Raw genomic sequence first — 114,974 nt, forward strand, 5'->3', positions numbered from 1 at the left:
AATGCTCGCCAAGCAAAGATCACCCAAGAACTCGCTGAAATTAGTGGCGGAGCAGAGGCATTGTCATAAAATGAGAATAACCACGATAAGAATTATAAGAAAGCAATGGAGGCAATATGAAGGTTGATGTAGCACTAAAAAAAGGAAAGGTTGTCCAAGTAGTTGGTGTCGTTGTGGACGCCGAATTTGCACCTGAAGATCTCCCTAAACTATATGATGCGATAACTATTACACGTGATACAGGCACAATATACCTAGAAGTAGCCCAACATCTCAGTGAAACGAGTGTCCGTGCTATTGCACTTAGTAGCACCGACGGAGTCAAAAGAGGTGATGAAATCATGGCGACAGGTAGCCCTATTACCGTGCCAATTGGTGATGAAACACTTGGACGTATGTTTAATGTTATTGGCGAAGCAATCGATAAAAAGCCCCAACCAAAAACAAAAGTAACCGCCAGTATTCACCGTGAATCACCTGCCCTTACTGAGCAGAGTGGAAAAATTGAAATTCTAGAAACAGGTATTAAAGTTATAGATTTAATTGCACCTGTTACCAAGGGTGGTAAGGTTGGTTTGCTTGGTGGTGCTGGTGTTGGTAAAACCGTGCTGATAACTGAGCTTATTAATAACATTGCTAAATATCATAGTGGTAACTCTGTATTTGCTGGTGTTGGCGAACGTACCCGAGAAGGCAACGACCTATACCACGAAATGGATGAAAGCGGCGTGCTGGACAAAACGAGCCTTGTGTTTGGACAAATGAATGAACCACCTGGTGCACGTTTACGTGTTGCCTTGACAGGCCTCACCATAGCCGAAGGATTTCGCGACCAAGGTAAAGATGTCTTACTTTTTATTGATAATATCTTTCGTTTTACACAAGCAGGCGCAGAAGTGTCTGCATTGCTTGGCCGGTTGCCGAGCGCTGTTGGCTACCAGCCAAACTTACAACAAGAAATGGGGGCCTTGCAAGAGCGTATTACAAGTACAAAAACTGGTTCTATTACAAGTGTACAGGCTATTTATGTACCGGCTGACGACTTAACTGACCCGGCTCCAGCTACCACCTTTAGCCATCTAGACAGCACAATTGTACTTTCACGTGCTTTGACAGAACTTGGTCTATACCCTGCTGTTGACCCACTAGAAAGTAGTTCAACCATTTTAGACCCAGAAATAGTTGGCGAGGAACATTACCAGACAGCACGTGAAGTGCAACGCATATTGCAGCGGTACAAAGATTTACAAGATATCATTGCTATCTTGGGAATGGAAGAACTATCTGAAGACGACAAACAAACTGTCGCGCGCGCGCGGCGTATTCAACGTTTCTTGACACAACCATTCCATGTTGCTGAAGTGTTCCTTAATAAGCCTGGTGCATACGTATCACGCGACGAAACAATCGCAGGCTTTAAAGAAATACTATCTGGCAAGCATGATGACAAACCAGAGTCTGCGTTTTATCTTAAAGGGAATATTAAGGAAGTAAAATAGATGCACGTTACCTTAGTAACACTAAGTGGCACGAGGTATGACGATGTAGCTAAAGAAGTTCGCTTGGCTACACCAAATGGTGCAATGGTCGTACTACCCTATCACGAGCCTATGACAGCTGTAACAACTGCGGGTGCTGTTATCATTGTAGACAAAGTAGGCGAAGAAGAAGTATTTGCATCATACGGCGGATTAATGGAAGTGTCTGAAAATTCTGTCCGGTTATTACTAGACGAAGCTGACCACGCAAGAGATCTTGTTGAAGAAGAAATCAAAGAAGCGCTTGAATCTGCTATTCAGCTAAAAGCAAAAGCAAAAGATCAAACAGAACTCACCGAAGCTCAACGATTAATAGATCGTCACGAAGTACGCCTTGGCGTCGCACAACTTCGCCGCAAAACACGTCGCTAAACATTCATAGAAGGTTATCTAGAAATATAACGATAATATAAGAACTCTATTTGCTTTTTATACCATAACCTTTATATACTATTGGTAATAAGTAAAAGGGGTATATCAAGGTGGATGACAAAGAAACCAAGAATATAGATGGCATTAAACCGCCAGAACAAGCGCAAGATGGCTCGTCAGAGACTATTAATGTAAACGTAACAGACACGAGTGACCAAGAAGAATCAGCGGATGTTGCTATAAATAGCGATGGCGACATAGCCGATTCACCCGACAGTGTCGTAACAGAAAACGTTAGTGATAGCGTTGAACCTGAAGCTTCTTCTAGTGAAACCACAGAAACAGAAGCCTCAACGATACAAAGCGAGGATTCTGATACCACTACATTTTCAGCAAATCAACCTGCTGCTAATGAACCAACACAAGCTACAGAAAACCAACCTAGCGTGGCGGATCCTGGAATCGTACCGTCTGTACAGCCGCCAGCAAATAATGAACAACCGTCTACAGATACAACGCGACTAAAAAAGAAGAATAAGCAACTCAAAATATGGGTTGTCGTGCTTATGCTATTGTTGGTAGCAGTTGGTAGTGCACTGGTTGTATATTTTGCTCAACAAAATAAATCTAAAAGCGACCTCGAAGCGCAACAACAAACCAATGCTAGCCTGCAACAACAGCTTAATCAGCAACAGCAGAACTCTACGCAGCAGACTATAGACGATTTGACTACAAAGCTTAAAGAAGAACAAACAAAAAATACCGAACTACAAGCAACAATAGACTCACAAAACAAGCAAATACAAGAATACCAAACGGCTATTAAAAAGATGCTTGCTGCTTGTGGTTCAGCGTGTAGTAGTATAGATTACCCTACGTCTACAGAGGCAGATACTAACGCAACAAATTAGTGTAATTTTAAAGTGTATAGTAGCCTTAGACTGCTGGTATACTAGTACTAGCAAAAACAATAAATCTATGTGTAATTGAGAGGAAAAAATGGACGATATTAAGCCCCCACGCAATTTTGGCTCAGGCCCCACACCTACAAATTATGGACGTACCCCTACGCAACAAACAGGAAACGTCCCACCGTCTGGGCAACAGTATGCTGAATCACATGCACCTGACCAGCAAAGCCATGATCAGGTACCTGCTGAATCGTACAAACTACCACAAAAGAAGACAGGTAAAAAACGTACTATTGCACTATGGGTTCTTGTTGTGCTCACGCTTGCAGCAGGTGCATTTGCTGTATGGGAGTTTATGCAAATTCGTGATCTTCAGACGCAAGTAGATGAACTGAAGCAAGAGAATGCAAGACTGACAGAAAAAGTGTATTCCATAAATTACGACAACCGTGACTTACGGCAAAAACTAGAGCTTACAACAACTGAAAACGATTCACTAAAAGAACTTAACGATAAATTACTTGAAACGTGTGGAGCGGCCTGTAGCACAATAATCCCCTAGCCACTCTTTTTACGCCTAGCGATTTACCTCCCATTCTGTTATAAATAGAACAAAGTATGCAGCAAACCGAAATTACTATTCCGGATACGTATGTATCTAGGCTCAACATAAATGGTCTGCGCGGGCGAGTATTAGATATACCCAGCAAGCGTCCATCTAAACACGGGAAAAATATCCTGCTTGTCTATGGGCATCATTCAAGCATAGAACGCATGTACAGCCTTGCATCTTATTTAAGTACCTATGGTACGGTTACGATGCCTGATTTGCCAGGCTTTGGTGGTATGGATAGTTTTTATATTATTAATAAAAAACCCACTCTTGATGCCATGGCGGAATATCTTGCAACGTTTATCAAACTTCATTACAGAAATAAACCTATAGCTATTTGTGGCATGAGTTATGGGTTTTTAGTCGTAACAAGAATGCTACAAAAGTATCCACACATGCACAAGCAGGTCAATCTACTGGTGAGTCTTGTTGGATTTTCTAAAAAAAATGATTTTAGATTTAAACCAGCAACATATAACACGCTTCTGTACGGATCAAGATTTATGAGTACCCTGCCGTTTTCTTTTTTGGCAAAACATCTATTTTTTACTAAACCACTTATTAAAGCATCGTATGCTATTACCGCCAAAAGTCATGTAAAAATGATGGATGCTACGCCTGAAGAGCGGCAAAAACGTATAGATTTTGAAGTATATCTGTGGAAATGTAACGATGCAAGAACATATTTTGCTACGTCACTGTGTTTTTTGACAGTTAATCTTACCACCCAGAAAATACCCTTAGCATTGCACCATGTTTCTGTAAAGCAAGATCAGTACTTTGATAAAGCAATCGTTTTAAAAAACTTACGACGAATTTATTCTAAAGTTAGTGCCTATACCGCAAGCTTGCCTAACCACGCCCCCACAGTCATTAGTGACGAAGCTGATGCAGCATTACTAATCCCGCAGCGTCTTAAGGTACTTCTTAAACAATATCAGAAGAGTAAGGTATAATGAAGTATATGAAAATTGGCATCGTCTGCCCCTACAATATGTTCCAATTTGCGGGCGGAGTACAAGACATAGTGGTGAATCTGCACACTTACCTGTCAGCGCAAGGACATAGTGTAAAAATCATCACCCCTCGCCCTCGGGCACACCAAGACTCTGTGAGTGATCACTATATATTGGTTGGTCGTAGCGCCAAGATGAATACACCCTTTAATACAATGGCAGATATTGGCTTTGAAGCAGACGGAGATGAAATACAGGCTATTTTAGACAGAGAACAGTTTGATATTATACATTTTCATGAACCGTGGGTGCCAGTATTATCAAGGCAAATATTATCACGTTCAAAATCAATAAATGTCGCGACATTCCACGCTAAGCTACCAGAAAGTTTATTATCGAAATCTATTATTAGCACTGTCGTGCCTTATACAAAATCAATCTTAAAGTATATAGATACATACACTGCTGTGTCGCCAGCTGCAGCCGAACATTTGCAAAGCCTTAGTGATGAACATGTAGAAATAATACCAAATGGTATACGACTAGAGCAGTTTACACATACCAACCACCTAACACGCAAGAACAAAAAAAAGCGTATCGTCTATTTAGGACGTTTAGAAAAAAGAAAAGGTATTGAACATCTTCTAAGTGCGTATGCTTCACTGCGCGAATCGCACAAAGACGTAGAGCTCATTATTGGAGGTAATGGTGTTAAGAATAATATGCTACAACGCATTGTCGCCCAGTATGAAATACCAGACGTTACGTTTCTTGGGTATGTTACAGAAGAAGATAAACCATACCTACTTGCCAGTGCTGACGTATTTTGCTCACCCGCTTTGTATGGTGAGAGTTTTGGTATAGTTCTTTTAGAAGCAATGGCGGTTGGTACGCCTGTAGTAGCCGGTAACAATAGTGGTTACGCCAGTGTCATGACTGGCAAAGGGCGGCTTAGCCTAGTAAACCCTTTGTCTACGAGCGATTTTGCACAACGGTTAGAACTCTTATTATATGACGACGATGTACGTGAAATGTGGCGTGTATGGGCTGCCGAAACGATCAAACAATATGACTTTTCAGTCATTGCAAAGCAATACGAATCAGTCTATAAGCAATCACTTGCCCAACATGTCTAAAAAGTTAAAAATTGGCTTTGTTTTAGACGATACACTAGATACTCCAGACGGCGTTCAGCAATATGTGCTAACGATAGGTGAATGGATGCGATTACAAGGACATGATGTTCATTATCTTGTCGGTGAATCATATCGCACAGACATACAAAATGTTCACTCTTTAGCAAAAAATATTCGCGTGACTTTTAATAAGAATCGGTTAAGTATTCCATTGCCAACGAATAAAAAAGTAATTGCCAAAACGCTCAATAAACTGCAGCTAGACGTACTACATGTGCAGATGCCATATAGTCCGCTATTTGCTGGACGTGTCATTAGCGCCGCGCCGAATACGGTAAAGATTGTTGGTACGTTTCATATTGTTCCCGCGACATGGTTAGAAAAAACTGGTGCAAAAAGTTTGCAACTCATTACCAAACATACACTAAAACGTTTTAACTCAATAATTAGTGTTAGCTCAGCAGCGCAAACGTTTGCTAAAACAGTATTTGGCCTCGATACTATAGTTATTCCCAACACTGTAAATTTACAAGATTTTAAACATAAACCTATCTATAAGTCACCACTGCATATCGTGTTCCTTGGTAGATTGGTAGAAAGAAAAGGTTGCGAATACTTTTTAAAAGCTCTCAGTCATTTGCAAACTACATACAGTACTGTCGCACCGTTCAATGTTACTATTGCTGGCAAAGGCCCCTTACTCAAGCGCTTGCAACAGTACACCTTAGAACACAACTTACCTATGGTTACATTTGCAGGATTTATTGACGAAAAAGATAAACCTGCACTTTTAGCGAGCGCTGATATTGCTGTATTTCCTAGTACGGGTGGTGAGAGTTTTGGCATCGTGCTTATTGAAGCGATGGCCGCAGGATCTCGGGTTGTGCTTGGCGGCAATAATGTTGGTTATAAAAGCGTATTAGGTAACAACCCTTCTCTTTTAATATCTCCGCGTGATACCGCTCAATTTGCTCAAACCCTACACAAGTACATTCATAGTAAAAAAGACCGAGAAATGGCCTACAAGTGGCTTCAAAAGCAAAAAGATACCTATGATGTTGGTGTCGTCGGTACGTCTATTTTACATATATATGGTATAAAGTAAGCACGAGCAATAGTATTTCGTTTGCCTACAGCATATAATCGTCAATATATATGGTATCTGGAGCGAATTTTATAGCGATTGTATGTATTTGGTTAGTTGCAATAGTTGCAGCGGTATATATTTTTATGCCTACAATTACCTCTTCTATTGGTACCATTCAGACGTACGATGCTGTAGGGTATGATGAATCATTTCGTGACCAGCTGCAGCTCAATGAGGATACAACTCTACAGTCTCTTACGCCGCTTGGTATTTTTGAATATTTACAATTTTGATCGACTCCACACCACTCCGTGTGGTGTATCGGTTAGATATATTCCTTTTTCTTCAAGGTGATGACGAATAGAATCTGATTTGTCCCAATCTTTTTGCGCACGATAATCCTCTCTTGTTTGTACAGCTTTTTTATCTACGTCTGAAATATCTTCATCGAATAAATCTATACCCAAGATGTCTGCAATATTTTGTAGCAACTTCACAAACTCTGGCACAATAGACGACATCATTCCATGGGTATCTATAATGTGAAGGAAATTATCAACCGCAGCAAGTGCGTTAGGAGTGTCCATATCATTATCCATGGCATTATCAAACGCTTTTAGATATGTAGTTGCTTCCTTTTTTGCGACTTCTTCCTGCTTTTGCATCACAGCAGATTTGTTACTTTTTAAGTCTTTTGAAATGGTATCAGTATGCAAGGGTTGAATAACCTGAAAACGACGTGAAGCATAGGCTTGCCATTTACGTAAACGATTCTGGGCAGCGGTAAGATTTTGCCAGGTAAAATTGCTCTCGCTTCTGTAATGGCTCTGTAATACAAATAGTCTAAAGTCAGCGGCGCTAAATCCTTTTGCTAGGACATCATTGAGTGTATATGAATTGCCTAAGCTTTTACTTAATTTAGTTCCATCTGCGAGGAGGTGATTGTTATGAAGCCAATAATTCGCAAACCGCACACCAGTAGCGCATTCACTTTGAGCGATTTCGTTGGTGTGGTGCACTGGTATATGGTCTATGCCACCTGTGTGTATATCTATGGTTGGCCCTAGTTTCTGTAGCGCCATTGCACTGCATTCAAGATGCCACCCAGGGAAGCCTTTTCCCCATGGGCTATTCCATTCCATATCACGTTGTTTATTTACTGGGCTGAATTTCCAAAGAGCAAAGTCACTTGCCGATTTTTTCTGCCGATTTGCTTCAACACGTGCACCTTCTTGGTTGTCTTCAAGTTTTAGCCTGGCAAAGTCAGCATATCGTGGAAATCGACTCGTATCAAAATACACCCCATCATCAATGACGTATGTATAGCCTTTTTCTTCAAGCGTTTTAATCAGTTCTATTTGCTCATCAATGAATTCGGTTGCTTTTGTATAATAGGTAGGCACAGTACAGCCTAGCGTATTCATACCTTCTATAAATTCATTTGTATATTTTTCTGCGATCGCCCAAGCTGTTGTACCTTCTTTACGTGCACCTTTTTGCATTTTGTCTTCACCATCATCTGCGTCACTGACTAGATGACCGACATCAGTAATATTCATAACGCGTGTAACTTTGTAGCCCCGAGCCTGCAATAGTCTCACGAGTACGTCCCAGCGTAAAAAAGAATCCCAGTTGCCAATTTGTAATGAACTATATACTGTAGGTCCGCACGTATATAACAACACTTCTTTATCGTTCATTGCTTTAAAAGGTTCTATGTGGCCAGTACGTGTGTTAAAAAAGTGTAGCATGTAATTATTTTAGCAGCTCTTTTAATGCAGAGACGATGTTTGCAGTAGCATCAGACAGACTAAGGTTGTTTTCGTCTAGACGAAAGCCCGCCGAATAGGCATGACCGCCGCCACCAAATTTCTTTGCCAACTCATGCGCAAGTGGTGTTCCATGTGTGCACCGTATAGCTACGGTAATACGATTGTGATAAGTTTTTATAGCAAGCGCCACTCGTACGTTCTTTACCATAAGTAGTTCGCTTAATATTAAAGGTCCTGGATTGTACAATGTGCCTACATCATATGCTTCTGCTTCGGTAATGACACAGAGCGCTACAGCACCGTCAAATAAAAACTCAGTTCTTTGTATCAGCTGGCCTTTATAACGAAAGACTCGTTCATCCATTTTGCTATACGCACGACGAGCTTCTTCTAACCCTACCCTATCTACGCCAGCTTCAATAAAATCAGCCATTAAGCGATAGGTTCTTGGTGTCGCTAAATCATTTGTGAGCCCAAGCGTATCAGAAAGTATACTTTGCATTACTAATTGCTTAGCACGCAGGTTGCTTTGGTATGCATATTCTGTGAATACTTCATAGAGTAGTTCACCAGCAGAGGCATAGCCATCGCGACTTATATTGTGGGTCGCATATGGAATATCTGACATTACAGCAGCGTGATGATCTGCAATAATAAAAGGCTTAGTTTTAATAAACATTGCATCTGGCGATTGATCAAATTTTTCTAATAAAACGAGCGCAGCATTATCTACCATAATTGTTGCGTCTATGCTACGTGGTAGTTCATTTGTGACTCTATCCCAGCCTTCTATAAAACGTAAGTATTCTGGTATAGCTACGCCACAATAAAGCATTACTTTTTTGCCCCGTTGTTCTAGCACTTCTTCTATATAAAGTGCTGACGCTAATGAGTCACCATCTGGCCTGTCTGACTGTATTACTAAAACCGTTTGGGCAGATTCGAGAATTTCTTTTACTTGAGTATCAGTCGTCTTATGGCTCATAATGCCGTTCTTCCCTGCAAAGCTCGGGTTAAAGTGATTTGATCTGCATATTCAAGATCCACACCTATAGGTAGCCCCCGTGCTAGTCGCGTGAGTGCAATATCACTAGCTTTCAGCGCTTCTTGAATATATAAAGCGGTAGTTTCCCCTTCTACACTCGCATTCGTAGCAACGATGACCTCTTTGACATTGTCACGCTTGATTCTATCAACAAGTTCTTGTATATGTAGCTGCTCAGGGCCGATACCATCTAGCGGCGATATCAGACCACCAAGTACATGATAGGTACCGTCAAACTGATTCGTATTTTCTATAGCAATAATATCAAATGGTTCAGCCACCACAGCCACGGTTGTTTTATCTCTTTTTGCATCGCTATATAGCGCCGACACTTCTTTATCGGCGTCTATAAGCGCGAAGGTAATTGGACACACTTTAATACCACTATGCACCCGTGTTAATGCATCGGCGAGCTTGCTACTGATAGATACATCTTGGCGCAATGTAAAATACGCGTATCGCTCTGCTGTCCGTCTCCCTACACCAGGGAGTGCAGAGAATCCATCAATAAGTGCACTTAGACTTTTTGGGAGTATATCCGCCATGTTTTTAACGACTTTTTAGAACCCTAGATTGCCAAGGTTCCCAAGTAATGGTTGCACCTTTTCTGCTGCAATTTTTTGGCTTTCTTGCATCGCAGATTTAATAGCGTCCTCTATCCAACGTTCAAGTTGGCCAATGTCATCAACATCTACGTATTCTGGATTTATTCGTACTTTTTTTAGTTTTTGCTCACCATTAACTTCAACAATGACAGCTCCGTCACCTGCTTCACCAACAATAATTAATTTTTGCAATTCTTTTTGCAATTTTTTGGCTTGCATAATCGTCTTTGCCTGATCTAATTTACCCATTGCTCACTCCTCATTTGTTACTTATTCGATTGTACCATGTAGACAGCTTTTGTCTCAGGGGCATTCGGCCATGCAATGTAAAATCTTTGTAAATTATATAGTGTAGCTAACCCTATAAGTATTGCTACTATGACGACTGCGCTATTACGAGCAATAGGATTACGTGGGAAATAGCTAAACCACTGTCTTAGTAATTCATAAACACCACTAGCAATGAGAATATAAATAATTGGTATGTAGGCTGTCATAGGTATCTGGTATATCGTAGATAATGGTACTACAAATGCGAGTACAATCACTAAAAAGGCAAACGAAACTTTGCGACGCTTTGGCATATATTTAACAAAATGATATATACCAAGAAACACCATGGCTACAGAAAATATATCAAGCAGTGCCAATGAGCCAACGTACAACTCTGGAAATGGCTGAGCCACAAAAAATAGTGTGCTAAATTGCCACAAAAAGTTTTTTGCATAGGTAGTGACATCTGGTAGTATCATTGTTGGGATTCCTATGAGTTCTTTTAACTGGCCAGGGTACTGCGTAACGCTAATGAGCATTGGCACAAGTAACAATGCATACAACCCGGCTGCTATAAGAATTTGTTTTTTTGATAATTGTTGTAGCTTGTGTCGATACAAATAACTCATAGCACCCAGCACCACAATGATTGGCCAGAACATAAACGGTACATAGGCTGCAAGTGCGAGACTCGCAACAAGGAGCAAAAAAGAAGCATATACATGCTGTTTAGCGTTCACGTATTTTGTCAGACTTACCAGCAGTAAAAGTGGTGTAATAATCAATAAGATTAGTGGTGTTGCTTGGTGGCTAACAGCAAGTACCCAGCTACTAGTGACAAACAACAAACTTCCTACAGATGCAATTTGTGTAGTAAACCACCGTTTTAACAACATAAATAGTACAACCGTAGCTAATAATCCAAATATTACTGATGTCGCCCGAGCACCGAGTAGCATATTATCGGCAATTGTGCCTACAATATATGCCGGCACTAAATATGGTGCATTAATCATACGCTCTGTTGGGTTAGGAAAATTTTGAAGGTGCTCTAGTGTAATTGTTTCGAATTTATTTTGGCCATCAATCAAAGTGTTAATTTGTAGCCCAAGTGTTATGGTCGCCAAACAGCCAATGATTATAGTGACAACAAAACCGCGCCAATGCTCTTTAAACCATGATTTTGATTGTTTTATTAAGTGATTGATCTTCATATTATTCAAATGGTACATGGCTAGAGGCTTGACGCTTGTCTAGGCTCTTAAATCGCTGTCGTTCTCTATCAAAGTATAATTCAACTTGCCCAGTTGGCCCGTTGCGGTGTTTTTTAATAAATATATCTGTTAGGTTTTTTCTGTCTGTATCTGGATTGTAATAGTCTTCTCGGTAAATGAACGCTACCACATCTGCATCCTGTTCAATAGACCCAGATTCGCGTAAGTCGGCCAATTGTGGAATTTGTGGGCTGCGCGATTCAACAGAACGACTTAATTGGCTTAATGCGACGACTGGTACGTTTAACTCACGTGCGATTGCCTTTAAGCCACGGCTGATTTCAGATATTTCTTGAACCCGGTTTGCATCACTGCCAAATCGTGAGCCACCACTCATCAGTTGTAGGTAGTCAACCATAATGGCACCTAACTGCCGTTGGTGTTGTTCACGACGCGCCTTGGTACGCATATCGCTGACCGTTATACCTGGTGTATCGTCTATGTATATAGGAGCTTCAGAAAGCGTTCCCATAGCTTGGCCGATCTTTTCAAAATCTGTATCAGATAGATTACCTGTTCTAATATTCCATGCATCTACACCAGACTCCATAGATAACATACGATCAACAATTTGTTCTTTGCTCATTTCTAGGCTAAATACAAGCACAGGCAGCTCAGTTTTTGTCGCGATATTATGTGCCAAATTAAGCGTTAAAGCGGTTTTACCCATACTTGGGCGAGCAGCTAAGATAATTAAGTCTGAGCGCTGTAACCCTGCTAATATATTGTCTAAATCACGCAAACCGGTTGGTATCCCACGTATCTTGCCTTTATCTTTATGAAGTTCGTCTAAACGTTCGAAACTTTCTGCTAAGATATCTTCTATAGATGATATGTCTTGTTTGACGTGTTGTTGGCTCACTTGAAATAGTTCGGATTCGGCTGATTCAATAAGGTCTTGGATAGGCTTTTCTTCGTCATAGCCAAACGTCACCATAGTTTGTGATGCTTTAATAAGCCGACGACGAATGGCTTTTTGGGCAACGATATTCGCATATTCTTCCACATGTGCGGCAGTTGGCACGTAGTTTGTCAGCTCTGTTAAATAACCTGCTCCGCCTATTATGTCTAAAAAGCCACTAGACTTTAGTTGATCAGACAATGTTAAGACATCAATTGGGCTGTGCTTTTCATATAATTTTTTAATAGCTTCAAATATACGCTGATGTCTTTCATCATAAAAATCTTCTACAGAAATAATATCAGCAACACGTACAATTGCATCTGTGTCTATCAGAATAGCACCCAGCAAGGAACTCTCTGCCTCTGTGTTATGCGGAGGTATAATTGCCTCTTTTTGCTTTGCCATCACTCTTAATTTTACTCTAATACTTCAGCCGAGCCAAAAACTCCGCGTATTTTACTTAACATAGCATCTTTTTCTTCGCTGACTGATCTGTTAATAACAGTAGAGGCTATTCTTTGATCTGAGTCATTATCACATACAATTTCAAAATTGCCATACCCTAGGCTGGCGAGCTTTTGGCTTATAATGTCTTTGTTTTTTGATTCATTGATTCTTTTTTTATGGAATGGAAAAGCAAAACTTAGACGTATTGTATTGTTATTAGCTTTACTATAATCTACTTCAGCCATCCGTAAAACACTATAGAGTGTATTATGTGTCGTCCTAACGTCTTCTAATAATGAATGCCATCCTTCATCTGTCAACTCTTTTGTATCTATTGATTGATGTTCTTTTGGCACGGCTATGTTCGTTTTTGGTGTAGCTACTTGTGAAGGGGGTAATTCTTTTACGGCACTACTCTGTGATTTTTTAGAAGCGCGCTTGGTATCGTCATCTGCGTGTACTTTACGTACAGGTGCTGCACTTTGGTGAGCTGTTTTCTTAGGGCTTAAGGACAAATCGGTTACTTTATGTGAGTTATCTGTCGGATGAATACTTTGTAGTAGCGCAACACGCAAACGAACATCCTCTTGATTGGAAAGTTCTACTTGCAGTAATCCTTGGAGTAATTGGGTAATATACTCTAGTGGCATTGCTGTAGTGTTATTTTGTATTTGCTTTGTAAGTTCGTCAATGAGTGAACGAGACAGTGCAGCTGATGACACTGCGCTTACTTGAGCCTCGTGTAGGTGTTCGAGTACTAAGGCGGCATCTTGTGCACGCAAAGCACTAAGTATATCATGTACGATTTCATCACTTGGAACACCAATATGTTGCCTGATGTCGTCTGCAGTAATAACGTCACCTATATGACGAGCGTGGTCTAATATACTTAGTGCGTCACGCAAACTGCCACCACTTGATTGTGCGATAACTGTTAGCGCACTAGGCTCTATGCCTATGGATTCTTTTGTACAAATATCAGCAAGGTGGTCTATCACTTCTTTTTGGGTGGCTAAGGTAAAATTGTATCGTTGCGTCCTTGATGTGATTGTTTCTGGCAGTTTATGACTTTCTGTAGTTGCAAGAATAAAAATTACGTGTGCGGGCGGCTCTTCTAGTGTTTTCAACAATGCATTAAAGGCAGGTGTTGTTAGCATGTGCACTTCATCAATAATATACACCTTATATGGCCCGACGATTGGCGCTATTCTTACTTTTTCACGTAGATCGCGAACCTGCTCTATTCCTCTATTACTCGCGGCATCAATTTCTATAATATCTACCGGTAGCTCTTCGTCATTATAAGGTACGTCATTGATAGCGTAGGCGAATATCCTCGCAATACTCGTTTTTCCGACGCCTCTAGGCCCTGTAAATAAGTAGGCGTGACTCATTTGTTTACGTTTTAAAGAGTGCGACAATGCAGTCACAACGCCTTTTTGGCCGACGATTTCATCAAATGACCTTGAACGGTACTTTCTATATAACGCTTGCGACATTCTTCCCCTCTTTTACCTATAGTATACCGCTAAGGCACTTATTTGTCTGTTGTAGTTACTACAGAATATCGTTGGCTTGAGCCGATTTGTAGCATGCACCACATAATGATTCGTATTCTACATTATCTTGCCCATCTATAGCCACCTGAGAGCCTTCAAATACTAATTTTCCACCTATTTTTCTCCCATTAAATATTGCTTTTTGACCACACCGGCATATCGTTTTTAGTTCTTGTAAATCATGGGCAATTTCTAATAAGCGGGTCGCTCCAGGAAACCCATGTGTCTGAAAATCTGTTCGTAAACCATAAGCAATCGTCGGGATATTATCTGTGATTGCGACATCAAACAGTTGGTCTACTTGCTGTGGTTGTAAAAATTGTGCTTCGTCTACCAGGACACAGGCCACTGAACCAAGGCTAAGATTACGTACATGGTGTGCGATATCCATATCAGGCGGTATTAGAAAGTCTACTTCTCTAGCCGTACCTATTCTAGACACAATCATACTATCACCTTTTGTATCAACGATAGGTTTTGTGACAATAACAGACATACCACGTTCTTCATAGTTATATGCAGTTTGCAATAGCGATGTAGACTTACCACTATTCATTGCACTATACCGAAAATAGAGCTTTGCCAATTGCTACTCCTTATTGATTGCACTATTACTGTGTTCTAGTATATAAAAAAGACGACTAAATGTCGTCTTAATTATACGTTGGCTAATAGTTTACAAGGCAGCTTCTATAGCAGCCCATTCAGCATCTGCGTCGTCTTCTGGAATATTAACACTTATCTGATCACCAGGTTTCGCCTTAAAGTAAGTCACACTGGCAAGTAGAACACGATACATTTTTTCGCCTACTTCTACAAAGTAGTGGCCTTCTTTTTGTATAAGCATACCTACTACTTGTTTACGTGGAATGGGCCCAATCTGCTTGTACATAAACGCACCATCATCACCAATGGTAAGCTTTAAGATATCACCTTGTACGAGTTTAGACTTACTAGCATAATTGGCTGGCACAGGGTAGGTCTTGCCATCAGAACCAACCATGTTCTGACCATCAAACACACCTTCTAGTATTTTGCCACCTATATTTTCCTTGGCATGAGCAGTCATTTCTGGGTCTTCACCCACTAAACTCACCAATAGTTCATGGGCAGCTTGTAAATTTGTTTCTGCTTCTCTGATTAGCGCTTTCAAGCGCTTTACTTGCTTCTCTGGTAAATCGGACATCGCAGCTTCTCCTTTTTCTGTTTTTCTACTAAAACACCTTTTAAAGTCCTTGTCATAACCGTAGCATATAATACGATATTACGCAATTATTATGTACCTATTCTGTGGAAAACTAACATTTTTATATATTTATATACAGCTATTAATAGCGTTGTATATAAAGTAACAAAACACTACCCCAGCAGTTGCTCTACCAATTCTTGATTTACGTTGATACCAGTTTTTAAATGAATAACAGTTTTACCATGTTGCCGCTGAGCATATTGATATGCAGCTACATCAGCGATCATGCTTGCTGGCTCTTGCAACCCAAAGAATGGGTCTACACTATGGTTGGCGTACACTTCCATTAAATTCATATAGATACTATCTAGATGTCTTTTATAGCCGTTCGCTAATTGGCTATTAGTCACTAGTACTGTATTAGAAACGTATGGTAGGGCCTGTAAGCCGTGGGCTCCTATTGTTCGCACCGCAGCCCCATCTGCGAATGCATTCACATCTCCTGCGACCGGCACTGCTTTTAGTTGATTGTGCTTTTTAAAGTATTGCCAACTTTGCACGGCACTATCAGCGCCTTCTAGCTGTGCCAATACAACTTCTGGTCTTGCGTTAGCATCTGGGTAAATTGTACGGAGTGCTTTCATAATACCTGCCAGCAAGCCACCTCCTCCAACAGGTACTACCAATATTACTTCGCTTGGGTTTATCTGCTGTTTTTGCAGCTCACGAGCGACAGCATACCCAACCATACTTTGCCCACTTACAGTTAGGTCGTTATCGTACGGATGAATAAGTGTTGCACCTTTTAAATTATCTGTACGTTGGCAAGCCGCTTCATAGGCTTCGTCGTAAGTGTTGCCATGAACGACAATACTTACATCATCACCACCAATATTTTTAATACCCTCTAATTTTACTGGTGCGACACTAGATGGAACATATATGTCAGCGTGTACACGCCGTCCATTTCTACCGCTAAAAGAATGTGCATCGAATAATTCATTCAGGCGCCGAACTCCCATTGCTACGCCCTGTGCATGGTTCCCAACGCTCGCCGTAACTACCCCATGCTCAAGGAGCTGATGATAATCTACCGATGCAATAGCATTCCATGCGCCACGAAATTTAAATGAACCTATGGGTGAATATGTAGCTAAGTCTAGTTGCATAAGCCGGTTGTTGCCAACATACTCTTGGCGATCTGTGAGTGGTGTAAGATTACCCATATGATCTTCAGGCAACAATAAGTCCATCCGAGCAGTCAGTGGTAACCTATCATACACTGGAGTCACATAAGGTACATATTCTGCGCTTACATCATTCATAGTATGTTTAACAGACGTGAGGTCTAAGACCCCACTTCTAAATAAGCTGTGGTCATATTCTTTGGTTGCTGTTCTCATAGTTACTCCTTATATAAAAAATCCGCTCGGTAGTTGCCGAGCGGATGTCTTTTTATTGTTGCACTATTATTGCATCATTAAACAGACCGCTCGGTGCGGCATAATAATGATGGCAATAATTGCGCGTATAGCTTGCATATACTTACGGTTATACGCCTTATAGCAGCATGTTGTCAACTAAAAAACGCTCCGTACGTAACGGAGCGCTTAGTACACCGTAAGGTGCTTAGGTAGCTACTTATGCTAATTCGACAGTTCCGCCAGCTTCTTCTAGAGCTTTTTTAGCGGCTTCTGCATCTTCTTTGTTAGCTTTTTCTAGCACTGGTTTTGGTGCACCATCTACAATAGCTTTTGATTCACCAAGGCCAAGCCCGGTAATTTCTTTGACTGCTTTGATAACAGCGACTTTCTGGCTACCAGCGTCTTTAAGAACAACATCAAATTCGCTCTTTTCATCAGCTGCTGGTGCACCACCGTCAGCTGCAGGCGCTGCAGCAACTGCAACGGCTGGTGCAGCTGCACTTACGTTCCAGTATTCTTCTAGAAACGTTACTAATTTGCTAATTTCTAGGGCACTTAATTTATCTAATTCTTTGACAATGCCTGCGAACTCTTTTGGCACTGTTACTTTGTTATCTGTCTCTGACATCGTATTATCTCCTTGTTCCTTAATTTATTGATTCTGCTCGGGCTGTTAAGGCATATAAAATACCCCGTTGGCTCCCTTGTAATACACGTATAAACGATGTAAGCGGAGCTGCAATTGTACCAACTAATTGACCACGTAATTGATCTTTGCTTGGTAAGTTCGCGAGTGCTTTTACGTCATCTGCGTGTAAAAATAAACCTTCTGGTGTAATTGCTCCTACAAACTCTAAACTTGGGTTCGTTTTTGCAAAAACATGGAGGCTCTGGGCGGGCGCTACTTCGTCTTCACTATTAAATGCATACACTAACTGCTCTACGAGCAAACCAGTATCAACATCCTTTAGTGCGTCAGTTTGCATCAGTGCTTGGCGGACTAATCTATTTTTTACTACCTTAATGACCGTCTGTGACTGTGTTGCACTTTTTCTGAGTGCCTGCATATCTTTCACTGACAGGCCTTTGTACTTAGCGACTACTGTTAGTTTAGACGTAGCGAGTAGTTCAGCCACGTCTGCAACCACTTGATGCTTTTGTTCTTTACTTAAAGCCATGTATATCCTTATGTGGGTTATGTAATTATATCGACCAAAATTTATTACTGTGCATATGTGGTAAAAATAAAAAATCTTTGGCCACACGTGCACCAAAGACAATAAAACAAATCTTTACCTCGGTGACATTCTTATATCTCTTTATAGAGACGTCACTGTCTTTGGTTAAAGGTAATTGTAACAGATATCATGCCTCGTGACAAGCAAATATTGTTATTATTACTGTTTTATGATATAATATTATTATGGAATTAGGTAAGGACAGCTGGATGGATATGGCGAATCGTCTACGTAATGGCGGTCCTAGCGCAGTATTAGCGAGATTCGCTCTTATGCTGGCGGGAAATGCTGCTTTGGCGGATCTTTTAGAACATGCAGCAAATTCAGATAAAGATAGCTTGACACATATACGTAATCGTGGAGCGCTTGAAGAAGATATAAAAGAGTTACTTTTGTCTCCAGAAAGTGGAGCGCTCATTGTAATAGACCTCGTTAACTTTGGGCAGGTAAATAACCAACGTGGCCAATCAGGTGGTGATAAGTTATTGCAAATTATAGCCGAGGGGCTCACGAGAGTCACAAGTAGGCGCCGCAACGATATAATATACACACAACACTCACGTACTGAACCGAGCCAACAAGACGAAGAAGGTTACCGTGTGGGTGGGGACGAATTTGTTGCACTATTAAAAAATGGTGATTCATTAAAAAATGCCGATATTGTTGCTATCACCCATACGAAACTTCGCCAAATACTAGAAGACCCCGCAGTCACCGAATTCCTTACTAGTGAAAATGACGATCCAGATAAAGTAATATCCTTATTTGGCATACGAGCAGGCGCGTGCATAATTGATGCGAATAAACACGCGTCTTACGCTGATGTACAAAGTGACGCAGACCCTAAATTAGGTACCGTATGTGAATATCAGCTCCGACTCGTAGATGGTACATACGAGCTAGATTGTACAATATAGTTGCAAAAATAAACTAGCCAAGGCATACTATACGATATGCAACAAGTAATAACAGCAACGCGCAGTATGTATACACAGATTTTAGGTCTAGTGCTACTACGGTATGGTGCTGATTCTTTTGTTGCATAAAAACGAGCAAATACAAGAATACGGCACCGGGCAAGAAGCCCGGTTTTTTGTTTTACTGGCTCTGTTTACAGACAACCGTCTGTAGGCAGAGGCTCTCAAACAAATAGGGGTGATCAGTTCATGGCTAAAAAGAAACTCGAAGGTAAGGCAAAGAAACAAATCGATGCTGCCTTACGACGACGTCACCAACAGCCTGCACTTGCTGCTAAACACTTGCGTGAAGTACTCGGATATATGTCACCAGACATTGTCTGGCAGCAAGTCGCAAGGACCAACCCAAGTGCAGTCAATGAACTCAAGGCGGTATTACGGACGCACCACATCGGCCGTCCCGCCTGAGTCACCACATAAAAGTAGTGCACCATCAACCGCACGCTTTTGCCATGCAGTACCCAGGGCGAAATGTACAACCATAGTAATCCTATTGTTGTACGGCATCAAACTACCACCAATTGTTTGATGCCCGCCCTGGGTCTGCAAACCCTACTTTTTGTCTAATACTTTCAACTTATATTGTGTATAGCGCTCTGCAGCAAGCCGGGTAAGTTCTGCGTCTTCGTCTTTATTTACAAAGCGCATTGCTTCTGACACCATCGGGTGTACTTCAGCAATTTTATCGTACATAATTTTTGCCAGTTTTCTATAACCTGGATGCCCTTGTGGGCTGGTACGCAGTTCTATAAAATGCATGGCTTCTCTGGCGTTCATGGTAGCCTTCCAACGCATTTTATGGCCAAATAACGTAGCATACTGTGATTCGGTGATTTTTTTGGCTGCTACCAAGTTACTATGTAGTTCTAGGCTTGTGTCAAATGAATCTAGGTAGGTTTCTGTCATGCCTGCCTTTTCTATAAGTTCGGGTATATCATAGCCATACCGCGGAGTTAACGGTTGCCAGGCAAGATCACTTACCATCCTATGGCGCTGTAAATCTCTAAATATGCCGTAATCACATACGATATCCCAACTATAAGTAATGCGTTCGAGCGCACGGCCAGGTTTGTGCCGGCGGTTAAGTCGCTCGCCAATATAACTACTAAATAGCTTAACCTTATGCTTGTATGGTAGATCAGCAATTGCTGCATTGGCTTCTTGCTCGCTCATTGTAGTGTGTTCGTAGACCATGTGCGGTACGACGTCTAGTTCATTCTTAGGATAGTAATGGGTGAGGGTTACTGCTGATTGATCTGAGCTGTAAGTTTCTGGTAAAAGTTTTTGAACAAGGGCATGCATTGCCTGTCTAGTGTCTGCCCGGTAGGCTACAGTTGCGCCCCCACGCTCTGGCTTATCTGCCCGTTCTAAAAAGGCTGGTATGATTTTGCGGGCTTCTGTAAGCAATGCTTTACCGCATAAACGGGCTTCTTTTGAACCATCAGCCATCAGTCTCATTATGAGACTTTCTATTGCTTGGCCCGATGCGTATATTCCAACGGTACTTTTCGTAGCAACTGGCAGCATATAACGGGCGGCGTCACAGGCTTGGGCACGAATAGCTGATCGCCATGCGCCATCACGCTCTTTTTGGGGGGTAGAGTCTGTTTTGTGCAAATAGTCAGTAATGCCCCGAACAGCCTTGGAGTAATTGTCAAATAATTGATCCATCGTTTTTATATATTGTTTTTTTGTAGCACTGCTGAGCGTTGTAGGCACGTAGTATTTATAACGACCGCTCGCATCTTTTTGGTCATAATAGATATACCGAGTTGATTGCTCTAAATAAGAAGCTAAACGCCCCCATTCAATTTGCTTGGTAAGTAAATTAGATGCGTTTTCTACTACCATGTGTATACCTACAAGCTGCTGGACAGAATCGTCTCCGTACGCTGTAACGACTCGTTGTATTAAGCCTTCGTCTTTACCTGCTTTATCTACGAATTCATCTAGCAAGGTTACGCGCATGTCATCACCACGGCGGCTCAGGCGTGCCATCGCGGCAGCTACAGTTACTTGGTCTAGCGTGTCGTTAAACGCATATACGTTTGATTCGTTGTTAGTGACAATGCTAGATAATTTTTGGCGTCCTGCATCTGTAATTGTTATTGGGTTTGCTGTTGTATCTAAATACGCTGCAGTTTGCGCATTAGGTTCATGACTACTTGGTGCACGTAAGATTGGTGGCGGGCTACTCATATGTACACTTGGTTGTGTTTTGGCTGGCTGTTTATTAAATAGTGCAGCGACATATTCCCATACATATCTAAATACTTTTTCAGACGATTCGTTTGCAAATACAACTGGGTAGCCTCTTTGTTTGGCTTCTACTAGATAGCCTGCCCTTACTCTATCTAGAAAGCCAAGGTCTAGGTTGTCAAACCGTTCACCATGTTTGCGACGCTTCATGCGCTTACCTAGTTCATCAACAGGAGCATCAAGAATTACTGTAAGATCTGGTTCCATGTCTCCGACAGCAAAATTTATAATACTGGTTATCGTGTCATAGTCTGGCACATCACCCCGGCCGTAATATTGTATCGCTAACGTGGTGAGGTAGTTTCTGTCTACTAAACAAATAACACCTTGTTCGCGGGCTTGTTTAATAACTTCTAGCGACAACGCACGAGCTGCGTTATAAAGTAGCACCTCTGCTCTGGTATTAAGTGGATAGTTTGGATCTTGTGTAATCTGGCGAATAGCACGGGCTGATAAATGGCTTTGACTATCTGGTTCTCTGAACAAGCGGACTGCGTAACCATATTTTTGTAGCTGACGGGCGATTAGTTCTATTTGTGTAGTTTTACCAACTCCTTCTGGGCCTTCAAGAACAATATAATAGCCTTTACTCATACGGAACTCCTTCTATTCTTTTTGGGAGTGACCGCGAATCTTGCCATGCTTTTGGTAGCATCTGACTCGGTGCCCAGGTTTTAATAATTTTATTAATGTCGGTACCCTGCTGATATTTTCCGCTAAAGCCACCGTTACGGGCTTCGCCGTAACTACCATCTACTGGGCCCGTATCATGAAATATAATTTGCCCTATGCGTTCACCCACAGGTATAAGTACTGTTTCGTGTTTATTAAGGTTGTATATTTCTAGGGTTAACCGATTAATATAACCAGGGTCTATCCAGCCAGCGTCAAAGCATACCGCAATACCATTACGGCCCCAACTAGAGCGGCTTTTAAGCTCGCACGCCCCAGGCGGTTTAATACCAAAAAACTCATGACTATGGGCTAAAATACGCTCGCCTGGTTTTAATGCAATCACCGGATGTTCATCTGGAATGTTTTTTACTGGCAAAAAACCATTTAGGGTAGCCCATTGAGCATGAGGCATGGCCTTGTAAGGCCCTGCAAAATAGCGTTCAACGTCTTCTCTATCAAATGGGTTATATATGGTTCTGGTGTATTGCAACTCAGTTTTGTAGTAGTGATAGCCAAGTGTGATATCTAGACTTGCTTCACTGACATGCTTTGGTTCGTACGGCGCACAAATAATGTGCCCTTGTTCTATGGCTGCTCGTATTTGCGTATTACTAAATACACTCACTTCATTACCTCGTCACATTATTTTTTGTTTCCCACCGCTTAGTGATTAGTATAGCAAATAGTTGCTAATATACTACACACGCTTCTTTTTAAAAAGCGTGTGTATGCACTAATTTTTTATAAAGTGACGGCTATTTAGATTTCTGCAGTATCTATTTTAACGCTTGGGCCCATAGATGTCGTAATATATATACTCATCACGTAATTACCCTTTACCGTAGCTGGCTTTGCTGCTTTAATGCTAGCAAATACGGTTTTAGCGTTTGATACAACTTTATCAACACCAAAGCTAACTTTACCTATACCAAGATGCACAATCCCGTTGCTGTCTACGCGATATTCTACTTTACCACCTTTGGCTTCTTTGACTGCTTTGGTAACATCTGCTGCTACAGTGCCACTTTTAGGGCTCGGCATTAAACCTTTTGGTCCTAAATTGCGCGCATATTTACCAAGTTTTGGCATTACGGCCGGTGTAGCAATTAATACATCAAAGTTAAATAATCCCTTATCTAATTGCTGCAAGAATTCTTCTGCACCAGCAATATCTGCACCTGCTGCTATGGCTTTTGCTACGTCGTCTGCTTCTGCAAAAACAGCTACTGTTACTTTTTTGCCTGTACCTTCTGGTAGAACAATACTCGCCCTAATATTCTGATCTGCATGTCGTGGGTCAACCCCAAGTCGTACATGCAACTCTACGGTAGCATCAAACGCAGTAGTGCTTGTAGCTAGCGCTACCTTGGCAGCATCTTGCAAGCTGTAGAGTTTTGTTTTATCGATAGATTCAATTGCTTTACGGTACTTTTTACCTTTACGCTCAACAAGACTTCTCGTAACTACTTTCTTTTTTACAGGTGTAGTTTCTTCTTCAGACGCATGGGCTTTTCTTTCTTCTTTCGCTGCTTTTTCTTCTTGCTCTTTTAAGCCTTTGGCGCTTCGCTTACCAGCCTTAGCTGTTTTAACATCTTCTTTTGCGAGTTCTGCCTCTGCTTCTACAATAACTTCTGCAATTTTTTCGGTTTCTACCAATTCTTCAATTTTCTTGGTAGATTCTTTTGCTGCCTTTGCCTCTGCAATGGCTTGTTCTATTTGCACAATAGTATTTTTTGCAGTAACACTTAGTTTAAGCTTTTTGGCTTCTGCAAGTAATGCTTCTTTTTTAGATGGTTTTTTGGCTTCTGCCATAATTATTCTCCTTTGTGGTACAAACGGCTCTATTGCCTCCCACGATTAATATTCCTAGTAACTATCGATGCAAAGGCGCAACACCAAGCCTGCCAATATTCTTAGCACTTTTTTCGTAAGCTTTATGCAATTGCGCTTGGTAGTAGGCTTCTACTATTTCTTCATATGTCAACGACATAAATTGCCCATAAGTAGGTTCTGGCTGGATTGCTAAGTAATATTCAATCGCCTGCGCTCTACGTAGAAATTCTGTTTTTTTGCTTTTATCTAATTCGTATGTAGCAAAACCTATTGCAGTTTGCCGATAGTCTTCTAGTATTTTCTTGTGGTCGATGTCGGGTTGAGCGATTTCTGGTGTGTTAACAACTGTTGTGTCACGCTGCTGTGGAACATGTTTTGTTAAATTATCTATATCAGTAGGATTTTCTTTCTCTACTCCATCATCGAAGGTGCTAGTATTACTACCATGAAAATGATTGCCTGTATATGCTGGGTAGCCTGGTTCTCCTGGTGCGGTTGTCATATTAACCTTCTATCTCCACACCCATGCTGCGTGCTGTACCAGCGACAATTTTTTTAACGGCTGGTATGTCTGTCGTGTTCATGTCGCCTGCTTTGGCTTCGGCAATTTCAGTTAAAGCTGCATCGCTAAGCTTTTTGCTGACTTTTTCTGTATTGGGGCGGCCAGAACCTTTTTGAATACCCAACTTAGCACGAATAAGGTCGTCTGTTGGAGTGCCCACGATGCGCCATTCCATAGTGCGGTCATCGTAAATAGTAATATGCACGGTAAGCATTTGCCCCATGCGGTCTTTCGTTTGTTCGTTAAACGGGTTAATAAAATCCATCATATTAACACCGTGTTGGCCCAGGCTACTACCTACTGGTGGTGCTGCACTTGCTTGGCCACCTTTAATTTTCATTTTTAAATTGGTTTTTACGGCTTTTGCCATATAGTAAACTCCTTTATAACGAGTTTTCTGCTGCGTAGTGCGTAAGCGTACTAACTCTCCTTCTTAATATTAGAAGTGCGTAACCGATATATCGTAACAGTTTTAATCTGTTTTGTCTAGGGTAGTTTCATACTCACACGCTATAGTACCCATTACCGCAACCTTAGCAAAGTCTTTGTCTGAACGTGCAAGCTCGTTTGCCCAGTTTGCCCATACGTTTATGTCATTAAATGGGTCTGTATTTTCGTGTAATACAACCATAATTTTTAGACTTTTTTGACCTGGAGGCTGTCTAGTTCTACTGGTGTTTCGCGACCAAACATATTTACAAGTACCTTAATTTTACCTTTTTGAGTATCTATTTCGCTAATACTACCGTCAAAGCCTTTAAATGGCCCATCAACAATGTTTACTACTTCGCCAACAGAGTAATCTATGCGGTGCTTTGGCTGGTCTACACCCATACGTTTTTTAATCTTATCCATTTCGTCTTCGCTCACTGGTGTCGGTTCGGTACCACTGCCGACAAAACCAGTCACGTTTGGCGTATTACGCACAACGTACCATGCATCATCAGACAACTTCATTTCTACAAGCACATAGCCCTGAAAAATGCGTTTTTCTACAACTTTACGCTTGCCGTTTTTAATTTCTATTTGCTTCTCTTTAGGCACTAATACTTGGAATATCTTATCGGCCATTTCTAGCGTTTCTGCACGCTGCCGAATACTAACGGCAACCTTTTCTTCGTAGCCACTGTATGTATGAATCGCATACCACTGGCGACTAGAATCGTACCTATTTTTACTCATCGTAAAATTATCTCCTTTACTACTTTGCTAAATACCAGATCAAGCACTTGCACAAATATGGCAAACACAATCGCAAATGCTATAACTGCCCCTGTTTTACTGGCTGCTTCTCGCTTTGTTGGCCAAGTAACTTGTTTAAGCTCTCTCCACGATTCTGTAATAAACTTCGGTATAAATCGTACACGCTTCCCTAGTACCCGACCCACTTTGTTATCGGGTGTTTTAATCGGATGATATTCTTTTGCACCAATACGACGCAATTTGCTCAAAGGGCGATGAATCGTTGCCTTAACCTTTGCAGATTTTTTAGGCTTACTTTTTTTAATTGATCCCTTTTCTGCCCGCTCACGTACCGTTTCTGGCATTTTTTTCTTACGTGGCGCCTTAGCTTGCTTTTCGGTTGCCATTAAGTCTCGCTCCAGTCCTATTAAAAAAGCCTAAAGTACAATAACTTTAGGTCGTCACTGTCAATATAGCACGTTTGTATCACTCAAGTCAAAGCATAAATCGTGCTAAGCTATAGTATATGCTTGTGCTTGTTTCAACTGCATTTCTTGTTACGAGTATTGTTTTTGAGGCTCTATCATTTTTAAGAGTTGTGCAACAGACGCGTTCTAAACATACATTGCATATACTGGCGGTAGCTACCAATGCGATATCAATAGTATTTATGTTTTTTGTAACGTGGCAATTTGCATTTTTATTGTTGTTTGTATCTTTGTATCGCTTTATAAATATAGCTAAAAATATTACCGGGCGCTTACCAGAACTGCATTTACGTTCGGTTACCTGGCAATCTTTTGTTGTTTTGGCTACTTTGCAGCTACTAGTGCTGTGTGGGATATACGTACAACAACTCAATCTTATGCAGGTTAGTGTGCAAGACATAAGTATTGGGGTGGCAATGCTTTCTTTACTAAGCGCAGTCGTTATATTGTATGCATCGGTAGCTAACATATTACGTAGTAAACCAGTAGCCACTCGTGTGCTGGCAGATTCAGACTTACCTACACTTACTGTTGCTATTGCAGCCAGAAACGAAACACCAATGTTGGTAGACTGCTTAAATTCTGTTGTTGCAAGCGACTACCCAAAACTAGAAGTACTTGTATTTGACGATAATTCTCAGGATACAACAGCAGATATTATTAAGTCATTTGCACAAAATGGTGTACGTTTTATTGGGTGGGAGCATACTCCAGGTGATTGGTTATCTAAAAACAGAGCGTATCAAACGCTCCTAGAACACGCGTCTGGCGATTATGTATTTTTTATGGGTGTAGACGTCCGTCTAGAAACGTCATCACTACGTAAAATTACAGAACAAATACTTGCAAGAAATGTCTCTATGATTGGTTTAGTGCCTAAAAGAGTAAAAAGCGGGCTGCTTGCTATATCTATACAACCCATGCGCTATTGGTGGGAAATTGCCCTACCTAATAGATATAAAAAAAGACCCCCAGTTCTTAGTACTGCGTGGATAGCACATCGTGCAGCGCTTATGCAGCTAGGGGGCTTTTTGTCATATAAACGTAGTATTATTCCAGAAGAGCACCTAGCGCGAAAATTTTTTAAGCAGTCATCGTATGCGTTTGTAAGAACGTCACCCACATTGCAGCTAACGACTCAAAAAAACTTTATGAGCCAATGGGACACCCAAGTGCGCACTCGCTACCCACACGCTCATCGTCGGCCAGAAACAGTGCTCATGCAAACTCTACTACTGCTACTTATTACATGGCCATTTATAGCGTTGCTGTTATGTGTTGTGGCACAGGCTGACCAACTACTCTTACTCCTCATTAGTGCGAGCATTGTCTTACTTATTACTTCGCATGTTTGTATAAATAGCATTACTAACCCAGTTGCTAACTGGTTTGCACTTATTAACTTTCCTATAGCGATTAGCCTAGATATACTCGCGCTGCACGTTTCTATGTTCCGCTACGAATTTGCAAAAGTTATCTGGAAGGGGAGAGACGTCGCTCCCAAAAAGCTCGTTGTATATACTGAACTACCTGCCCTTTAATTAGTCTAAATTAGGAAAATATACAGAAAAAGTAGAGCCTTCGTTAACTTCGCTTTGTAAATCTACTTCTGCATGAATAAGCCGTGCTAGCTTCATGGTTACATAAAGCCCTAGCCCTGTTCCGCTACTTTGGCGTGTACGATAATCTTCGCTTCTAAAAAACTTATCAAATACTTTTTGTTTATCTGTCTTACTAATTCCAATGCCCGTATCTGTTACGTCAAAACGTACTCCACCGGTTTTTTTATGTGCGCTAATTTCTATAGACCCTGCTTGCGTGTATTTTATTGCGTTGGTAACAAAATTTTGCAAAATTTCTTTAACATAAAGCTTGCTTGAACGTAACAATTCTAAATGCGGGTCGGCTTTTATGGTTAGTTTTAAACCTTTTTCTTCTGCCTGGCGTTGGTATGCTTGCTTTAAGTCCTGTAAAACGTCATGTGCATTGATAGCTTCTATTTCTGTGGTGAGTTTGCCGCGCTCGGCGCGAGACAATGTCGCAAGATCATTTATCATACCACTCAAGAAAATTATTTGGTCATACGCTGCTTTTAAGGACGTGCTTACAGAATCAGGAACATTACTAGCGCGATCAACAGAAAACTGCGCATTGCTTATATTGCCCTCTGCTATCGCTATTGGCGTACGAAGTTCATGACTCACAACAGAAATAAATTCGTCACGTTCTTCTTCTAGACTTTTTTCTCTGGTGATATCGCGCATTAGTATTACATGGCCACGCTGGCCTCTGATTGCATACCCTAAATGCACTGGTGCAATACTTAAATATAAATTAATAGTTTCGCCGTTAGGGTACTTTAGGCGGACATCACGCGTTGTAAATTGCGTTCTGGTTCGATCTATCAACTGCTCTACATCAATAATCTGATTATTTTTATCTAATAAATGCAATAATGCACGAATTCTTTTACCATTCAGACCTTTGTTAACATCAAGAATGTTCAGTGCCGCACCATTATATATAACCACCTTCTGGAGCTCATCTACTGCAATTACCGCATCTGCCATGCTGTTTATAAGCGCAGTTAGCCGTTCGTGTTCGAGCGCAGCGGTAGAAGTGTTGGTAGATTGGTTCTTTTTTGGTGTTGTGCTCATGCTTAATTGTAATTATACCCTACTTATACATAGAAGGCGTGAACACCTGGCTGTAAGGCTTTTAATTGCTTTCGTAGCAATATATAGTCTGGCGTGGTACTGGCTACTTCGTCCCAAAATTGCGTACTATGGTTCATGTGCTTGGTGTGTGATAATTCATGCATAATAATGTAATCTATGATTTCCCATGGCAACATTAATATATAGCAATTAAATGTAAGTTCTTTTTTGTTAGAACACGATCCCCAGCGTGATCTGAGTGGTTTGCAATGAACGCTCTTGTACGAATAGCCAAACTGACGAGCTAAAAAATCTACTCTGTCTGGAATAATCTCTTTGGCTTGTTTATTTAATGCCCTTTTCATCGCTTTTTTAGTAGCTATTACGTATGCGTCTGTTTGGTTTTGCACGTCTTGTAGCGGTGCATATACATATAAGGTACCTGCCTTGAGCCGCGTGCGAATGGTATCTGAATCAACTATTTGCAGTGTCAATCGCTTGCCAATAGCCATTCCGTTCGTAATAGTAATTGGTGCTATTTTGTTACGTTGCTTTACCAACCAAGCAGCGTGCGATTTAACAAAGTATACCCCAGCGCTATATGGTAAATAGTACGGTTGCGATACACGCACCTCGCCACTAGAATGTATACGCATAGAAATACGTTTGACACCCCGTTTTTTTGTTATACGAACGTGTCCAATATCAGCGATATATTCGCTTTTTGTTGTTGCCATACTTTATTGAATAGATATGTTGCGCCGCGAATAATCTACTCTGCCAGCTTGTGCTTGCGCTTTAGACACCAGATTAACTAGTTCTGGTTTGGCAACTTTAAACGCTGCATCGTCACTTTCTGCAACGCCTAGCTCAAGCAGTTTTCTAACAATAATTGATTTATGGTTAGGGAATAGATGCTTGCCACTTACTACCACGTAATCTTCGTTGCGTGGGTTTTGCATTATGTGTACATACTGCTTAAACTGATCAGGACTTAGTACAGATGCATACTTGTCTTCTGCTTTACGTTTATCACGGTTTTTACTGCGTGCCCACGCTGTTTCAATATCAACTTGTAGCCAAATCATTAGATCTTTTGCATGGTTTTTCTTGGCCAGTTCACGGAGTTCTTTTCTGTCTGCAAATCTACTAACAGACATATCGTAAATTACACTTTTACCAGCCTTTAAAAATTCTTCTGTCATGTAATTCATCAACTGGCCAATAATCTGAATTTCGGTTTTATCATGACGTGGGTCTTCAAATAGTTCATAGCGCAAGCGGTCGCTGCTAACTACAACTATGTCTAGCTCGTTGCTTAGATTATGGCTCAACAAAGACTTACCAGAACCTGGTATGCCATACAAATAAATTAGTACTGGGCGCTTTAATTTCGTTTTTGACATCCATTATACGATACCATATTTTAGCCAATTGTTGTAGATGTCGTCTAGAGTAGCGTGCTATAATATGCTAGCGTAAATTATTCGCATTTAGGGGAGTAGCTCAGTTGGTAGAGCACTGGTCTCCAAAACCAGTGGCCGCAGGTTCGAGCCCTGTCTCCCCTGCCACGTTTTTATATTATCGCTATTTATGATGCTTTTTCTGGGTATTTTTTTACTACCAGATGCTGTAATGTAATTACCGGCCACCTATTATTTTTTGATTTTTAATATCATCTACTTTATGTACAGCTTCTGCTACTGCTTCTGGTGTAGTTTCTTGTGTTTCTATATGGTAGGCGTTACGGAAAGACAAACTGCCCAGTGATTGCAAAACATTAGTTATTTGCTGTGCTTTGGTAGACTCTACGCCACGTAAGCATAATATTCTGTAGACATTACTTGCAGTCATGCTGCCGGTAAACTCTTTTTCTACAACTGCGCCACGTGGAAATATACCATAAAAAGCATCTTCTGTTTCTGGTATGCTGCTATGATTTTGGCGTCACATAGCAGTGTGGCTAGTAGCAAATATGTGGGTGCCGGCATCGTAAGACGTTTCTATAACGTTTCTTAAAAAGCTTCTATAGCGGGCAGATTTTGCGTTAGATATTTTTTTACGGCGCCCGCCAGTATATACAACATAATCTGCATTATCTAGAACAAGCGCTCCATTTTCTTTAGCTTGTGCTAGTTGTGTAACTAATTTTTGAGTTTCTGATCTGCCTTTTTCGCTAGAACCATTAATATGGCAAATAATCTGTAAGCAGTCTTTACCAAAGCGCAGGCTATCTTGCAACACATCTTCTGCTATATGGCTCTTACCAGCACCTGGTTCACCTGATAGTAGTAATCCCGTTTCTTCTAGCGCACTTACATAGTCTGTTCTATCATCAAACCACGGCACGTATTGTGCATCGCAATCATTTTGGCCTTGGCCATACAATAAGCCATAACCATTAAGTTTATTACTATATATCATAGACGGTTTAATACTTGCGCAATTGGTAAATTGCTAGTGTTTAATTTACTTAAATATTACTATATATTATAACATATTAAAAAGTAGCCTAGGTATACGTTCTATGTGTACTTAACGTTTTTTACTTATTTGCATTACGCGCAATAGGTGTGTTTGTACGGATATAGTGGCAGGTGTAGCCACCTGGATTTTTTTGTAAATAGTCTTGGTGGTAATCTTCTGCGCTATAAAATTTAGTTAGTGGCTCAAGCTTGGTAACAACTTTATTTTTATATAGACCCGACGCATTAACAGCATCTATAACTTTTTTTGCAACAACAAGTTGTTGGCCATTTTTGTAAAAAATGGCCGAGCGGTAAGAACTACCAATATCGTTTCCTTGGCGGTCTTTAGTTGTTGGGTCATGAATTCTAAAAAAGAAGTCAAGCAAATTTTCGTAGCTAGTAATTTTAGGGTCATAAATAATCTGTATGGCTTCGGCGTGGCCAGGGTGATATTGGTACGTAGGGTTTGCGTTTTCGCCACCTGTGTAACCAACTTCTGTATGAGTGACGCCTATCTGCTCCCTAAAAAGCTCTTGCATTCCCCAAAAACATCCCCCTGCTAAAACTATAGTTTCCATACATTAAGTATCTCATAAATAATAATGTGTGTAGCATGGACGTATATTTGATTTGTTGTTTGTTTGCATATTTTAATACATTGAAAGATATTTATTCACTCATTTGTTTGTGAGACCCCACATTTATACAAGACGGGCTGGACCCGGCAGATTGTGGGTAGAGCTTATTGTTATACAGTTTTATATACTTTATGTGGTGTGTGTTTACGTTTGTAATGTATAAAAATGCCTCGGTATGGTTACACACCGAGGCATTTGCAATTTTTATATAAGGTTATTAATTTTTGTAGCTTTTAGCACCTACTAAGATTGATGCAGATGATACGACTGCTAGGACAATAAGTACAGCTATGTACACTGCTATGCTAGAGCCTGTGTAGGCAAGCTTTGCACCTGTAGCAACGGTTGGTACAGAAGCGACAGTTACTGCTGGGCTTTCTGGTGTTGGATTAGGTGTAGCTTGCGCAAGCGGAGCCCACTGCTCAATACCAACTCGGTCGGTAACTTTAGCAAAAAGTTTTGTAGTTAAGTTAAATGTTGCAGTATATAGTGGAGTGACATTATTCTTTTTAAAGGATTTACTTTCGTTCTGTTGACCATAAACCGTACCAATTAGTGAGCTGTTATCTGGTGAAAAATAGGCTGGAATAAACATCTCATCTTTTAGTTCGCTCAGTGGAGTAGCACTTCCATCAACTGTACTAATAAGGTAGAATTTGCAGTGGTTATACGAGCTAGATTCTCGATTTGCAAGCATTCCGTAAGCTGATAAACAGTCGAGCGAAGATGTTACGTCAGCAACAAGTACTGACTTGTTGTCTGGGGAAACATCTAGAAAGTATTCAGACATATTTTTAGTTGTAGTCAATTGCTGACTAGTCGTTTCGCCAGGTAATATGTACCAAATATCAGTATTGAACCATGTAGTTTTACTGTAATAGATTGTGCCGTTATCTGCATAACCTGCGTTTATATATACATCGCTAGATGGTCCAACAATTGTTGTTGGTGTACCAGATTCATTGTCTATAGCAACTATAGCTGCTTTAGGATTATCTATTTGGTAGCTGTACTGCGTAGCTAACACTGTTTCGCCGTCTGGTGAATAAGATAAGTTATTGACCCAGCTTTTTGATGGGAACCATTTCGTTCCATTAACTAAACTATCTAAATTAGTTAGTAAGTCTTGTCCCTCAACTACGTTGCCGTCTCCATCGGTTGTAACCTTATTGACTACAGCGCAAGTTTTTTCATATTTTGCACAATCGGTTGTAGATTCCACTCCGTAAGCGATATCGTAATTACCTTCGGCTGTTGGTGGTGAAATACCAGCTGCAGTGATTGTATCATCTTCTGTTGCAGCTACTTGCTCGTTGGTACCATCTGGCCCAGTTGTAATGACCTGACTGACGGTTTCTTCTTGAAGTATAACTCCTCTATCCTCGGGATTAACGCTGTTTTCATTTTCTGTTGGTACTTGATTGTCTATATAGACAATCGGTCCATTTTCTCCATCTATGGCAGCTGCTGCAGATGGCGAATACGCCAAAAACCCCACGGCACAAGCTGCTGTTGCAAAGAATGGAATAATAAACATCCCTTTTCTCATCACGAGCTCCTTGTTTAATAATTTTAGTCTATGCCTATAGATAGTACTTGTCAAATATTTTGTTTTGTTGTATGGCTATAGTTCTTATGCTTCTTGTAACCTGTTAATACTAGCCAGATTTGACTGCTATTATTTATGACAGATTGTTATACAATACAGCTATATGAAATCTCCTAAACGAGTGACCAATAAACGTGCACTAGCAGGTATTGCATTGGGCTTAGTGTGCACTGTTTTCGCACTATACATAAGCATTTTACTCCTTTCACCACGGTTACCGTCTATTCCTTATGTATCTGCTTCACCAATTGACCTAAACACGAAAGATGACGAAAACGATAATAGAAATCGGATACAAATAGAAAAAATTGGTGTAGAAGTACCGTTTTACACAGGTAACGAAGACGTCTTAGAACTAGGCGCATGGCACAGACAACCAGAAAACGGCAACCCTGCACAGGGTGGAAATTTTGTATTGGCTGCTCATAGGTTTGAAATGGGTAATACACCTGGCCAAACAAGAACAAAATCGCCATTTTATAGAATTGACACTTTAGAATTAGGTAACAACGTAAGAATTTTTTACGAAGGCCAGTGGTATGATTACACAGTGAGTAAAAAATACGAGGTACCAGATAACGCTCTTTATATTGAAAGCACAAGCGTAGAACCAAAACTAACGCTCTATAGCTGTTCAATGAGAGGACCGGCCGCCGGCCGTTATGTTATAGAAGCCTCACCCAATACAACACGCTAATGTTTTTTGTAAGTTTGACGTAATGGAGTATGCTAGTAAGTAGACATACATTAAAACCAAAACATACAAAAAATGCTATACGGAAACGAAATACGTCGTCACTATTATTTGCCTAAAACGGTTATTGTGGCTCCACGCAGATCTGCCAGGCCAACTTCTTTCACAGAAAGCATTACTGTGGCGAACCAAGCTGCGTGTGTACTGTGTAATAGCCACGAAGAGTGTATGTACAGTGTGCAGTCTAGCGATGGGTGGGTAATAAAATCGGTACGTAACCCATATGGTGCCCTGACAGAGCATCAAAAGCACGCTTATGGATACCAAGAAGTAATTATTGAATCCCCAGCCCACATCACTAATTTTAGCGACCATTCAGTATACACCATAAAAATGCTGTTAGACACCTATGCGCATCGTTCTGATGCTCTTAAAAAACGACCCCACATTCGCTATGTATCGGTATTTAAAAACAATGGCCCGCATGCTGGTGCAACACTGCAACATAGCCATAGCCAAGTGTTTGGCTTTCCATTTGTACCAGAAAAAGTGCTTACAGAAGTCGAAGCACTTGCCCATTACAAGCAAAAGCATGGCAACTGTGCAATATGCGATGTTATTCGAACCGAGCTTACGGACAATGTGCGGGTTGCTTACGAGCTAGACCATGCTATTGCGCTATGTCCGTTTGCTTCAGAATACCCATATGAGCTGCTGATTATCCCTAAAAAACATTCTAGCAGTTTGTCAAAACTACACGATGATACTAAATATGACATGGCTACGCTGCTAAAAATGTCTATACATATGCTAGACATGCAAAAACTCGATTATAACTATTACATTAATGACATGCATCACGCTGGCACTCATACCTACATACGTATAACGCCACGCATTGGCGCACCAAAAGTGTTTGGAGGATTAGAAATGGCGACAGATATTACCGTGAATTCTGTACCCCCAGAGCGTGCGGCTAAGGAGTACCGCCAGCACGTTGGTTCCCTGTTGCCTGCTCAACACTATGCCATTGCAAAATAATATCGTTTAGAAGCTGCAACGTCTGTTGCTTATCTGGCAGCGTGTTATCTTCGTAGTAGTGATTAATATCAAAAAGGTTTTCTTTGGCAGACAAGCATATAAGATCATCTGCCAGCACATGCATTTTATCTACCGCATCTACAGATGCTACAGGTGTAGCCATAACGAGTTTTTTATAGTGAATTGCCTTTAAAAAGTCATACACCATATCAAAACTGGTACCACTAAGGGCTCCATCTGTGACGGCTATGACAACCCTGTTTCTAAAATAACTTGGTGATATTTCACCACCTTGCCCCAACACCACATGCATATTACGTATAGATTCACGCTTTGCTTGCTCTATATGGTTACGGTATTCAGACTCAAATTCTTCTATTTCACCAGTAGAAAACGAGTTGTTATGTATAAATCCACCTTGTTCGTTAATAATACCGACCATTGTCCGGCCATCTGGTAAATAAATATCTTTTGTTAAAAGCATGGCAATGAGACTATGGAGGTTTCTGGCGAGTTCTGCTCCAACCAATACTGCCCCTGGTGAAAGTGCTAAAACTATAGTGTCTTCATACCGATATTTTTGGGCATACTGTGCAATAATGGCCCCTGCCTGAGCGCGCGATTGAAAGTAATTATAGCTTGGGTTTTGCTGCATATTAAGTGTTTAAATTATAGCAGTAATATTTTAAGTTTATATAATTACAATTACGCAACAATTTATAGACTTTTTCACATCATTTATGGTTGTTTTTACGCTGTAAGAGTACTATACTAAAAGCATAAACATAACAAAAGGTTAAAATACCAAAAATATGAAGGTACTTATGCTTGGGTGGGAACTGCCACCGCATAATAGCGGAGGGCTTGGTGTCGCGTGTTATCATATGTGCAAAGCACTGTCTCATAAAGGGGTAGATATTGAATTTATCGTGCCGTACACTGCCCCGCACGATGATATACATTTTATGAAGGTAACCCCGGCTACGCCTTTTAATGTCAAGGAAATCCAAAAAGGTGGCATGGCCTATGACAGTTTTAGCTATATTTATAACGATAAATCTATAGAGCATATTTCTATCCATGAGCAAACAGAACGTTACGTCAAATCTGTCGAGGGTATTACTACATTAGGTGAATTTGACATTATTCATGCGCATGATTGGCTTACTTTTCGGGCTGCGCTCCGTGCTAAAGAAATAAGTGGCAAGCCGCTAATCACTCATGTACACGCGACCGAGTTTGACCGCGCTGGTGGTAAATCAGGCAATCCGCTTGTACATGAAATAGAATACATGGGGCTTATGTTGGCAGATAAAATCATTGCCGTCAGCCAACATACAAAAAATGTAATTACCAAAGAATACGACATTCCACAAGACAAAATAGATGTTGTACATAACAGTATAGACACTGCTATATACCAAGACCTAGACCCCCATAACGCCTACCGTTATTTAGAAAAAATGAAGTCCCATGGCTACAGGGTAGTGGCGAATGTTGGCAGACTTACCGTACAGAAAGGTTTATATAACCTACTGCTCGCAGCCAAAGATGTCGTTTCGCGCTCACCTAAGACCATTTTTTTGATTGTTGGGTCTGGTGAACAGTATCAAGAATTATTACAGCTTTCGGCCGATTTAGGCATTGCTAAAAACGTCGTGTTTACTGATTTTCAAAGAGGTAAAAATTTACGTGACGCTTTTGCAATTGCCGATTTATTTGTAATGCCAAGTGTTTCTGAGCCATTTGGACTCACACCACTAGAAGCAATAGGCTATGGGACGCCCGCACTTGTTAGCAAGCAAAGTGGTGTTGCCGAGGTTATTACCAACTGCTTAAAAGTAGATTTTTGGGATGTCCAAGAAATGGCCAACCAAATACACGCCGTTGTATCACACGATAGTTTACGTGACGAACTTCACACCCAAAGTTTTGCAGAATTCATTAAGCTATCGTGGGACGCTACAGCACATAAGCTTGTAGGCGCATATACGCAGCACGTTCAACTTGTGGGGGCTAAGTAATGAAGCAAGCTATTAGCCTTTACTTACACGTTCATCAGCCCTACCGTATTAGACATTACACTATATTTGATGCCGGAAGCGACCATCAATACTTTAATGACGCAAGCCCGCACGCACTAACCAACAACCGGTTTATTGTTGAAAAAGTGGCCGAAAAATCATACCGACCAATGAACGCGGTGCTCAAAGAATTATTAGACACAATAGAAGACTTTAAATTTAGTTTGTCTATACCTGGTATGCTCATTGATCAACTGGCCGAGTGGGCTCCAGACGTACTATATTCTTTCCAGGAACTCGTAAAAAGTGGCCGAGTAGAAATTGTGGCAGAAACCTACCACCACAGTTTGGCCTTCTTTTATTCGCGTGCAGAATTTGAAGCCCAAGTACTTATGCACCGCCAAAAAGTCCAAGAAGTGTTTGGTGTAACCCCTACGGCATTCCGAAACACCGAACTTAGTTACAATAACGATTTAGCTTATTGGGCAGATAAAGCGGGTTATAAAGCCATAATTACAGAAGGTTGGGACCCTATTTTAGGATGGCGTAGCCCTAATTTTGTGTACCGTCCAGCTTACACAGAAAATATTAAATTACTACTTAAGAATTATAAGCTAAGTGACGATATTGCGTTTCGGTTTGGTAACCAAGAATGGGAAGAATGGCCCCTCAGTGCCGAAAAGTATGTATCGTGGCTTGGTGCAGCGATGGATAATGCCCAAGTATTTAATTTGTTTATGGATTATGAAACGTTTGGCGAGCACCAATGGGCGAGCACAGGTATATTTGATTTTATGAAAGCCATGCCACATATATGGAAAAATAGCCGTGATGATCGCACGTTTATGACTATTAGCGAATCTGTCTATAGCTTTGAAGCCAACGATTATGTTGATATACCGCAAACAATTACATGGGCCGACACTGAACGAGATTTAACTGCATGGCTTGGTAATAGTATGCAGCACGAAGCAATACATGCCATATATCAGCTCGAAGATAAAGTACTACGTTGTGGTGACGCCGATATCGTGGCAGACTGGCGTAAACTACAAACCAGTGATCATTTTTACTATATGTGTACCAAATGGTTTAAAGACGGTGATGTACACGCATATTTTAGCCCTTATACCAGCCCGTACGAAGCGTTTACGAACTTTATGAATGCGTGGCACGACTTGCAGTTCCGCCTTGCAGAGAAAGGGTTTGTTTAAGCGTGGCTAGACCAGTCATGCTGAGTAATGGCCAGCTAATGGTTGGCTTGAATGAAGCCGGCTTAGTCCATGATTTTTATTACCCATATGTGGGGTTAGATAATCTTACAACCGCCAGAAGTGTGCACCATAAAATTGGTGTATGGGTAGATGGTACGTTTTCTTGGGTAGATGATGATTCCTGGCAGGTAGATATTCAGCTAGAAACAGATGCGCTTATTGGTAGAGTAGAACTATCACATGAAAGTCTTGGCATAAAAATCAGCACAAAAGATTTTGTAGACACGCAAACAAACGCCTTTATACGACGCATATCAGTAACCAATGAAAGTAATACTCGCAGAGATATTCGTCTGTTTATGCATCAGGTTTTTGAAATATCTAAATCTGGCCGTGCCGACACAGCTTTTTATGAACCTGACGGTAATTACATTTTAGATTATAAAGGCCGTTGTGCCTTGCTTATATGTGGGCAAACAAAAGACGGTCACTCTCTAGACCAATTTGCTGTTGGTAATTACGGCATAGAAGGCAAAGCTGGTACTTTTATTGATGCAGCTGATGGTGAATTGTCTGGCAACGCCGTAGAACATGGTGGCGTAGATTCTGTCATACGGTTTTCTATACCGCTAGATCCACATACAACGGCTGAAGTTGACTATTGGATTATTGCGAGTAGCTCACAGTATGAGTCACAAGCTATCCACGCAGATTTTTTGCGACACGGTATAGATAAGCGTGAACAGATTGCCCGAAATACATGGGCAAAGTGGTTAAAACAGGGTGACAGCGCACTAGAAACAATTGCGCCTGAGTATCAAGATCATGTAAAAAAATCATTGCTTGTCATTAAAGCACATATAGACAAACGAGGTGGTATTTTAGCGAGTGGTGATAGTAGCATATTTAATTATGGCCGAGATTACTACTGTTATGTATGGCCCCGCGACGGGGCATATGCTATATGGCCACTTATAAGAATGGGTTATTACAAAGAAGCGATTAAATTCTTTGAATTCTGTCGTGATACGATGCATAAAGACGGCTATTTGCTCCATAAGTATCAGCCAGATAGAGCAATTGGGAGTACCTGGCACCCACTGGTGCACAATAGTCGTTCGGAGCTGGCAATACAAGAAGACGAAACTGCAATAATCCTTATAATGTTGGGTGAATATTATGATTATAGTAAGGATGCCGAATTTACCGAATCGCTGTATGCCACATTAATCCAGCCGGCTGCAATGTTTATTAGTAAATTCATAGAAGAAGACACAAACTTGCCGCATGCGAGCTACGATTTATGGGAAGAGAAATTTTTAACAACAACCTATACCACTGCTACTGTTATACGCGCATTACGGCGAGCAAGTAGCTTTGCTGACCAGTTTGGATACCCAGACGACGCCGTTCAGTGGATGCAGGTTGCAGATAGTATAGAATCATCACTCCCCTTGCTGTACGACCCTGATAGGCAAGCGTATCGTAAAGGACTTCTGCGCCTGCCAGATGGTAATCTACAGTTTGATAACACGTTGGATATGTCCACGTTATACGGACTTACCATGTTTACAAAAGTAAAATTAAACGATCCAACAGTTGTTCACACGGTAGAAGCTATAGAAAGTAACCTCGTTAACAAAACTATCGGTGGAGTCGTGCGATACGAAAACGATAACTACATGAAAACATCAGAAGATGCGCAACCGAATCCATGGTTTGTGTGCACATTATGGCTTGCGCAGTATTATGTACAGAGGCAACAGCCAGATAAAGCCAAAGAACTCATAGATTGGTCACTGTCACATAGCCTAGATAGTGGCATACTAAGTGAACAAGTACACCCAGAAACCGGCTATGCGGTGGGCGTTGCTCCGTTAGTATGGAGCCACACTGAACTTATTAATACGATTCTTGATATTAGCGGAACACAGTAAATATCCGCTACACGATAACGTAGCGGATGCTATAACTGCTACGACTTTAGGCTATTTCTTTCGTGGTTTGACTACGTTACGGCCTAGGTTCTTGGTCGTTTCTACATAGACGGTGTGACGCCGTACTACAGGATTGTACTTGCGCAGACGCAGTTTGTCTGGGCTATTTTGAGTGTTCTTACGGGTATAGTAATGCCGATGTCCCGTTTCTTCACACACTAATCCAATTGTTTTACGCTTGGTTGATTTTTTTGCCATAATTAATTAGCCTCTACATACTTTCAACTTATTATTTTACTGCAAATACCCTTTAAAAGCAATAGTTGGTTCAGCTCATTGCGCTTTTGGCATAATGAATAAACATAATATATATGCAAGTACAATGGTACCACCAGATAATACACCAAGTACGACAGTAGCCACTCTAACGACAGTAGCATCTATATTAAAGTATTCGGCTATGCCTCCACATATACCAAACAATACTGAATTTGTGCGTGAACGATATAACTTTTTCATATTTATGGAGCCGTTGTCGGGATTTGAACCCGAGACCCCTTCCTTACCATGGAAGTGCTCTACCCCTGAGCTACAACGGCATCATACGCTGTGCTGCCCATCATTTCTTGCAGCAACCCTAGGTTGTGCCTATTATCTAATAGATAGTCAGCATCAATATTGCCAAGGGGATTATGCTCTAAGCCATGTGTTGACTGAGTTTCTGCAAAACGATGTGGATCATAATTACTCATATATGTGGTGCAGGGTGTAGGATTCGAACCTACGAAGGCATAAGCCAACAGATTTACAGTCTGTCGTGTTTGACCGCTTCACTAACCCTGCATAAAGAGTATGTAGCTTGAGGTCAAGTACTACATACTCCAATTGTATTGTTAAAACACTTCCCTGACTACCCTCACGGCAAGTCAAAGGGTTTAGGCGCTCTCGCACTGCGCCCAAGAATAACCAATGTTATTCTGGAGCCGACAGAGGGATTCGAACCCACGACCCGCTGTTTACAAAACAGCCGCTCTGGCCACTGAGCTATGTCGGCACTAATAGATACAATTAGCCAATGAGTATCGTATCAAACATAGGCGCTATCTGCAACTGTTAAACGACAACTCTCTTGGGTCGGTTGATTGCACGCGGGCGACCGGCTTTTTTTGTTTCTTTACGTTTAAGTTTTTTCTTTAATGCTGCAAGCTTTTCATCCTCACCGTGGATTTCGTAGGCTTTAGCTAACAACACATAGGTTTCTCTGGCTGGCTCTAGTTCTACTGCACGCTCTAGCTCTTGTAGCATTTTTTTATCATTACCCAACTTTTCTTGGACTTTAGCATACGCAATATGACGCGCTGCGAGCTCTTCTTCCATGTCGAGTGCTTCTTCAAAAGCAATAGACGCCTTGGTATAATTACCGGTTTCGTAATAAATAAGCCCCAAATTATGCAAACTAGAAGCACTTTTTTCTATAGACGAGGCGATTTCAAAACAATCTATAGCGTCGTCGTACTCTTTTTGTTTTGCATACAAAATTCCTAGGCGATTATACGCTGCAGCGTTTTTTTCATCTATCTTTAGTATTGTAAGTAAGGCTTTTTCTGCTCGCAATAATTTATTTTCGCGCATACCCTGATGAGCGATTTCCCAAAGCTTGCCTAACTTTGCACCTACTTTTTCTGGTATATCTTCAATTTCGTCAGTACGAACATACGCAGTCCGTATAAGCAACGCAGCAATAACCACCAAAACTAATATAGATGTCATTGCATTCTATTATAACACTAAAAATAGCCGATCAAGCACAAGCTTTGCCGAAATATTACGTTGTATCTGTGTATTAGCTGATTCTATAGCGTCTAACCTATTGAGCCACTGGGTATATGAGCGTCCTGCTGTCACTGCGTGGGTTAATGCAGCATTGCAGGTTAAAAACAAAGCATCTAGCAGCGTAGCTAGGCTCGTAGCATCTTTGCTGAGTGTATCTACTTTCGCCAATCTATCAATGAACGGTTCACTGAGAATTTCTTTGGCTTGTTCAATATTTTGTAATATATCACTCGATTGGTCATTATTACGTAGTGCATATAGAAGCCCAATCCTGCCATCTGCGATTGCTATATACTTATTTGCGTCTGCGCTAGTCATGTTTGATACAAATGCTTGCTCTTGTGCATGTGTCGGTGGTACATAACGAATTTTTAATAAACGTGAGCGAACTGTCACAAGTAAACCATGCAGCCTACTAGATGTAAGTATAAAAAGAACGTTTTCTGGTGGTTCTTCAAGGAGTTTTAAAAAATTGTTTTGGGCTTCTATGGTTAATATGTCTGCGTCTGGAATAATAATGATTCTATACGCAGCACTTTTCGTTCTTAAAAGTACTTTTAGCTGCTTGATTTGGTCTATACCAATTGTTTTTTTATCTTCTAAGGGGTGTATGTACATGATGGTTGAGTGTGTGCGTGAATTTTTTATACCCAAAGCTAAATACGCTGCGAGGGTTTTTTTACCAGAAGATTGTTTGCCATATATTAATACAGCATGCGGCGGATGGGCAATATACGCATCTATATGCCGTTTCACTATTGGGTTTATAACAAGATCACTCATAGTTTAGTACTAAATACTGGTGGAACTGGTGCAGTAAAAACTGTACGTTCACCACCAGGTAATGTTATTTCTAAGCTTGCTGCGTGCAAATACAGCCTGTCTGCAGGTTCGCCGCCGTACAATCCATCACCTACTATGGGGTGTTTTATGTATTGTAAGTGCACTCGTAGCTGATGGGTGCGCCCCGTTAATGGGTGCAATTGTAAGGTGCTATACGTTTCGCCACTCTTCACTACTTTGTATTCTGTTTTTGCTTCTTTTCCTGATGGGTCAGGCCGAAACGTTTTAGGGTTTTTGGGGTTTCGCGCTAATGGTACATCTATAATACCAGCTTCTGGTTCTACATCTTTTTGTACAATCGCTATGTACGTTTTATAGACATTACGCGATGAAAACTGTTTTTGCATAAAGGCGACGGTTTCTGAATTTTTGGCACACACCATGACACCACTCGTTGCTCTATCTAACCGATGCACAATGCCAGCGCGTTCACCATATAGGCCCGATACCCTGTCACGTACAAAACTTGCCACCGATGCTTCATCCCAGTAACGGCCCCGTGCATGACTTATTATGCCTGCTGGCTTATTAATAACAATAACGTTAGCATCTTCATACACTATAGGAAGTTCAATGACATCGGCTTTTTTGAGAATTTCCGATACATCTGCATCAATTGCAACGCCAGGTTGAATCCTGTCACCTGCCTTTATAGTAACGTCTGACTTTGTAATTTGTTCCATATCAAATAATTTAGCCAATGCTGCTCTTGAGTATTCAGGATAAGCACTCGCCAATAAGACATCAGCTCTTTGAGCGGTATTTAGATCGTTTATAATGGTTTTCTTCATACAATCGTTAACGCGGTCTTAAGCCAACAGCCTGCTGTACTTTTAGCAAAGTTTGGTCAGCGATCTGCCTGGCAATTGCTTCGCTAGTGGTTAGCTTTTCTTGTAATTGACTATCGTTGGTAGCTTCGTATTCAGATTGTAAATTAGCCAGAGTATTTTTAGTAGATTCTGCTACGGCAGCCTTTAAATCGCCGTATCTTTCTATACCAACCCACTTTGCGTTTATACTTTCTTGTGGTTCACCAGATAGTAATGCCAACATTTGCAGCAAATTAGTAACACCAGGCTGGTTTTGCCAATCAAAATTTACCTTCCCAACACTATCGGTTGTGGCGCCCATAACCTTTTTGGCAGCTTCGTCTGGGTTATCGCTTAACAAAATTGTACCAGCTGGGTCATCAATGCTTTTACTCATTTTGGCTTCTGGATTACGTAGACTACGCACTCGTGGTGCGGCATCACGGTCAATAAATTGCGATTGAGCTTTCACGTCTGCAGGAACAATAAATATATCACCAAATTTGTTATTAAATCTTTGGGCAATATCACGGGCCAATTCTAGATGTTGCCTTTGATCTTCGCCGACTGGTACCCACTTCGCTCTGTACAATAAAATATCGGCGGCCATTAATATTGGGTAATTAAACAAACCAACGCTTACCCTATCGGCGCCTATTTTTTGTGACTTATCTTTGAATTCCACCATTCTGCTAGCCTCACCAAAGCCGGTAAAACAACTTAATATCCAGGCAAGCTCGCTGTGGGCCGCTATATAGCTTTGGCGGTAAATAATTACATCTTGGTGATCTATTGGTAAACCGGCGGCAACAAACAGCCTTAGGTTGCGCATTGTCTGGGCGTATAGTTTACTGTGGTCAATTGGGGTGGTAAACGAATGTAAGTCAGGTACGAACATATTTACCTGGTATTCATCAGCATGTTGCTTTGCCATATCAACTATTGGCAAAAATGCACCAAGATAGTTACCCAGTGTTACTTCATCATTACTTCTAATGCCTGTTAAAATAGTCTCTTTTGCCATTATCTTTTAAGTATACCTTATATCTGTCGTATTGGTGCGGATGAGAGGACTTGAACCTCCACGATATTGCTACCACTAGTCTCTGAAACTAGCGCGTCTACCAGTTCCGCCACATCCGCCTATGTTTGGTTATAATACTAATTATAGATTACTTGCTGGTGATACGCGATAGTATTATGCCTCATACTAGCTACGTACAAATGTTTTTATGTGTAAACTATGGTTACTAGTATATTAGTCGCTTTAAAAAGAGGCCCGACTCTACGCGTGGAGTGTCGGGCCGGTTCTGTTCATTGCTTGGCGTCTTCGCGCGCGATGATGACCCCCAAGGCTTGTTATTGCCCCTGGTAGCATCTCTAGGCCTCGCGCGGGCCGGCATGTTTACTTTGTATGCTTGTCCGGGTTTACTGCCCGTTCAGTGCTTTACTACATAGCAGCCTAGTTTAGCTTTCCGACTAAGAAACCAAGTATAAAAGTTAGGAAAACCAGTCCTATTATGAGAGCATAAGGGCTTCCCATTTTACTACCTTTCTACTCTAGAGTACTTGTGCGATTGATTGGCTACAACGTACCCAACCTATCGCACAAGTACTATCATAAAAGATAGCCATTGCAATAAATTTTTACTACCAAAGAACAGACCTGGCAATGCCAGTAACGTTATTATACCAATTATTTAGTATTTCGTCAATTTTTATACTACTAATAATTGTCTTTGGTTAGACATTGAAGTTGTTTACAGTGTAGAGATATTCGTTTTACCGTTTGGTAAATTGACGCTGTTTACGTGCACCTTTAAGACCGAACTTCTTGCGCTCTTTTTCACGCGAATCGCGTGATAGTTGATCGGCTCGCTTGAGGGTACTCTTAAAATCTTCATTTACAAGGACTAAGCTTTTTGCAATACCAAGGCGGATTGCATCTGCTTGGCCAGCTAAACCACCACCTGCTACCACAACACTTACGTCGAATTGCTTTTCTTTATCTAATAAAGAAAATGGTTGGTTTAGTTCGTCTAATAAATATTCACTTCCATCAAAATACTCTGCAGCTGGTTTGCTATTAATAGTTATGTGTCCACTGCCACCACTTAAGCGAACACGTGCCGTAGCACTTTTCCGTCTGCCAAGAGCATAAAAGTAATCTTGTCTTGCCATTACAATACACTCACTTTCTTTGGTTGCTGGGCGGCATGATTGTGCTCATTACCAGCATATACTTTAAGCCGTTTAAGACGCTCTGTGATGAGCTTATTTTTCGGTAACATACCACGTACTGCAGCGACAATAACTGCCGTAGAATCTTTATCGATTTGCTCTTGTAAGGTAGTTGTCTTTAAGCTACCTGGGTATTGACTATGCCTGTAGTATTTTTTATCTTGCAATTTATTGCCTGTTACGACGAGTTTATCTGCATTAATGACGATAACGTGGTCGCCACAATCGATGTGTTGGGTAAACATTGGTTTCTTTTTACCAATTAGGTGTTGAGCTATTTCTGTCGCTACCCGCCCCAATGGAGCTTCTGATGCATCAACCAAGAACCATGTTCGTGTCACTTCTGATGGCTTAGCGCTATAGGTTTTCATTATCTGTCCCCCTTAGTAACACCTTTAGCCCGCGTTGCGGTTTTGTTCGTGTGGGTTGCTACGCGTTTTTTAGGTGCTGATGGTACAACAGTAGACGCTTTCTTTGGTGCTACACTGGCTTTGGTTAGGCTGGTTGCTTTCTTGGTTGTGGGTTTAGCATCATCCTTGGCTGTAGAAATATCATCTACAAATGATACTGTTGCCATTTGTGCATTATCGCCACGACGATTATCTTTCTTGTTGATCCGCAAATGTCCAGAGCTGCGTGCAGTAAGTTTGGGTGCAATTTCATCTACCAGTTTATGGGCACTTTCTATGGTTGCTACTTTTGAAATCACTTGGCGGCGATTGTGTAAATCGCCCTTTTTCGCCTTTGTGATGAGTTTTTCAAAGTATGGTACCAGTTCTTTTGCTTTTGGCGTGGTAGTTGTAATGGCACCGTGATCTATCAAATTAGAAGCTAAGCCCTTAATGAGCGCTCGCCTTTGATCGCGTTCGCGGCTAAATTTACGACCTTTGTATCCGTGTCTGTGCATTGCCTATAACTCCAGTTCTGCCAACTTGTCCTTGACTTCATCAAGTGCTTTTTGCCCAAAGCCCTTTAGGTCACGAAGTTCTGCGTCGCTTAAAGAAAATAAATCTTTAAGTGTATGAATGTCGTTATTGATGAGTGCATTTGTGGTGCGGGCAGTTAGATTTAAATCTTCTATAGACACTAGTAGTTCTGATGGTTCATCTTCGATGTCTGCATTAAAGCTTGGTGCAACCGTCTTACTGGCTGGCACAGCTTCTACTCGTGTAGAACCAGCGAGCGCAGTATATTGATTAACAAGAATTGCAGCTGCTTCTTCAAAGGCATCTTTAGGAGTAATGGTGCCGTCAGTGTCTATGGTTATGATGAGTTTATCAAGATCGGTTATTTGGCCAACACGCGTGTCCTCTACTTTGTATCGTACACGAAGTACTGGGCTAAAAATTGCGTCTATAGCAATCATATCGCTTGGTTTACGGCTAGCACCTTCTTCAACCGTGCGGTAACCACGACCTGTCTCTACAATAACGTCTAGTATAAATGGTGCTTTATCTGTATCTACCGTTGCGATTACATGCTGTGCATTAACAACTTCTACATCTGCGTTTGCTTGTAATTCTCCGGCAGTAATAACGCCTTTGCCTTTATGTTCAAGGCGTAGCATCTGTGGTTCGTCTGAGAATACACGGAATCGTATTCCCTTGAGGTTGAGCATAATCGCTACAACGTCTTCTTTTACGCCTTCTACGGTCGTAAATTCGTGTGTAACACCTTCAATTTTAAAGGCAGTGATAGCTGCCCCTGAAACGCTCGAGAGCAGCACGCGGCGCATACTGTTGCCGAGTGTCATGCCATAACCAGTGTGCAAAGGTTCTATAACGAACGTTGCACTAGTTGGGCTGTGCTCATCGATGTTAGCCAATGATGGTGTGTGAATAACTTTAGACATACCTTGTTGTCCTCTCCTTATCGTGAGTAATACTCAACTATTAATTGCTCATTAATTTCTGGCTCAGCTTCTTCGCGGGGAGGAAGACCAGTTACGGTTACAGTAAGTTTCTTGCGATCAACTTTGATCCAACTCACCACGACGTCATTTTGACTTGTAATGTCATCCAGGTGCTTGAAATATTCAGTTGACGTACTTTTGGGACGCACGGTGAGTACGTCACCGCTTTTAAGACGAATAGATGGAATGTCTACCCTGCGGCCATTTAGCATAAAGTGCCCGTGGCTCACAAGTTGTCTGGCAGCTCTACGGCTATTTGCAAAGCCTGCCCGATAGACAACGTTATCTGCACGCTGTTCTAAAAATTGTAGTAACACTGTACCACTCTGGCCGGTTTTACGGCTAGCTTCGCGCATTAGATTTGAAAATTGTCGTTCCAATAACCCGTAGAGACGCTTTACTTTTTGCTTTTCGCGCAGTTGTAGTGCGTATTGACTTGGGTTAGAACGCCGGTTAGTGCGACCGTGTTGACCAGGAATCGTACTTCGCTTGACCATGTGCTTTACCGCTTTTGGGTGGAGTGCGTAGCCTTCACGACGACTCATTTTTGTGATTGATTGAGTATCTCTTGCCATAATTACACCTATACTCTCCTGGCCTTACGTGGACGACAACCGCCATGTGGAACACCTGTTACATCTACGATGGTTTCTACTGCAACATCATTTGCAGATAAAGCACGCACCGCGGCATCACGTCCTTGTCCTATGCCTTTTACATATACATCAGCTTTGCCTAAACCATGAAGCTGCTTTGCAGCGACAATCGCTTTTTCTGCTGCTACTTGTGCAGCATAGGCAGTGCCTTTTTTACTTCCTCTAAAACCACAAGCTCCTGCGCTTGCAGCCGTTAACAAACCGCCCTTAGAATCTGTGACAGATACAATAGTATTATTAAACGTCGCACTGATATGCACTTGACCGTGCGGGATGCTTCGTTTGCCCTTCTTCTTCTTGGCAGCAGTCGATAATTCAGCCATATATATTAACTCCTACGTATATTACGTTTTAGATGCTACCTTTTTTGCAGTACCACCGACAGTAGTCTTTTTACCACGACGAGTACGTGCATTTGTTTTAGTGCGTTGCCCACGACTAGGGAGATTAGCACTATGGCGTAAGCCACGGTATGATTTAATCTCTTTTAATCGTTTGATATTAGAAACAACTGTACGTTGCAACTCACCTTCAACAAGGTAGCTTTCGTTAATAACATCTTGAATTCGTGTCGTCTCAGCGTCTGTTAAATTTTTGACGCGAGTCGTTGTATCGACCTTGGCTTTTGCAAGGATATCTTGCGCTGACTTAGGTCCAATTCCGTGGACATACGTCAATGCAACTCCTATTTGCTTTTCAGTTGGAATAGTTACACCACTTAATCGTGCCATAGACTACCCTTGCCTCTGCTTGTGCTTTGGCTTGTTTTTATTGATAACATACAGGCGGCCTTTACGACGTACCAAAATGTCATCGGGACTGATTTTCTTTACACTTGCACGCACTTTCATGCGGATCATCACTCCTTAATGCTGTGGTGACACACTGCTTAGTTTAATATTACGATAAGCGATAGGTTATCCGACCCTTAGAGAGATCGTAAGGAGTCAATTCTACCTTAACGCTGTCACCGGGTACAAGGCGAATATAATTCTTCCTCATTTTCCCGGCCAAATTAGCTATAATCTGATGGCCGTTTTCGAGCTCTACTCTAAATTGAGTGCCTGGGAGGGCCTCAATTATTTTGCCTGTGAGTTCGATTACTTCTTTTGTGCTTGCCATAAGTTACAACAGTAGTCTAGTTTACTACACTTATCCACTGTTTGTAAAGAGAAAATTACAACTTCTTTTTACGTTTAAGCGAAAATCGTTTTTTACCACCAGTTTTTTGGCCATCTTGGCTAATATCTATCGTGTAATCGTCGTAGGTTACCATCAGGGCGCGTGATTCTATTTGGCGGAGCGTTTCTAGTGCAACTGATACCAAGATGAGGATACTCGTACCACCAATTGCAATTTGATCTGTACCTAGTATAGCTTGTCCAAAAATTGGCATAATTGCTAAGAACCCAAGTGCTAATGCTCCATACAGGGTAAGCTTGTTAACGGTACCCATAAGATATTTTTCTGTTTGCGCCCCTGGGCGTACACCATCAATAAAGCCACCTTGTTTTTGGAGATTTTCTGATATTTCTTTGGCGTTAAACACGACAGATGTATAAAAGAATGTAAACATAAACACCAGCAAGAAATAAGCTATTGGGTATAGCCACGCTATCCAGCCTCCGCTAGACAAACTCGCTGCAGTAGGCACCTGGAACCAGGTAACAAGATTCTCGCCTAATTGCTGCATGGCGCCAGTAGCGTTTTGGCTTAGCAGTCTACCGACGAATTCTGGTAGAGCCAAAAATGCGAGAGCAAAGATTATAGGGATAACACCTGCAGTAATAAGGCGTAGTGGTAACGTCGTTGTTACACCGCCGTACACACGGTTGCCTTGTAAGCGTTTCGCGTAATTTACGGTAATGCGCCGTTGAGCTTCGTTTAGATAGACAACAAATACAGTCACGAGAACGGTAACCACTACAATTCCCAGCGTCACCCACAGTGCGGCACTATTTATTGGAAAATCAAATTTACCAAATATCGCAAAACTAGCGCCATCTTGTATGACGGAACCCAGCAAGTTACCAATAATACCAGGTAAGGATGCAAGAATACCCACGGTAATTACTAGTGAAATACCGTTACCTATACCTTGTTCAGTAATTTGTTCACCAAGGAACATAAGGAGCATTGCCGAAGCTGTTAGTACTGTTACCATAAGTACCCACTGGCTAAGGCTGGCTTGTGAAACAAGATCGCCCAAACCACCAAAGCTGGCTGCTGTTTGTCGTACCAAAAATATTGTTCCTATAGATTGTACAATCGCCAGTGGTAATGTAAGTAAGCGTGTCCATTGCTGTATTTTCTTTCGGCCGTATTCTCCTTCTTTATTGAGCGCTTCCATTTTTGGAATCGCCTTAGTAAGAAGTTGCGTAATAATACTCGCGTTAATGTATGGGCCCAGCCCAACGAGCATGATAGAAAAGTTAGCCAGTGCGCCACCGCTAAGAATATTTAAAAAGCCAAGCAGTTGCGAACCTGACGTTTGGCTGAAAGCACTTTCTAATACTTGTTTTAATGTAGCGGGCTCTGCAAGTGGTATAGGAATTTGTGCCAAAAACCTAAATATAATAAGAACACCAAGCACTGCAAGAATACGCTTGCGCATATCTGGACTACCAAATGATTTGAAAATTATTCGCCAATTCATCAGAAAATACTTTTTAAGACACCTCTCTATATTTGGTTTTCATTATCACGTAGTATTGTAACATAATAATTTAACGTATACTTAAAAATATGACCAAGCTATATATTTACGGCGGTATCACCATTGGCAGTATATTAGGGGCATACCTTCCGGTAGTGTTGTTTGGGAGTGATCCACTTGGGTTTATTAGCATTATGGGTGGGTTTGTGGGGTCTTTATTAGGGCTATGGGCAGGCTATACATTTATGAAAGCTTTAGATGAATGATGAATGATAATATAGATCCGCAGTTAGCGCAAAATGGTGATCCGCGAAATGTACAAGATACATATAAAAACTGGAAACTAGAAGCCATTAAAAATGACTTACAAGCCAAGGCTTTTGGTGTGCATGTGGCAATAGAAAATTACCAACACGATTATAACATTGGTACAATTGTTCGCAGTGCTAATGCTTTTAATGTAGCTGGTGTACATATTATTGGCAAACGACATTGGAATCGGCGGGGCGCTATGGCTACAGAAAAATACTTACAGCTATACCACCACCCAACAGTTGTAGATTTTATTAACTGGGTAGCGCCAACGACATTAGTCATTATTGGCATTGATAATATTGCTAATAGCATACCGCTACATCAAGCAAATATTCCAGAAAATGCCATATTAGTGTTTGGTCAAGAAGGTCCTGGTTTATCGGTAGAAATGCAATCTTATTGCAAACGTATTATTGCGATAGAACAGTTTGGTTCAACGCGCTCAATTAACGTTGGCGTGGCGGCGGGTATAGTGTTGTATGAGTGGGTACGGCGCCACCATATTACGATGTAGTGCTGGTACTTTTTTGTTTTGCCTGTATATTGGCGGCGGTCAACCCAACTGCATATAATGCATAAAGCGCAATAATTAATCCAACGACAATGGCTATCTTATTAATGGCTTCGCTTAAACTTGCAGTTGCCCCAGAAACAAATAAGCCAATTATTGGCGCCACTATAGAAGTACCACACGAAACACATCCTACGCTCAACATTGCGATTATACTTGCGATGCCCGTACCACCAACTGCCTTTTTGTCCACGCTTTGGTTGTTGCGAACCGTAAATAGCAGCACACTTATAACGACTCCCTGCGTAATAGCGAGAGATACAACAGCAAATGCCTGCCACAAGGGTAGACTAGAAAGATAACTGACAATAATACTGCTAAATATATCCATCTTTTCTATGATGTTTAGACTGCGAGCCGTGAAAAAATACCAAAATAGCGAAGCATTGAGAAGCCAATACAGTAACTGAATAAATAGCAGCGCGACTATAGCTGCGAAGAGTAAATACTTTGGGCTCTTCAGCACATTGCTGCTGGCTTTTAATGACAATTGAGCCTTAGTTTTGAGTAGTTGTAGACGTTGTATCATGCTGTTATAACTTAGTGCTAATTGCAGCGTCTAATATTTCAAAGCTGGGTACACCCTTGATGGGAGTGTCATTAACAACAAAATACGGTGTACCTTGAACACCATTGTTCTGCGCGTCTTGCGTTATCGCCATAACAGTAGCCTTTTCAACCCTGTTATCTATACAACTATTAAAACTATCTGTGTCTACTTGAGCGAGTTGGCCGAGTTGCTTTACCCCTGCTTCACTATAAAGTGGTACCCGAGATGGATCTACACCTTTACTAAAGTAGTCTTCCCAGACAGCTTGATATGCCACATCGTGATACTCCCAAAATTTGTCTTGTTTGGCTGCGCAAAAAGCACCTTCAGCTGCCAACTGAGAACCCGGAGCAATAAATGCCATTGGCACAAACGTGTAGTATACGTTACCTGTCGTAACGTACTTTTCTATTATTTTTGGCACTATCCCCAGACTTACTTGCGAACAAGATGGGCACAGAAAATCTGAATATTGGGTCACTTTAACAGGTGCATCTAGATTGCCTTGGGTGAATTGTGACAAATCACGATTATTCATCTGATCAGCTTCTAGGCTGTTGCTACTAGAGATATTCAGAACATATAGAAATACCCCGCCTACAATAATTGCCATAAATACGTATACAAAATTATTTTTCACTAAGACTACTCCTTGATATGGTAAGTATAACCTTATTGTAAATTATTTACAATAATAATTTCTAGTGGTAAGCATAACCTTATTGTTGTGGTATTTACATTCTTTGTATACATACACATTTTTGGGTGTATATTGAAAGTAACAGTGTGAGAGCTGTCGGTAAACAAAAGAAAGTTTTGACATAACAATATGTATATAAAAATATTCAAAACAGAAAGCGACAAGGCGTGGCGAATAGCACGCTAGACCTAGAACACGCACCGGCACATTATGAGCCACAATATGGCTCTGCATCACTCCCCTACTCCTACTGCGAAACATCGTTGTCATATGAAAATATTGATTTAGGCAACCCAGAATTACCTATTTACCAAAATAAATCTGAAATAATATCTACTGTTTTATCAAATGATGTAACAATTTCGATCTGAAACAGGAAGCGGCAAGTCTACTCAAGTTGTGCAATATATGCTTGAAGCTGGATTTTCTAAAGTTATCATAACCCAACCTCGTATCGTGGCGGCGCGAACTCTTAAAGATCGTATTAGCCAGGAATTATCCTGGAAGATTGATGGTCTGCCAGACGATTACGTTGGTTACCGTACAGCCAACGAAGGCGATAGCACGCATGAAAGTGTAGCAGAAATTGTCACAGACGGCCTCGAAGTACGGCGGTTATTAAGTAGCGGCGGGCTGGGACAGGACACGATTCTTATTGTAGACGAAGTACACGAGGCAAATGCTAACATTACAATGCTCTTGGCACTCATAAAACGTATGGGTATACGAGCAGTCATTATGAGCGCTACATTTAATACAGAAGGCACCGCCGAATACCTTTGCGACGAGCAAGGAAATCCTGCACCTATCATCGATATTGAAGGTAGAACATATGAAGTAGAAGAACGCCAAGGTGAGTCATTAGTAGATGAGGCCGTACGTTACGCAAAAGAAGAAAAAAACATCCTCATTTTTGTACCAGGTAAACCTGATATTACTCGAGTTACAGGACTAATACGTACGAAACTTAAACAAGATATCGTAATTATACCGCTCCATGGCGAACAATCTGCAACAGAACAAATGGCTGCGTTTGGGCATTACGAAAGGGGTAAAATTATCATAGCTACAGATATAGCAAAAACTAGTATCACTATTGATGATATTGATGTTGTTATAGACTGCGGTTGGGAACGAGGTAGCGATACCCGCCAAGACGTACCGTTGCTCGATATCCGTCCTGCCTGTATAGCTACGAAGGATCAACGGAAAGGTCGTGTTGGGCGAGTAAAACCAGGTATATATGTACAAGCACCGCTCCCTGGTTACCCAGAACTACCACCAGCCAGTGAACTATCAGATTACGATACACCAGAAATACTTAAAAATAGGTTAGATTCGTTAATGCTCCGTACACTTGGCAACGCTGCTTTTACTTTAGATGAGCTCGATCTTATATGCGAGCCAGAAGAGCAATTAAAGCAGTATGCAAAACAACGCTTGCAGCGATTAGGTGCGGTGGCGGTAACTGGAGACGTGACACAAACTGGTATAGAAATGGCAAAGCTACCGCTTGATGCTCATTACGCACGGATGGTTGTTGAATCTCTTAAGTATGGCAAAGAGTTGCAGGTTATGATGTTAGCCGCTGTTGCAGCACACGCGAACACTACTATCACCCATACTTCTGCCGATGCTAACCTTACATATGGCAAATTAACAGACGAACAGAACTCAGAAATTTTAATGATGCTTGATGTCTTTATTGCTGCACAAACCATGAACCAAGATGAATTAGAAACGTTTGGTATCGTAGAAAAAAAGTACCTTAATGCGAAGAAATCATTTGAATCTTTATTATCACGATTAAATCTAGAAGATGTAGCATTAACAGCGCCGACAGTAGAGCAAGAAGAGCAGTTACTGCGTTGTATTATTAGTGGTGCCGATGAACTATATGTACCGATAAATCGTTTTAAGCACCTAGATCCCCGGGGTTATATGCGTAATATCAGTAAGAATAGCCCGCTCCGTGGTAGTAAAGTAACTGTTGTCGGGAACCCTTTTGATATTGCTAATGTTAGTAGTAACGGCAAAAGCTATAAATCACTTATTAAAGGAGCTACCCGTGTCACGACTCAGCAATTACTAGATGTAGCCCCCCACCGTTGTACTTTTGAACCAGCCGAATACGTGCTTCGATACGATGGCGTGGTGCTGGCCAAAAAAGAAGTGTACTTTGATGATTTAACTACAAGAGATTTTATTACAGAGCCAGCTGAGCCAAGTAGTGACCTTATTGAATCGGTCGTGTTGTCTATATTATATGGCAAGCTACCAAACCTAAATCTACCGCGCTGCGAGTCATTGCGTCAGACGATAGAAGCCGTCCATGATCTTGAAGCAAGAACGACTAATAATTTAGACCTAACCACTCTATTAGACGGCTTAGTTGAACAACTTATGGCAGGTATCCCTAGCAGCGCAACAACACTACAAGAATTTGATGCTCACATACCTTATATTACAATTGGAGATTTAGTAGATACACAGGTGATACAAGATATCATAGAGTCTACACCAGACTATTTTGAATTAGACGGAGAAAAAATTGCGATACATTATAAAAAAGGCCGAGCTTATATTACGTTGCCTTCTCATATACCGTTAGATATGGTGCTCAGTGCATCAGATATAGAAGAATCAAATCTATATGTTCGGTATCGTAATGACGGAAGAAAATATCGAACAGTCAGTGAATTACAAAAGCGACTACGTCGTAGCCCAAGAGAAAAAAGACGACATGCGTCAAGGCCGACAGATGAAACACGACAGCATGATATATCTCGTGCGGAAACGTACGTGCACATACGGCCAAAAAAACAAGCAACTACCGTGCCTAAAAAGGATAAGCGGAATTACCCGAGAAAAGCTGTATATCAATAATAAGCTAAAAATCTGAGTATGTTTTACATATTCTAGACACCACAACTAGTGGTCTACTAAAGTTCGTCTAGCTGTGCTGAAAAATCGGTAACCTGCTGATCGATATATTGCTGGCGCTCGCCTTCTTCTATTTGCATAAAACTTAAAGCAGCGGCAACTGTAGCCAACTCTGCGTGAGTCAATGATACATCAATAGAACCTATAAAAGCTTCTACCAGTGCGGCGATTGCAGGACGTTCTTGTAAATATTTTTCCGCGTCATAATGCATGTTGTTATAGTACGTTTCGTCAGAAGATTGGTAATGATATGGCTCATAACTACTTAAAATGCCTGCAGGCGAAGCAACCCTCGCAGTTGTATAGGCAAAGTGTACTCCTTCTGCTATGGCTTGGTTCGCGGTAGCTGACATGTCTTCGTCGTACCCAGCAGACAGTGATACATTTCCGATTATAGTCATCGTTTCTGGGTGTGTTTGTTTGGTATCTGTATCCACAAAGCTCATGCGTTGTTCATAAATATCTGCAAGGGCTTCTGCTACGATACTAAAGTCTTGCTTGATGAGATGCTCGAGCTGTCTATCTAACGGAAGCACTTCATGTTTGTTGGAGTTGAAATGGTCTTTCATATGGTTACACTTGGGTGTTGCAACTATGCAGCCACTATACCATATGTTTATGTGATTTGACACTCAGTACAGTCATAGCACTACATACGCAAAATAAATACCTATGAAAATAAATACATTATATTACACGGCTATATTCTTGTGGTTTAAGGTAATCTACAGGAGCTTGTATATTTGGTTTTTCGCTATGTACCGAGTAGTGTATGCTCGTCGTTGTGTCGCCCTGTTCGTATTCTAGCTTAAATATTGTGTTGGTGGTCGTATCTACCCACGCAGAGAATGTATCTGCGAAAGCCGTTTGTGCATCATAATTATTTGCAATACTATACTGATTGGCAACGGCTGAGTTGATACCAACAAGATCGTCTGTATTGGCGCGAATGTCATACTGCACACTATTTTGATTGCTGTTTTTACTCACCCGCGTAGACATTATGTTGTATGTATTTTTATTCTTGGCTGCATCATGAATCATTTGCTTAGCATGACCAGTAATATTTCCTATAATAAGCTCGCCTAAAACAGTATTAACGTTACCAACGATACCAAATACATCAGCAGAGTTATTGTTATTAGTAGTAGGATCAAATTGCAGCCATGTATTTAAATATGCAGGTTTTTCTGTAGTGAGTTCTTCTGGTGCAGTGAATGCAATATATTTTATGTAACACTCCACTTCAGATACACATAAAAAATCACTTTTTAGTTTTATGGTACGGCCGATTACGCCTACATCCATATCAAAAGTACCTTTAGATTTAGGCGTGGCAGGGTCACTAAAATCACTCCGCATAGTAATTGTACCCTTTGGTCCAAGTCCATCCGCATTAGCGCCAAACCTATAAACTTGCTCAAGGTAATCAACAGATGCTAACGAAATTACAGCTGATTGCCAGCTCTTAATTGTTTTGGTTGATCGTAACACATATAGCCAATAGCCTGCTGCACCAGCGAGTATCAACGCAGCAATAATACTTGGTATATAAAGTCGTTTACGAAAGCGGTGCTTGCGAATTGTGCTATGTGCTGATTGCGCCAGAATTCCATATCGTGTTTTTGTTTTTTGGGGTTTCATAAGGGTTCTTGTATCATCTTGCATTATTGTAGTGTAGCACCTGAGCTTATACTATAGATTATTTATTAAAAAACACCCCTACGTATGTATGGGTGTTTTTTTAATATAAAGCAACGCTGATGGTTTAGCTTTTGGTCTTTTTAGACTCACGCATCGGCCGGCCAACGACTTTAAAACTACCACCGGCTTTTTCAATTGCCGCAATAGCTGAGTTCGAAGCAGCTTGTAAGTGCACGTCTACGCTTTTTGTAAGCTCACCTTTAGTAACGAGCTTTACTTTCACATATGGACTCGATACCAGACCAGCTGCAAATAAGGTATAGTTATTGATTTCTCCCTTTAGGGTGTCGAGTTGACCTGTATAGACGTTTTCGGCTTTCATGCGATGACTCGTAAACCCACGAAGTTTTGGAATTCTCATCATTAAAGGTGTTTGACCACCTTCAAAACCTGGTCGTCGCTTACCGCCTGTTCGTGAACTCTGACCTTTTGTGCCCCGTCCTGCTGTCTTTCCTTGCCCAGCAGAAATACCACGTCCAACTCGCTTGGCTGTTTTACGCTTTTCTACTGATAATTCATGATACTGCATAGTATTCTCCTACTTTCCTGCTTTTGGCTTTTTTGCCACAGGCTGGACAACCCATTCACTGCTTGGTGAAATAGATTGTAAGGCGGCAATTGTTGCATAAGCGGAATTGATTTTATTTGACGATCCAAGCGACTTAGACAAAGCATTGCTATAGCCTGCTATCTCTAAGACAGTACGTACTACACCACCTGCAATAAGTCCGGTACCTGGGCTGGCTGGCTTAACAAATATATTTGCGCCAGCAACCTTTGCCTGTGCTTCGTGTGGTAATGTGCCATTAAATATCGGCACCGTAACGAGTCGTTTCTTAGCCATGTCGACCGCTTTTGAAACAGCTGCTTGTACATCTGCTCCCTTTGCTATACCTATGCCTACTTGTCCCTTTTTATCACCAATGACAACGAGTGCTCGAAAACGAAATCGTCTTCCGCCTTTAACGACTCGAGCAACGCGGTCAATACTTACTACACGCTCTTCAAATTGCTTTTCTTCTTGTTCTCTTGGTCCACGTGTGTCTCTGCGTGGTTTTGTTGCTGTATTATTCATAATTAAAACTCCAACCCTTCTGCACGTACAGCATCCGCGAGGGCTTTAATACGTCCATGATATTGTTTGCCGTTTCTGTCAAAAGCAAGTTTCGTAATTTTAGCCTTTTTGGCTGCTTTTCCAATAGTTGTTCCTATGTATACTGCTTTGTCAGTCATGGTTCCTTTTTGGGTTGTCCCTACTGTAGTTGCTGCGACGAGCGTTTTTTGTGCGTCATCGTCTATAATTTGAGCACTAACATGAGTATTACTTATTGTTACCGTTAAGCGCGGACGGTCTGCGGTACCGTGGACAACTGATCGTACACGAGCTTTACGTAACGCAAGGTTTTTAGACTTTTGAATAGTATGAGTCATAATTAGTCCTTTCCTGACTTTCCGCTCTTACGTAAAATGCGTTCATCACTATATTTAATGCCTTTGCCCTTGTATGGTTCTGGCTTTTTAAACGCTCTAATTTCTGCTGCGGCTTGGCCTACTTGCTGCTTGCTAATGCCGCTTACCGTAATAGTATTTTGTTCCACAGCTAACTGGACACCTTGTGGTGCTGTATAGTATATATCGTGGCTAAATCCGAGTTGCATTTTTAATTTAGCGCCTTCCATGTTCGCACGATAACCAACGCCATTTATTTCTAGCTTTTTACTAAAACCTTGTGTAACGCCAACAACCATATTGTGTATTAATGACCGCATAAGGCCATGACGAGCCCTATTCTCTGCTAAATCATTTTCGCGCTTCACTAATATTTCGCCATTATTTTGTTCTACTGATATACCAGGGACTGTAAACTGAGATAACGTGCCTTTTGGTCCATTGACCGTAATGGCAGCATCGTCGACAGTGATTGTCACACCGCTGGGTATTTGTATGGGTAGTTTTCCTACTCGACTCATATCGCCTCCGATTAATTAATATACTCTACAGATTAATTCGCCACCTAAGCCAGCTTTTTTTGCTTCTATACCTGTCATAATACCTTTGCTCGTTGATACCACGACGATACCACGACCATATTTAACCTTAGGAATTTCTGAAACAGATGAATAGACACGACGGCCAGGTTTACTTATTCGCTCAATTGCCGTAATGCGTGAATTAGTATTTGGTTCGTTTATTTGCACCACGATATGTTTTTCTATACCTTCACCAATGATTTCGTAGCTAGAAATGAAGTTACTTTGCTTAAGAACATCAAGAACCGTAACTTTAACCTTGCTAAAAGGAACGAGAATTTGATGTTTGTTAACTGCTACTGCGTTCCGAATACGTGTAAGCATATCTGCGATTGGGTCTGTTGATACCATTTATTCTTCTCCTTTCCTTACCAGCTTGATTTAGTTACACCTGGGATTTCTCCCTTGCTTGCGTGCTCTCTAAAACTTAATCTAGATAAGCCAAATTGGCGCATATAGGCACGAGGACGACCGGTCTCGCTACAGCGATTCTTAAGGCGTGTTGGACTACTGTTTCGTGGTAATCTATGGAGTCCTTCGTAATCACCTAGTTTCTTAAGCTCAGCTCGTTTTGCAGCGTATTTAGCATGCATTGCCTGTCGTTTTTGATCACGTAAAACAATTGATTTCTTTGCCATATTTACGCTTTCCTTTCTTTCTCGAACGGCATGCCGAATTTAGCGAGCAATGCCTTACTTTGATTTACAGATGTTACATTACTAAAGACAAAATTGATTTGTAGTCCATGTATGGTCGTTGTTTCTTCGAAATTTAATTCTGGAAAGACCGATTGATCTTTTATACCGAGGCTGTAATTTCCTGTTTTATCAAATGCTCCTGCAGAAACACCATGAAAGTCCCGTAACCGTGGTAACACAATATTGACAACACGATCAAGAAACTCATACATCATTTCGCCGCGTAACGTGACTTTTAGTCCTATTTTGTTACCTTCGCGTAGCTTAAAGCTAGCGATACTCTTTTTAGCAGTTGTTTGAATAGGTTTTTGTCCGGTAATGCGGATAAGTGTGTTGGTTGCTACTTCCATCAGCTTTTTATCATCTTTAGCGCGACCCAAGCCGACATTTACAACAATTTTTTCTAGCTTAGGAACCTGATTTATATTAGATAAACCAAGTTCTGTACGTAGTTCTGCACGGTATGTCGTATTATATTGGACCTTTAGACGTGCGTTGGTAGGTTGTTTTGTCTTAACCATTACTTCACCTCCTTCTTGGATGAGGCATATATGCGGGTTTTCTTGCCTGATTTATCAAAGCTATAGGCAATTCGTGAAGCTTTTTTGGTTGTTGGATCTTGAATACCAACCTTGGATACGTCTATTGCCTTTGTGAGCTCTATGATACCGCCTTGAGGGTATTTATTGTTCGGTTTAACATGTTTCTTTACAATATTGATGCCCTCTACAGTAACTTTATTCTCTGCTGGGTGAGTTGCAAGTACCTTACCAGTTTGCCCTTTGTATTTGCCTGAGCGCACAACGACTGTGTCGCCTTTTTTTAATCTGATTTTATAGAGTTGTGTCATTAGAGGACCTCCGGTGCAAGACTGATAATTTTCGCATAGCCTTGTTCACGTAATTCGCGTGGAACTGGCCCGAATATGCGTGTTGCTTTGGGTTGCTTATCGTCATCAATAATAACAGCTGCATTATCATCAAAGCGGATGGTTGAACCATCGGCGCGTCGTATGACATTGGTTGTACGTACAATAACAGCCCGGACGACACTTTTTTTCTTTACATTTCCGTTTGGTGCTGCTTGTTTGACTGTTGCTACTATTACGTCGCCAACTCGGGCGTAGCGTCGTCTGGTACCACCCAGAACACGGATGCACAAAATTTCTTTTGCACCACTATTGTCGCAGACACCAAGGCGTGATTCTTGCTGAATCATAACTACGCTTCCTCCTGAACTTCTGGTTCGATATGCTTTGTTTGTGCAGTTTCTAGAACACTCACCAGAGTCCATCGCTTACGCTTAGAAATAGGACGATGCTCAGTGATAGAAACAAGGTCGCCTTCTTTTGCTTGGTTATCTTCATCGTGTGCCATAAACTTAGTCGTCACAGAATACTGCTTTTTATAGATTGGATGTGTCTTGCGTGTTACGACACTCACGACAATTGTTTTGTCGGTTTTGTCGGAACTAACACGACCTGTAATTGTGTGAGCCATTTACTTAACCTCCCTTGCGGTGTTTCGCGCAGTCAATGCACGTGCCAGCTCTTTGCGGCGGTCGCCATAAGCGTGTACATTTTGTACTTCACCCATAACAGTGCCACGTTTAAGTGTTACAAGATCTTCACGAAGCGCTTCAATCGCTTTTGACAGCTCTGCTTCACTCATTTTTTTAAAATCTACCTTTTTGAGAGTATCTTTCGTGTCTTTCTTGGCTGCTTTTGATGGTACTTTTTTTGTAGCTTTCTTGTCTGCCATACGATTAAGACTCCTCTCCACGTATTATAAATTTGGTCTTGACAGGAAGTTTGTGAGCCGCTAAACGCATAGCTTCACGTGCTGTCTCTTCTGTTACGCCTTGCATTTCAAATAAAACTGTACCGGGCTTAACTTTAGCTGCAAAAAATTCTGGTGAACCTTTACCGCTACCCATTTTTACGTCTTGCGGTTTACGTGTAACGGGTGTTTGTGGGAATATACGTATCCAAATTTTTCCACCACGTTTGATATAACGGGTCATCGCTTGACGAGCAGATTCAATTTGTCGGCTGGTAATTCGATCATGACCTAAAGATTGAATCGCATAGTCACCGTGGGCAATATAATTACCTCTTGTCGCATGACCGCGTATTTTGCCCTTAAATTCTTTGCGGTGCTTCATTTTCTTAGGAAGTAACATTACTTGGCCTCCCCTTTATATATCCACACCTTAACGCCAATAATTCCAGCCGGTGTATGTGCTCGTTCATATCCATAGTCGATGTCTGCGCGTAGTGTGTGAAGTGGCACACTGCCGTTAATAAGTTTTTCACGGCGTGACATTTCTGCACCATTAAGACGACCAGCTACTTCAATACGCACGCCTTTCGCCCCTGCTCGCATAGTGGCAGCTGCAGAGCTTTTCATAGCTCGCCGAAAAGCAATTCGTCGCTCGAGCTGATTCGCAATGTTTTCTGCGACTAATTTAGCGTAAAGTTCGGGTTTTTTAAGTTCTTCTATATTTACTCGCACTGTCGTGCCAAATATGCGTTCAAATTCGGCCTTGAGTTCTTGTGCACCTGCACCTCCGCGGCCAATAACAACACCAGCTTTTGCTGTTTGAATAGTAACAGTAACGAGATTAGGTGAGCGCTCTATATCTACCGTGTTAATAGCGCTACGATTAGTAAACTTTTTTGCTACATATCTGCGCACTGCAAGATCTTGTGCAAGATAATGAGCATATTCGCGTTTTGGTGCGAACCATTTACTACGCCAGTTTTTATTGACCTGAAGGCGCATACTAATTGGATTAACTTTTTGGCCCATTACTTAGCCTCCTTTTTGGTAGCTGGCTTGGCAGCTGTCTTTTTTGCAACTCGCTCATCACCAGTTACGACAACACGAATATGACTCGTTCGACGCTGGAATGGTAAAGCCCGTCCCCTTGCTGCAGGTCGATATCGTTTTAGGCGTGGTCCTGGCGATACGCTAATCTCTACTATTTTAAGAGTATCGGGTTTAAGATTATGATTATGTTCTGCGTTAGCTTTAGCACTTGCTACGGCTTTATATACCGGATCGGCTGAACGGCGAGGAGTATGGTCCAAAATAACCATCGCATCTGCAACTGTGCGACCGCGTACTAAAGCGGCTACAACTCCGACTTTGCGGGGACTCATACGAACACCTTTTGCGACTGCTTGTACATTCATAGTGATACTCCTACTTCTTTGCCAATTTACCGCCATGGCTGCGGAACTTACGAGTTGGGGCAAATTCGCCTAGCTTATGTCCAACCATATTTTCTGTTATGAATACAGGTACATGCACTCGACCGTTGTGTACTGCAATTGTTTTACCGACAAAGTCTGGTGAAACTGTCGAAGATCTAGCCCACGTTTTAATAATGGTGCGATCTTCTGAGCCTAAAGCCGCCACTTTCTTAGCAAGCTTAGGATCTACAAATGGTCCTTTCTTTAATGAACGACTCATTGACTAACCTCTCCTCTTCGCCTGATGACGACTTTTAACTATAAATGAATTAGATGCTTTACGGCTACGGGTTTTAAAACCAAGAGTTTTTTGACCCCATGGTGTTCGTGGGGCTTTGCCCATACGATGACGCCCACCATCACCACCACCGTGAGGGTGATCTACAGCATTCATTACAACACCGCGAACACTAGGGCGAATGCCCTTGCGACGATTGCGCCCAGCTTTACCGATTTTGACATTTTGATGCTGTACATTACCAACATTGCCGATATGTGCACTGCAATTAATATGTATTTTACGGACTTCACCACTTGGAAGTTTTACTTGGGCGTATTCACCTTCTTTTGCAAGCAGCTGAGCACCATTACCGGCGCTACGAACAAGTTGTGCTCCACGGCCAACTTGCAATTCTATTGCATAGATCGTGCTACCTGTAGGAATACTCTTCAGTGGTAATCTGTTAGCGGTAGCTACAGCGGCATCTTCATCAGAAACAACTGTGTCACCCTTTTTAAGTCCTTGAGCAGCAATAATGTAGTGGTATGATCCTTTGTGGTCTTTTAAGCGAGCTATCCGGGCACTACGGTTTGGGTCGTATTCTATTTCTTCAACAGTGGCCTTTGTGCCAACAGGGAGATTAAAGTTTATATGACGGTAGTAACGGCGAACTCCTCCACCACGATGCCGTGTAGTAATACGACCTTGGTTATTGCGTCCAACCGACCCTTTTTGTATTGTAAGTAAACTCTTTACAGGCTTTTTTGTCGTAATTTCATCGAAATCCTGGGTAGTCATGCCTCTTTGGCCAGGAGTATTTGGCTTCAGTACTTTTATGGCCATTAGTTTTTCTCCTCTTCCTGGGCGGCAAACACAGGAATGGTTTGACCGTCTTTTATTCGTACATATGCTTTCTTCGTATCTGAACGTGTGCCAACTATAGTACGGCCGCCTTTGCGGTAACTTTTCTTAGTCTTACCAGAAATACGTGCTATGTTAACATCTATCACATCAACGCTATATTCGGTTTCAATTGCACGTTTTACTGCTATTTTGTTAGCACCTAGAGGTACAACAAAAACATAGGTATTGAGCGCACTAGCTTGTCCGTATGCTTTTTCGCTGACACGTGGAGTAATAACTAAATTCATTATTTGGTACCTCCTAGACGTTGATCTATCACAGCAAGTGCAGCTTTAGTCATAACAATATTCCGTGCATCTAGGACATCTACAACTGATAGATTACTTGCCTTGACAAGTGAAATGGTATTGATGTTAGCGCACGCCTGAATTGTCTTTGGTGTGGCAGACTCTATAACAACGAGCGCTTGGGCAGATGCACCGAGTTTATCTAATAACGTGGCTGCGTCTTTGGTTTTTCCGCTCTTGACAACAAAGTCTTCAATAACGCACACCGGTTTATTTTTCACTGCGAGGCTCAGTGCTTGTCGCAAAGATAATTTGCGTGCACTGGCATTTAGCTTCATGGTGTAGTTTTCTTTGCCACTAGGGCCAAAGGTAATTCCACCGCCACGCCAAATAGGGTTTCGTATTGAACCGGTTCTGGCGTTGCCTGTTCCTTTTTGAGCCCATGGCTTCTTACCACCACCGCTTACTTCGCCCTTTTTAAGTGTCTTGGCAAGATTCAAGCGCCCATTCGCCTTATACGTAATATACGCTTGCTTAAGCAATTCGTGGTTAGCGACTTCTATCGCAAATATATCCTTATTGAGCTTTACAGCAGTCGTTGACTTGGTGCCGCTCGCACTATATGAAGATACGGCCATTAGTTTGCTCCTTTCAGGATAACAATACCCTTACGTGGCCCTGGGACCGCACCAACAATGCCAATAACATTGTGTTCGGTATCTACAAGAGCAACATGTAAGTTACGAACTGTAACTTGTTCGTGGCCCATTTGGCCAGCCATTCGTTTCCCTTTAAAAATTTTCTGAGGATACATAGATCCTATAGATCCTGGGCGACGATAACTTTGTCCACCGTGGGTTTTACGCCCACGTTTAAAATTATGTCGTTTAATAGTGCCAGCAAAACCTTTGCCTTTACTGGTACCAGTTGCATGAACTGTGTCACCAACAGTAAATGCATCTGCACTGATTTTTGATCCTACGGTAATATCATCACTTATTTCGTCTATGCGAAATTCACGCACTACCTTAGGGGTGATGCCCGATTGCTTAAAATGACCGGCTTGGGCTTTGCCGATCTTCTTGGCTTCTTCAAAGCCGAGCTGCACTGCAGTATAACCGTCGGTTTCTGCGGTTTTGACCTGTGTCACCACACAGGGACTAGCGGAAAGCAAGGTAACTGGTGTTAATGCACCATTGTCAGCAATGATACTCGTCATGCCAACTTTCCTTGTAATGAGTGCTTTCATAGTACTCCTTAAATTATTTACGCTCACCTCAATAGCACACTACCGTGTATAGGGCATAAAAATGCTTGGTAGTATTGGTAGTTTTGAGGCAAATAGTGCGCTCAACTTACCATTTCACCAAGGAGCTGTTTTTATATACCATCAAATTCTATCAAATTATTACAGATAAGTCAAAGGGTTATTTATAAAACAAATATATATTACCAAATGGTTACACGGACGTGCATGAGCATGTGCATGGCTACTTATGTCAAACAGGCACGTATAAAACCCAAAAATAACGGATGGGGTTTAAGCGGACGACTATTGAACTCTGGGTGGTATTGTGTAGCAACGTAATATGGATGATTAGATGCTTCTATAACTTCTGTTAGACCAGTATCGGGGTTTTTACCCACAATATGTACACCCTGTTGTTCTAAACTTGCTTGATAGAGAGGGTTAAACTCATAGCGGTGACGGTGTCGCTCTAGGATTGAAGACTTATTGTATAGCTTGTAGACAGTACTGTCTTTGGTAAGGTTACATGTGTAATTGCCTAACCTCATAGTCCCGCCCATACCGCTGAGTGTTTTTTGCGATTCTAGTAAATCTATTACTGGATGCTCTGTATCGCTGTCAAACTCGGTTGAATTTGCTGTGGGCGTGCCACTAAGACGTACTGCTCCTATACAGGCAACTTGCATTCCTAGACATAGCCCTAAATATGGCAGTTTGTTTTGAAGGGCATATTGAGCAGCTATAATTTTTCCTTCGATACCCCGTGACCCAAAACCACCAGGTACAACCACGCCATTCATGCCGTCAAGTAATTTGGCAATGTTGTTTTTTGTTATTTTTTCTGCATCTATCCATGTAATAGATACTTGGTGGCTACTGTTCCAGGCAGCACTTTTTAACGCCTCTACAACACTTGTATATGTATCTGTATGGTCAAGATATTTGGCAACTATTGCCACCGACACTTTTGGCGCTTTCTTATCTTTTATATGATTAACCAGCTTCGCCCAATCGTCAAGATTAGTTGTCGCTTTTGGCAAACCTAAATGTTGACAGACAATATCACCGACACCTCGTTTTTCTAATATAAGGGGTACTTCATATATGGTATCTACTGTTGGCATAGGGACTACTTTATCAATCGCGATATCACTAAATAAACTTAACTTTTTTAGGGCACTTTGTGGAACATCATGGTCTGCGCGGGCTACGAGTAAATCACAATGTATACCAGCTTCTCTTAAGTCACGGACCGCATTTTGAGCTGGCTTACTTTTTACTTCTTGACTCGCGGCTATAAATGGTAAATATACTACATGTACATACATGCAATTTTCAGGTCCAATACGTGTGCGCATTTGACGTATCGCTTCAATAAAAGCTGTACTTTCGTAATCGCCAACAGTACCACCTACTTCAACAATATGAACGTCGTAGCCTTTGCCGGCAGCAATTATCGCTTCTTGCATGGCATTTGTAACGTGGGGAATAATCTGTACAGTCTTGCCTAAGTACTTGCCTGCTCGTTCGTCCTCGATTACCTGGCGGTAAATCCGACCACTCATCGTTGAGCTTCTTTGAGTAAGCTCAATATTTAGAAAACGCTCATAGTGGCCTAGGTCGAGATCAGTTTCTGCACCATCTTTCGTAACAAATACTTCACCATGTTCTGCGGGGTTGAGTGTACCGGCGTCTACATTAAAATAGGGGTCGCATTTTTGGATACTCACACGTAAACCACGACTTTTTAATACTGCTCCGATACTTGCGGCTGTAACTCCTTTGCCTACGCCACTTAGCACACCACCAGTAACAAAAATATATCTCGTTGCCATAAGAACACTCCTCGTATCAAACTTTTTTATTCACACATATATGTTTTTTCAGGGGTTTTCTTTAATTATGATACCACCAGCAAAAAAAGCAAGTATTTTTTAGCTGCCCACTGTAAGTACGAAGCCTATTGGTGCAATAAAGCTAAGCACTGTCGCTATGAGTAAGACAGCAATTTCTATTTTTCTATCTATCTGAAAATTATCATGGCTGGCAAATACAATGCCTATGACTAAGCCAACAGGAATAGAAATCCCGTTACTGCCACCGACTTGTATCCAAAGGCAGCCAAGTAAAAAGTATAGAACCAGTTTTAAAAAATATACGCTATCTGGTTCAATAGGTGTTTTTTGCTTATTTTTAGTTTTGGCCATTGCCTAGTAATTATATCATAGAGTGGTGGCGTATTAGGTTTTTTGCAGGCGTTTTTTGTAGCTACTAGCAGCAATACTGTAGCGTTCGGTTGCGATACGTACTACGAGGCCTGTTCCAAATATCGTTGCCACAACAAATGCAATTATGTTAACAACCGGTATTACATACAGCAGAAGTAGCAGCACAGCTCCCACAAGTGATCGTATTGGATGACTGCGATAAGGAAAGAATAAACTACCTAAAAAGTGGGCGACAAACGGAGAGCTTAACAGTAACACTGCTCCAAATAAAAACCCTACGATGAAAGCGAGCGGGATACCAACAATACTTGTAAGGAGTAGTGCAATGCCTAGAGGTGTAACAACAATTGTCATAACACCTGCTAAAGCGCTTATCCATGGTTGTTTTTTTGCATACACAACACTGTCTTCAAGAGATTTTGGGAACAAGAATGCGACCCCAAGAGCCGTAATAATGAGCGATATAAACCATGCTATATACAACAAAGCTGCTAAGAATACGGTACCAGTAGCGAGACTACTTAAATACGTTGGTGCATTGGTAGCTATTTGATTAATTTGACCACTAACAGTACCTGCTGGTACTTCTAGTGCCTGTGGCGAAGAATATGTTATCGTACCCAATTGTGCAGAATCAGTTATCGTCATAGTCCTATGGTATGAATAGACATCCCGATCGATAGTGCCAGATATATTGACTGTTTTTGCGCGAATCGTCACATCACGACCAACAGTACCACTTAGCTGTAGTGTGTTGGCGACAACAGTTGCATCACCCGCTATGGCAGCGTCTTTGTTTATGCGTATGTCTGAACCAATTAAGGTAGCATTGCCTGCAACAGTGCCATCAAGCACAATGTTTTGTGCAATAATGCGAGCATTATTATTGATAGTACCTTTAAGAGTTACCGTATTACCCAAGCACATCACATCACCATTCACTACTGCATCAATAATTGCGTTGTCGGCTACGCAATAAAGATCGCCATTCACCAAATCGTTCATAACTAAACGTTGATTTACGCGATATATTGTCTTGTCATAAATATTTGTAGTAGGCTGAGAAAACTGTTTTGGTTCGTCTGCAAAAACTGTGTGGTTTATAGATGTATAGGCCATAAAACTCATGACTAACAACCCTATACTTGCAAGTATTATTGAAGTACGCTTATTCATACATATTAAACTCCCTACTATGTGTAGTATACCACCATATTTGAGGTGTTTTATTAGTCTTTATTTACGTAGCGGTAGATCTAGAAGCTTACATACGGCTACGTCAAACGCTGCTTGCTTAAGTGTTGTGTTGGTGAGCTTCGCATAATCTAAGACATCTACTGTGGCTTGTGTCATCGTAGCGTCTAGCTTTGTATTAACATCTTCATGGGTCCAACGTTTCTTTTGCATGTTTTGTAACCACTCATAGTAGCTTACTACCACCCCTCCAGCGTTTGCGAGTATATCAGGTACGACTTCAGTTCCTTGGTGGAAAAGTATATCTGTAGCTTTATCTGTAACGGGACCATTGGCTAATTCTATGATAAACCGAGCTCTAACAACTGATGCGTTGGCTGGGGTGATAACGTTTCCTAAAGCCGCCAAAACAAGCATCGTGTACTCTCCACGTATTAGCTGGTTACTGCTAAGTTCTACAGTATTTGGAAAACCTGCTATCTTTTGGTTGTGTTTTTTGTATGCAACTAAGGATTGTGCATCAATATCTTTGCTAGAAATCGCTGTTTTTGAGTCAGATGCAGCTTGTAGTTGCCAGCGAGGTTGCAGGGTGCTTGCTTCTGTGGCAAAAAAACTTCCGACATTGCCGAGACCTTGCAGACCATAGCTCACATCTGTAATATTATTAGATTGCATAATTGTTTGAGCCACAATAAACCCGCCTCTACCGGTAGCAGCTTCTCTGCCATTGCTCCCACCCTTTTTTAGTGACTTTCCCGTAAAACTAGCTCCTGAAGTGTCACCAGTTATTTTGTGATATTCATCTGTCATCCAGTCAATAATTTGTGAATTAGTTTGTACATCTGGTGCAGGTATGTCTTGTTGCGGGCCAATATACGGGCTAAGATACGCTACGTATTTTCGGGATAGTTCTTCTAGTTCATGTGCGGTAAGTTGTTTTGGGTCCACAGCTATGCCGCCCTTACCACCCCCGAGCGGTAAGTCTAATAATGCTGTCTTAAGACTCATTAAGATACTAAGTGCTACTACTTCGCTGCGGGTAACGTCTGGGTGAAAACGTATTCCACCTTTATAAGGACCCCTATCATTATTGTGCTGTGACCTATAGGCTTGAAAACACTTACCATTGTTGAGCGTGATGGTAAATTCATGAACCTTATTGGGAGTCAGTAGTTTGTTTAGTTGTTGGTCGCTTAGACCTAAACGTTTTGCTGATTCTTGTAAAAAATATGTTACCGTTGTGTGCATTACGACTTACTATACTACATTTATTTGAAGTCTTTTTCGCATTGTGAAGATACTGATATACTTATTGGTATGCAAAAACGTATAATTATTGATGTTAGAGAACCATTTGAATTTGCTTCAGGCCATGTGCCAGATGCCATTAACATACCACCAAGAGAATTAATGGATGGTTCACCCAAACTTGCCAGTATACCCAAAGATACTGAGCTCATATTGTATTGTCGGTCTGGGAGTCGGTCGCGTACAGCTGCTATGATATTAACCCAACAAGGTTACACGAATATCATTAACGGTATTAACCAAGACTATGTTACTACCCATTACGTATCATAAGAAACCTTATGATGTACACACTGCTAATGTTCTAGTAGGTAGAACACCTTTAAATCACTACGCATAAACAGCTCATTTAAAAGCAAGTCACCGGCTCGTAGCTTGTAACACTGCTTTAGATAAGCGTTAATGGATAGTTGTTTGATGTGCGACGAGGCGTCCCAATACTTGGGCAGATGCAACGGTGTTGGCATGACCACTCAACCCAGTGTCTAATACTGTGGTAGGTACCGATAGACGTGTTAGGGCATCACGATATTTATTGGCGGCGTTTGTATTATCTACAGTGTCATCCCCACCTGAAGGTGCACAATATATAAATTTCGTGTTCCCAGGTGACACAATATTGCGGAGCGACTGCCATTGTTCTTCTACGTTAAAAGCACTGATAATTTTAATCTGTGATAAAGCTAACTCTGGTGAACAATCATTCATTGTTTGCTTTATACTATCGCGTACGTGCTGCACCCACTGCGCATTGTCCTGAATATTTAAAAATCTCTGAACGTCACCGTCGCCGTCTAGTAAACTATAGATAAATTTGGGTGGTATAACAGGCATGTGATCAGTATATTTACCTAAGTCTGATACAAGCTGTGCCAAATCACCATCAATAGCGTCTCTTACGTCTGCAGGCGATGAATATGCAGCAAGATAATTAATCTTAGGCAATGATGTTGGCTTGGCACCAGCTCGTAAAGTAGTCAGCGCCATAAGGGCGGTTGGTAGCCCCATGCTAACACCAACGATATTCAACGTACTCATGTGGCGTGCTTGTACATATTTTTCTATGCAAGCACCCAGTTCTTCTATGGTAAATCCTTGGTTAGGATACATAATAGACGCCACGGCCTGACGCTGACCAATAGCGGAAAATAATTCTTGGGCAGCATTCACACTATACTTTTGACCAAAGCCTCCAAATACAAGCCACTCTTCACCACCTTTTGCTAAAGTCTCAGAACCTTCTGACGGAATAATCATAAAGTCGTCGTCCGGCCATCGTTCGTGAATAGCAATGCTATCTATCCGTTGTACATAGGGACCCACGACTGCTACACCTACAGCAGTGTACGCTAAACGTTTGAGGAGATCGCGTCGTGACAAACCTGGCTGACGATCATATAAAGGCTGCTCAGGTTTTTCGGCTGGCTTTTTTAATCTTTTAAACATACATAAAAAAGTATACACTGTTGAAAACAACCTTGGTAGCATAAGCATTTCAAATGTATTTTGTAATAAAAATGCCGTAAACTTTTGTCTACGGCATTTGTATCTTAATACTCAGCGAAATTACATTTTAATTTCGGCGTCACACCCTGCTGGTAAACTTAGATTCATTAATGAATCAATGGTTTTCGGTGTCGGGTTGGTAATATCGATAAGTCGTTTATGAACGCGCATCTCAAATTGTTCGCGCCCTTTTTTGTAAACATGAGGACTTTTCACTACAGTATACACCGTCTTTCGTGTCGGCAATGGTATGGGGCCGGCTATGGTAGCACCGGTACGAAGTGCTGTTTCTACTATTTGCTTAGCGGATTGATCAATGACTTTATGATCATACGCCTTGAGTCGTATGCGAATACGCTGTTGAGTTTCTGCCATGAATAATACCCTGTCTTTCTATGCGTAGTGTAACATCTTTGGCAAGCTATGAAAGAGCACGCACTAAGACTTTTAGTCACTACAATTAATGTACTAATATATCATAACACAATTGCTTGTATTATCAAAAAAAGCCTCTTGCGAGGCTTTTCTTGTTGCACTAAGATATGTACAAATTACTATTTGTTGATTTTGGTTACAACACCAGCACCAACCGTGCGACCACCTTCGCGGATTGCAAAGCGTAAACCCTGCTCCATCGCAATAGGTGCAAGAAGCGTAACTTTAAAGGTTACTGTATCACCTGGCATGACCATTTCTTTGTCAGCTGGCAATTCTACTTCGCCTGTTACGTCCGTTGTTCTAAAGTAAAACTGTGGCTTGTAGCCTTTAAAGAACGGCGTGTGTCGGCCACCTTCTTCTTTTGTAAGAATATAAACCTCTGCATCGAATTCGGTGTGAGGTGTAATAGAACCTGGTTTACACAGCACTTGACCGCGCTCGATGTCATCACGCTCGATACCACGGAGCAAAATTCCAGCGTTATCACCAGCTTGGCCTTGGTTAAGGCTCTTCTTAAACATCTCTATACCAGTTACAACACTCTTTTGAGTTGGTTTAACACCAACAATTTCTACTTCGTCATTAACTTTTACAATACCTTGTTCGATACGGCCGGTAGCCACGGTACCACGACCTTTGATTGAAAAGACGTCTTCTATAGCCATCATGAACGGCTTGTCAAGGTCACGAGCTGGCTCTGGAATGTAATCATCCATAGCTGCAATCAGTTCCATGACGGCATCTTCATTCGCTGCATCGCCTTCGATAGCCTTGGTTGCTGAACCTTTGATAATCGGAGCATCTTCATCAAAATCATATTTAGCGAGTAGCTCGCGAACATCCATTTCTACAAGCTCTACGAGTTCTGGATCTGCAAGGTCCATTTTATTGAGAAACACGAGAATCTTAGGCACTCCCACTTGCTTAGCAAGAAGAACGTGTTCACGGGTTTGAGGCATAGGGCCATCAGCCGCAGACACTACCAAAATAGCTCCGTCAATTTGAGCTGCACCAGTAATCATGTTTTTAACATAGTCGGCGTGACCAGGCATGTCTACGTGAGCATAGTGACGCTTTTCGCTCTCATATTCTTGGTGAGAGGTAGCAATGGTAATACCACGCTGCTTCTCTTCTGGTGCGTTATCAATTTGATCATAATTTACTGCTTTATTAACATCGCTTGGCAAGCGCTTTGCGAGTGTCATAGTGATAGCAGCGGTTAGTGAAGTTTTTCCGTGGTCAACGTGACCCATGGTACCAACATTCACGTGTGGCTTGCTTCTGTCAAAATCTGCCATTCATTTCTCCTTTAAGAGTGATTAATTTATATACATTTTTTGCGCCATAAAGAGGCAACGCCTCACGCAATAACCCTACTAGTGTACCGAAAACACAGCCTCGTTGTAAAGGTGTTTTTTTATTTTATGATTGTGCTTTTACGCAATCTTACGCCTACGTAATATTTTAGCTAGATTTGCCCCGTGGAACGCCTGCTCTATGAGCTACTGCACCCAACGAACGTAACGCTTTGCCTTGAAGGTTCATCGCTTCTAGAACTGTTTTGGCAGCCAAAACACCCGTAGCGTAGCCGATACGCTCTGACCATGAGTCCATTGCTTTAACATCTAACGCTAACAGCCGGGTGTGCGGACCATCATATTCATCAATGAATGTGAATTTGCTATCCATCTGGCAATTAACAAGTTGATTACTTGCCTGCTTTTGCAATTATAGCTTCAGTGACGTGGTTTGGTACATCAGCATAATGGTCAAGTTCCATGCTTGAGCTAGCACGACCTTTTGTCATAGACCTTAGATTTGTCGTGTAACCAAACATTTCCCCAAGGGGGACAAATGAAGTTATTTCTTTTATTCCAGCTTGCAAATCCTCCATAGATTCTATTCGGCCACGCTTTGCGTTAAGATCACCAATAACATCACCCATATATTCTTCTGGGACCACCACAACAACTTTCATAATAGGCTCGAGCAACACTGGTTTCGCAAGCTTTACCCCGTCTTGCAGCGCCATTGAACCTGCAATCTTAAAGGCCATCTCACTTGAGTCAACATCGTGATAGCTCCCATAGTAGAGTTCTGCCTTTAGGTCTACAACAGGATACCCTGCAAGAACTCCATTAGCCATAGCTTCGATAATACCGGCCTTAACAGCAGGGATGTATTCGCTTGGCACAACCCCACCCTTGATACTATTAATGAACTCAAAGCCTTTGCCAGCTTCGTTCTGGCTGAGACGTAACCATACGTCACCGTACTGCCCACGTCCGCCACTTTGACGAATGAATTTACCCTGTATTTCAACCCCGTCTTTACGTATTGTTTCACGATAGGCTACTTGTGGCGCACCAATATTCGCTTCTACACTGAATTCTCGTTTCATGCGATCTACAATGATTTCTAAATGCAGTTCGCCCATACCACTTATAATTGTTTGGCCGGTTTCGTGGTCTACTTTAATTCTAAAAGTTGGATCTTCTTCAGCGAGTCGTTGCAAGGCAAGACTCATTTTTTCTTGGTCTGCCTTGGTAGCTGGTTCAATAGCGATACTGACAGGAGGCTCTGGGAAGGTAATGCTTTCCAGCACTATAGGATGTGCTGGGTCACATAATGTATTACCAGTTGTGGTGCCTTTTAAGCCAACAATAGCGGCAATATCACCTGCATATACAACAGAGACGTCTTCGCGCTTATCTGCTTGCATACGGACAATACGGCCAATTCTTTCTTTGTTACCTGTGGAACTATTAAAAACATAACTACCTGACTCTATTTTGCCCGAATACACCCTGAAGTATGCGAGTTTTCCTACAAAAGGATCTGTCGCAATTTTGAATGCCAATGCAGAAAAAGGTTCGCTTTCTAATGGTTTACGTTCAATTTCTTCGTCATTTTTTGGATTTGTACCCCACGTTGAACCACGTTCTTCTGGGCTTGGTAGAAAATCAGTAACGAGATCTAGCACTTTTTCTACAATGACACCACGGCCATCGCCGCCAGTAACGGCAAAAAAGTTTCCACTTAGTGTCGCTGTGCGAATAGACTGTTTAATATCGGCTTCTGTTAAACCTTCTTCGCCGACTTCGAGGTATTTTTCTAGCATCGGTTCATCTTCAGCGACAGCGTTTTCAATTAATAAGCTGCGATATTTAGCAACTTTTTCTTGCATGTCAGCTGGTATGTCTGACTCAACGAGTTCGTGATCGGTAAATGCTTTATAGGTATATGCTTTTAGGGTTACGAGGTCTACAAGGCCATTGATTTTCTGTTCAAAACCAATAGGGAGATGAATCGGAAATGCACGCTTGCTAAGACGGTTATGAATTGACTCTAGGCTCTTATAGAAATCACCACCTGTTTGATTAATTTTATTGATAAAACATATACGAGGCACGCTGTATTTGTCGGCTTGACGCCATACGGTTTCAGACTGACTTTCTACGCCCATTTTGCCGTCAAATACCACAACGGCGCCATCTAGCACACGTAAACTGCGTTCAACTTCTACCGTAAAATCAATATGACCCGGCGTATCAATGATATTAATCTGATGTTCTTTCCAGTAGCACGTCACGGCTGCAGATACAATTGTTATGCCCCGCTCACGTTCTTGTTCCATCCAGTCGGTAGTAGTGCCACCTTCGTGGACTGCACCAATTTTATGTTTAAGCCCTGTACGATACAGGATGCCTTCTGTGGTGGTTGTCTTTCCAGCATCAATGTGCGCAATAATACCGATGTTACGCATTTTAGCCATTGGAGTTTTTTTGGTTGCCATTATTATTCCTTCTTCGTTCTATTATGATTAGTCTACTTCTTCTATTTCTACATTACTTGGTGTTCTATTTGCATCGTATCTAGATATTCTATCTTGCGCCTCTAAAGTGAGCTTTATGATGACATCGTCATGTATTTTAATGAGTCACCTTTTTACAAGACGTTTACCTGTACGTTACTTACCCACGGGCAAAGTGAGCAAATGCTCGGTTAGACTCTGCCATTTTATGAGTATCTTCTTTTTTCTTCACCGCTGTGCCTGTATTATTATATGCATCTACAATTTCAGCTGCAACTCGCTGAGCCATTGGCATTCCTTTGCGTCCTCTGGCAGCTGCAACAAACCACATAAGCGTTAAATGGCTCTGACGCTGGCCGTGTACTTCAAACGGTATCTGGTAGTTTGCCCCACCAACGCGGCGTGAGCGAGTTTCTACACTTGGTCTAACATTATCTAATGCTTTATTTAGTACTTCTAGCTGATTGTCTTGCTTTAAACGTTTTGCCGCAATATCCATTGCGTCATATACGATGCGTTCTGCAACTTGCTTCTTACCATCGAGCATAATTCGATTGATAAGGCGTTGCACACGCTCTGAATTATATTTTCTGTCTGGAGCAATATCTCGCACCAAACTCTTCGTCTTTTTTCGTGGCATTTAAGAACCGTTCCTTTCCTCTTCCGTCTCCCGTTTACATATGTGCAAACTGGGGGGTTACGAAAGCCACTTATTATTAAAATTACTCCTGCTTTATTGCAGATGTATGGAGTAGCTCGTAGCTACTCCACTATCAGCTGCAATAAATACTATTTAGCGTCTTTTTTTGCGCCGTATTTACTACGACCACGCTTACGGTTCGCCACCCCTTGAAGGTCAAGGCTGCCACGAACAACATGGTAGCGTACACCGGGTAGATCCGGCACACGACCGCCACGAATAAGTACAACAGCGTGTTCTTGTAAATTATGTCCTTCACCACCAATGTAGGCCCATACTTCGTGACCATTATTTAAACGTACACGGGCTACTTTTCGGAGTGCCGAGTTAGGTTTTTTTGGTGTTTTGGTGGTTACCTTAACACATACGCCACGCTTAAAGGGTGCCGATTTTTCATACGTCTTATTCTTTAAGCTATTATTGACGCGGTGCAAAGCGGGAGATTTACTTTTCGTCCCTGTAGACTTGCGTGATTTTCTTACTAATTGATTAATTGTTGGCATTACAAATTCCTACTTTAACAGAATTACGCTACTATTTCAACTGGCTCGTCATCGAGCACAATATCTTTATAGCCTGTACCTACTGGAATCTTTCGACCTAAGATTACGTTTTCTTTCAAACCATACAGCCGATCTTCGCGACCACTGGTTGCTGCAGATATTAACACACGGGTGGTGTCTTGGAAGCTCGCAGCACTCAAAAAGCTATCTGCCCAGGTAGATACCTTGGTGATACCGAGGAGCATTTGACTATATTCGGCCAATTGCTTACCTTCTGCTGCCAGTATTTGGTTGGCTTCGAGTACCAACGCTTTGCTGACGACGTCACCTATAACGAACTCGCTGTCGCCTGAATCGTCTATCACTACCTTGCTAAACATTTGCCGAATGACAATTTCTAAGTGCTTGTCGGCAATATTTTGCCCTTGTGCCGCAAAAATCTTGTTGATTTCGTTCATGATATAGCGTTGTGTTGCCTCTGGCCCGCGAAGTCGCAGTAGGTCTTGTAAATTGATTGAACCTGTTGTTAAGCGACTTCCCGCCACTACTTCTGCACCGTCGGTAACAGTTAATTGCTTGATGCCTGGGATATCATAACGCATTGAAGACGTTGTGTTCGGAGCTAACACTACTTTGGTTTTTTTAATCGCTACCGTACCCGAGTAACTGGCAACAATTGGGTCACTGCCATCTTCGTGAGCAGCTAATACGTCACCTATTGTGACATCTTGGCCGTCTGCAACTGTTGCAGTACGTCCAGCCAGTTTATACTCGACAATTTCTTGAGACGTACCATTCACTTGCACTTCGTAGTGGTCACCTGCTTCTTTAACGCTTACTACACCACTTATGTCTGCTAAATATGCCTGACCTTTTGGTGTACGTACTTCAAACAGCTCTTCTACACGTGTTAGACCTTGTGCGGTTTCGTCGGCAATAACAGCTCCTGCTCGGTGTTTGGAGTCTAGTGACAATTGCGTACCCGGCTCACCTATACTTTGAGCGGCGATTACACCTACTGGGTGACGATTTTCTACAATATTACCAGTCGCAGGATCAAGCCCATAGCTCTTTCTAGAGACTCCTCGTATCGTACCGCTCGTAAGAACGCTCATTATCTTAACTGCATCTAGTGTGCTATCGCTCACCGCTTGAGCAGCAGAACGTGTAATGAGCTCACCTTTTGCTACAATCGTCGCGCCATCTACCACAAAATCTTCTGCTGCATAACGACCCTCTAGGCGTGCTGCAAAAGGTATACCGGTTTCGTCTGAATCTGAACGATAAATTGGAAATCCTGGATCATCGGCTTCTTCGTCTACGGTAAAGACATCTTGACTTACATCTACTAAACGGCGTGTCAGATACCCTGAGTCTGCTGTATTAAGTGCAATGTCAATGAGGGCTTTTCGTACACCACGAGTACCCGTAAAGTATTCTAGCTGAGATAGACCATGCTTATAGCCAGATTTTACTGGGAGCTCAATTGCTCGGCCACTTGTGTCTGAAAGAACACCAAGCAGTCCAACTGCAGATTTCATTTGGCTGATATTACCACGAGCACCTGATGTCACAGCAATAGCCATAGAATTATCTTGATGCTTTAGCTGCTCTGCAAGCATATTTTGTACTTGGCCATCAACTTTTACCCAACCTTCAACAGTTAATCGATAGCGCTCATCGTTGGTAAGCATACCTGCTTCGTACTGAGAACTAATTTCGGCCGAGCGGGATTCACCGCCTGCAATTGCTTTATCTATTCCCACGATTTCAGGGAAGTCATCCATACCCATAGAAAGACCAGATATTGTTGCATATTCAAATGCGAGATCTTTTAGCTCATCGGCAATTTCTGCAGTGCGTTCTTGGCCATATTTTTCGTATATCTGAGCCATCACTTTTTTAATAGCTTTTTTGGTCATCGCTTGATTTTGGTAAGGAAAATCAGTAGGCAACAACTCATTAAACAAAGCTCGCCCAACAGTGGTAGTGATTCTTTCATCGCGGAATAGTAGTGTGATTGGCGTTTGTAACTTTATGACGTCTTCGTCTAGTGCCATGATTGCTTCGTTGATGTCTGAATAGCTCCGTGGTGTTTCATCTTTGTATTTATCGTACGTCATGTAGTATGTGCCAAGTACGATATCTTGTTCGATATGTAGAATTGGTGTTCCATCGGCAGGTTTCAATAGGTTTTTATTAGCAGCCATGATTTCGCGAGCCTCATACTGAGCTTTGTCAGACAGTGGCAGATGTACCGCCATTTGGTCTCCGTCAAAATCAGCATTAAAACCAGCACAGACAAGTGGGTGTAGCTGAATAGCTTTACCTTCAATTAGGCGTGGTTTAAAGGCTTGAATACTCAAACGGTGCAAGCTCGGTGCTCTGTTAAGAAGAACGTACTTACCCTTGATAGCCTCGTCGAGAGCGTCCCAAACTGTCGTTTCACCTGCTTCAATTAGACGTGTCGCAGAACGAATATTATGAGCGTAGTCATTTGCAATTAAGTTTCCTATGACGAACGGCTTAAACAGTTCTAGCGCCATCATCTTTGGTAGACCGCACTCGTCTAGTTTGAGCTCAGGACCAGCTACAATTACAGAACGGCCAGAATAATCTACTCGTTTCCCAAGTAAGTTTTGGCGAAAACGACCTTGCTTACCTTTGAGCATATCACTGAGGCTCTTCAGTCGACGTCGCTGACCAGTACTGCTTACGGCTCGGCCGCTGCGGGCAGCGTTATTATCAATTAACGCATCTACAGCTTCTTGTAACATACGCATTTCGTTGCGCTTAATTACTTCTGGAGCATTAAGATCTACAAGTTTCTTAAGCCGGTTGTTACGGTTGATTACACGGCGATACAAATCATTGAGATCGCTCGTTGCAAACCGACCACCAGTAAGCTGCACCATAGGTCGAAGATCTGGAGGAATTACAGGTATAACAGATAAGCACATGCTATAGGGCTTAATCCCCGCTTTCTGCATGTTTTCTAAGATACGTAAGCGCTTCATAATTTTCTTTTTGCGCTGACCTTTCGCTTCTTCGACATCACTTTGCAGTGTTGTAATAAGCGATTCTAAATCTACCTTAGTAAGCATTTTTTTGATTGCTTCGCCACCCATACCAACAGTTGCTAGTTCTTGTACATCGTCTGGCAGATTGCGGTAATCGTTTTCACTTATAAGCGCATTTTCTACTAAACTTTCCAGCTGAGCTTTAAGTTTTTCGTACTCTGCTAAAGTGTCTTCGAGTTCTTTGCTGCGTTCTGTAGCGAGTTTTTTAACGTCTGCGTTTTCTTCCGCAGCGAGTTGCTCAAAACGAGCCTCGATGGCTGTTTTAGCAGCGGCGGCTTCTGCTTCTTTGTCTAGCAGCATTTGGTCACGCTTTTCTGTTTTAACGTCTAGAATAACGTAGCTTGCAAAGTAGGCAATTCGTTCTAGGTTTTTAACCGTCATATTTAGCACTAAACCAATAGCACTTGGCGTACCACGTAAAAACCAAATATGAGCGACGGGACTCGCGAGACTAATGTGGCCCATGCGCTCGCGCCTAACGATAGATTTAGTGACAATTTCACCGTTCTTATCAACTGCGGCTTCACGTGAACGCATACCTTTATATTTTGCATCGTGTGGGTTTATATCTTTGACAGGGCCAAAAATTCTTTCACAAAATAAACCATCACGTTCTGGCTTTTGTGTACGATAGTTAATTGTTTCTGGTTTTAAAACTTCTCCGTAGCTCCATGATAGAACTTCTTCTGGGCTGGCAACAGATAGTCGCACTGCATCAAAGTCGGATATGTTCGTACCGGTAGAGTAATTACGCATTATAGTGTTACCTCCTCATCTTTGTCGCCATCTGGGGCAACCGTTGCTTCAACTGTTTCTTCCTGCATATCTAGAACCATAAACTCGTCAGCAACAGCGTCTTCGGTCACGTCTAAGACGTTATTTTCTTGCTGTGGAACATCAATGTCAGATTGATTTTCTGACTCTTCTTTTATACTTTCTTGCAACAACGCCTCGGCGTCAATTTCTGCCTGATTGCTCCCCACAAGGTCTACCTTAAGGCCTAGTCCTTGCAGCTCTTTAACAAGCACATTAAAGCTTTCTGGGACCTTTGGTCCAACAATTTCGGTCTTTTTAATAATAGACTCATATGCCTTAGCACGGCCATAGACATCATCTGATTTAATGGTGAGCATTTCTTGCAAGGTGTTAGCCGCACCATACGCCTCAAGTGCCCACACTTCCATTTCTCCAAATCGCTGGCCACCATTTTGGGCTTTACCACCAAGTGGTTGCTGGGTAACCATTGTGTACGGACCCGTTGAGCGTGCATGTATCTTGTCGGCGATCATATGATTAAGCTTAATCATATACATCATGCCAACTGTCGTTCGTTCTTTAAGTGCTTCGCCGGTGCGTCCATCATACAGTTGCTGTTTACCATCAGCCGGCAAACCAGCTTCTTTTAGTAAACTTTCTATCTTTTCTAGTGGTACGCCATCAAACGGCGGACTCGCTACTTTCATACCAAGTAAATGAGCAGCCATACCGAGGTGTGTTTCAAACAATTGCCCAAGGTTCATACGAGTAGGCACACCAAGGGGGTTTAACACGACGTCTACTGGAGTACCATCAGCAGAAAACGGCATGTCTTCTACAGGTAAGACACGAGCGATAACACCCTTATTTCCGTGCCGACCCGCTAATTTGTCACCAACTGCAACTTTACGCATTTGTGCAACAAACACTTGAATTTGCATAATTACACCGGCTTTTAGTTCGTGGCCTTTTTCACGGCTAAAGATTTTTACACCCACAACTTTACCATGCTTACCATTGCTCATACGTTGCGAGGTATCACGCACATCTTTGGCTTTTTCACCAAAAATTGCTCGCAATAATCGCTCTTCGCTAGAAAGCTCTTGTTCGCCCTTAGGGGTAATTTTTCCTACTAAAATATCACCTGGGTGTACTTCTGCACCAATACGTACTATGCCGTCGTCATCTAAGTGACGAAGCGCTTCTTCTGATACGTTAGGAATGTCTCTGGTGACGATTTCTGGTCCGAGTTTGGTTTCGCGTACTTCAGTCATATAGTCAATGATGTGTACGCTCGTAAATGCGTCTTCTTTGACAAGTCGTTCGCTAATAACGATGGCGTCTTCAAAATTATAGCCACCCCACGGCATAAAGGCGATCAGGACGTCTTGGCCTAAAGCTAGTTCGCCGTTTTCGATACTCATACCTTCTATAAGTACATCACCTTTTTTAACTTTATCGTTGCTAGATACTGCTACTTTTTGGTTAATACTTGAGCCCTCATTACTTCTAATGTAATGCAGAGGGTTATAGGTCTTTTTAACCTTGCCATAATCTACAACTACTTCATCAGCGGTTGCGCTGAGTACCGTTCCATCAGCCTCAGCAGTAACTAGCTGCCCAGTGTTACGAGCGACATAACTTTCTATTCCAGTACCGACAATTGGTGACTTTGGATTAATGAGTGGTACCGCTTGTCGTTGTTGGTTACTTCCAATAAGACTACGGAGTACGTAGTTCTTTTCTATAAAAGGCACTAGTGCGGCACTAGACCCAATAATTTGCTTACTCGCGGCATCTACGTGCGTTACACTATCCGCATCTACTTCTCCTGCGACAAGCCTGTTACGTGCTGAAACTCTTTCCTCTACGAAGTAGCCTTGGTCATCAATTTCGTTACCAAAACCTGCAATGACGGCTTTGCCTTCGCCACTCGCATCAAGATAGACGATTTCGTCTGTTACAAGTGCCTTGATTGGCCATGTCACTATATTTTTAACACTCGCTAATTTTTTTGCATCAGCAGCGGTGATTTTAGCACCTTTTTTCACAATAGTTTTCCCGTCGCCGTCTTCTAAATCAACCGCAGCAATATGACCCTCTGCGTCAGACGCAGATACAGCGTTAATGACTTTTCGGTACGGTGTTTCTAAAAAGCCGTACTGATTAACGCGTGCATAGGTGGCCATATTAAGTACAAGACCAATATTCGCGCCTTCTGGTGTTTCTACTGCGCATATGCGGCCATAGTGTGTTGCGTGAGCATCACGCACTTCAAAACCTGCACGTTCTCGTGAAAGACCACCAGGTCCCATTGAGCTTAAACGACGCTTGTGAGCAAGTTCTGAAAGTGGGTTGATTTGATCCATAAACTGAGATAACTGAGAGCTCGCAAAAAATTCGCGAACAGCAGCAACGATTGGGCGTGCATTTACCAGCTGGCTTGGACTCACTGTTTCTATTTCGCTCATGCTCATACGATCTTTCGCATTGCGATCCATGCGCAATAACCCAATTCTAAATTGGCGTTGCACAAGCTCGCCTACGAGTTTTATGCGTCGATTTGCCAAGCTATCTATATCATCGGCTGGTTCTTGCGTGTTGTTTAACCGTATAATTTCTGACACGATTGCCAACATGTCATCAAGTCGCATAACTCGGTTTTCTAAGGTATTTTCTACGTCTAGGTCTAATCGTTGATTGATTTTGTAACGACCAACTCGGCTAAAGTCAAAACGCTTATAGGTGTAAAACATGCTTTCAATGAGACTTCGCGCGTTGTCTATTGTTGCAAGATCGCCCGGTCGCAAGCGTCGGTATACTTCAATTAATGCTTCTTGAGCACCTTTACTTGGATCTTTTTCAATAGTTGCAGCTACGTAATCGGTTGTGCCAGTGTTCACGTGCTTAACAGCTTCTTTTATAGCCGTTTCGCTCATGCCAAGCGCCTTCAGAAGAGTAGTCACAGGTATTTTACGGCGACGATCAATTTTAACGTAAATTGCACCGTTAACCGCTGTTTCGAATTCTAGCCACGCACCACGATTAGGAATAACTTTGGCACCATAAGTGTTCGTAGAGCCGTGTTGGTCTGCAGTAAAGAACACACCTGGACTACGGATGAGCTGACTCACGACTACACGCTCTGCCCCGTTAATCACAAACGTACCACGATCAGTCATCCATGGGTAATCGCCAAGGTAAATCTCTTGCTCTTTGACTTCACCTGTAACCTTATTGACAAGTTCGGCGTTAGCCATTAGAGGTGCCTCGTAGCTCACATTGTTTTCGCGAGCTTCTGCTTCAGACATCTTAGGATTACCAAAGTAATAGCTTTTAAATGATAATGATAATTTCGTACCTGTATAGTCGTCTATTGGACTAATCTCTGCAAACAGCTCACCCAAACCTTCTTTAATAAACCACGCAAAACTATCATTTTGGTGGCTAATTAGGTTTGGAAGGGCTATGTCTTCGCTTTTTGTAAAAAAAGTTCTCTTGCTTGTAGCAAGCTTCGTTGGCGCTGATGCTTTGGCCATAAAGAGCACACTCCTCCGTTAGTAATTTTATTAATATTTGGATCCGTATTTTTCGCGCGAAGTTCCCTGGCGAGGGAGTTTTTGGTACTCGTATTTTGGAGGCACACGAGCACAGCCTAGCCGACACTACTTCTTGATACATATTCTACGCATATATATCAATAATGTAAAGTTTACTACTATGTAATTTTTACAATTTACTTGAGTGTAGTGATGATTTTATCCACTAAACCGTATTTTTTCGCTTCTTCTGCCGACATCCAATAATCACGCTCGGCGTCTTCTTGGATTCGCTTGACAGGTTGGCCGGTGTTTTTTGCTAATATTTCATTAAGGAGATGTTTTACTTTTAACGATTCTTTTAGATCTATTTCCATATCTGTTACTTTACCGCGTGTACCGCTGCTGGGTTGGTGAATCATGACTTTGCTGTGTGGCAAAACCATACGCTTGCCTTTAGTGCCACTACTAAGTAAAAAGGCACCCATACTTGCTTGCAAGCCAATGCCCACAGTCTGTACATCGTTCTTTACGTATTGCATGGTGTCATAAATGGCCATGCCATCATACACGCTACCACCAGGGCTATTTATGTAAAAAATTATATCTTTTTTAGCATCTTCTGCAGCCAAAAATAACATTTGTGCAACCACTAAATTAGCAGTGTGTGGGTTGACGTCTTCGCCCAAAAATATAATGCGTTCTTTAAGTAAACGGCTATAAATATCGTAGGCGCGCTCGACGCGGCCATCTGATTCAATTACGGTTGGAATAAGCATACTGTGCATTAGATTATCATACACCACCCATTAGCACTCGTCAATATAGAGTGCTAGTTATTCTGCTAGTTGGCTTTTTAGGCGTGCAATGCCTTCGAGCATGTTTTCTGCGTAACTACCAGATTCAATAGTTTCTCCTATTTTTTGAGGGCCATCTTCGCTGTCAATAAATACATCTACACTGTAGTCATCATCACCTGCGATAAATCCTATCAGCTTGCCTTTACTATACAGGTCAAATACATCGCCATTTGTAGGGTAAAAATTACGTCGGCAAAAAAATGTGCTGCCTGCTTCTAAAAGCTTTCTTGCTTCGTTAAGGTAGGCATCTATAGCATCTTCACTAAGAGGGCTGTGAGCACGTATAAACTTTTCAAATATCACATATGGCTCTGCGTCACCATCATAACTAATAACACGCTCGGGGGACATCTCTTACCTCGCACTTCTCCCACCTTTTATAGTAGTGTACTACTTAGAGTTCTGAAAAGAAACGAGTTTTGCAATAGTTTTTTCAGTTAACAAACGAGCAGCAACTTCACGTCTGTTTTCTGGTTTTTCAAGCTCGGACTGCATCTTTTGATCGCTTTCATACTGGCCTTTTAAGACCTGTAAGCGAATTTCTAGCTCTTCTGGAGTTATCGTTACTTTTTCTATGTCGGCGAGTTCACTAAGCACGAGGCCGGCTTTTAACCGTTCTTGGGCAGCAGGTTTTAACTCTTTTTCCTTATATGTTGCTTCGTCTAGGCCGGTCGCTTCAAGGTATTCTTTGAACGTTTGCCCACGATACACGAGGTTTTGCTTAAATTCTTTATCTACAATTTCTATTTGTTCAGTCAGCATGGATTCAGGTAGAGGTACGTCAGATGCTGCTACTAGTTCTTTAATAAGCGCATCTTGGTATTCTCTGTCTGCTTGGTGGTCTCGCTCTTGTTTTAGTTGCTTTTTAATATCAGCTTTTAGTTCTTTTACGGTACTAACAGGACCAACTTTTTTGGCGAACTCATCATCTATTGGTGGCAAGATTGTTTCTTCTATCTTTTTTGCCGTCACTTTAAACGTTACTTTTTTGCCTTGTAAAGCTTTTACACCGTAATCTTTAGGAAATGGAATAGTAAAGTTCTTTTGGTCGTCTTTTTTCATACCCAACACATTATCTTCAAAGCCAGGTATAAACGTATTGGAACCGAGCGCTAAAGGATAGTCTTGGCCTTTTGCGCCATTGACTGGTGCACCTTTCGCATCGGTGCCGTCAAAATCAATCCACACACGGTCGCCAGTTTTTGCTGCTCTTGCTACTTCTGCGTACTCAGCCATTTGTGTTTGCAACCGGTTAAGAACTTCTTCTACGTCTTTTGCCGTTGCATCGGTGGTCTGTTTCTTTGCTTTTAGCTTTTTATAGTTACCCAGTTTAATAGTACCTATGACTTCTATCTCTGCGGTAAATTCTATATCTGTATACGGAACAAACTTTTTAAGTTCTATCTTTGGGTTTGCTACTGGGCGAATATTTTCTTGCCGGAGAGCCGTTTCATATAGTGCATTTAATACTTCGTTGAGCGTTTCTTCTTGCAACGTATTAGGATTAAGTTGTTTTTCTACCAATTCTGCAGGAGCGTGCCCAGGGCGAAAACCTTGCATTTTTACTTGTGGTGCAAGTTTTGCGACAGCAATGTTTTTTGCCGCAGCGAGTTCTGTTGCTGTGCCACTTATTGTGAGTACTATGGTTGTGTCTGATGGGTTGGTTCTAATAATCTTCATATGGGTACTTACTGTACCATATCTAGGCTTGTTTAATCTAGCATAACCGCGTCTGAATCGGCCATAATTATTGAAATAATACGTTCAGGTGAGTGTTGCTCTTGCGTGCCACGACGCATATCTTTGAGGGTTATTGCATTATCGGCAAGTTCGGTTTGACCAATTATTATTGCGTACGCTATACCACTCTTGGCAACGTATTTGAGTTTTTTATCTAGTTTTCTATCTGTACTATCTACGGCAATATACGCACCTTCTGAACGGAGTCGTGAAATAAATGGCAGAGCCTCATGCATTGTAATATCAACGAGCAGGACTGCTGCATGTATGTTCGTTGCGAGCTTAGGCAAAAGACTATGCGTTTCTAAAAAGTCACGTATTGTAACGTCGCCCATACCAAAACCAACTGTAGGCAGGGGTTCTACACCAAATTGACCAACCAGTCCGTCATAACGGCCACCACCGAACAATGAACGATTATTTGCTGGGTCAGTATCGAATACTTCAAATACAATATCTGTGTAATACATAAACCCGCGCATCAGCGAAACATCAAATTGTATATTTGTAATTCCTTGGCCCTGCAGATGTGCAGTGACTTTCTGGAGCATCTGTATTGACTCATGACTCGCAATTTCTTTTGGCAGCTGTTCCAATGTCTTGCAATCAAGCAAGGCTAACAGTTTGTCATCAACACGATCTTGTTCGCGCTGAGTAGGGCTAATACTCGCGCTTAAGAGCGCCGTAAATTCTGCATATGACATTTTGTCTTTTCTATCAATCAAGCGAATTATCGTAATTGTTTCTGCATTATCTAGATCTAGATATTCTGTAAGTATATAGTTAACGAGTTTTCTTGAATTTAATTTAATGGTATACATATCGCGCTTAGCCTTAAATGCTTGCATTATTGCATCGGCGAGCATTATGACTTCTGTATCTGCTGAATCATCTTGTATGCCAAATAAGTCTACATTGAGTTGCCAGTGCTCGCGCAGGCGACCTCGCTGTGGTCTTTCATACCGCCACACATTAGGAATGCTAAACCAACGTAATGGGTACGCTAGTTCTTGGCGCTGGGCTGCTACCATTCTACTTACTGTAGGGGTCATTTCTGGGCGTAGTGTTACAGCCCTACCACCACGGTCTGTAAAAGCGTATGTTTGTTCGCCGACAATTTCTTCGCTGGTTTTCGCCTGGTACAGTTCTAAGGGTTCTAGTACTGGAGCATCGTATTGTTCGTACCCAAACCGCTTGCATGTTTCTGCCCATGTATCAAATATGTATTGCCTAATACGGAAGTCTTTTGGATAAAAATCTCTCGTACCTTTGTACGGTGTGGTGCTTAATGCCATAACAACCCAAGTATATCAGATATTGACTGTATTAAAATAAGGGGTTTTAATAAGGTTATAACATAAGGAGGCTTAATGGCTACGTCAAATGCAGAAAGCATGGATTTTTTTGAAAAAGTTGGGTATTCGTTCGGGCTATGGAACGAATCATGGGAAGCGTTCAAACTAAATGTATGGACCTTTGTCGTCTTATACCTTGTACCAATAGGTCTTACCATTTTGCTAGTAACATTTTATTTATTACCACTTGCTGCAAGTGCAGCTGATAAAACCGCCCTTGCAGCTGGAACTGCTATTATAGCCGTTATACTGACACTCCTCACGATTTTTGTGTCTATTGTCTTGTACCCAGCATTAATAATTACGCAACTAGAAAGCGTTAAAGGTAATAAAATTTCTTTAAGCGAGGCGTTTAATGGAGGGTTAAACTACGTTTTACGGTTTATTATTGCTGGACTGATTGGATTTGTTATTGTGGGCGGACCAATTATTATCTCTTTACTACTCATGTTCGTACTCATCGGTTTTGTGCTACTACCATTTGCGTTGCTATGGGCGGTGGTCGCAACGTTCTTTCTCTTTTTGACACCCTATATTATCATTACCCAGAACCTAGATGCCGTAAGCGCTATTAAGAAAAGCTATGAAACAACCAGGCGTAAATGGCAGTGGGTGCTCGCTCTTTATACCATCACTGCGCTACTATCTATCGTATCTTCAGTACCAGTTATCGGAGGACTTGCCGGCTTAGTAGGGACGATAATATTCTTTTGCTTACCTGCAATTATATACTTACGCCACATTACACCTGCCGAAAAAGCGCCAGCAAGCTCTACGCAAAAAAGTAAGGCGAGCCCAAAAAAGCCAAAACGTAAAGCTACTACGAAAAAATCTGCATAAATAACGTAGCCACCACAAAACACCGTCTTACCAGCATTTTTGCAGAGACGGTGTTTTATTTTATAGCGCTAAAACTATCTGTGAGTTTTTGCCACGGCGCAAAATATAGTGTCCATTGATACTTTGGTCAGCTCTAAGTACTAAATCATCAGCAGCTACCTGTATACCATTAACGTATATAGCACCACTCGTAATAAATCGCCGCGCTTCTGATTTACTTTTTGTTAAGCGCGCCTGCACTAATATTTCTGCTAGTTCGGTGCCATCTTTAGTAGCAATAATGCCTATCTCTTTACCAAGTGCTTCAAAATCTGCTTGTGTGAGTTCGTTGTAACTACGGCCTCCAAACAGCACTTCACTAATGCGCTTTACACTATCTGCCCGCTCTTGGCCATGCACAATTTTTGTAACTTCGTATGCTAAAGTTTTTTGGGCTAAGCGCCCTGCACGGTTACTATTAAAGTCCGATAAAATACGCTCTGTTTCTTCTTTGCTGAGCAGTGTATAAATTTTTAGGTAATCTTCTACACCTTCATCATCTACGTTTAACCAAAATTGGTAAAACTGATAAACACTAGTCATGTCTGGATCTAGCCAAACAGCGCCGTCTTCGCTTTTGCCAAACTTTTTACCAGTGGTTTTGTTTATGACAAGCGGCGCAGTATACACGTGCACTTCTTGGTTATCTATGCGTCGTACGAGGTCTACACCAGCGATACTGTTGCCCCACTGGTCTGACCCAGCAACCTGTAAAGTAACGCCTTTTTCTCTTGATAAATGCAAGAAATCATAGCCTTGTATTAAACTATAGCTAAATTCGGCGTAACTTATCCCTGCACCGCCATCTCCGAGGCGTTCTTTTACAAATTCGCGGCCAAGCATCTGGCTCATTGGTACGTGTTTGCCAATGTTTCGTAAAAACTCCATGTAGCCTATGTCTTTAAACCAATCGTAATTATCTACCAATTCAAAATCATAATCTTTAAATATGCTTTTATACTGGTTACGTATACCTTCTATGTATTCCTGCAGCTCTTCTGCTGTTTTTAGATCACGTTCGGTTGCTTTACCATCTGGGTCACCAATGAGACCAGTTGCACCACCAACAAGCAAAATAGGCTTATGCCCATGCCTGACAAAATGCAAAACCATCATTGCTAATGCAAAATTACCAACCGTCATACTTTTTGCACTTGGGTCTACACCCCAGTAAAAAGTAATTGGATCTTTATCTAACACAGAGATGTCTGGATATGTTGTTTGGTTAACAAAACCGCGCCATGTAAGTTCTTCTGAGAGAGTCATGCAAATATTATGTCCTTAGGTTAATGCTTTAAGGATATTTTACCATATCTTATGAGCTACATATTTATTGCTCTATCTGTAAATATTGTTATAATTATGTAAGCAATTTCATGTTAGCACGATATGCGCGAGTGGTGGAATTGGTAGACACGCTAGTCTTAGGAACTAGTGCCGCAAGGCGTGAAGGTTCAAGTCCTTTCTCGCGCACCAAAATAAATGCCCCAAGATTATTGGGGTTTTTATATAGTTGATATTTATATAAATTTACTAGTATTTATAGTACTGCAGTGCGGTTTTGGCGGTAAAAATACAGGCTGCCATCGCCATGAGTTTTGTGTGATAGCAAGCTAATTTGTGGGTTTTGTTTAGCCCGCAAAGCTACGGTTTCTGCTTGGGCTGGTGGCGCAGAAAGTACAAATATACCACCTTGCCTGACGTGTCTCGCCATTCTAAAAGCTAGAGCTATGTCTATATCTTTTGGCTTATAGGGCGGGTCTGCTATGGCTATATCAAATAAAACACTTTTATTATTGCCAGACCAGCCTGCACAATTACCACGTTTTACCGTTAGTTTATCTAAGACACCTAAATCTTTGGCATTTACTAGTATGGTTTTAAACGAATCTGTGTTTGCTTCTACAAGTGTGGCGTGTGCAGCGCCGCGACTGATTGCTTCTAGGCTACAAGCACCCGTGCCGGCAAATGGGTCAAAAAAACTAAGCCCTGTTACGTCGCCAAGTGCATTAAATAATGCTCCGCGCATTTTTTCGCTCATGGGGTGCGTAATATTATTGTGTGGGCTTTGCAGCATCCGGCCACCAAATGCACCAGCAATTATTCTCATAGTTGTTAGTATACGCTACGCAATTTTTTTGCAAAATTGCTGTTAATTTTTACTATTTTTCCTATATATAGCGTTCATTACTACCATTGTGCGAAGTTTACCAAAAAACGCAACGCACTCTTCATCACTTTCGCGAGGTTTGATTTTTCCGTATTTGCCATTGCCTTCGGCAGTATTGGCGGTTTCTATAAACATATGTACAAAACTAATAATTTTTTCTCTCCCCCATGTCTCTACTTCTTGAGGAGTGTCTATGAGTGTGCGTTCGAGTGCTTCTAGCCCCATACCAGCAAACTGGTTTGCAGCCGATTCTACAGCTACGGCTGCTTGTCTTGGTATGTCAGTAATGGCTTCTTTATGTGCTAAGTTGCCAATACTGCTTATTGTGCCGATAACTCTACGGAAAACATTGGGGTTGGGTGGCATTTCTGGCGATTGTTTTGAAGCGCTATTCATATTTTTAGTTAGTTTTCTTGGGTAGCAATTACTACAACAGAACATAAATTAATTATATAAGTTCGATTATCGTATGGGTCTATGTGCATAGTAGTGATACCTGGGTTAGTGGGGTTTTGTGCACTCGTGGTTGCTATAGTAGGTGGGGTTAGTTTGCCAGATTGGATGTTGATTGGAGGGAGGGGATCTTGCATTATTGTCATACACGTGGCTGCATTTTCAGGAAACAATCGTTCGTAATTCGCAAAAAGCCGTTCTCTTGTGGCTGCTATTTCGGCAGTTATGGCATCATAATCTGGATGCTCTGGTGGAATACAAGCAAGTTGAGCACTCATGACAACATCTATATAGTCTTGAAAAATTCTAGGTATAGCATCTATGTTACGTCTGGCGTGTGCATCTTGTAATGCATCACGTAAAACATCAAAGGCTTCTTCTAGACTTTCTTGCGCTTGCAACGCGGTACGTTCTGCCTTACGAGCCATACGTTCAGCTGATCGCAGCGCGGCTTGTGCTGCATCCTCAGCTCTTTCCGCTCCAAATTGCGCAGCTAGTGCATAGCTAAAAAGCCCTGTTATTGTTTTTAAATCTATTCTTGGCTGTTTTGCCTCTGGGCTATTGCCCATGTTTACACGCATTGGTGTTGCTCCTATTGATAATCGTTGACCATTATGACAGAGATTCGCATATTTGCAAGCTCAAGCATAATAGATTTATTTATGCTTCGCTACTGACAAGCCCTGCTTGTTTGGCAGCCATAAACCACGCTACCGTAACGGTGCGCCCCATGCGCGGGGCAAGTTCTTTGCGAGCTGTTTTTGTTAAACGTGGTGTCCAGCCTCGTTTGTAAAAATCTTCATACATGTTAAGCATAGCGACTTCTCTAGCAACGCGTTTAAAATATTCTTCTAGCCCTAGGTGTTGCACCGTTTTTAGATCATAATGTGTTGGCCTGCCAATATATTTACCCATTGGGGCAAATATCATCGCTGCCCCGAGTTCAAACAGCGCGTGAGTAGTGAATAAGCCTTTTGCGCCCCACATTTCCCAGTTTTTGTGCAAAGCTTCGCGTTTTGTCTCACCATGAATAAATACTTTTTTTGCTACGGTTGTGCGGGTTTCTTTGCCTTCACCCCGTAGACGCTCCAGCTCTTGTTCAAATGGGTAATGATGCGCAGGTGTTAGCCCATCTACAATAGCGTGCGCAAGCCAACTAGCTTCGAACGCCGAACGCTCAATTGCACCTTTTTTTAGTTGCTCTACGAGGGTGGTATAGTGTGCGTTGATTTGCTCTAACAGGTGGCCGTCGTCCGGATCAAACGGGTCATAAAAATGCCACGGAGCGTATTCACCATCTAGCTTTGCTTTTGCACTATCGGGACCGTTTTTACCCTCGAAGTGTAAAAGCATTTTTTTACTAGGAAATTTGCTATCGTCTAGCAATAGATCTTTTAGTGCATGGCGAGCGGCACGGTCAATCTTTTGATGGGCACCAATAACGTTGCCCGACACATTGGTAAGTGTTGAACCAGAATACATTTAATTTAAATACGTCAATTGCAGAGTCTTTGTAATTTTATCTGCGAGCTGAGGATATTTTACCATAAAATCGCCCTTTTTGGTAAAAGCCGTGACTGCCCCGCGAACTTCTGAAATTAGTGCATAGTCGGTTAATTGTACGTAACGCAAATCTAGTGCGCCATGCTGCATTGTGCCATATATAGCACCAGCGCCACGTAGCTCTAGATCATATTCTGCAAGCTCAAACCCGTCGCTTGTATTTGCTATCGCCTGCATGCGCTTGGATGGTTTATTAGAATCGCTCATAACCAAATAGCAAGTACCAGAATGTACCCCGCGACCAATGCGCCCGCGTAGCTGGTGCAACTGCGCTAAACCAAACCTATCGGCCCCAAGAATAACCATATCCGTAGCATTAGGTACATCTACGCCAACTTCTATAACTGTAGTTGTCACAATGACATCTAGTTCGTGTTTAGCAAACGCTTGCATTACTTCATCTTTTTGGACGGGCTTTAAACGACCGTGCAACAGTCCAACCCGGTATTTTTTAAAATATTTTTGGGTCACTTCTTTAAAGGTTTCTTCAGCACTGGCCACATCCAGTACATCGCTATCATGTATTAACGGACAAACTATGTAGGCTTGGCGACCGGCTTCTAAAGACGCAGTAATTTTACTATACATTTGCTGAGTAGAATTTGGTGACACAATACTTGTGGTAATTGATGCTTTATGCAGCGGTTTTTGCTTAATAATACTTATATCGAGCTCACCGTACACAGTGAGCGCGAGGCTTCGTGGAATTGGTGTAGCGGTCATACATAGCGTATGTGGCATATGACCTGCTGCTTGCAGTAAGCGCTGCCGTTGCTTGACGCCAAAACGGTGTTGCTCGTCTATGATAACTAGTCCGAGTGTGTGCCAATCTATATCACGCTCTAGTAGTGCATGTGTTCCTATAAGTAGTGTCGCTTTTTTGGTGCTTATTTTATGTTTAATCTGCTGTTTTTCGGTTTTATTGACAGACCCAACGAGGAGTTGAATATCCTGTGCATGTTTGGTGTGCTGCAGGAGCGTACGCAGCGTTTTATAGTGCTGGCGTGCCAATATTTCGGTTGGCGCAATAAGCGCTACCTGCATATTACTTTGTAACGCCATAAGTGATGCAAGTGCCGCAACGACTGTCTTACCAGACCCTACATCGCCTTCAACTAAACGGTTCATTGGTTGACGCTGTTGCATATCTTGCAGAATCTTCCAAGCAACAATCCGCTGATCATCTGTTAAGGTAAATGGCAATTGTTTCACAAACGTTTTAGCAGCGTTTTCATCAAATACAATAGGCAAAGCCGTGACTCGTTTGTTACTATCTTTGAGCGATTGCACAGCGCACATAATGACAAATAGCTCTTCAAAGGCAAGACGTCGCTTTGCGTCTAATAAGGCGTGTTCTGAATTTGGGAGGTGAATTGTTTTATAGGCATCGTACGCCGACAGTAATCCATGCTTGATTACAATATCTCTCGGTAAAACATCAGTGACCTGCAAATCTTGAGCAAACAGTGTAGTAAACAGTTTTCTCAGTTGATGGCTCTTTAACCCTACTCGTTCTGGGTACGTTGGTAAAATGGTAACGTCTTTTTGCACGCTACTTAGTAGTTCTACAGAAGGATTTACTATTTGCAAACGATTATTCTTGTATTCGTATACGCCCCGAAGTAAATATTCTTCATGGGTTAGTTGACTCGCGCGGTATGGTTGATTAAACCATACGATGCGAACCTTACCAGTAGAATCTTGGGCAATTGCTTGTGTAATGTGCAATCCACGTTTTACCCGCCGTTGAGTTACATCTGTAAAGGTTACCTGCAAGGTAACATTCCCCGGCATCATATTGGCAATAGGTACAACGCCACTATAATCGTTGTATTGCCTTGGTACATACTGTAAAAAATCTCCAATAGTAGCAATGCCTACTTTAGTGAACTTACTCGCCAGTGCAGGGCCTACTCCTTTAAGATCGGTTATTGGACTGTGAAGTGTCATATACCTACAGTGTACCGCACAACGCAACAGGTGCGCAGTGACCTAAAAAGCACTAACTTTTTATCGTGTATATTGTAGGTAATTTTGGTATAATAGATGGTGATATTGAGGTAAATATACAGGTATATGAGTAAATCCAGTAAAAAGAAGTCACGTCTTGGCTTAAAGACGAAGAGTTCGAGCGCCAAGAATAAAGCACTCGATTCTGCTAATATCGTAAACCGAAACATTGGTGATCGTATGCGAGCTCGTAAAGACCTGCGGGCGCGTAGGCGTGCTGATCAAAAGGCAAGAATGCCCAAAAACCCTATAAAGCGTTTTGTGTACTATTTGAAGCCAAAAAACTTTGCTGCTTATTGGTTTAACAGAGACGGTGCTATACGTGCTTTAAAAGTAGCAGGTGTAAGCCTTGCGGTAATGATGGTATTTTTATTGGCTACTTTTGCATATTTCAGGAAAGACTTGCCTAGAAACATTACAAATCTAGATACATGTTCGCAAGGTGCATCTTCACTTTACTATGACAACACTGGCCAGACTTTGTTGTGGGCAAGCTCTGGTGACGTAGAATGTTACCCTGTTAAATTAGAAAACATTAACACCCATCTCCAAAAAGCAGTTATTGCTATAGAAGACAAAGACTTTTATAACCATGGTGGCTTTAGTACAGCTGGGGTTACCCGTGCGTTCTTTAATAATCTGCGTGGTGAAAGCACCCAAGGTGGTTCTACTATTACACAGCAATTCGTTAAAAACTCTTTGTTATCACAAGAACAGACATACACGAGAAAAGTAAAAGAATTAATCTTAGCTATTGAGCTCGAGCGTTCGTACACAAAAGATGAAATCTTAAACGCATATTTAAATGAAATCTCATTTGGTTCTACCTATGCTGGTGCCGAAGCTGCCGCACGAGGCTACTTTGACAAACCAGCCAAAGACTTAACACTAGATGAATCAGCTACCTTAGCGGCTCTTATCCCTGCGCCATCGTATTATTCACCAACGGGTGATAACACGGGTGAACTGGTAGAGCGTCGCAATTATGTTTTGCAACTTATGGTAGACCAAGGCTACATAACGCAAGACGAAGCAAACACAGCAAAAGAACAAGATACAATTGCTAAGGTTGTACCTAAGAAGAGTAAGTTTAATAACATTATTGCACCTTACTTTGTGCTCGAAGCCCAAAAACGTCTAGAGGAACAATATGGGGCTACCAACATTAGAAAATCAGGGTTCAAGGTAACAACAACGGTAGATCTTAGACTGCAAGGCTACGCTGAAGAAGCGGTCAAAAATGGTATGGCTACAATTGTTCGTGGTGGCGGTGATAATGCTGCAATGGTTGCGGTAGACGCCCAGACAGGTAAAGTACTAGCTATGGTTGGTGGGCGGGATTTTGAATACCCCGGATTTGGCCAAATAAATTACGCAACAACTCCGCGTAGCCCAGGCTCTACCTTCAAACCTTACGATTATGCCGCCTTGATGACGAAGTCGCAAAACTGGGGCCCAGGTAGTATTTTGTATGACTTAAAAACTAATTTTGGTGGTGGTTATAGCCCAGACGACTATGATAAAAAACAGCCAGGTGCACTATCAATGCGTCAATCATTAGGTGGTTCTAGAAATATTCCTGCTATTAAAGCCATGTACATGGCAGGCATACCATACGTACACGATACAGCAAAAAAGATGGGGCTCACCAGCGGCGTAACGGGTTGTTACACGCCGGGCGTAGAAGACTGCCAAGAGATTTTATCTACTGCGATTGGTGATGGTGGTCAAGTACGCTTAGATGAACATGTTAATGCCTTTGCTACGTTTTCACGTATGGGAAACTATAAACCGATTACATATTACACAAAGGTAGAGGACAACAAAGGTAAAGTTATTTATGAATGGACCGATCCAGCCGGTGAACGTGCCCTAGACGAGCAAGTAGCATATTCTATCAACAACATACTTAGCGATGGCGCAGCACGATACGTAGGGTTAGATAACAGAGTAAGAATAAATGGTGTCACAACAGCGGTAAAGACTGGAACCACAAATAACTCTGATAACGGGTGGCTCATGGGCTTTAATACGAAAATTGCAGCTGGAGTATGGGTTGGTCATCACGAAAATAAAACACTAAGCGGATTTATGGAACATAAAACCGCACCTATCTGGCGTGAGTTTTTTGCAAAAGCCAACAAAGACCTAGCAGGAGCTGGCGATAAATGGACGCAGCCTGCTGGCATGAAACGAGTATGTCTTAGCCCAACGACAGGCTATGCTGCAAAAAGCGGTGGTAAGTGCGATATCTTTCCAAGCTGGTATAAACCACAATACCCTGACTCAACAAAGTCAGCCACGATTGATTCTATTTCTAATAAACTCGCAACCGAGTGTACACCAGAACGTGCCAAACAAGCTATCACAAGTGGTGGTATACGCGCCGAGCTGCCCACGAGTGACCCAAACTACAATAATTGGATGAACCCAATTAAAGCACGCTACGGAGGCGCTGGTGGTGGACTTATACCAACAGATAAAGATGATATTCATACCTGCGACCCTGCTGACAAACCAACGGTTAGCTTAAGCGAAGTACAAAAAAAGCCAGACGGTAGTTACAGCGTGACCGCCACGATTAAAAAAGGTAAATACCCGTTAACGAGCGTGAGCTTTTCTATTAACGGTACTGTGCTTGAGGGCGGGTCTTATGACATTTCAGACAGCGTGTCTATTCCTTTTGTCTTTAGACCAAGTGGGTCTGGCACACAAACAATCACAGCTAATGTTGTAGACTCTGTATTATATGATGCTAGTGATGCGACAAGCTTTACGGTGAGTGCTGCACCGAGTGCGAGTGATGATACTCCGTCACCAGTGCTGCCTTAGCACTATTAGCGTACAACTAGTGCTTGTGTAATCAATCTGAAATACACGTCATAAATGTTTTAAAAGTAGCTACCGTGTAGTTGTATGGCTATTGATTATATGTGAGCGCTTCTTAGTATTATTTGTGCGCTTTTGCTGAAACGGACGTTGTTTTATATCTTTAGATGCTACTGTTTGATTCTTAGCCTTAATGGTTGGTTGAGAAACCTTTTTCGCAAATAGCATTTTTCCTGCTACGGTTTGATGCGATTTATTTATCGTTACCTGTATTGATTTACCAATGTCTTTAATTGCCCCATCAACAACGACCATAGTACCGTCGTCTAGGTAGCCGACCCCTTGATCACGGTTGGTACCAGATTGCAAAATTGTCACATGCGCAGTTTCTCCCGGCAACGCTACTGGTCGGACAGCGTGGGCGAGCTCATTAACATTAAGCACGGTGACACCTTCTATGGTTGCTACCTGATTGAGATTGTAATCGGTGGTAAATAACTCAGCAGATGTCAATTTGGCAAGTGCTACAAGGTTTTCATCAGTTGTTACCTTGCCCGGTTGTGTTTCGTCTATTGTGACGTCTAGCTCAGCGTCATTTTGTAATTGCTGCACGACATTCAAGCCAAAGCGAGCGCGCTCACGTTTATAGCTATCACGGCCGTCAGCCAATAATTGTAGTTCTTTAACAATAAATTGTGGAACAATGATTTTTTTAGGCATAAACCCTATTTTGGCGAGCTCAATGACCCTTCCATCTATCAGCGCACAGCTGTCCAAAATAACACTACTTGCACCACCAGTAGGTTGCGTGATTTTTTTACGTGGTTTTTTATATACTAAAACTACTATTAATAAGAGAAGTCCAATAATTATTATATCTGTCATGGTTAGCCTTTCATCAGCGTGTCGTTAAGGATTGTTTTTATGTTTTTTGCTTCTTTATATTGTAGACCAGAATTTGTTTGCGACTTTTGTAATCGTGGACCAATAACACTTGTGAAACCCATTTTTTGGGCCTCTTGAATGCGTTTTTCTAGCCATGGTACATGTCGCACCTCTCCACTTAAACCTACTTCGCCAAACACCACAGCATCTGTACTTAGTTGCATGCCTTTCGCTGCTGAAGCAATCGCCATGCATATAGCCAAATCGGCAGCGTTTTCAGTTATTTTTATGCCTCCAACTATATTGATATAAATGTCTTTGTCAGAAAGCTTCAGCTTGGTTCGGCGCTCAAGCATTGCAACAAGCAAATTAAGTCGGTTTAGATCAAACCCAGATGCTGCACGCTTAGGATAGCCGTAGCTTGTTGTATTAACGAGTGCTTGTACTTCTACTAGTATTGGCCTTGTGCCTTCTAGGGTTGCGAGCACGATAGAACCGTCACTGATTTGTCGCTCTGAAAGTAATGCTGCTGATGGATTTGTAACGACATGCAGACCCTTATCGGACATCTCTAGAATGACTGCTTCGTTTGTAGAGCCGAACCTATTTTTTATGCCTCTTAAGACGCGAAATCCTGCATATCGGTCACCCTCTAGCTGCAATACGACATCCACTAAGTGTTCAAGAACTTTTGGGCCTGCGATAGAACCTTCTTTTGTAACGTGCCCCACCAAGATAACCGCAGTATTGGACTGTTTAGCTGCCAGCGTAATCAGTTGAGCACTGTTCGTAACTTGGCTGACTGAGCCGGGCACACCAGTGATTTCATCTGTTGCTAATGTTTGCACTGAATCGACAATAACCACATTGTATTCACCAGAAACAATCGTAGTAGCAATGTCGTTTGCGCTGTTACTGGTTGCTATAACTACGTTTTTATCTATTGCACTGCTAATACGCTTGCCTCTCATGGCGACTTGTTCTGCTGACTCTTCACCACTTACGTATAGAAGCGAGCTAGTCTGTGCAATTGCATACGCAAGTTGTAGTAGTAACGTGCTCTTTCCTATACCAGGTTGTCCAGCTAGCAGTGTCACGCTACCATGTACTAAACCACCACCTAACACCTTGTCTACATCAGCCACACCAACAGGTATTCTGTCTGAATGGCTGACTGCGGTCTGCTCATTGATAGTTGTTGCTTTAAGCACGCTTCCGCTATGGACTGCTTGTTGGCCTTTTGTGCTGCCACGAACGTCTAGCACTTGCTGGATAGTGTTCCAGGCGCCACACGTAGCACACTTACCACTCCAGGATCCGTATGCTTCTCCACAATCACTGCAAACATATTTTGTCTTAGCCTTTGGCATAACGATTAGTGTACCATTTTCATTCGTAGTATTGATATTTACTATCGATACTATTTACCAGGTCTTGTTGCCTGTCTACTGTGCTATTGTACTCTTGAACCAGTTTATTATACTCTGCGATTAACTGTTTAAGACTGCTTATTTTTTGATTATATGCCTCAACTTGTTGATTGTAGCTAGGCACCAATGCGTTATATTCTGCGAATTTTTTTTGGGAACGGTATGCTTCTAGTTGGCGTTTTGTTTCTAGTAGCGCTGCTTCATCTTCACCTATTTGAGCTTCTTGCTGCGAGATTTCTGATTTACGTAAGGCTAAATCACCATTGATGCGCTGTGTGTCACTTTTTGCTGTATCAAACACAGCTTCGTAACTTTCTGAAAGTGCTACAACTTTCTGTCTATCAGAAAAATACGTACGATAATACTGCTCTAATTGTGGGTCTAGTGAGGCAACTTCTGTGCCTAAAATAGAATGCATCTCGTTTGGTACGACGGACGGGTCTTTATCTTGGTATCCTTTTATGAGCTGCAGTATTCTTGGATTGTTGATTTTCGTAACCATAGTCGCCGTCATTTCATCTACTTGTTGGCGCTGCTTGGGGCTTAGTCTGTCGTATGCAGCATGGAGCATTTCGTGCGAAGCAGTTACCTCTTTAATGCCTGCGAGCTCCGGTTTTTGCACATTATAAATGTATATATCGGTGTCTTTATTAAAATCAAATCCTGTATAGCACCCTAGTACAATTGTTGCTTCGCTTGATGTACAAACGCTATTAAACTCAGCCTGCTCAGTTATTTTAGGCACATGTGAGTAAAATATCTCTGCGCCCGTTTCGTTCATGCCGCTATCTTTTGCTAATTGTACGATTTCTGGGCTAGGTGTGTAAGAACGGAGTACATACGCATCAAATATTGTAAACCGGTTAAACCACACAAACACAATAGACACTACCATAGCGATAAAAACTGTTGTCCATAGCCATTTAACTGTCCGTGTCATCGTATATATAAGTATACCGAATTATTCGTGGATTACACTAAACGTAAGTAGTTTTTTATCTGTAGTAACAGTTATTACGTCACCTGCCGTAAAAGTTCCGTCTAATATATTATCCGCCACTGGATCTTCGATTTCATCTTGAATGGCTCTGCGCATAGGGCGTACTCCGTTGTGTACATCGTAGCCTTTTTTTAGTAGCCAGTTTTTGGCAGCTGCGCTTAAGTGTATGCCAATTTTTTGGCGCTGCAAACGTTGGGCTAATTCATTAATTTGAACATCAATAATTTTACGCACAGCTTGTTTGTTGAGCGCTTTAAAGACGATTATTTTATCTATACGATTAATAAGCTCTGGACGCATATGCTTTTTCAGTTCTTCTTTTACTTTTTCGCTATTTTCGGCATGGAGTTCATCGACAGATTTATCATTTGCCTTGCTGGCAAAGCCAAGGTTAACCTCTTTTTGCAACAACTTAGCACCAATATTACTCGTAAGCATGATAATCGTATTCCTAAAGCTCACCTTACGACCTTTTGCATCTGTGAGTTCGCCGTCTTCAAAAATCTGCAGAAGCATATTAAATACTTCAGGGTGCGCTTTTTCTATCTCATCAAATAACACAAGGCTATACGGTTGGCGACGAATTTTATCAGTTAACTGACCACCTTCTTCGTACCCTACATAACCAGCTGGGGCGCCAACTAAACGTGCCACTGTGTGGCGCTCACCAAATTCACTCATATCAATTTTAATCAGTGCATCTTCTTTCCCAAAAAACTCTCGTGCCAGGACACGCGCAAGCTCAGTTTTCCCTACACCTGTTGGACCCATGCACATAAATGTACCGATTGGTCTTTTTTCACTCCCTACACCAGAACGATTTCTTCGTATAGCCCGTGCAATAGCATTAATTGCCTCTTCTTGCCCAATTACATAGCGGCCGAGGTGTGATTCTAATTTTAGAAGATTTTTCGCCTCTTGACGCATGAGTTTTGTAAGCGGAATCGACGTTGCTTGATGTACTACCCTCGCAATGTCATCACCGCTAAGTTCTAGTCGCTTATGCTTGCCCAGCTTGCTTTTTAGTTCATCAAGACGTGCCTGTGCCGCACTAATACGTTGTTTATATTTTGCGGCTTTTTCGTAATCTTCTTGCTCTACTGCATCATCACGACGAACAGTAAATAAGCGTATTTCTTTTATAAGTTGACGATATTCTTTAGGTGTTTTGCCTTTATCTACGCGCAATAATGCGGCTGCTTCATCAAGCAAATCAATTGCCTTATCCGGCATATAGCGATCACTTATGTATCTATCGGCAAAATATACCGCGTCTTCTATCGTTGCATCAGAAATACGAACACCATGGTAATCTTCGTAGTGTTTTTTAAGCCCTTTTAAGATTGCGAGCGTTTCTGTGGTAGTGGTCGGTGGTATAACGACAGGTTGAAAACGTCGTTCGAGCGCAGCATCTTTTTCTATATGTTTATGATACTCGCTCGTCGTCGTGGCGCCGATGACTTGTATTTTGGCACGCGCAAGCGCAGGTTTAAGTATATTCCCTGCATCAATAGCTCCTTCTGCCGCCCCAGCGCCAACGAGAAGGTGCATCTCATCAATAAATATAATAATTTTTCTATCTGCCATTAGCTCGTCCATAACCTTTTTTAGGCGCTCTTCAAACTCACCACGGTATTTGGTACCGGCAATCATGGCAGCTAAGTCTAATACAACAATGCGTTTTTCTAGTAAGCTGTCAGGTACCTCTTCTGCAACAATTCTTTGAGCAAGGCCTTCTACGACGGCTGTTTTACCAACCCCAGGTTCTCCAATCAAAACAGGGTTATTTTTACTCCTGCGGTTTAATATCGTGATGGTACGTTTTATAGCGTCTTCTCTACCAACAACCGGATCTAGCTTATCTTCAGCTGCGAGAGCCGTCAGGTCACTCCCAAATACATCGAGAACACTTTTACCACCTTTGCGACGTGACTTAGTTGCCGTGCGTTTGCGAGATTGGTCTGAATCAAACTGCTGCTTCTGCAAAAAGTCATCAAAAGAATTCAACAATTTATCAGTATTGATATTCATATCTCTAAGCAGTACTGTCGCACGTGAATTTTTTTGTTGCAAAATACTAAACACAATGTGCTCGGTCCCACACATGTCTTGGCCGTAATCTTGTGCGTAATCCCAGCTCACCTTGAGTGCTAATTTAGCGGTTTCGCTGAGACCTTTCGCACCAAGATTAATGACGAGATTTTTAGGAGTTAGGTTAAGGGCTAGCTGGGCTCTCTCATAGGAAACGCCTGCTGTGGTGAGTATTTTAGAAGCTACTGAATTGTCTTGAGCCAATACTCCCAGAAGTATGTGTTCAGTGCCGACATATGCCGAACCTTGCGTACGTGCAACATGATCAGCATGTTTTAGGCTCATAAGGGCATTATCAGTCAGGTGGTTCAGAAATTCTTGCATATCTTGTGACTCATTCATGACAATACCCTTATTCTTTCTCTAGATATTAATAGTGTAGCAATCATACCATTTAATTATATGAAATTAGCACTCATTAATCAAGAGTGCTAATTACAATCTCGTATACGTCTAATACAGACCTCTTTTATTCGCCGTGTTCTTCGATTGCCTCAAGGAGACTAGACTCTAAATCACTTTTTTTCTTGAGTTTAGGAGCGTTAGAGGCTCCGACGACAGTGTCTTTCTTTTCTGGTACTTCAGCAGCTGCTGGCTTATCTCCTACAACATCAATATCATACCCAGTGAGCCTACTGGCAAGTCGTACGTTTTGGCCACTTCTGCCAATCGCTATCGATAGTTGGTCTTCTTCTACAGTTACTTTGGCCTTTTTCGCATTTTCGTTAAGTTCAACGCTTACGACTTTGGTTGGGCTAAGAGCATTAATAATGTACTCCTTGGTATCGCTTGCAAAAACTACGATATCAATTTTTTCTTGTTCACCAATTTCACTCATAACTGCTTGTACACGCGTCCCATGACCACCAACAAAAGTTCCCACTGGGTCAACACCTGGCAAATTACTGGCAACGGCTATTTTAGTTCGTACACCTGCTTCGCGAGCTATGCCTTTAATTTCTACAGCGCCACCTTCCATTTCAGGTACTTCGTTCCGAAACAAATGTTCAATAAATTCAGGACAACCACGGCTTACTACCAGTTGGGCACCTTTAAAACCACGCTCAACGTCTTTTAGATACACCTTCAGACGTTGGCCCGGATGGTAACGCTCTCCTTGTATTTGTTCGCTCGGTGGTAAGATTCCCTGAGCACGATTAATCTCAATTCGAACCATCCGACCCTCAATGCGAGTTACGATAGCATTTAGAACGGTGTGGATTTTGTCTTCGAATTCAGCCAATACAACTTCTCGCTCGGCTTCACGTAATCGTTGTAGTATGACTTGTTTTGCCGTTTGGGCAGCCACCCGTCCAAAGTTTTCTACCTTTTCTTCTATCTCTACCGTTTCATCAAGAGCGACATCTTTACGAATTGCCTGTGCGTCTTTGAGTGAAATTTCTAAGTGCTCATTCGTTACATTATCTACTACAGTTTTTGTAATAAATACTGTTACGGAACCATCATTGATATTAATCACAGACCGCACTTCTTGGTCTTTGTCACCAAAATCTCGGCGCCATGCAGCTGCTAATGCTTGTTCTATAGCCTCTTGTACGACATCTTCTGGTAAGTTCTTTTCTTCGGCAATTGTTCGAACTGCCATCACTAATTGTTTTGTCTCGATATCCATTTTATTTCTACTCCCTTCTTCAGTAAAAAATCCGACCAATATGGTCGGAACGGTGTACTTCGTATGATACCATAGAGTGGCAGCTAAAACAACCTAATTAAAGCAAAAAGGAGAAACCCTTGACTGATGTAGCCCGACTATATCGTGAATTTACCCCAACTCATTATGATGTTCATTTAACTCTAGATGCGACACTCCTAAGATTTAGTGGCACCGTTACCGTATTTGGTGATAGAAAAAAAAGTTCGCCCCATATACGGCTTCATGTGAAAGATTTGCAAATCATAGGTGTAACAGTTGATAGTACCGCCTGCGATTTTTCTATCAACGAAGACATTCTAGATATTCACATACCAAACATTAAAAAAACAAGTATATCTGCGACAGTACATTTTAGCGGCACTATAACAAAAGCAATGCACGGTATTTACCCAGCATACACAAATGATGGTTCGGTTATCCTCGGCACCCAGTTTGAAAGCCACCATGCACGTGAAGCGTTCCCTTGTATAGATGAACCAGAAGCTAAAGCTACGTTCGCATTACAAATAACGACACATGAACCAATTGTGCTGAGTAATATGCCCCAGCAAACAAGTCATCAGAATACAGATGATTCAACAACCTTTATTTTTGAAACGACTCCAGTGATGAGTAGTTACTTAGTTGCATTTGTGTGTGGTAATCTGCAGAAAGTTTCTACACAAACAGAAAACGGCACAGAAATTACAGTTTGGTCTAGTAAAGATCACGACATAGAATCACTGGTCTTCCCACTAGAAGTAGCGGTAAAAACCACCGAGTTTTTTAATGAATATTTTGGGGTGGCATATCCGTTACCAAAATGTGATCATGTGGCGCTTCCGGATTTTAGTAGTGGCGCCATGGAAAATTGGGGTCTCATCACCTACCGTGAAATCGCCCTTATTGCTGACCCAGACACCATATCAACCTCAGCTAAAGAATATATAGCAACGGTGATTGCACATGAAATATCGCATCAGTGGTTTGGTAATCTCGTGACGATGCAGTGGTGGGATGATCTGTGGCTGAACGAAAGTTTTGCCACACTTATGGAGTACTTAGTGATAGACGCTATATACCCAGAGTGGAACGTTATGTTAAGCTTTGCTGCCCACGATGCTCTGAGCGCATTTAGACGCGACGTATTGCCTGGTGTGCAACCAGTAGCCACACCTGTACACCACCCCGATGCAATTAGCACACTTTTTGACCCTTCTATCGTATATGCCAAGGGCGCACGATTGTTATATATGGCCTATCACGTTGTGGGCGATCGTAATTTTAAAAAAGGTCTACGAAACTATTTTAAACATCATGCCTACCAAAACACTGTTGGCGCAGACCTGTGGAATGCGCTCGGCGCTGCAAGTGGTATAGATGTTGCTTCCATTATGCACGGTTGGATTACCCAGTCAGGATTCCCGTACATAAAAATTACACCGGTAGATGATACCACACTCAGTGTAGAACAACATCAGCTGACAACCACAATGCATACATCTGAAAAACTGTGGTCAATACCGCTATGGTCTTCAGACAACTCAGCGCTCGATATTCTCGATACAAAACGCAAACTGGTGCATGTACAAAAACCACATACTCGGTTTAACATATACGGTGGACATTATGTGCCATACTACACGTCTGATGCAACAAGATTGGCAATTTATGACGATGTCAAACATCATCGCATCTCACCAGATGCACGTTTATTGTTATTGCATGACCCACTACTATTAGCCCGCTGTGGTGTTGGTTCACTTACAGATGCCTTGACTTCTCTGAGTTATTACGTAAACGAGACCGAACAGTCTGTGTGGAGTGTGATTAGTCTTGTTATCGGTGACACAAGACTCATGATAGAGGGTAACGAAACAGCAGAGTCGTCTCTAAAAAAACTTACATACCGTTTAATAGAGAAGCAGTATACTCGTTTAGGGCTCGTGTCTAAAGTAACCGATACCAATAATGACAAGAAACTTCGCAGCATTATTGCAGGCTTAGCTATATACTCAGAAGAACCTGATGTCATTAAAACAGCAACGAAAATATTTAATGATTGCGATGATTTTGAAGCTCTACCAGTTGACACTCGATCAGCAATTCTAACAGCGGTTATTAAATCTGGTGACAAAGCGATGTTTGATTCATTCCTTACTGCCTACCCAGCAACTAAAAATGGTGATATACAACTTGATATTGCTGGTGCTCTATGTGCTACAAAAGATACCACTCGTATCAAAAAACTGATTAGCCGGCTTAAAGATCAGCAATTTGTTAGATTACAAGATCTTGATAGGTTTTTGGTATATCTTTTACGCAATCAGGCAAGCCGTGCCAGCGCATGGCAGTGGCTGGTTACCAACTGGCATTGGATTACAGAAGTATTCGCCCAAGATAAATCGTATGATAACTATCCACGTTACAGTGCTGCCGTCTTTTCTACACAAGAGTGGCTTAATACTTACGCTGAACACTTTACACCACTAGCGGATATCCCTTCATTGGCCCGTAATATAGATTTAGGCACCAAAGATATTACTGCTAAAATAGAGTGGCGTCAGCGCGATCAAAAAGCAGTAGAGTCGTGGCTTTCTACAGCTCTATAAAAGCACTGACTACGGGTGGCTGACCAGCCACCGCCATAGCGCATAACGATGCATCGTGACTCCACTTAGCCTGTGTTAACCAAAGCTCTGCTGCAAATTGCATTTGCTGCAATTTCCTAGGTGTGATTGAGTCTATGCCATCGCCCCAAGCATCATTCCGACGATATCGTACTTCTACAAAAAATATAACGTTTGCTTTTTTAGTGATAATATCAATTTCACACCAACGAGTTTGCCAGTTTTGATCAATTATTTGATACCCATTCTGCAGCAACCATTGTACGGCAGCCTGTTCAGCTTGGCGTCCTACTTGTGTCGTGTTCATCTTACTTAAAACTATATCAGACGATTCTACTAGGTAGCGAAAATGAAGTTCTGTGCAAGGGTGTTATACCGTACTGTTCTATCGCTTTTCGATGCCTTAAGGTACCGTAACCTACATTGTGCCAAAAATCATACGCATCATAGATACTATCTTGAGAGCACATCCAGTTGTCTCTTATGACTTTTGCGTAAATACTCGCCGCACTCACGGCTGGTACAGTGTTATCTGCCTTAATGCGCACCGTACTCGCTTCATAGGCTGGTAATAGCTGAATAGAACCGTCTATGACTACTTCTTCTGATGTCGGGCTGAGCTCTGCTAAAGCGCACCCTGCAGCATAATATAACGCTGCGCTTAGCCCTATGTCATCAATTTCATCGGCTGATACCCAGCCTACACCAATGTCACAGTTTTTTTCTATATGTACAAATAACTCTTCGCGGCGTTTTTTGCTAAGCAGCTTGGAGTCTTTAAGACCATTAATAGGCTTATTCAAACGGGCAGCACACACAACAAGAGGGCCAGCCCATGACCCTCTTCCCACTTCATCTATGCCTATCATTTATAAGTACGTACTAGTCGTTAGCGCGATCTTTGGCTACTTCTTCAAACTTCTTTGTCTCTGCTGTTGCTTCGGCGGCTTCGGCTTGTGCAGCTGCTTCGTGATCGGCTTCTGCTTCGGCATGTATTTTTGCCTCGGCAGCTTCTGCCTGTGCATCATGTATGGTATTGACCGCTCGTTTATCAAAATCTACACTTGTCAGTCTTGCAGATTTACCAGTACGAACACGCATGTAGCTTAAATAGTTACGACGTACTTTACTTCGTTTGGTGACCTCTACTTTTAAAACGTTTGGGCTGTGTATGATGAATGATTTTTCTACACCAATACCGCTCGCAAGCCTTCTTACAGTAATACTACTGGTGAGACTATTCTTACGATCAGTTCTTATGACAAGACCTTCAAATACCTGAACACGCTCTTTTGCGCCTTCTTTAATTTTTTGATGTACCTTAACACTGTCGCCGGTTCTTACGTCAACAACTTGGGGTTTTTTATACTTTGACTCAATAGCTTGTATGACACTTTGCATGATTTATCCCAAAATTATTATTACAATCAGTGGTTTACTATAGCACATAAACCCACAATATAAAAGGCTAAAAAATACAAGATTAGATGTGTACAATAGATACAAGCATGAACATATACGAAGAAGCACTCCGTGCGCATAAAAAAGCTCGTGGCAAACTCGCCATTGTATCTAAAGTACCATTAAAGTCACGGCACGATTTAAGCATTTATTACAGCCCAGGTGTCGCTGCTGTTTCTGAAAGGTTAGCGAAGCATCCTTCAGAAACCCCACTGTATACCAATACTCATAACTCGGTCGCGGTCGTGTCAGATGGCACAAGTGTACTAGGACTTGGCAACATAGGACCCGAGGGTGCCCTGCCCGTTATGGAAGGAAAAGCTATCTTGTTTAAGCATTATGCAGGTATCGATGCCATACCTATCGTGCTAAACACGCAAGACCCAGACGCAATTATAGAAACAGTCGTTGCCATAGCGCCAAGCTTTGGTGGTATAAATTTAGAAGATATTGCTGCTCCACAGTGTTTTTATATAGAAGATGAACTTAAAAAGCGTCTTTCGATACCCATTATGCACGATGATCAACACGGTACTGCTGTAGTTGTGTTAGCTGGGCTCATTAATGCGACACGCTATGTTAAGAAAGACCTTAGTGCTTGTAAGGTTGTTCTTGTTGGTGCTGGAGCGGCTGGAATCGCTATTGCTAAACTGCTCACACAATACGCTCAACCAACAATTGTAGCGGTAGATAGCAAAGGAGTTATAACTACTTCTAGGTCAGACTTAACTCCAGAAAAACAGATGCTAGCACAATTATCTAAAAATGATGGATCTACTAGTTTAGAACAAGCTATTAAAGGCAGTGATATATTTATTGGCGTTTCACGCAGTGGTTTGTTAACTGAAGCTATGGTGCGTACTATGGCAGAGAATCCTATTATATTTGCACTTGCCAACCCAGAGCCAGAAATTTTACCTACTGTGGCAAAAGCCGCTGGAGCGGCTGTCGTGGCAACTGGGCGAAGCGACTACCCAAATCAAGTCAATAATGTCTTGGCATTTCCTGGCTTGTTCAGGGGAGCGTTAGACACACATAGTGCTATTACAGATGCACATAAAATGGCGGCGGCCGAAGCATTAGCTGCACTGGTGACTCACCCTACTGCAGATGCCATTATTCCTAGCCCATTTGATCGCCATGTCGCCGATAATGTAGCGGCAGTATTTAAAAAGCGCTAGACAAGTACGCGACTGATTTCTTCTATTGTAGTTTCGCCTGCAAGCGCTCGCAACACGCCCTCTTGTAGCATGGTGGTCATACCATCTTGGATAGCTACTTGCTGAATACTACGCTCTGTAATTTCTCTAATAGGCTTTTTTAGTTCAGCTTCGACTGTTGGGGTCATGAGCAACAACTCTCTCACTGCAAATTGGCCGCTATACCCAAAAGGAGATGTAGCGCTTGGTACTGCTTTATATAGTTGCACATTGTCTAGATTTGGTTTTTCTATTCTAGTTGGTAATGTGTCAATAATTTTTTTCAACCATGCAATCGTAGACGCATCAGGTGTATATGGCTGTTTTGTTGTGTCGTCTAAGCGACGTATGAGTCGTTGGGCCATAATTACTCGTATGGCAGAGGCAAATAGTGGGTTTTCTGAAATAGCGTCTAGCATGCGAGTAAGCGAGGCTGCAGCCGAACCAGCATGGTAGGTAGAAAGCACTAAATGACCCGTTAAGGCCGATTGTAAAGCGGTTTTTGCTGTGTCATTATCACGAATTTCTCCAACCATAACAACATCTGGGTCGAGCCGTAGCACCGCCCGGAACTTTTCAGCAAAACCTGTTTTAACCTGCCGAGAATCAACCGGTATCTGGGTTACCCCTTTGATATTGTATTCAACTGGGTCTTCGAGTGTTATTAATTTCCGTTCAGTACTATTGAGTTCATTTAGAATGCTATACAACGTAGTAGTTTTACCTGAACCGGTTGGACCAACAATCAGTACAAGGCCATTAGGATGGCTAATTACTTCTTTGACTATATGTAGCTCGTCTGGTTGAAGGTTCAATTTATGCAATTGCATAAGGTCTGTATTTAACGTGAACAACCGCAGAACTGCGTCCATACCATGTACAGTCGGTACCGTTTCTACACGCAGGTTTACTTCTACATTAGAACCATCGGCAAGCATATAATTCTTATTTATGTGTCCAGTTTGAGCATCTGCCGAACTGGTAGATATGTTTGCTGCTACAGCGAGACTTGATACTAATTGCCGATATTTTTCTATACTGAGCAAGGCAATTGGGTGCAACACGCCATCAACCCTAAACCGGATACGAACTTCATTTCGATCTGTCTCTAGATGTATATCAGACGCGTGAAGCTGATATGCTTGCTTTACAACGTATGCGAGCATATCATCTGCCCGCACCGAGCCGAGTGTATGGGAAATTGTAGCTACTTGCTCAGTATTTGTAGTATTACCAATATTAATATCATCGTAAATAACTTGTTTGGGTGGGTCGTATTTTCGTAATAAATCACGATACCCACTGTCAGAAATTAAGTAAAACTCTATTCTTTGGTCTAGATGATCTTGGCGCAGTTTTTGCAAAATAGCTTGAGGTGTCGTATTGGTAATACCAAAACGCATCGTATTCGCGTCTACATACAAGGGTACGAATTTATGTTTTTTTATGTCTTCTATACTGACTGCTTCTTTATAAATTGCAATATCTACATTTGAAGTATCAAAATATGGGACCCCAACGATATGTGCTTGGCGCTGTGCAGTCTGTTCGTCTAGACGTCTTGCTTGGTTTTCGTCTTGCATACCCTTACATAGTAGCAAGCATAAGGAGTATAGGCTATATATAATTTGTTACTATAGAATACATGATCCCTATTGCCCTTATATTGGATAATATTCGGAGTACCTACAATGTTGGGAGCATACTCCGTACAGCCGATTGCTTTGGCGTACAAGAAATCTTCTTTAGCGGCTATACTCCGTATCCTATCAGTAAGGCAGACCGGCGCATGCCTCATATAGCTAAAAAACTTCATGAGCAAATTGCAAAAACAGCACTCGGGGCTGAATCTACACTGCCTTTTAGCGTATTTGATACGATAGCAACAGCCATCGACGCAGCCCAATCAGCCGGGTATAAGATTATTGGTATAGAACAAGATACAAACAGTATACCGTTAGATTCGTACAGCTTCACCCAGCCAAGTGCTCTTATCCTTGGGAATGAGCTTGATGGTGTTAATACATGGACGAAATCTCGCTGTGATGTCATACTAGAGATTGAGCAGTACGGTACAAAAGAATCACTTAACGTCGCAAACGCAGCCGCAATCGCACTGTATACGACACGAACAAAAACATAAAATCACCATGCAATACCATTACAGCAATCATCATACGCTAGGCCACAGTTTATATACACTTGGGGCTTTTTTACTGCTTTTTGCTGTCACCTTATTTACTCCATTAAATCTACAAGCGAGCTACGCGATTGGTGCCGATACGATTATTACCCTCAGCAATCAAGCTCGTCAGCAAAATGGAGTACGTGAACTTTCAACCAATAGCCAGTTAATGAGCGCAGCGCAAGCCAAAGCAGAACACATGGTGCAGAATCAGTATTTTGCCCATTTTGCACCAGACGGGAAAACACCTTGGGATTTCTTTAAAGAAGCCGGCTATAGTTATAAAGTTGCCGGTGAAAACTTAGCGATTACAAACGAAGATGATGCAGCTGTCGTGAAGGGCTGGTTAAATAGCCCTACACATAGGGAAAATTTATTGAGTACACAATATAATGAACTTGGTATTGGTATCGCTCGTTACGGGGATTACCAAGGTAGCAAAAATACGACCGTGGTAGTGGCTCTCTATGGTGCAGCCTTGCCCCAGCTAAGTGTTGGGGAACCGCAGCCTACCAACCCGGCTGGCACAATCGCAGTCTTACAACCTGCAATGTTTGGCACCAAGGCCTATGCTGT

128 protein-coding genes, 6 tRNA genes and 1 other annotated feature (2 of these 135 running past the window's edge) are annotated in these 114,974 nt (G+C 41.8%); of the genes, 30 read left to right on the forward strand and 104 right to left on the reverse strand.

The annotated features are described in order from the left end of the window. From atpG to H6795_01235, 9 genes are all read left to right on the forward strand, one after another. Positions 1-69, forward strand: the final stretch of a protein-coding gene (atpG, locus tag H6795_01195; protein MCB9817139.1) for an ATP synthase F1 subunit gamma. Its footprint begins 777 nt before the window's first position; the window shows 69 of its 846 coding nt (coding positions 778-846); its start codon lies beyond the left edge, outside the window; the stop codon is at positions 67-69. 47 nt (positions 70-116) lie between these two features. Beyond that, on the forward strand, positions 117-1,499 hold the full coding sequence (atpD, locus tag H6795_01200; GenBank protein MCB9817140.1) for a F0F1 ATP synthase subunit beta: 1,383 nt from the start codon (positions 117-119) through the stop codon (positions 1,497-1,499). Continuing rightward, positions 1,500-1,910, forward strand: a complete 411-nt coding sequence (gene atpC, locus H6795_01205) for an ATP synthase F1 subunit epsilon (protein ID MCB9817141.1) — start codon at positions 1,500-1,502, stop codon at positions 1,908-1,910. Positions 1,911-2,020: 110 nt separating this feature from the next. Further along, positions 2,021-2,821 (forward strand): hypothetical protein, encoded by an 801-nt coding sequence (locus tag H6795_01210; GenBank protein ID MCB9817142.1) that lies wholly within the window; start codon positions 2,021-2,023, stop codon positions 2,819-2,821. Between the two features lie 88 nt (positions 2,822-2,909). Continuing rightward, positions 2,910-3,383 (forward strand): hypothetical protein, encoded by a 474-nt coding sequence (locus tag H6795_01215; GenBank protein MCB9817143.1) that lies wholly within the window; start codon positions 2,910-2,912, stop codon positions 3,381-3,383. A 56-nt stretch (positions 3,384-3,439) separates the two neighbouring features. Then, positions 3,440-4,390, forward strand: coding sequence for an alpha/beta hydrolase (locus H6795_01220; GenBank protein MCB9817144.1), 951 nt, complete (start codon positions 3,440-3,442; stop codon positions 4,388-4,390). Further along, positions 4,390-5,526: a glycosyltransferase family 4 protein gene (locus H6795_01225; protein MCB9817145.1), complete on the forward strand. Its 1,137-nt coding sequence runs from the start codon at positions 4,390-4,392 to the stop codon at positions 5,524-5,526. Before H6795_01220 ends, H6795_01225 begins: the two co-directional genes overlap by 1 nt. Continuing rightward, positions 5,519-6,631: a glycosyltransferase family 4 protein gene (locus H6795_01230; GenBank protein ID MCB9817146.1), complete on the forward strand. Its 1,113-nt coding sequence runs from the start codon at positions 5,519-5,521 to the stop codon at positions 6,629-6,631. The genes H6795_01225 and H6795_01230 overlap by 8 nt, the downstream gene beginning before the upstream one ends. A gap of 125 nt (positions 6,632-6,756) precedes the next feature. Beyond that, positions 6,757-6,906: a hypothetical protein gene (locus tag H6795_01235; GenBank protein ID MCB9817147.1), complete on the forward strand. Its 150-nt coding sequence runs from the start codon at positions 6,757-6,759 to the stop codon at positions 6,904-6,906. Here the strand turns inward: H6795_01235 and H6795_01240 are convergent. The 12 genes from H6795_01240 to H6795_01295 all read right to left on the reverse strand — a co-directional run bounded on the left by H6795_01240 (position 6,895) and on the right by H6795_01295 (position 18,283). Beyond that, a complete protein-coding gene (locus H6795_01240) occupies positions 6,895-8,364 on the reverse strand; it encodes a cysteine--tRNA ligase (GenBank protein MCB9817148.1) in 1,470 nt (489 codons plus the stop codon). The two genes, H6795_01235 and H6795_01240, sit on opposite strands and share 12 nt — an antisense overlap. Positions 8,365-8,368: 4 nt before the next feature. Further along, entirely contained in the window at positions 8,369-9,370 is a 1,002-nt protein-coding gene (locus H6795_01245; protein ID MCB9817149.1) for a DHH family phosphoesterase, read from the reverse strand. Then, positions 9,367-9,975, reverse strand: coding sequence for a recombination protein RecR (recR, locus tag H6795_01250; GenBank protein ID MCB9817150.1), 609 nt, complete (start codon positions 9,973-9,975; stop codon positions 9,367-9,369). Before recR ends, H6795_01245 begins: the two co-directional genes overlap by 4 nt. A gap of 15 nt (positions 9,976-9,990) precedes the next feature. Beyond that, positions 9,991-10,284, reverse strand: coding sequence for a YbaB/EbfC family nucleoid-associated protein (locus H6795_01255; GenBank protein ID MCB9817151.1), 294 nt, complete (start codon positions 10,282-10,284; stop codon positions 9,991-9,993). A gap of 17 nt (positions 10,285-10,301) precedes the next feature. Further along, on the reverse strand, positions 10,302-11,522 hold the full coding sequence (locus H6795_01260) for a glycosyltransferase family 39 protein (protein MCB9817152.1): 1,221 nt from the start codon (positions 11,520-11,522) through the stop codon (positions 10,302-10,304). Between the two features lies 1 nt (position 11,523). Continuing rightward, positions 11,524-12,891 carry a replicative DNA helicase gene (dnaB, locus tag H6795_01265; protein ID MCB9817153.1) on the reverse strand — a complete coding sequence of 456 codons (1,368 nt, stop codon included), beginning with the start codon at positions 12,889-12,891 and terminating at the stop codon, positions 11,524-11,526. Between the two features lie 11 nt (positions 12,892-12,902). Next, positions 12,903-14,432, reverse strand: a complete 1,530-nt coding sequence (dnaX, locus tag H6795_01270) for a DNA polymerase III subunit gamma/tau (protein MCB9817154.1) — start codon at positions 14,430-14,432, stop codon at positions 12,903-12,905. A 58-nt stretch (positions 14,433-14,490) separates the two neighbouring features. Next, a complete protein-coding gene (locus H6795_01275; GenBank protein ID MCB9817155.1) occupies positions 14,491-15,078 on the reverse strand; it encodes a thymidine kinase in 588 nt (195 codons plus the stop codon). 90 nt (positions 15,079-15,168) lie between these two features. Next, positions 15,169-15,678, reverse strand: coding sequence for a hypothetical protein (locus H6795_01280; protein ID MCB9817156.1), 510 nt, complete (start codon positions 15,676-15,678; stop codon positions 15,169-15,171). 173 nt (positions 15,679-15,851) lie between these two features. Then, positions 15,852-17,084 (reverse strand): pyridoxal-phosphate dependent enzyme, encoded by a 1,233-nt coding sequence (locus tag H6795_01285; protein MCB9817157.1) that lies wholly within the window; start codon positions 17,082-17,084, stop codon positions 15,852-15,854. A gap of 238 nt (positions 17,085-17,322) precedes the next feature. Beyond that, entirely contained in the window at positions 17,323-17,733 is a 411-nt protein-coding gene (rplL, locus tag H6795_01290; protein ID MCB9817158.1) for a 50S ribosomal protein L7/L12, read from the reverse strand. Between the two features lie 19 nt (positions 17,734-17,752). After that, on the reverse strand, positions 17,753-18,283 hold the full coding sequence (locus tag H6795_01295) for a 50S ribosomal protein L10 (protein ID MCB9817159.1): 531 nt from the start codon (positions 18,281-18,283) through the stop codon (positions 17,753-17,755). A 59-nt stretch (positions 18,284-18,342) separates the two neighbouring features. Next, positions 18,343-18,466 (reverse strand) — a sequence feature (ribosomal protein L10 leader region). Between the two features lie 62 nt (positions 18,467-18,528). Between H6795_01295 and H6795_01300 the strand changes: the two genes are divergently transcribed. Beyond that, the gene (locus H6795_01300) at positions 18,529-19,260 is read left to right on the forward strand and encodes a diguanylate cyclase (protein MCB9817160.1); all 732 of its coding nucleotides are present in this window, start codon (positions 18,529-18,531) and stop codon (positions 19,258-19,260) included. 249 nt (positions 19,261-19,509) lie between these two features. Then, positions 19,510-19,728, forward strand: coding sequence for a hypothetical protein (locus H6795_01305; GenBank protein MCB9817161.1), 219 nt, complete (start codon positions 19,510-19,512; stop codon positions 19,726-19,728). Between the two features lie 144 nt (positions 19,729-19,872). Here the strand turns inward: H6795_01305 and tmk are convergent, their stop codons facing one another. The 8 genes from tmk to secE form a co-directional block, all read right to left on the reverse strand. Continuing rightward, positions 19,873-22,173: a dTMP kinase gene (gene tmk / locus H6795_01310; protein MCB9817162.1), complete on the reverse strand. Its 2,301-nt coding sequence runs from the start codon at positions 22,171-22,173 to the stop codon at positions 19,873-19,875. After that, a complete protein-coding gene (locus tag H6795_01315; GenBank protein MCB9817163.1) occupies positions 22,166-22,879 on the reverse strand; it encodes a deoxycytidine triphosphate deaminase in 714 nt (237 codons plus the stop codon). The genes tmk and H6795_01315 overlap by 8 nt, the downstream gene beginning before the upstream one ends. A gap of 134 nt (positions 22,880-23,013) precedes the next feature. Further along, positions 23,014-24,066, reverse strand: coding sequence for a 50S ribosomal protein L1 (gene rplA, locus H6795_01320; protein ID MCB9817164.1), 1,053 nt, complete (start codon positions 24,064-24,066; stop codon positions 23,014-23,016). Between the two features lie 61 nt (positions 24,067-24,127). Continuing rightward, positions 24,128-24,589 carry a hypothetical protein gene (locus H6795_01325; protein MCB9817165.1) on the reverse strand — a complete coding sequence of 154 codons (462 nt, stop codon included), beginning with the start codon at positions 24,587-24,589 and terminating at the stop codon, positions 24,128-24,130. Between the two features lies 1 nt (position 24,590). Then, positions 24,591-25,019 carry a 50S ribosomal protein L11 gene (gene rplK / locus H6795_01330; GenBank protein MCB9817166.1) on the reverse strand — a complete coding sequence of 143 codons (429 nt, stop codon included), beginning with the start codon at positions 25,017-25,019 and terminating at the stop codon, positions 24,591-24,593. A 102-nt stretch (positions 25,020-25,121) separates the two neighbouring features. Then, positions 25,122-25,280: a hypothetical protein gene (locus H6795_01335; protein MCB9817167.1), complete on the reverse strand. Its 159-nt coding sequence runs from the start codon at positions 25,278-25,280 to the stop codon at positions 25,122-25,124. A 5-nt stretch (positions 25,281-25,285) separates the two neighbouring features. Further along, complete coding sequence (gene nusG / locus H6795_01340) at positions 25,286-25,831, reverse strand: transcription termination/antitermination protein NusG (GenBank protein ID MCB9817168.1); 546 nt, start codon at positions 25,829-25,831, stop codon at positions 25,286-25,288. Beyond that, a complete protein-coding gene (secE, locus tag H6795_01345) occupies positions 25,828-26,238 on the reverse strand; it encodes a preprotein translocase subunit SecE (protein MCB9817169.1) in 411 nt (136 codons plus the stop codon). The genes nusG and secE overlap by 4 nt, the downstream gene beginning before the upstream one ends. Positions 26,239-26,363: 125 nt before the next feature. Between secE and H6795_01350 the strand changes: the two genes are divergently transcribed. After that, a complete protein-coding gene (locus tag H6795_01350) occupies positions 26,364-27,860 on the forward strand; it encodes a glycosyltransferase (protein ID MCB9817170.1) in 1,497 nt (498 codons plus the stop codon). Here H6795_01350 and H6795_01355 read toward each other — a convergent pair whose 3' ends face one another. From H6795_01355 to H6795_01365, 3 genes are read right to left on the reverse strand one after another with little or no spacing between them, the layout of a single operon-like run. Further along, complete coding sequence (locus H6795_01355) at positions 27,861-28,976, reverse strand: PAS domain-containing protein (protein MCB9817171.1); 1,116 nt, start codon at positions 28,974-28,976, stop codon at positions 27,861-27,863. 23 nt (positions 28,977-28,999) lie between these two features. Then, positions 29,000-29,713, reverse strand: a complete 714-nt coding sequence (locus tag H6795_01360) for a M48 family metallopeptidase (GenBank protein MCB9817172.1) — start codon at positions 29,711-29,713, stop codon at positions 29,000-29,002. A 3-nt stretch (positions 29,714-29,716) separates the two neighbouring features. Beyond that, positions 29,717-30,382 carry an ATP-binding protein gene (locus H6795_01365; protein ID MCB9817173.1) on the reverse strand — a complete coding sequence of 222 codons (666 nt, stop codon included), beginning with the start codon at positions 30,380-30,382 and terminating at the stop codon, positions 29,717-29,719. An 89-nt stretch (positions 30,383-30,471) separates the two neighbouring features. On the opposite strand from H6795_01365, the gene H6795_01370 reads away from it, so the two are divergent. After that, positions 30,472-30,547, forward strand: a tRNA-Trp gene (locus H6795_01370). Positions 30,548-30,617: 70 nt separating this feature from the next. On the opposite strand, the gene H6795_01375 is transcribed toward H6795_01370, so the two are convergent. The 4 genes from H6795_01375 to H6795_01390 all read right to left on the reverse strand — a co-directional run bounded on the left by H6795_01375 (position 30,618) and on the right by H6795_01390 (position 33,631). After that, entirely contained in the window at positions 30,618-30,830 is a 213-nt protein-coding gene (locus tag H6795_01375; GenBank protein MCB9817174.1) for a hypothetical protein, read from the reverse strand. A 93-nt stretch (positions 30,831-30,923) separates the two neighbouring features. Further along, positions 30,924-31,400 (reverse strand): ATP-binding protein, encoded by a 477-nt coding sequence (locus H6795_01380; GenBank protein MCB9817175.1) that lies wholly within the window; start codon positions 31,398-31,400, stop codon positions 30,924-30,926. A 121-nt stretch (positions 31,401-31,521) separates the two neighbouring features. After that, on the reverse strand, positions 31,522-32,022 hold the full coding sequence (gene msrA / locus H6795_01385; protein MCB9817176.1) for a peptide-methionine (S)-S-oxide reductase MsrA: 501 nt from the start codon (positions 32,020-32,022) through the stop codon (positions 31,522-31,524). 277 nt (positions 32,023-32,299) lie between these two features. Continuing rightward, positions 32,300-33,631, reverse strand: a complete 1,332-nt coding sequence (locus H6795_01390; GenBank protein MCB9817177.1) for a hypothetical protein — start codon at positions 33,629-33,631, stop codon at positions 32,300-32,302. A gap of 163 nt (positions 33,632-33,794) precedes the next feature. On the opposite strand from H6795_01390, the gene H6795_01395 reads away from it, so the two are divergent. After that, entirely contained in the window at positions 33,795-34,388 is a 594-nt protein-coding gene (locus H6795_01395; GenBank protein MCB9817178.1) for a sortase, read from the forward strand. Positions 34,389-34,460: 72 nt separating this feature from the next. Further along, positions 34,461-35,426, forward strand: coding sequence for a DUF4931 domain-containing protein (locus H6795_01400; GenBank protein ID MCB9817179.1), 966 nt, complete (start codon positions 34,461-34,463; stop codon positions 35,424-35,426). Here the strand turns inward: H6795_01400 and H6795_01405 are convergent. Beyond that, positions 35,362-36,081, reverse strand: coding sequence for a hypothetical protein (locus tag H6795_01405; GenBank protein ID MCB9817180.1), 720 nt, complete (start codon positions 36,079-36,081; stop codon positions 35,362-35,364). The genes H6795_01400 and H6795_01405 overlap by 65 nt on opposite strands. Positions 36,082-36,238: 157 nt before the next feature. Here H6795_01405 and H6795_01410 point away from each other — a divergent pair, with 157 nt between their 5' ends. The 3 genes from H6795_01410 to H6795_01420 are packed head-to-tail and all read left to right on the forward strand — an operon-like array spanning position 36,239 to position 40,601. Continuing rightward, complete coding sequence (locus tag H6795_01410) at positions 36,239-37,450, forward strand: glycosyltransferase family 4 protein (protein MCB9817181.1); 1,212 nt, start codon at positions 36,239-36,241, stop codon at positions 37,448-37,450. Next, positions 37,450-38,664, forward strand: coding sequence for a polysaccharide deacetylase family protein (locus H6795_01415; protein MCB9817182.1), 1,215 nt, complete (start codon positions 37,450-37,452; stop codon positions 38,662-38,664). The genes H6795_01410 and H6795_01415 overlap by 1 nt, the downstream gene beginning before the upstream one ends. A 2-nt stretch (positions 38,665-38,666) precedes the next feature. Beyond that, positions 38,667-40,601, forward strand: a complete 1,935-nt coding sequence (locus H6795_01420) for a glycoside hydrolase family 15 protein (protein MCB9817183.1) — start codon at positions 38,667-38,669, stop codon at positions 40,599-40,601. Between the two features lie 51 nt (positions 40,602-40,652). Here the strand turns inward: H6795_01420 and rpmG are convergent, their stop codons facing one another. From rpmG to secY, 21 genes are all read right to left on the reverse strand, one after another. After that, complete coding sequence (gene rpmG, locus H6795_01425) at positions 40,653-40,859, reverse strand: 50S ribosomal protein L33 (GenBank protein MCB9817184.1); 207 nt, start codon at positions 40,857-40,859, stop codon at positions 40,653-40,655. Between the two features lie 75 nt (positions 40,860-40,934). After that, entirely contained in the window at positions 40,935-41,120 is a 186-nt protein-coding gene (locus H6795_01430) for a PspC domain-containing protein (GenBank protein ID MCB9817185.1), read from the reverse strand. A 5-nt stretch (positions 41,121-41,125) separates the two neighbouring features. Next, positions 41,126-41,200, reverse strand: a tRNA-Thr gene (locus tag H6795_01435). Next, on the reverse strand, positions 41,180-41,353 hold the full coding sequence (locus tag H6795_01440) for a hypothetical protein (GenBank protein ID MCB9817186.1): 174 nt from the start codon (positions 41,351-41,353) through the stop codon (positions 41,180-41,182). Before H6795_01440 ends, H6795_01435 begins: the two co-directional genes overlap by 21 nt. A 5-nt stretch (positions 41,354-41,358) precedes the next feature. Continuing rightward, a tRNA-Tyr gene (locus H6795_01445) sits at positions 41,359-41,444 on the reverse strand. Between the two features lie 135 nt (positions 41,445-41,579). Beyond that, positions 41,580-41,655 (reverse strand) — tRNA-Thr (locus H6795_01450). Between the two features lie 59 nt (positions 41,656-41,714). Continuing rightward, positions 41,715-42,371, reverse strand: coding sequence for a tetratricopeptide repeat protein (locus H6795_01455; protein MCB9817187.1), 657 nt, complete (start codon positions 42,369-42,371; stop codon positions 41,715-41,717). Positions 42,372-42,380: 9 nt separating this feature from the next. Then, positions 42,381-43,217 carry a hypothetical protein gene (locus tag H6795_01460; protein ID MCB9817188.1) on the reverse strand — a complete coding sequence of 279 codons (837 nt, stop codon included), beginning with the start codon at positions 43,215-43,217 and terminating at the stop codon, positions 42,381-42,383. Then, entirely contained in the window at positions 43,214-44,068 is an 855-nt protein-coding gene (locus tag H6795_01465) for an RluA family pseudouridine synthase (GenBank protein ID MCB9817189.1), read from the reverse strand. Before H6795_01465 ends, H6795_01460 begins: the two co-directional genes overlap by 4 nt. Positions 44,069-44,075: 7 nt before the next feature. After that, on the reverse strand, positions 44,076-45,110 hold the full coding sequence (gene trpS / locus H6795_01470) for a tryptophan--tRNA ligase (GenBank protein MCB9817190.1): 1,035 nt from the start codon (positions 45,108-45,110) through the stop codon (positions 44,076-44,078). 32 nt (positions 45,111-45,142) lie between these two features. Next, positions 45,143-45,229 (reverse strand) — tRNA-Leu (locus H6795_01475). A 639-nt stretch (positions 45,230-45,868) separates the two neighbouring features. Continuing rightward, positions 45,869-46,267 carry a 30S ribosomal protein S9 gene (rpsI, locus tag H6795_01480; protein MCB9817191.1) on the reverse strand — a complete coding sequence of 133 codons (399 nt, stop codon included), beginning with the start codon at positions 46,265-46,267 and terminating at the stop codon, positions 45,869-45,871. Next, positions 46,267-46,701: a 50S ribosomal protein L13 gene (rplM, locus tag H6795_01485; GenBank protein ID MCB9817192.1), complete on the reverse strand. Its 435-nt coding sequence runs from the start codon at positions 46,699-46,701 to the stop codon at positions 46,267-46,269. The genes rpsI and rplM overlap by 1 nt, the downstream gene beginning before the upstream one ends. After that, positions 46,698-47,234, reverse strand: coding sequence for a 50S ribosomal protein L17 (gene rplQ / locus H6795_01490; GenBank protein ID MCB9817193.1), 537 nt, complete (start codon positions 47,232-47,234; stop codon positions 46,698-46,700). Before rplQ ends, rplM begins: the two co-directional genes overlap by 4 nt. A gap of 3 nt (positions 47,235-47,237) precedes the next feature. Further along, positions 47,238-48,179, reverse strand: a complete 942-nt coding sequence (locus H6795_01495; protein MCB9817194.1) for a DNA-directed RNA polymerase subunit alpha — start codon at positions 48,177-48,179, stop codon at positions 47,238-47,240. Between the two features lie 17 nt (positions 48,180-48,196). Continuing rightward, positions 48,197-48,814 (reverse strand): 30S ribosomal protein S4, encoded by a 618-nt coding sequence (gene rpsD, locus H6795_01500; protein MCB9817195.1) that lies wholly within the window; start codon positions 48,812-48,814, stop codon positions 48,197-48,199. Positions 48,815-48,822: 8 nt separating this feature from the next. Further along, entirely contained in the window at positions 48,823-49,218 is a 396-nt protein-coding gene (rpsK, locus tag H6795_01505) for a 30S ribosomal protein S11 (protein MCB9817196.1), read from the reverse strand. A gap of 21 nt (positions 49,219-49,239) precedes the next feature. After that, positions 49,240-49,626: a 30S ribosomal protein S13 gene (gene rpsM / locus H6795_01510; GenBank protein MCB9817197.1), complete on the reverse strand. Its 387-nt coding sequence runs from the start codon at positions 49,624-49,626 to the stop codon at positions 49,240-49,242. A gap of 3 nt (positions 49,627-49,629) precedes the next feature. Continuing rightward, a complete protein-coding gene (gene rpmJ, locus H6795_01515) occupies positions 49,630-49,746 on the reverse strand; it encodes a 50S ribosomal protein L36 (protein MCB9817198.1) in 117 nt (38 codons plus the stop codon). A 49-nt stretch (positions 49,747-49,795) separates the two neighbouring features. Next, positions 49,796-50,017, reverse strand: a complete 222-nt coding sequence (gene infA, locus H6795_01520) for a translation initiation factor IF-1 (protein ID MCB9817199.1) — start codon at positions 50,015-50,017, stop codon at positions 49,796-49,798. Between the two features lie 55 nt (positions 50,018-50,072). After that, complete coding sequence (secY, locus tag H6795_01525) at positions 50,073-51,551, reverse strand: preprotein translocase subunit SecY (protein ID MCB9817200.1); 1,479 nt, start codon at positions 51,549-51,551, stop codon at positions 50,073-50,075. Positions 51,552-51,640: 89 nt separating this feature from the next. Between secY and H6795_01530 the strand changes: the two genes are divergently transcribed. Together H6795_01530 and H6795_01535 are read left to right on the forward strand one after the other, a co-directional pair. Next, positions 51,641-51,817, forward strand: coding sequence for a hypothetical protein (locus H6795_01530; GenBank protein MCB9817201.1), 177 nt, complete (start codon positions 51,641-51,643; stop codon positions 51,815-51,817). Further along, positions 51,814-52,380 carry an rRNA methyltransferase gene (locus H6795_01535; GenBank protein MCB9817202.1) on the forward strand — a complete coding sequence of 189 codons (567 nt, stop codon included), beginning with the start codon at positions 51,814-51,816 and terminating at the stop codon, positions 52,378-52,380. Before H6795_01530 ends, H6795_01535 begins: the two co-directional genes overlap by 4 nt. On the opposite strand, the gene H6795_01540 is transcribed toward H6795_01535, so the two are convergent. Together H6795_01540 and H6795_01545 are read right to left on the reverse strand one after the other, a co-directional pair. Continuing rightward, entirely contained in the window at positions 52,370-52,966 is a 597-nt protein-coding gene (locus tag H6795_01540; GenBank protein ID MCB9817203.1) for a hypothetical protein, read from the reverse strand. The genes H6795_01535 and H6795_01540 overlap by 11 nt on opposite strands. Before the next feature lie 4 nt (positions 52,967-52,970). Further along, positions 52,971-53,627, reverse strand: coding sequence for a thioredoxin domain-containing protein (locus tag H6795_01545; GenBank protein MCB9817204.1), 657 nt, complete (start codon positions 53,625-53,627; stop codon positions 52,971-52,973). Between the two features lie 468 nt (positions 53,628-54,095). Between H6795_01545 and H6795_01550 the strand changes: the two genes are divergently transcribed. Then, the gene (locus H6795_01550) at positions 54,096-56,573 is read left to right on the forward strand and encodes a hypothetical protein (protein MCB9817205.1); all 2,478 of its coding nucleotides are present in this window, start codon (positions 54,096-54,098) and stop codon (positions 56,571-56,573) included. A gap of 56 nt (positions 56,574-56,629) precedes the next feature. On the opposite strand, the gene H6795_01555 is transcribed toward H6795_01550, so the two are convergent. From H6795_01555 to H6795_01670, 24 genes are all read right to left on the reverse strand, one after another. After that, entirely contained in the window at positions 56,630-57,199 is a 570-nt protein-coding gene (locus H6795_01555) for a hypothetical protein (GenBank protein ID MCB9817206.1), read from the reverse strand. 118 nt (positions 57,200-57,317) lie between these two features. Further along, entirely contained in the window at positions 57,318-58,274 is a 957-nt protein-coding gene (locus tag H6795_01560; protein MCB9817207.1) for a hypothetical protein, read from the reverse strand. 124 nt (positions 58,275-58,398) lie between these two features. After that, complete coding sequence (gene rplO / locus H6795_01565; GenBank protein MCB9817208.1) at positions 58,399-58,863, reverse strand: 50S ribosomal protein L15; 465 nt, start codon at positions 58,861-58,863, stop codon at positions 58,399-58,401. A gap of 9 nt (positions 58,864-58,872) precedes the next feature. Then, complete coding sequence (gene rpsE, locus H6795_01570; protein ID MCB9817209.1) at positions 58,873-59,409, reverse strand: 30S ribosomal protein S5; 537 nt, start codon at positions 59,407-59,409, stop codon at positions 58,873-58,875. Between the two features lie 2 nt (positions 59,410-59,411). After that, on the reverse strand, positions 59,412-59,765 hold the full coding sequence (locus H6795_01575; GenBank protein ID MCB9817210.1) for a 50S ribosomal protein L18: 354 nt from the start codon (positions 59,763-59,765) through the stop codon (positions 59,412-59,414). Between the two features lie 2 nt (positions 59,766-59,767). Continuing rightward, on the reverse strand, positions 59,768-60,304 hold the full coding sequence (gene rplF, locus H6795_01580) for a 50S ribosomal protein L6 (protein ID MCB9817211.1): 537 nt from the start codon (positions 60,302-60,304) through the stop codon (positions 59,768-59,770). Between the two features lie 15 nt (positions 60,305-60,319). Further along, a complete protein-coding gene (gene rpsH, locus H6795_01585; GenBank protein ID MCB9817212.1) occupies positions 60,320-60,715 on the reverse strand; it encodes a 30S ribosomal protein S8 in 396 nt (131 codons plus the stop codon). Positions 60,716-60,732: 17 nt separating this feature from the next. Next, entirely contained in the window at positions 60,733-61,002 is a 270-nt protein-coding gene (gene rpsN, locus H6795_01590; protein MCB9817213.1) for a 30S ribosomal protein S14, read from the reverse strand. A gap of 2 nt (positions 61,003-61,004) precedes the next feature. Next, the gene (gene rplE / locus H6795_01595) at positions 61,005-61,583 is read right to left on the reverse strand and encodes a 50S ribosomal protein L5 (protein ID MCB9817214.1); all 579 of its coding nucleotides are present in this window, start codon (positions 61,581-61,583) and stop codon (positions 61,005-61,007) included. Then, complete coding sequence (gene rplX / locus H6795_01600) at positions 61,583-61,894, reverse strand: 50S ribosomal protein L24 (GenBank protein ID MCB9817215.1); 312 nt, start codon at positions 61,892-61,894, stop codon at positions 61,583-61,585. Before rplX ends, rplE begins: the two co-directional genes overlap by 1 nt. Before the next feature lie 17 nt (positions 61,895-61,911). Further along, the gene (rplN, locus tag H6795_01605) at positions 61,912-62,280 is read right to left on the reverse strand and encodes a 50S ribosomal protein L14 (protein ID MCB9817216.1); all 369 of its coding nucleotides are present in this window, start codon (positions 62,278-62,280) and stop codon (positions 61,912-61,914) included. A gap of 2 nt (positions 62,281-62,282) precedes the next feature. Beyond that, the gene (rpsQ, locus tag H6795_01610; protein ID MCB9817217.1) at positions 62,283-62,561 is read right to left on the reverse strand and encodes a 30S ribosomal protein S17; all 279 of its coding nucleotides are present in this window, start codon (positions 62,559-62,561) and stop codon (positions 62,283-62,285) included. Next, entirely contained in the window at positions 62,562-62,822 is a 261-nt protein-coding gene (gene rpmC, locus H6795_01615) for a 50S ribosomal protein L29 (GenBank protein MCB9817218.1), read from the reverse strand. A gap of 4 nt (positions 62,823-62,826) precedes the next feature. Then, a complete protein-coding gene (rplP, locus tag H6795_01620) occupies positions 62,827-63,243 on the reverse strand; it encodes a 50S ribosomal protein L16 (GenBank protein MCB9817219.1) in 417 nt (138 codons plus the stop codon). Continuing rightward, on the reverse strand, positions 63,243-63,872 hold the full coding sequence (gene rpsC / locus H6795_01625; protein ID MCB9817220.1) for a 30S ribosomal protein S3: 630 nt from the start codon (positions 63,870-63,872) through the stop codon (positions 63,243-63,245). Before rpsC ends, rplP begins: the two co-directional genes overlap by 1 nt. After that, positions 63,872-64,258: a 50S ribosomal protein L22 gene (rplV, locus tag H6795_01630; protein ID MCB9817221.1), complete on the reverse strand. Its 387-nt coding sequence runs from the start codon at positions 64,256-64,258 to the stop codon at positions 63,872-63,874. Before rplV ends, rpsC begins: the two co-directional genes overlap by 1 nt. Before the next feature lie 10 nt (positions 64,259-64,268). Beyond that, positions 64,269-64,538 (reverse strand): 30S ribosomal protein S19, encoded by a 270-nt coding sequence (gene rpsS / locus H6795_01635; GenBank protein MCB9817222.1) that lies wholly within the window; start codon positions 64,536-64,538, stop codon positions 64,269-64,271. Positions 64,539-64,541: 3 nt separating this feature from the next. After that, positions 64,542-65,381, reverse strand: a complete 840-nt coding sequence (gene rplB, locus H6795_01640; protein ID MCB9817223.1) for a 50S ribosomal protein L2 — start codon at positions 65,379-65,381, stop codon at positions 64,542-64,544. Beyond that, complete coding sequence (locus H6795_01645; protein ID MCB9817224.1) at positions 65,381-65,689, reverse strand: 50S ribosomal protein L23; 309 nt, start codon at positions 65,687-65,689, stop codon at positions 65,381-65,383. Before H6795_01645 ends, rplB begins: the two co-directional genes overlap by 1 nt. Continuing rightward, positions 65,689-66,327, reverse strand: a complete 639-nt coding sequence (rplD, locus tag H6795_01650; GenBank protein MCB9817225.1) for a 50S ribosomal protein L4 — start codon at positions 66,325-66,327, stop codon at positions 65,689-65,691. Before rplD ends, H6795_01645 begins: the two co-directional genes overlap by 1 nt. Further along, positions 66,327-66,938 carry a 50S ribosomal protein L3 gene (rplC, locus tag H6795_01655; GenBank protein ID MCB9817226.1) on the reverse strand — a complete coding sequence of 204 codons (612 nt, stop codon included), beginning with the start codon at positions 66,936-66,938 and terminating at the stop codon, positions 66,327-66,329. The genes rplD and rplC overlap by 1 nt, the downstream gene beginning before the upstream one ends. Positions 66,939-67,183: 245 nt before the next feature. After that, positions 67,184-68,773: a CTP synthase gene (locus H6795_01660; protein ID MCB9817227.1), complete on the reverse strand. Its 1,590-nt coding sequence runs from the start codon at positions 68,771-68,773 to the stop codon at positions 67,184-67,186. A 99-nt stretch (positions 68,774-68,872) separates the two neighbouring features. Further along, positions 68,873-69,145: a hypothetical protein gene (locus tag H6795_01665; protein MCB9817228.1), complete on the reverse strand. Its 273-nt coding sequence runs from the start codon at positions 69,143-69,145 to the stop codon at positions 68,873-68,875. A 33-nt stretch (positions 69,146-69,178) separates the two neighbouring features. Continuing rightward, positions 69,179-70,021 carry a hypothetical protein gene (locus H6795_01670; protein ID MCB9817229.1) on the reverse strand — a complete coding sequence of 281 codons (843 nt, stop codon included), beginning with the start codon at positions 70,019-70,021 and terminating at the stop codon, positions 69,179-69,181. 6 nt (positions 70,022-70,027) lie between these two features. Here H6795_01670 and H6795_01675 point away from each other — a divergent pair, with 6 nt between their 5' ends. Continuing rightward, entirely contained in the window at positions 70,028-70,177 is a 150-nt protein-coding gene (locus tag H6795_01675; protein ID MCB9817230.1) for a zinc-finger domain-containing protein, read from the forward strand. A gap of 225 nt (positions 70,178-70,402) precedes the next feature. Here H6795_01675 and H6795_01680 read toward each other — a convergent pair whose 3' ends face one another. Further along, positions 70,403-71,608: a Glu/Leu/Phe/Val dehydrogenase gene (locus H6795_01680; protein MCB9817231.1), complete on the reverse strand. Its 1,206-nt coding sequence runs from the start codon at positions 71,606-71,608 to the stop codon at positions 70,403-70,405. A gap of 69 nt (positions 71,609-71,677) precedes the next feature. Here H6795_01680 and H6795_01685 point away from each other — a divergent pair, with 69 nt between their 5' ends. Then, on the forward strand, positions 71,678-71,941 hold the full coding sequence (locus tag H6795_01685; protein ID MCB9817232.1) for a rhodanese-like domain-containing protein: 264 nt from the start codon (positions 71,678-71,680) through the stop codon (positions 71,939-71,941). Between the two features lie 126 nt (positions 71,942-72,067). Here H6795_01685 and H6795_01690 read toward each other — a convergent pair whose 3' ends face one another. The 13 genes from H6795_01690 to H6795_01750 all read right to left on the reverse strand — a co-directional run bounded on the left by H6795_01690 (position 72,068) and on the right by H6795_01750 (position 89,899). Continuing rightward, positions 72,068-73,114: a hypothetical protein gene (locus H6795_01690; protein ID MCB9817233.1), complete on the reverse strand. Its 1,047-nt coding sequence runs from the start codon at positions 73,112-73,114 to the stop codon at positions 72,068-72,070. Positions 73,115-73,234: 120 nt separating this feature from the next. Continuing rightward, positions 73,235-73,549 carry a 30S ribosomal protein S10 gene (gene rpsJ, locus H6795_01695; GenBank protein MCB9817234.1) on the reverse strand — a complete coding sequence of 105 codons (315 nt, stop codon included), beginning with the start codon at positions 73,547-73,549 and terminating at the stop codon, positions 73,235-73,237. A 179-nt stretch (positions 73,550-73,728) separates the two neighbouring features. Further along, complete coding sequence (gene tuf / locus H6795_01700) at positions 73,729-74,910, reverse strand: elongation factor Tu (GenBank protein MCB9817235.1); 1,182 nt, start codon at positions 74,908-74,910, stop codon at positions 73,729-73,731. A gap of 166 nt (positions 74,911-75,076) precedes the next feature. Next, positions 75,077-75,301, reverse strand: a complete 225-nt coding sequence (locus H6795_01705; protein ID MCB9817236.1) for a hypothetical protein — start codon at positions 75,299-75,301, stop codon at positions 75,077-75,079. Positions 75,302-75,320: 19 nt separating this feature from the next. Further along, positions 75,321-77,408, reverse strand: coding sequence for an elongation factor G (fusA, locus tag H6795_01710; protein MCB9817237.1), 2,088 nt, complete (start codon positions 77,406-77,408; stop codon positions 75,321-75,323). Positions 77,409-77,586: 178 nt separating this feature from the next. Continuing rightward, positions 77,587-78,066, reverse strand: coding sequence for a 30S ribosomal protein S7 (gene rpsG / locus H6795_01715; GenBank protein MCB9817238.1), 480 nt, complete (start codon positions 78,064-78,066; stop codon positions 77,587-77,589). A gap of 149 nt (positions 78,067-78,215) precedes the next feature. Next, a complete protein-coding gene (gene rpsL / locus H6795_01720; protein ID MCB9817239.1) occupies positions 78,216-78,629 on the reverse strand; it encodes a 30S ribosomal protein S12 in 414 nt (137 codons plus the stop codon). Positions 78,630-78,652: 23 nt separating this feature from the next. Then, positions 78,653-82,465: a DNA-directed RNA polymerase subunit beta' gene (gene rpoC, locus H6795_01725; GenBank protein ID MCB9817240.1), complete on the reverse strand. Its 3,813-nt coding sequence runs from the start codon at positions 82,463-82,465 to the stop codon at positions 78,653-78,655. Further along, positions 82,465-86,004 carry a DNA-directed RNA polymerase subunit beta gene (locus H6795_01730; GenBank protein ID MCB9817241.1) on the reverse strand — a complete coding sequence of 1,180 codons (3,540 nt, stop codon included), beginning with the start codon at positions 86,002-86,004 and terminating at the stop codon, positions 82,465-82,467. The genes rpoC and H6795_01730 overlap by 1 nt, the downstream gene beginning before the upstream one ends. A gap of 197 nt (positions 86,005-86,201) precedes the next feature. After that, entirely contained in the window at positions 86,202-86,792 is a 591-nt protein-coding gene (locus H6795_01735; GenBank protein MCB9817242.1) for an ATP-dependent Clp protease proteolytic subunit, read from the reverse strand. A gap of 48 nt (positions 86,793-86,840) precedes the next feature. After that, positions 86,841-87,215, reverse strand: coding sequence for a hypothetical protein (locus H6795_01740; GenBank protein MCB9817243.1), 375 nt, complete (start codon positions 87,213-87,215; stop codon positions 86,841-86,843). A 39-nt stretch (positions 87,216-87,254) separates the two neighbouring features. After that, positions 87,255-88,544, reverse strand: coding sequence for a trigger factor (gene tig, locus H6795_01745; GenBank protein MCB9817244.1), 1,290 nt, complete (start codon positions 88,542-88,544; stop codon positions 87,255-87,257). Between the two features lie 32 nt (positions 88,545-88,576). After that, entirely contained in the window at positions 88,577-89,899 is a 1,323-nt protein-coding gene (locus tag H6795_01750; GenBank protein MCB9817245.1) for a histidine--tRNA ligase, read from the reverse strand. 75 nt (positions 89,900-89,974) lie between these two features. On the opposite strand from H6795_01750, the gene H6795_01755 reads away from it, so the two are divergent. Continuing rightward, entirely contained in the window at positions 89,975-90,799 is an 825-nt protein-coding gene (locus H6795_01755) for a hypothetical protein (protein ID MCB9817246.1), read from the forward strand. 60 nt (positions 90,800-90,859) lie between these two features. Here H6795_01755 and H6795_01760 read toward each other — a convergent pair whose 3' ends face one another. Then, positions 90,860-92,104 (reverse strand): tyrosine--tRNA ligase, encoded by a 1,245-nt coding sequence (locus H6795_01760; GenBank protein MCB9817247.1) that lies wholly within the window; start codon positions 92,102-92,104, stop codon positions 90,860-90,862. Between the two features lie 125 nt (positions 92,105-92,229). Between H6795_01760 and H6795_01765 the strand changes: the two genes are divergently transcribed. Next, positions 92,230-92,314, forward strand: a tRNA-Leu gene (locus H6795_01765). A 64-nt stretch (positions 92,315-92,378) separates the two neighbouring features. Here the strand turns inward: H6795_01765 and H6795_01770 are convergent. From H6795_01770 to recG, 5 genes are all read right to left on the reverse strand, one after another. Beyond that, positions 92,379-92,948 (reverse strand): RsmD family RNA methyltransferase, encoded by a 570-nt coding sequence (locus H6795_01770; protein MCB9817248.1) that lies wholly within the window; start codon positions 92,946-92,948, stop codon positions 92,379-92,381. Positions 92,949-92,990: 42 nt separating this feature from the next. After that, entirely contained in the window at positions 92,991-93,404 is a 414-nt protein-coding gene (locus H6795_01775) for a hypothetical protein (GenBank protein MCB9817249.1), read from the reverse strand. 8 nt (positions 93,405-93,412) lie between these two features. Further along, positions 93,413-94,042 (reverse strand): hypothetical protein, encoded by a 630-nt coding sequence (locus H6795_01780; protein ID MCB9817250.1) that lies wholly within the window; start codon positions 94,040-94,042, stop codon positions 93,413-93,415. 79 nt (positions 94,043-94,121) lie between these two features. Beyond that, on the reverse strand, positions 94,122-94,943 hold the full coding sequence (locus H6795_01785; GenBank protein MCB9817251.1) for a hypothetical protein: 822 nt from the start codon (positions 94,941-94,943) through the stop codon (positions 94,122-94,124). Then, positions 94,944-96,974 carry an ATP-dependent DNA helicase RecG gene (gene recG, locus H6795_01790; protein ID MCB9817252.1) on the reverse strand — a complete coding sequence of 677 codons (2,031 nt, stop codon included), beginning with the start codon at positions 96,972-96,974 and terminating at the stop codon, positions 94,944-94,946. 126 nt (positions 96,975-97,100) lie between these two features. Here recG and H6795_01795 point away from each other — a divergent pair, with 126 nt between their 5' ends. Next, complete coding sequence (locus H6795_01795; GenBank protein ID MCB9817253.1) at positions 97,101-99,866, forward strand: transglycosylase domain-containing protein; 2,766 nt, start codon at positions 97,101-97,103, stop codon at positions 99,864-99,866. 69 nt (positions 99,867-99,935) lie between these two features. On the opposite strand, the gene H6795_01800 is transcribed toward H6795_01795, so the two are convergent. The 5 genes from H6795_01800 to nusA form a co-directional block, all read right to left on the reverse strand. Further along, positions 99,936-100,748 carry a TRAM domain-containing protein gene (locus H6795_01800; protein ID MCB9817254.1) on the reverse strand — a complete coding sequence of 271 codons (813 nt, stop codon included), beginning with the start codon at positions 100,746-100,748 and terminating at the stop codon, positions 99,936-99,938. 2 nt (positions 100,749-100,750) lie between these two features. Beyond that, entirely contained in the window at positions 100,751-102,124 is a 1,374-nt protein-coding gene (gene radA / locus H6795_01805; GenBank protein ID MCB9817255.1) for a DNA repair protein RadA, read from the reverse strand. 13 nt (positions 102,125-102,137) lie between these two features. Beyond that, positions 102,138-103,118 (reverse strand): hypothetical protein, encoded by a 981-nt coding sequence (locus H6795_01810; GenBank protein ID MCB9817256.1) that lies wholly within the window; start codon positions 103,116-103,118, stop codon positions 102,138-102,140. Positions 103,119-103,139: 21 nt separating this feature from the next. Then, positions 103,140-105,593: an ATP-dependent Clp protease ATP-binding subunit gene (locus H6795_01815; protein MCB9817257.1), complete on the reverse strand. Its 2,454-nt coding sequence runs from the start codon at positions 105,591-105,593 to the stop codon at positions 103,140-103,142. A 145-nt stretch (positions 105,594-105,738) separates the two neighbouring features. After that, positions 105,739-106,902, reverse strand: a complete 1,164-nt coding sequence (nusA, locus tag H6795_01820) for a transcription termination/antitermination protein NusA (GenBank protein ID MCB9817258.1) — start codon at positions 106,900-106,902, stop codon at positions 105,739-105,741. A 119-nt stretch (positions 106,903-107,021) separates the two neighbouring features. On the opposite strand from nusA, the gene H6795_01825 reads away from it, so the two are divergent. Beyond that, complete coding sequence (locus H6795_01825) at positions 107,022-109,535, forward strand: M1 family metallopeptidase (GenBank protein MCB9817259.1); 2,514 nt, start codon at positions 107,022-107,024, stop codon at positions 109,533-109,535. Here the strand turns inward: H6795_01825 and H6795_01830 are convergent. From H6795_01830 to rplS, 3 genes are read right to left on the reverse strand one after another with little or no spacing between them, the layout of a single operon-like run. Next, positions 109,522-109,860 (reverse strand): YraN family protein, encoded by a 339-nt coding sequence (locus tag H6795_01830; protein ID MCB9817260.1) that lies wholly within the window; start codon positions 109,858-109,860, stop codon positions 109,522-109,524. The genes H6795_01825 and H6795_01830 overlap by 14 nt on opposite strands. A gap of 16 nt (positions 109,861-109,876) precedes the next feature. Beyond that, the gene (locus H6795_01835; GenBank protein ID MCB9817261.1) at positions 109,877-110,422 is read right to left on the reverse strand and encodes a ribonuclease HII; all 546 of its coding nucleotides are present in this window, start codon (positions 110,420-110,422) and stop codon (positions 109,877-109,879) included. Positions 110,423-110,435: 13 nt separating this feature from the next. Continuing rightward, positions 110,436-110,954, reverse strand: a complete 519-nt coding sequence (rplS, locus tag H6795_01840) for a 50S ribosomal protein L19 (protein MCB9817262.1) — start codon at positions 110,952-110,954, stop codon at positions 110,436-110,438. Between the two features lie 86 nt (positions 110,955-111,040). On the opposite strand from rplS, the gene H6795_01845 reads away from it, so the two are divergent. Then, entirely contained in the window at positions 111,041-112,195 is a 1,155-nt protein-coding gene (locus H6795_01845; protein ID MCB9817263.1) for an NADP-dependent malic enzyme, read from the forward strand. Here H6795_01845 and H6795_01850 read toward each other — a convergent pair. Continuing rightward, on the reverse strand, positions 112,192-113,796 hold the full coding sequence (locus H6795_01850) for a type II/IV secretion system protein (GenBank protein ID MCB9817264.1): 1,605 nt from the start codon (positions 113,794-113,796) through the stop codon (positions 112,192-112,194). The two genes, H6795_01845 and H6795_01850, sit on opposite strands and share 4 nt — an antisense overlap. Positions 113,797-113,858: 62 nt before the next feature. Between H6795_01850 and H6795_01855 the strand changes: the two genes are divergently transcribed. Together H6795_01855 and H6795_01860 are read left to right on the forward strand one after the other, a co-directional pair. After that, on the forward strand, positions 113,859-114,356 hold the full coding sequence (locus H6795_01855; protein ID MCB9817265.1) for a TrmH family RNA methyltransferase: 498 nt from the start codon (positions 113,859-113,861) through the stop codon (positions 114,354-114,356). A 7-nt stretch (positions 114,357-114,363) separates the two neighbouring features. After that, positions 114,364-114,974 carry the 5' portion of a hypothetical protein gene (locus H6795_01860; protein MCB9817266.1) on the forward strand. 76 nt of this gene lie beyond the right edge of the window, so the window shows 611 of its 687 coding nt (coding positions 1-611); its start codon is at positions 114,364-114,366; the stop codon falls past the right edge of the window.

The sequence above is a fragment of the Candidatus Nomurabacteria bacterium genome (assembly GCA_020631975.1).
In the GTDB taxonomy this organism is placed as follows: Bacteria; Patescibacteriota; Saccharimonadia; order Saccharimonadales; family CAIOMD01; genus JACKGO01.

What these genes read in the sequence shown, in the direction of transcription:
- atpD (MCB9817140.1), top strand. Translation starts at nt 117, where the DNA reads ATGAAGGTTGATGTAGCACTAAAAAAAGGAAAGGTTGTCCAAGTAGTT.
- atpC (MCB9817141.1), top strand. Translation starts at nt 1,500, where the DNA reads ATGCACGTTACCTTAGTAACACTAAGTGGCACGAGGTATGACGATGTA.
- H6795_01215 (MCB9817143.1), top strand. Translation starts at nt 2,910, where the DNA reads ATGGACGATATTAAGCCCCCACGCAATTTTGGCTCAGGCCCCACACCT.
- H6795_01220 (MCB9817144.1), top strand. Translation starts at nt 3,440, where the DNA reads ATGCAGCAAACCGAAATTACTATTCCGGATACGTATGTATCTAGGCTC.
- H6795_01225 (MCB9817145.1), top strand. Translation starts at nt 4,390, where the DNA reads ATGAAGTATATGAAAATTGGCATCGTCTGCCCCTACAATATGTTCCAA.
- H6795_01230 (MCB9817146.1), top strand. Translation starts at nt 5,519, where the DNA reads ATGTCTAAAAAGTTAAAAATTGGCTTTGTTTTAGACGATACACTAGAT.
- H6795_01235 (MCB9817147.1), top strand. Translation starts at nt 6,757, where the DNA reads ATGCCTACAATTACCTCTTCTATTGGTACCATTCAGACGTACGATGCT.
- H6795_01240 (MCB9817148.1), bottom strand. Translation starts at nt 8,364, where the DNA reads ATGCTACACTTTTTTAACACACGTACTGGCCACATAGAACCTTTTAAA.
- H6795_01245 (MCB9817149.1), bottom strand. Translation starts at nt 9,370, where the DNA reads ATGAGCCATAAGACGACTGATACTCAAGTAAAAGAAATTCTCGAATCT.
- recR (MCB9817150.1), bottom strand. Translation starts at nt 9,975, where the DNA reads ATGGCGGATATACTCCCAAAAAGTCTAAGTGCACTTATTGATGGATTC.
- H6795_01255 (MCB9817151.1), bottom strand. Translation starts at nt 10,284, where the DNA reads ATGGGTAAATTAGATCAGGCAAAGACGATTATGCAAGCCAAAAAATTG.
- H6795_01260 (MCB9817152.1), bottom strand. Translation starts at nt 11,522, where the DNA reads ATGAAGATCAATCACTTAATAAAACAATCAAAATCATGGTTTAAAGAG.
- dnaB (MCB9817153.1), bottom strand. Translation starts at nt 12,891, where the DNA reads ATGGCAAAGCAAAAAGAGGCAATTATACCTCCGCATAACACAGAGGCA.
- dnaX (MCB9817154.1), bottom strand. Translation starts at nt 14,432, where the DNA reads ATGTCGCAAGCGTTATATAGAAAGTACCGTTCAAGGTCATTTGATGAA.
- H6795_01280 (MCB9817156.1), bottom strand. Translation starts at nt 15,678, where the DNA reads ATGTCCGATTTACCAGAGAAGCAAGTAAAGCGCTTGAAAGCGCTAATC.
- H6795_01285 (MCB9817157.1), bottom strand. Translation starts at nt 17,084, where the DNA reads ATGAGAACAGCAACCAAAGAATATGACCACAGCTTATTTAGAAGTGGG.
- rplL (MCB9817158.1), bottom strand. Translation starts at nt 17,733, where the DNA reads ATGTCAGAGACAGATAACAAAGTAACAGTGCCAAAAGAGTTCGCAGGC.
- H6795_01295 (MCB9817159.1), bottom strand. Translation starts at nt 18,283, where the DNA reads ATGGCTTTAAGTAAAGAACAAAAGCATCAAGTGGTTGCAGACGTGGCT.
- H6795_01300 (MCB9817160.1), top strand. Translation starts at nt 18,529, where the DNA reads ATGGAATTAGGTAAGGACAGCTGGATGGATATGGCGAATCGTCTACGT.
- H6795_01305 (MCB9817161.1), top strand. Translation starts at nt 19,510, where the DNA reads ATGGCTAAAAAGAAACTCGAAGGTAAGGCAAAGAAACAAATCGATGCT.
- tmk (MCB9817162.1), bottom strand. Translation starts at nt 22,173, where the DNA reads ATGAGTAAAGGCTATTATATTGTTCTTGAAGGCCCAGAAGGAGTTGGT.
- rplA (MCB9817164.1), bottom strand. Translation starts at nt 24,066, where the DNA reads ATGGCAGAAGCCAAAAAACCATCTAAAAAAGAAGCATTACTTGCAGAA.
- H6795_01325 (MCB9817165.1), bottom strand. Translation starts at nt 24,589, where the DNA reads ATGACAACCGCACCAGGAGAACCAGGCTACCCAGCATATACAGGCAAT.
- rplK (MCB9817166.1), bottom strand. Translation starts at nt 25,019, where the DNA reads ATGGCAAAAGCCGTAAAAACCAATTTAAAAATGAAAATTAAAGGTGGC.
- H6795_01335 (MCB9817167.1), bottom strand. Translation starts at nt 25,280, where the DNA reads ATGGTTGTATTACACGAAAATACAGACCCATTTAATGACATAAACGTA.
- nusG (MCB9817168.1), bottom strand. Translation starts at nt 25,831, where the DNA reads ATGAGTAAAAATAGGTACGATTCTAGTCGCCAGTGGTATGCGATTCAT.
- secE (MCB9817169.1), bottom strand. Translation starts at nt 26,238, where the DNA reads ATGGCAACCGAAAAGCAAGCTAAGGCGCCACGTAAGAAAAAAATGCCA.
- H6795_01355 (MCB9817171.1), bottom strand. Translation starts at nt 28,976, where the DNA reads ATGAGCACAACACCAAAAAAGAACCAATCTACCAACACTTCTACCGCT.
- H6795_01360 (MCB9817172.1), bottom strand. Translation starts at nt 29,713, where the DNA reads ATGGCAACAACAAAAAGCGAATATATCGCTGATATTGGACACGTTCGT.
- H6795_01365 (MCB9817173.1), bottom strand. Translation starts at nt 30,382, where the DNA reads ATGTCAAAAACGAAATTAAAGCGCCCAGTACTAATTTATTTGTATGGC.
- H6795_01375 (MCB9817174.1), bottom strand. Translation starts at nt 30,830, where the DNA reads ATGACTGCAAGTAATGTCTACAGAATATTATGCTTACGTGGCGTAGAG.
- H6795_01380 (MCB9817175.1), bottom strand. Translation starts at nt 31,400, where the DNA reads ATGATATATAGTAATAAACTTAATGGTTATGGCTTATTGTATGGCCAA.
- msrA (MCB9817176.1), bottom strand. Translation starts at nt 32,022, where the DNA reads ATGGAAACTATAGTTTTAGCAGGGGGATGTTTTTGGGGAATGCAAGAG.
- H6795_01390 (MCB9817177.1), bottom strand. Translation starts at nt 33,631, where the DNA reads ATGAGAAAAGGGATGTTTATTATTCCATTCTTTGCAACAGCAGCTTGT.
- H6795_01395 (MCB9817178.1), top strand. Translation starts at nt 33,795, where the DNA reads ATGAAATCTCCTAAACGAGTGACCAATAAACGTGCACTAGCAGGTATT.
- H6795_01400 (MCB9817179.1), top strand. Translation starts at nt 34,461, where the DNA reads ATGCTATACGGAAACGAAATACGTCGTCACTATTATTTGCCTAAAACG.
- H6795_01405 (MCB9817180.1), bottom strand. Translation starts at nt 36,081, where the DNA reads ATGCAGCAAAACCCAAGCTATAATTACTTTCAATCGCGCGCTCAGGCA.
- H6795_01410 (MCB9817181.1), top strand. Translation starts at nt 36,239, where the DNA reads ATGAAGGTACTTATGCTTGGGTGGGAACTGCCACCGCATAATAGCGGA.
- H6795_01415 (MCB9817182.1), top strand. Translation starts at nt 37,450, where the DNA reads ATGAAGCAAGCTATTAGCCTTTACTTACACGTTCATCAGCCCTACCGT.
- rpmG (MCB9817184.1), bottom strand. Translation starts at nt 40,859, where the DNA reads ATGGCAAAAAAATCAACCAAGCGTAAAACAATTGGATTAGTGTGTGAA.
- H6795_01430 (MCB9817185.1), bottom strand. Translation starts at nt 41,120, where the DNA reads ATGAAAAAGTTATATCGTTCACGCACAAATTCAGTATTGTTTGGTATA.
- H6795_01440 (MCB9817186.1), bottom strand. Translation starts at nt 41,353, where the DNA reads ATGAGTAATTATGATCCACATCGTTTTGCAGAAACTCAGTCAACACAT.
- H6795_01455 (MCB9817187.1), bottom strand. Translation starts at nt 42,371, where the DNA reads ATGACATCTATATTAGTTTTGGTGGTTATTGCTGCGTTGCTTATACGG.
- H6795_01460 (MCB9817188.1), bottom strand. Translation starts at nt 43,217, where the DNA reads ATGAGTGATCTTGTTATAAACCCAATAGTGAAACGGCATATAGATGCG.
- H6795_01465 (MCB9817189.1), bottom strand. Translation starts at nt 44,068, where the DNA reads ATGAAGAAAACCATTATAAACGATCTAAATACCGCTCAAAGAGCTGAT.
- trpS (MCB9817190.1), bottom strand. Translation starts at nt 45,110, where the DNA reads ATGGCAAAAGAGACTATTTTAACAGGCATTAGAAGTAATGATGAAGTA.
- rpsI (MCB9817191.1), bottom strand. Translation starts at nt 46,267, where the DNA reads ATGGCAAGACAAGATTACTTTTATGCTCTTGGCAGACGGAAAAGTGCT.
- rplQ (MCB9817193.1), bottom strand. Translation starts at nt 47,234, where the DNA reads ATGCACAGACACGGATACAAAGGTCGTAAATTTAGCCGCGAACGCGAT.
- H6795_01495 (MCB9817194.1), bottom strand. Translation starts at nt 48,179, where the DNA reads ATGTCTAAAGTTATTCACACACCATCATTGGCTAACATCGATGAGCAC.
- rpsD (MCB9817195.1), bottom strand. Translation starts at nt 48,814, where the DNA reads ATGGCAAGAGATACTCAATCAATCACAAAAATGAGTCGTCGTGAAGGC.
- rpsK (MCB9817196.1), bottom strand. Translation starts at nt 49,218, where the DNA reads ATGGCTGAATTATCGACTGCTGCCAAGAAGAAGAAGGGCAAACGAAGC.
- rpsM (MCB9817197.1), bottom strand. Translation starts at nt 49,626, where the DNA reads ATGGCACGATTAAGTGGTGTAACTATTCCAACTGAAAAGCAAATAGGA.
- rpmJ (MCB9817198.1), bottom strand. Translation starts at nt 49,746, where the DNA reads ATGAAAGTGCGTGCAAGTGTAAAGAAAATCAGTCCCGATGACATTTTG.
- infA (MCB9817199.1), bottom strand. Translation starts at nt 50,017, where the DNA reads ATGGCAAGCACAAAAGAAGTAATCGAACTCACAGGCAAAATAATTGAG.
- secY (MCB9817200.1), bottom strand. Translation starts at nt 51,551, where the DNA reads ATGAATTGGCGAATAATTTTCAAATCATTTGGTAGTCCAGATATGCGC.
- H6795_01530 (MCB9817201.1), top strand. Translation starts at nt 51,641, where the DNA reads ATGACCAAGCTATATATTTACGGCGGTATCACCATTGGCAGTATATTA.
- H6795_01535 (MCB9817202.1), top strand. Translation starts at nt 51,814, where the DNA reads ATGATGAATGATAATATAGATCCGCAGTTAGCGCAAAATGGTGATCCG.
- H6795_01540 (MCB9817203.1), bottom strand. Translation starts at nt 52,966, where the DNA reads ATGATACAACGTCTACAACTACTCAAAACTAAGGCTCAATTGTCATTA.
- H6795_01550 (MCB9817205.1), top strand. Translation starts at nt 54,096, where the DNA reads ATGCTTGAAGCTGGATTTTCTAAAGTTATCATAACCCAACCTCGTATC.
- H6795_01555 (MCB9817206.1), bottom strand. Translation starts at nt 57,199, where the DNA reads ATGAAAGACCATTTCAACTCCAACAAACATGAAGTGCTTCCGTTAGAT.
- H6795_01560 (MCB9817207.1), bottom strand. Translation starts at nt 58,274, where the DNA reads ATGAAACCCCAAAAAACAAAAACACGATATGGAATTCTGGCGCAATCA.
- rplO (MCB9817208.1), bottom strand. Translation starts at nt 58,863, where the DNA reads ATGCAGTATCATGAATTATCAGTAGAAAAGCGTAAAACAGCCAAGCGA.
- rpsE (MCB9817209.1), bottom strand. Translation starts at nt 59,409, where the DNA reads ATGAATAATACAGCAACAAAACCACGCAGAGACACACGTGGACCAAGA.
- H6795_01575 (MCB9817210.1), bottom strand. Translation starts at nt 59,765, where the DNA reads ATGACTCATACTATTCAAAAGTCTAAAAACCTTGCGTTACGTAAAGCT.
- rplF (MCB9817211.1), bottom strand. Translation starts at nt 60,304, where the DNA reads ATGAGTCGAGTAGGAAAACTACCCATACAAATACCCAGCGGTGTGACA.
- rpsH (MCB9817212.1), bottom strand. Translation starts at nt 60,715, where the DNA reads ATGGTATCAACAGACCCAATCGCAGATATGCTTACACGTATTCGGAAC.
- rpsN (MCB9817213.1), bottom strand. Translation starts at nt 61,002, where the DNA reads ATGGCAAAGAAATCAATTGTTTTACGTGATCAAAAACGACAGGCAATG.
- rplE (MCB9817214.1), bottom strand. Translation starts at nt 61,583, where the DNA reads ATGGTTAAGACAAAACAACCTACCAACGCACGTCTAAAGGTCCAATAT.
- rplN (MCB9817216.1), bottom strand. Translation starts at nt 62,280, where the DNA reads ATGATTCAGCAAGAATCACGCCTTGGTGTCTGCGACAATAGTGGTGCA.
- rpsQ (MCB9817217.1), bottom strand. Translation starts at nt 62,561, where the DNA reads ATGGCTCACACAATTACAGGTCGTGTTAGTTCCGACAAAACCGACAAA.
- rpmC (MCB9817218.1), bottom strand. Translation starts at nt 62,822, where the DNA reads ATGGCAGACAAGAAAGCTACAAAAAAAGTACCATCAAAAGCAGCCAAG.
- rplP (MCB9817219.1), bottom strand. Translation starts at nt 63,243, where the DNA reads ATGTTACTTCCTAAGAAAATGAAGCACCGCAAAGAATTTAAGGGCAAA.
- rpsC (MCB9817220.1), bottom strand. Translation starts at nt 63,872, where the DNA reads ATGGGCCAAAAAGTTAATCCAATTAGTATGCGCCTTCAGGTCAATAAA.
- rplV (MCB9817221.1), bottom strand. Translation starts at nt 64,258, where the DNA reads ATGAATGTACAAGCAGTCGCAAAAGGTGTTCGTATGAGTCCCCGCAAA.
- rpsS (MCB9817222.1), bottom strand. Translation starts at nt 64,538, where the DNA reads ATGAGTCGTTCATTAAAGAAAGGACCATTTGTAGATCCTAAGCTTGCT.
- rplB (MCB9817223.1), bottom strand. Translation starts at nt 65,381, where the DNA reads ATGGCCATAAAAGTACTGAAGCCAAATACTCCTGGCCAAAGAGGCATG.
- H6795_01645 (MCB9817224.1), bottom strand. Translation starts at nt 65,689, where the DNA reads ATGAATTTAGTTATTACTCCACGTGTCAGCGAAAAAGCATACGGACAA.
- rplD (MCB9817225.1), bottom strand. Translation starts at nt 66,327, where the DNA reads ATGGCCGTATCTTCATATAGTGCGAGCGGCACCAAGTCAACGACTGCT.
- rplC (MCB9817226.1), bottom strand. Translation starts at nt 66,938, where the DNA reads ATGAAAGCACTCATTACAAGGAAAGTTGGCATGACGAGTATCATTGCT.
- H6795_01660 (MCB9817227.1), bottom strand. Translation starts at nt 68,773, where the DNA reads ATGGCAACGAGATATATTTTTGTTACTGGTGGTGTGCTAAGTGGCGTA.
- H6795_01665 (MCB9817228.1), bottom strand. Translation starts at nt 69,145, where the DNA reads ATGGCCAAAACTAAAAATAAGCAAAAAACACCTATTGAACCAGATAGC.
- H6795_01680 (MCB9817231.1), bottom strand. Translation starts at nt 71,608, where the DNA reads ATGCACACAACGGTAACATATTTTTTACAAGAATCAGCAAAACGTTTA.
- H6795_01685 (MCB9817232.1), top strand. Translation starts at nt 71,678, where the DNA reads ATGCAAAAACGTATAATTATTGATGTTAGAGAACCATTTGAATTTGCT.
- H6795_01690 (MCB9817233.1), bottom strand. Translation starts at nt 73,114, where the DNA reads ATGTTTAAAAGATTAAAAAAGCCAGCCGAAAAACCTGAGCAGCCTTTA.
- rpsJ (MCB9817234.1), bottom strand. Translation starts at nt 73,549, where the DNA reads ATGGCAGAAACTCAACAGCGTATTCGCATACGACTCAAGGCGTATGAT.
- tuf (MCB9817235.1), bottom strand. Translation starts at nt 74,910, where the DNA reads ATGGCAGATTTTGACAGAAGCAAGCCACACGTGAATGTTGGTACCATG.
- H6795_01705 (MCB9817236.1), bottom strand. Translation starts at nt 75,301, where the DNA reads ATGGATAGCAAATTCACATTCATTGATGAATATGATGGTCCGCACACC.
- fusA (MCB9817237.1), bottom strand. Translation starts at nt 77,408, where the DNA reads ATGGCAACCAAAAAAACTCCAATGGCTAAAATGCGTAACATCGGTATT.
- rpsG (MCB9817238.1), bottom strand. Translation starts at nt 78,066, where the DNA reads ATGCCACGAAAAAAGACGAAGAGTTTGGTGCGAGATATTGCTCCAGAC.
- rpsL (MCB9817239.1), bottom strand. Translation starts at nt 78,629, where the DNA reads ATGCCAACAATTAATCAATTAGTAAGAAAATCACGCAAGTCTACAGGG.
- rpoC (MCB9817240.1), bottom strand. Translation starts at nt 82,465, where the DNA reads ATGCGTAATTACTCTACCGGTACGAACATATCCGACTTTGATGCAGTG.
- H6795_01730 (MCB9817241.1), bottom strand. Translation starts at nt 86,004, where the DNA reads ATGGCCAAAGCATCAGCGCCAACGAAGCTTGCTACAAGCAAGAGAACT.
- H6795_01735 (MCB9817242.1), bottom strand. Translation starts at nt 86,792, where the DNA reads ATGCACAGTATGCTTATTCCAACCGTAATTGAATCAGATGGCCGCGTC.
- H6795_01740 (MCB9817243.1), bottom strand. Translation starts at nt 87,215, where the DNA reads ATGTCCCCCGAGCGTGTTATTAGTTATGATGGTGACGCAGAGCCATAT.
- tig (MCB9817244.1), bottom strand. Translation starts at nt 88,544, where the DNA reads ATGAAGATTATTAGAACCAACCCATCAGACACAACCATAGTACTCACA.
- H6795_01750 (MCB9817245.1), bottom strand. Translation starts at nt 89,899, where the DNA reads ATGGCATTAAGCACCACACCGTACAAAGGTACGAGAGATTTTTATCCA.
- H6795_01755 (MCB9817246.1), top strand. Translation starts at nt 89,975, where the DNA reads ATGGCTACGTCAAATGCAGAAAGCATGGATTTTTTTGAAAAAGTTGGG.
- H6795_01760 (MCB9817247.1), bottom strand. Translation starts at nt 92,104, where the DNA reads ATGACTCTCTCAGAAGAACTTACATGGCGCGGTTTTGTTAACCAAACA.
- H6795_01770 (MCB9817248.1), bottom strand. Translation starts at nt 92,948, where the DNA reads ATGAGAATAATTGCTGGTGCATTTGGTGGCCGGATGCTGCAAAGCCCA.
- H6795_01775 (MCB9817249.1), bottom strand. Translation starts at nt 93,404, where the DNA reads ATGAATAGCGCTTCAAAACAATCGCCAGAAATGCCACCCAACCCCAAT.
- H6795_01780 (MCB9817250.1), bottom strand. Translation starts at nt 94,042, where the DNA reads ATGCGTGTAAACATGGGCAATAGCCCAGAGGCAAAACAGCCAAGAATA.
- H6795_01785 (MCB9817251.1), bottom strand. Translation starts at nt 94,943, where the DNA reads ATGTATTCTGGTTCAACACTTACCAATGTGTCGGGCAACGTTATTGGT.
- recG (MCB9817252.1), bottom strand. Translation starts at nt 96,974, where the DNA reads ATGACACTTCACAGTCCAATAACCGATCTTAAAGGAGTAGGCCCTGCA.
- H6795_01795 (MCB9817253.1), top strand. Translation starts at nt 97,101, where the DNA reads ATGAGTAAATCCAGTAAAAAGAAGTCACGTCTTGGCTTAAAGACGAAG.
- H6795_01800 (MCB9817254.1), bottom strand. Translation starts at nt 100,748, where the DNA reads ATGACAGATATAATAATTATTGGACTTCTCTTATTAATAGTAGTTTTA.
- H6795_01810 (MCB9817256.1), bottom strand. Translation starts at nt 103,118, where the DNA reads ATGACACGGACAGTTAAATGGCTATGGACAACAGTTTTTATCGCTATG.
- H6795_01815 (MCB9817257.1), bottom strand. Translation starts at nt 105,593, where the DNA reads ATGCAAGAATTTCTGAACCACCTGACTGATAATGCCCTTATGAGCCTA.
- nusA (MCB9817258.1), bottom strand. Translation starts at nt 106,902, where the DNA reads ATGGATATCGAGACAAAACAATTAGTGATGGCAGTTCGAACAATTGCC.
- H6795_01830 (MCB9817260.1), bottom strand. Translation starts at nt 109,860, where the DNA reads ATGAACACGACACAAGTAGGACGCCAAGCTGAACAGGCTGCCGTACAA.
- H6795_01835 (MCB9817261.1), bottom strand. Translation starts at nt 110,422, where the DNA reads ATGATAGGCATAGATGAAGTGGGAAGAGGGTCATGGGCTGGCCCTCTT.
- rplS (MCB9817262.1), bottom strand. Translation starts at nt 110,954, where the DNA reads ATGCAAAGTGTCATACAAGCTATTGAGTCAAAGTATAAAAAACCCCAA.
- H6795_01845 (MCB9817263.1), top strand. Translation starts at nt 111,041, where the DNA reads ATGTGTACAATAGATACAAGCATGAACATATACGAAGAAGCACTCCGT.
- H6795_01850 (MCB9817264.1), bottom strand. Translation starts at nt 113,796, where the DNA reads ATGCAAGACGAAAACCAAGCAAGACGTCTAGACGAACAGACTGCACAG.
- H6795_01855 (MCB9817265.1), top strand. Translation starts at nt 113,859, where the DNA reads ATGATCCCTATTGCCCTTATATTGGATAATATTCGGAGTACCTACAAT.